General features: G+C 44.1%; 85 protein-coding genes and 2 pseudogenes. 32 read left to right on the top strand and 55 right to left on the bottom strand.

Annotation, left to right across the window (positions count from 1 at the left end; translation table 11 throughout):
- Nucleotides 1-68: 68 nt before the first annotated feature.
- Entirely contained in the window at nt 69-1,748 is a 1,680-nt protein-coding gene (locus CUS_RS15665; RefSeq protein ID WP_002852505.1) for a BspA family leucine-rich repeat surface protein, read from the bottom strand.
- 687 nt (nt 1,749-2,435) lie between these two features.
- Between CUS_RS15665 and CUS_RS15660 the strand changes: the two genes are divergently transcribed.
- Both CUS_RS15660 and CUS_RS15655 read left to right on the top strand, forming a co-directional pair.
- A complete protein-coding gene (locus tag CUS_RS15660; RefSeq protein WP_002852376.1) occupies nt 2,436-4,955 on the top strand; it encodes a GDSL-type esterase/lipase family protein in 2,520 nt (839 codons plus the stop codon).
- Nucleotides 4,956-5,202: 247 nt separating this feature from the next.
- Complete coding sequence (locus tag CUS_RS15655) at nt 5,203-8,289, top strand: GDSL-type esterase/lipase family protein (protein WP_002852471.1); 3,087 nt, start codon at nt 5,203-5,205, stop codon at nt 8,287-8,289.
- A 250-nt stretch (nt 8,290-8,539) separates the two neighbouring features.
- Here CUS_RS15655 and tnpA read toward each other — a convergent pair whose 3' ends face one another.
- The 3 genes from tnpA to CUS_RS15640 all read right to left on the bottom strand — a co-directional run bounded on the left by tnpA (nt 8,540) and on the right by CUS_RS15640 (nt 13,284).
- A complete protein-coding gene (gene tnpA, locus CUS_RS15650; protein ID WP_002852407.1) occupies nt 8,540-9,016 on the bottom strand; it encodes an IS200/IS605 family transposase in 477 nt (158 codons plus the stop codon).
- A gap of 179 nt (nt 9,017-9,195) precedes the next feature.
- Nucleotides 9,196-11,157, bottom strand: a complete 1,962-nt coding sequence (locus CUS_RS15645) for a glycoside hydrolase family 5 protein (protein WP_002852384.1) — start codon at nt 11,155-11,157, stop codon at nt 9,196-9,198.
- A gap of 441 nt (nt 11,158-11,598) precedes the next feature.
- A complete protein-coding gene (locus tag CUS_RS15640) occupies nt 11,599-13,284 on the bottom strand; it encodes a SulP family inorganic anion transporter (protein WP_002852378.1) in 1,686 nt (561 codons plus the stop codon).
- 368 nt (nt 13,285-13,652) lie between these two features.
- Here CUS_RS15640 and CUS_RS15635 point away from each other — a divergent pair, with 368 nt between their 5' ends.
- The 3 genes from CUS_RS15635 to CUS_RS15625 all read left to right on the top strand — a co-directional run bounded on the left by CUS_RS15635 (nt 13,653) and on the right by CUS_RS15625 (nt 17,359).
- The gene (locus tag CUS_RS15635; protein WP_002852409.1) at nt 13,653-14,084 is read left to right on the top strand and encodes a hypothetical protein; all 432 of its coding nucleotides are present in this window, start codon (nt 13,653-13,655) and stop codon (nt 14,082-14,084) included.
- Nucleotides 14,085-14,362: 278 nt separating this feature from the next.
- Entirely contained in the window at nt 14,363-16,114 is a 1,752-nt protein-coding gene (locus tag CUS_RS20545; RefSeq protein WP_002852548.1) for a glycoside hydrolase family 5 protein, read from the top strand.
- Nucleotides 16,115-16,330: 216 nt separating this feature from the next.
- The gene (locus tag CUS_RS15625; RefSeq protein WP_002852544.1) at nt 16,331-17,359 is read left to right on the top strand and encodes a zinc ribbon domain-containing protein; all 1,029 of its coding nucleotides are present in this window, start codon (nt 16,331-16,333) and stop codon (nt 17,357-17,359) included.
- A gap of 58 nt (nt 17,360-17,417) precedes the next feature.
- Here CUS_RS15625 and CUS_RS15620 read toward each other — a convergent pair whose 3' ends face one another.
- Entirely contained in the window at nt 17,418-18,866 is a 1,449-nt protein-coding gene (locus tag CUS_RS15620) for a YdcF family protein (protein ID WP_157769544.1), read from the bottom strand.
- A gap of 290 nt (nt 18,867-19,156) precedes the next feature.
- Between CUS_RS15620 and CUS_RS15615 the strand changes: the two genes are divergently transcribed.
- From CUS_RS15615 to CUS_RS15585, 7 genes are all read left to right on the top strand, one after another.
- Entirely contained in the window at nt 19,157-19,630 is a 474-nt protein-coding gene (locus CUS_RS15615) for a PH domain-containing protein (RefSeq protein ID WP_002852553.1), read from the top strand.
- Complete coding sequence (locus CUS_RS15610) at nt 19,627-21,126, top strand: PH domain-containing protein (RefSeq protein ID WP_002852523.1); 1,500 nt, start codon at nt 19,627-19,629, stop codon at nt 21,124-21,126. Before CUS_RS15615 ends, CUS_RS15610 begins: the two co-directional genes overlap by 4 nt.
- A gap of 130 nt (nt 21,127-21,256) precedes the next feature.
- The gene (gene pta, locus CUS_RS15605; RefSeq protein WP_002852560.1) at nt 21,257-22,273 is read left to right on the top strand and encodes a phosphate acetyltransferase; all 1,017 of its coding nucleotides are present in this window, start codon (nt 21,257-21,259) and stop codon (nt 22,271-22,273) included.
- Between the two features lie 183 nt (nt 22,274-22,456).
- The gene (gene polA, locus CUS_RS15600; RefSeq protein ID WP_002852498.1) at nt 22,457-25,030 is read left to right on the top strand and encodes a DNA polymerase I; all 2,574 of its coding nucleotides are present in this window, start codon (nt 22,457-22,459) and stop codon (nt 25,028-25,030) included.
- Nucleotides 25,031-25,140: 110 nt separating this feature from the next.
- Nucleotides 25,141-26,013, top strand: coding sequence for an alpha/beta fold hydrolase (locus CUS_RS15595; RefSeq protein ID WP_002852418.1), 873 nt, complete (start codon nt 25,141-25,143; stop codon nt 26,011-26,013).
- A 214-nt stretch (nt 26,014-26,227) separates the two neighbouring features.
- On the top strand, nt 26,228-26,464 hold the full coding sequence (locus CUS_RS15590) for a hypothetical protein (protein ID WP_002852561.1): 237 nt from the start codon (nt 26,228-26,230) through the stop codon (nt 26,462-26,464).
- A 74-nt stretch (nt 26,465-26,538) separates the two neighbouring features.
- On the top strand, nt 26,539-27,912 hold the full coding sequence (locus CUS_RS15585) for a serpin family protein (RefSeq protein ID WP_002852473.1): 1,374 nt from the start codon (nt 26,539-26,541) through the stop codon (nt 27,910-27,912).
- 445 nt (nt 27,913-28,357) lie between these two features.
- Here CUS_RS15585 and CUS_RS15580 read toward each other — a convergent pair whose 3' ends face one another.
- From CUS_RS15580 to CUS_RS15540, 8 genes are all read right to left on the bottom strand, one after another.
- Nucleotides 28,358-30,280, bottom strand: a complete 1,923-nt coding sequence (locus CUS_RS15580) for an ABC transporter ATP-binding protein (RefSeq protein ID WP_002852573.1) — start codon at nt 30,278-30,280, stop codon at nt 28,358-28,360.
- On the bottom strand, nt 30,281-32,062 hold the full coding sequence (locus CUS_RS15575; protein ID WP_002852568.1) for an ABC transporter ATP-binding protein: 1,782 nt from the start codon (nt 32,060-32,062) through the stop codon (nt 30,281-30,283).
- Nucleotides 32,059-32,514, bottom strand: coding sequence for a MarR family winged helix-turn-helix transcriptional regulator (locus tag CUS_RS15570; RefSeq protein ID WP_002852469.1), 456 nt, complete (start codon nt 32,512-32,514; stop codon nt 32,059-32,061). The genes CUS_RS15575 and CUS_RS15570 overlap by 4 nt, the downstream gene beginning before the upstream one ends.
- 538 nt (nt 32,515-33,052) lie before the next feature.
- Nucleotides 33,053-34,834 (bottom strand): recombinase family protein, encoded by a 1,782-nt coding sequence (locus CUS_RS15565; protein ID WP_100084607.1) that lies wholly within the window; start codon nt 34,832-34,834, stop codon nt 33,053-33,055.
- Nucleotides 34,834-35,049 (bottom strand): hypothetical protein, encoded by a 216-nt coding sequence (locus CUS_RS15560; RefSeq protein WP_002852562.1) that lies wholly within the window; start codon nt 35,047-35,049, stop codon nt 34,834-34,836. Before CUS_RS15560 ends, CUS_RS15565 begins: the two co-directional genes overlap by 1 nt.
- Before the next feature lie 216 nt (nt 35,050-35,265).
- Nucleotides 35,266-35,919, bottom strand: a complete 654-nt coding sequence (locus CUS_RS15555) for an RloB domain-containing protein (RefSeq protein WP_002852543.1) — start codon at nt 35,917-35,919, stop codon at nt 35,266-35,268.
- Nucleotides 35,912-37,228, bottom strand: a complete 1,317-nt coding sequence (locus CUS_RS15550; RefSeq protein ID WP_037277706.1) for an AAA family ATPase — start codon at nt 37,226-37,228, stop codon at nt 35,912-35,914. The genes CUS_RS15555 and CUS_RS15550 overlap by 8 nt, the downstream gene beginning before the upstream one ends.
- 872 nt (nt 37,229-38,100) lie before the next feature.
- Entirely contained in the window at nt 38,101-38,775 is a 675-nt protein-coding gene (locus CUS_RS15540) for a hypothetical protein (protein WP_002852398.1), read from the bottom strand.
- A gap of 213 nt (nt 38,776-38,988) precedes the next feature.
- Between CUS_RS15540 and CUS_RS15535 the strand changes: the two genes are divergently transcribed.
- Together CUS_RS15535 and CUS_RS15530 are read left to right on the top strand one after the other, a co-directional pair.
- Nucleotides 38,989-39,198 (top strand): hypothetical protein, encoded by a 210-nt coding sequence (locus CUS_RS15535; RefSeq protein ID WP_002852500.1) that lies wholly within the window; start codon nt 38,989-38,991, stop codon nt 39,196-39,198.
- 12 nt (nt 39,199-39,210) lie between these two features.
- Nucleotides 39,211-39,540: a single-stranded DNA-binding protein gene (locus CUS_RS15530; RefSeq protein WP_002852566.1), complete on the top strand. Its 330-nt coding sequence runs from the start codon at nt 39,211-39,213 to the stop codon at nt 39,538-39,540.
- Nucleotides 39,541-39,684: 144 nt separating this feature from the next.
- On the opposite strand, the gene CUS_RS15525 is transcribed toward CUS_RS15530, so the two are convergent.
- The 31 genes from CUS_RS15525 to CUS_RS15380 form a co-directional block, all read right to left on the bottom strand.
- A complete protein-coding gene (locus CUS_RS15525) occupies nt 39,685-41,268 on the bottom strand; it encodes a hypothetical protein (RefSeq protein WP_002852453.1) in 1,584 nt (527 codons plus the stop codon).
- A complete protein-coding gene (locus CUS_RS15520) occupies nt 41,261-42,115 on the bottom strand; it encodes a protein kinase domain-containing protein (protein WP_002852386.1) in 855 nt (284 codons plus the stop codon). The genes CUS_RS15525 and CUS_RS15520 overlap by 8 nt, the downstream gene beginning before the upstream one ends.
- Nucleotide 42,116: 1 nt before the next feature.
- Entirely contained in the window at nt 42,117-43,136 is a 1,020-nt protein-coding gene (locus CUS_RS15515; protein ID WP_002852400.1) for a DUF262 domain-containing protein, read from the bottom strand.
- A gap of 199 nt (nt 43,137-43,335) precedes the next feature.
- Nucleotides 43,336-43,845 carry a hypothetical protein gene (locus CUS_RS15510; RefSeq protein ID WP_037277703.1) on the bottom strand — a complete coding sequence of 170 codons (510 nt, stop codon included), beginning with the start codon at nt 43,843-43,845 and terminating at the stop codon, nt 43,336-43,338.
- A 49-nt stretch (nt 43,846-43,894) separates the two neighbouring features.
- The gene (locus CUS_RS15505; protein ID WP_002852571.1) at nt 43,895-44,407 is read right to left on the bottom strand and encodes a hypothetical protein; all 513 of its coding nucleotides are present in this window, start codon (nt 44,405-44,407) and stop codon (nt 43,895-43,897) included.
- Entirely contained in the window at nt 44,400-46,430 is a 2,031-nt protein-coding gene (locus CUS_RS15500) for an AAA family ATPase (RefSeq protein ID WP_002852521.1), read from the bottom strand. The genes CUS_RS15505 and CUS_RS15500 overlap by 8 nt, the downstream gene beginning before the upstream one ends.
- The gene (locus CUS_RS19930; protein ID WP_002852377.1) at nt 46,412-46,585 is read right to left on the bottom strand and encodes a hypothetical protein; all 174 of its coding nucleotides are present in this window, start codon (nt 46,583-46,585) and stop codon (nt 46,412-46,414) included. The genes CUS_RS15500 and CUS_RS19930 overlap by 19 nt, the downstream gene beginning before the upstream one ends.
- Complete coding sequence (locus CUS_RS15495) at nt 46,578-48,779, bottom strand: DEAD/DEAH box helicase family protein (RefSeq protein ID WP_002852564.1); 2,202 nt, start codon at nt 48,777-48,779, stop codon at nt 46,578-46,580. The genes CUS_RS19930 and CUS_RS15495 overlap by 8 nt, the downstream gene beginning before the upstream one ends.
- 15 nt (nt 48,780-48,794) lie before the next feature.
- Nucleotides 48,795-49,943, bottom strand: coding sequence for an aminotransferase class V-fold PLP-dependent enzyme (locus CUS_RS15490; RefSeq protein ID WP_002852496.1), 1,149 nt, complete (start codon nt 49,941-49,943; stop codon nt 48,795-48,797).
- An 18-nt stretch (nt 49,944-49,961) separates the two neighbouring features.
- Nucleotides 49,962-53,543 (bottom strand): hypothetical protein, encoded by a 3,582-nt coding sequence (locus CUS_RS15485; protein WP_002852550.1) that lies wholly within the window; start codon nt 53,541-53,543, stop codon nt 49,962-49,964.
- Nucleotides 53,544-53,560: 17 nt separating this feature from the next.
- Nucleotides 53,561-54,448: a DUF4007 family protein gene (locus CUS_RS15480; RefSeq protein WP_002852558.1), complete on the bottom strand. Its 888-nt coding sequence runs from the start codon at nt 54,446-54,448 to the stop codon at nt 53,561-53,563.
- A 5-nt stretch (nt 54,449-54,453) separates the two neighbouring features.
- Nucleotides 54,454-56,178 carry a phosphoadenosine phosphosulfate reductase family protein gene (locus CUS_RS15475; protein WP_002852427.1) on the bottom strand — a complete coding sequence of 575 codons (1,725 nt, stop codon included), beginning with the start codon at nt 56,176-56,178 and terminating at the stop codon, nt 54,454-54,456.
- A 411-nt stretch (nt 56,179-56,589) separates the two neighbouring features.
- Nucleotides 56,590-57,399, bottom strand: a complete 810-nt coding sequence (locus CUS_RS15470; RefSeq protein ID WP_002852511.1) for a DDE-type integrase/transposase/recombinase — start codon at nt 57,397-57,399, stop codon at nt 56,590-56,592.
- Between the two features lie 339 nt (nt 57,400-57,738).
- The gene (gene ppdK / locus CUS_RS15465; RefSeq protein WP_002852422.1) at nt 57,739-60,366 is read right to left on the bottom strand and encodes a pyruvate, phosphate dikinase; all 2,628 of its coding nucleotides are present in this window, start codon (nt 60,364-60,366) and stop codon (nt 57,739-57,741) included.
- A gap of 380 nt (nt 60,367-60,746) precedes the next feature.
- Nucleotides 60,747-61,418 carry a class I SAM-dependent methyltransferase gene (locus CUS_RS15460; protein ID WP_002852482.1) on the bottom strand — a complete coding sequence of 224 codons (672 nt, stop codon included), beginning with the start codon at nt 61,416-61,418 and terminating at the stop codon, nt 60,747-60,749.
- Nucleotides 61,411-62,232: a hypothetical protein gene (locus CUS_RS15455; protein WP_002852545.1), complete on the bottom strand. Its 822-nt coding sequence runs from the start codon at nt 62,230-62,232 to the stop codon at nt 61,411-61,413. The genes CUS_RS15460 and CUS_RS15455 overlap by 8 nt, the downstream gene beginning before the upstream one ends.
- Nucleotides 62,229-62,753 (bottom strand): shikimate kinase, encoded by a 525-nt coding sequence (locus CUS_RS15450; protein ID WP_002852575.1) that lies wholly within the window; start codon nt 62,751-62,753, stop codon nt 62,229-62,231. Before CUS_RS15450 ends, CUS_RS15455 begins: the two co-directional genes overlap by 4 nt.
- A 13-nt stretch (nt 62,754-62,766) precedes the next feature.
- Nucleotides 62,767-63,855 carry an electron transporter RnfD gene (locus CUS_RS15445; RefSeq protein WP_037277701.1) on the bottom strand — a complete coding sequence of 363 codons (1,089 nt, stop codon included), beginning with the start codon at nt 63,853-63,855 and terminating at the stop codon, nt 62,767-62,769.
- 390 nt (nt 63,856-64,245) lie between these two features.
- Nucleotides 64,246-65,400, bottom strand: coding sequence for a DegT/DnrJ/EryC1/StrS family aminotransferase (locus tag CUS_RS15440; RefSeq protein WP_002852477.1), 1,155 nt, complete (start codon nt 65,398-65,400; stop codon nt 64,246-64,248).
- Nucleotides 65,387-66,664: an ATP-grasp domain-containing protein gene (locus tag CUS_RS15435; protein WP_002852420.1), complete on the bottom strand. Its 1,278-nt coding sequence runs from the start codon at nt 66,662-66,664 to the stop codon at nt 65,387-65,389. The genes CUS_RS15440 and CUS_RS15435 overlap by 14 nt, the downstream gene beginning before the upstream one ends.
- Nucleotides 66,664-67,623, bottom strand: a complete 960-nt coding sequence (locus tag CUS_RS15430) for a hypothetical protein (protein WP_002852547.1) — start codon at nt 67,621-67,623, stop codon at nt 66,664-66,666. Before CUS_RS15430 ends, CUS_RS15435 begins: the two co-directional genes overlap by 1 nt.
- Nucleotides 67,624-68,823: an ATP-grasp domain-containing protein gene (locus CUS_RS15425; protein WP_002852519.1), complete on the bottom strand. Its 1,200-nt coding sequence runs from the start codon at nt 68,821-68,823 to the stop codon at nt 67,624-67,626.
- Nucleotides 68,820-70,283 carry a lipopolysaccharide biosynthesis protein gene (locus CUS_RS15420; RefSeq protein WP_037277695.1) on the bottom strand — a complete coding sequence of 488 codons (1,464 nt, stop codon included), beginning with the start codon at nt 70,281-70,283 and terminating at the stop codon, nt 68,820-68,822. Before CUS_RS15420 ends, CUS_RS15425 begins: the two co-directional genes overlap by 4 nt.
- 105 nt (nt 70,284-70,388) lie before the next feature.
- Nucleotides 70,389-71,855 carry an EpsG family protein gene (locus tag CUS_RS19925; protein WP_002852569.1) on the bottom strand — a complete coding sequence of 489 codons (1,467 nt, stop codon included), beginning with the start codon at nt 71,853-71,855 and terminating at the stop codon, nt 70,389-70,391.
- Nucleotides 71,856-72,108: 253 nt separating this feature from the next.
- Nucleotides 72,109-73,071: a glycosyltransferase gene (locus CUS_RS15410; RefSeq protein WP_002852487.1), complete on the bottom strand. Its 963-nt coding sequence runs from the start codon at nt 73,069-73,071 to the stop codon at nt 72,109-72,111.
- Between the two features lie 36 nt (nt 73,072-73,107).
- The gene (locus CUS_RS15405) at nt 73,108-73,926 is read right to left on the bottom strand and encodes a glycosyltransferase family 2 protein (RefSeq protein WP_002852532.1); all 819 of its coding nucleotides are present in this window, start codon (nt 73,924-73,926) and stop codon (nt 73,108-73,110) included.
- A gap of 17 nt (nt 73,927-73,943) precedes the next feature.
- Nucleotides 73,944-75,107, bottom strand: a complete 1,164-nt coding sequence (locus CUS_RS15400; protein ID WP_002852455.1) for a glycosyltransferase family 4 protein — start codon at nt 75,105-75,107, stop codon at nt 73,944-73,946.
- Between the two features lie 15 nt (nt 75,108-75,122).
- Entirely contained in the window at nt 75,123-76,217 is a 1,095-nt protein-coding gene (locus tag CUS_RS15395; protein ID WP_002852424.1) for a glycosyltransferase, read from the bottom strand.
- Nucleotides 76,218-76,247: 30 nt separating this feature from the next.
- The gene (locus tag CUS_RS15390) at nt 76,248-77,465 is read right to left on the bottom strand and encodes a Coenzyme F420 hydrogenase/dehydrogenase, beta subunit C-terminal domain (protein ID WP_002852381.1); all 1,218 of its coding nucleotides are present in this window, start codon (nt 77,463-77,465) and stop codon (nt 76,248-76,250) included.
- Between the two features lie 13 nt (nt 77,466-77,478).
- Nucleotides 77,479-78,618, bottom strand: coding sequence for a polysaccharide pyruvyl transferase family protein (locus CUS_RS15385; protein WP_002852537.1), 1,140 nt, complete (start codon nt 78,616-78,618; stop codon nt 77,479-77,481).
- A gap of 168 nt (nt 78,619-78,786) precedes the next feature.
- Entirely contained in the window at nt 78,787-79,509 is a 723-nt protein-coding gene (locus tag CUS_RS15380; RefSeq protein ID WP_002852493.1) for a sugar transferase, read from the bottom strand.
- A 627-nt stretch (nt 79,510-80,136) separates the two neighbouring features.
- Here CUS_RS15380 and CUS_RS15375 point away from each other — a divergent pair.
- The 3 genes from CUS_RS15375 to CUS_RS15365 are packed head-to-tail and all read left to right on the top strand — an operon-like array spanning nt 80,137 to nt 83,635.
- Nucleotides 80,137-81,468 (top strand): sugar phosphate nucleotidyltransferase, encoded by a 1,332-nt coding sequence (locus CUS_RS15375; RefSeq protein WP_002852517.1) that lies wholly within the window; start codon nt 80,137-80,139, stop codon nt 81,466-81,468.
- Nucleotides 81,465-82,460: an acyltransferase family protein gene (locus tag CUS_RS15370; protein ID WP_002852461.1), complete on the top strand. Its 996-nt coding sequence runs from the start codon at nt 81,465-81,467 to the stop codon at nt 82,458-82,460. Before CUS_RS15375 ends, CUS_RS15370 begins: the two co-directional genes overlap by 4 nt.
- A 20-nt stretch (nt 82,461-82,480) precedes the next feature.
- A complete protein-coding gene (locus tag CUS_RS15365) occupies nt 82,481-83,635 on the top strand; it encodes a glycosyltransferase (protein WP_002852475.1) in 1,155 nt (384 codons plus the stop codon).
- Between the two features lie 160 nt (nt 83,636-83,795).
- Here the strand turns inward: CUS_RS15365 and CUS_RS20540 are convergent.
- Together CUS_RS20540 and CUS_RS20535 are read right to left on the bottom strand one after the other, a co-directional pair.
- A pseudogene (locus CUS_RS20540) lies at nt 83,796-84,074 on the bottom strand (fibronectin type III domain-containing protein); the annotation flags it as partial.
- Between the two features lie 1,443 nt (nt 84,075-85,517).
- A pseudogene (locus CUS_RS20535) lies at nt 85,518-85,793 on the bottom strand (fibronectin type III domain-containing protein); the annotation flags it as partial.
- Between the two features lie 1,611 nt (nt 85,794-87,404).
- Here CUS_RS20535 and rfbA point away from each other — a divergent pair.
- Genes rfbA through rfbD form a run of 4 tightly spaced genes read left to right on the top strand, consistent with a single transcriptional unit; the run spans nt 87,405 to nt 90,786 of the window.
- Nucleotides 87,405-88,292, top strand: a complete 888-nt coding sequence (rfbA, locus tag CUS_RS15350; RefSeq protein WP_002852411.1) for a glucose-1-phosphate thymidylyltransferase RfbA — start codon at nt 87,405-87,407, stop codon at nt 88,290-88,292.
- Between the two features lie 14 nt (nt 88,293-88,306).
- Nucleotides 88,307-88,858, top strand: coding sequence for a dTDP-4-dehydrorhamnose 3,5-epimerase (gene rfbC / locus CUS_RS15345; RefSeq protein ID WP_002852380.1), 552 nt, complete (start codon nt 88,307-88,309; stop codon nt 88,856-88,858).
- A 12-nt stretch (nt 88,859-88,870) separates the two neighbouring features.
- Complete coding sequence (gene rfbB / locus CUS_RS15340) at nt 88,871-89,899, top strand: dTDP-glucose 4,6-dehydratase (protein ID WP_002852391.1); 1,029 nt, start codon at nt 88,871-88,873, stop codon at nt 89,897-89,899.
- Entirely contained in the window at nt 89,899-90,786 is an 888-nt protein-coding gene (rfbD, locus tag CUS_RS15335; protein WP_002852432.1) for a dTDP-4-dehydrorhamnose reductase, read from the top strand. Before rfbB ends, rfbD begins: the two co-directional genes overlap by 1 nt.
- Nucleotides 90,787-91,181: 395 nt before the next feature.
- On the opposite strand, the gene CUS_RS15330 is transcribed toward rfbD, so the two are convergent.
- Nucleotides 91,182-92,588, bottom strand: a complete 1,407-nt coding sequence (locus tag CUS_RS15330; protein ID WP_002852484.1) for a GGDEF domain-containing protein — start codon at nt 92,586-92,588, stop codon at nt 91,182-91,184.
- Between the two features lie 534 nt (nt 92,589-93,122).
- On the opposite strand from CUS_RS15330, the gene CUS_RS18845 reads away from it, so the two are divergent.
- Nucleotides 93,123-95,876 (top strand): RICIN domain-containing protein, encoded by a 2,754-nt coding sequence (locus tag CUS_RS18845; RefSeq protein WP_002852479.1) that lies wholly within the window; start codon nt 93,123-93,125, stop codon nt 95,874-95,876.
- Between the two features lie 828 nt (nt 95,877-96,704).
- On the opposite strand, the gene CUS_RS18840 is transcribed toward CUS_RS18845, so the two are convergent.
- Together CUS_RS18840 and CUS_RS15315 are read right to left on the bottom strand one after the other, a co-directional pair.
- Nucleotides 96,705-98,978: a glycoside hydrolase family 11 protein gene (locus tag CUS_RS18840; RefSeq protein ID WP_050792249.1), complete on the bottom strand. Its 2,274-nt coding sequence runs from the start codon at nt 98,976-98,978 to the stop codon at nt 96,705-96,707.
- Nucleotides 98,979-99,917: 939 nt separating this feature from the next.
- Complete coding sequence (locus CUS_RS15315) at nt 99,918-100,295, bottom strand: cytidine deaminase (RefSeq protein ID WP_002852416.1); 378 nt, start codon at nt 100,293-100,295, stop codon at nt 99,918-99,920.
- Between the two features lie 248 nt (nt 100,296-100,543).
- On the opposite strand from CUS_RS15315, the gene CUS_RS15310 reads away from it, so the two are divergent.
- Nucleotides 100,544-101,116: a flavin reductase family protein gene (locus CUS_RS15310; protein ID WP_002852465.1), complete on the top strand. Its 573-nt coding sequence runs from the start codon at nt 100,544-100,546 to the stop codon at nt 101,114-101,116.
- 364 nt (nt 101,117-101,480) lie between these two features.
- Here CUS_RS15310 and CUS_RS15305 read toward each other — a convergent pair whose 3' ends face one another.
- The 3 genes from CUS_RS15305 to CUS_RS15295 form a co-directional block, all read right to left on the bottom strand.
- A complete protein-coding gene (locus CUS_RS15305; RefSeq protein WP_002852413.1) occupies nt 101,481-102,017 on the bottom strand; it encodes a stage V sporulation T C-terminal domain-containing protein in 537 nt (178 codons plus the stop codon).
- 696 nt (nt 102,018-102,713) lie between these two features.
- Nucleotides 102,714-103,304 carry a hypothetical protein gene (locus CUS_RS15300; RefSeq protein WP_002852513.1) on the bottom strand — a complete coding sequence of 197 codons (591 nt, stop codon included), beginning with the start codon at nt 103,302-103,304 and terminating at the stop codon, nt 102,714-102,716.
- A gap of 9 nt (nt 103,305-103,313) precedes the next feature.
- A complete protein-coding gene (locus CUS_RS15295; RefSeq protein WP_002852382.1) occupies nt 103,314-103,760 on the bottom strand; it encodes a LytR/AlgR family response regulator transcription factor in 447 nt (148 codons plus the stop codon).
- 178 nt (nt 103,761-103,938) lie between these two features.
- Between CUS_RS15295 and CUS_RS15290 the strand changes: the two genes are divergently transcribed.
- The 9 genes from CUS_RS15290 to CUS_RS15255 all read left to right on the top strand — a co-directional run bounded on the left by CUS_RS15290 (nt 103,939) and on the right by CUS_RS15255 (nt 113,217).
- Nucleotides 103,939-104,652, top strand: coding sequence for an ABC transporter ATP-binding protein (locus CUS_RS15290; RefSeq protein WP_002852379.1), 714 nt, complete (start codon nt 103,939-103,941; stop codon nt 104,650-104,652).
- Nucleotides 104,652-105,440 carry an ABC transporter permease gene (locus tag CUS_RS15285; protein ID WP_002852431.1) on the top strand — a complete coding sequence of 263 codons (789 nt, stop codon included), beginning with the start codon at nt 104,652-104,654 and terminating at the stop codon, nt 105,438-105,440. The genes CUS_RS15290 and CUS_RS15285 overlap by 1 nt, the downstream gene beginning before the upstream one ends.
- Complete coding sequence (locus CUS_RS15280; RefSeq protein ID WP_002852405.1) at nt 105,441-106,157, top strand: ABC transporter permease; 717 nt, start codon at nt 105,441-105,443, stop codon at nt 106,155-106,157.
- Between the two features lie 284 nt (nt 106,158-106,441).
- The gene (locus CUS_RS20690) at nt 106,442-106,570 is read left to right on the top strand and encodes a putative RiPP precursor (RefSeq protein WP_157769543.1); all 129 of its coding nucleotides are present in this window, start codon (nt 106,442-106,444) and stop codon (nt 106,568-106,570) included.
- Between the two features lie 139 nt (nt 106,571-106,709).
- Entirely contained in the window at nt 106,710-108,458 is a 1,749-nt protein-coding gene (locus tag CUS_RS15275) for an asparagine synthase C-terminal domain-containing protein (protein WP_002852507.1), read from the top strand.
- A 2-nt stretch (nt 108,459-108,460) separates the two neighbouring features.
- On the top strand, nt 108,461-108,715 hold the full coding sequence (locus CUS_RS15270; protein WP_002852509.1) for a PqqD family protein: 255 nt from the start codon (nt 108,461-108,463) through the stop codon (nt 108,713-108,715).
- Complete coding sequence (locus CUS_RS15265) at nt 108,715-110,958, top strand: lasso peptide biosynthesis B2 protein (RefSeq protein WP_002852467.1); 2,244 nt, start codon at nt 108,715-108,717, stop codon at nt 110,956-110,958. The genes CUS_RS15270 and CUS_RS15265 overlap by 1 nt, the downstream gene beginning before the upstream one ends.
- A 541-nt stretch (nt 110,959-111,499) precedes the next feature.
- Nucleotides 111,500-112,180, top strand: a complete 681-nt coding sequence (locus CUS_RS15260; protein WP_002852503.1) for a response regulator transcription factor — start codon at nt 111,500-111,502, stop codon at nt 112,178-112,180.
- Nucleotides 112,153-113,217 carry a HAMP domain-containing histidine kinase gene (locus CUS_RS15255; RefSeq protein WP_002852515.1) on the top strand — a complete coding sequence of 355 codons (1,065 nt, stop codon included), beginning with the start codon at nt 112,153-112,155 and terminating at the stop codon, nt 113,215-113,217. Before CUS_RS15260 ends, CUS_RS15255 begins: the two co-directional genes overlap by 28 nt.
- A 602-nt stretch (nt 113,218-113,819) precedes the next feature.
- On the opposite strand, the gene CUS_RS15250 is transcribed toward CUS_RS15255, so the two are convergent.
- The 3 genes from CUS_RS15250 to CUS_RS15240 are packed head-to-tail and all read right to left on the bottom strand — an operon-like array spanning nt 113,820 to nt 114,683.
- Nucleotides 113,820-114,035 (bottom strand): hypothetical protein, encoded by a 216-nt coding sequence (locus CUS_RS15250; RefSeq protein ID WP_002852429.1) that lies wholly within the window; start codon nt 114,033-114,035, stop codon nt 113,820-113,822.
- A 52-nt stretch (nt 114,036-114,087) separates the two neighbouring features.
- On the bottom strand, nt 114,088-114,354 hold the full coding sequence (locus CUS_RS15245; protein ID WP_002852556.1) for a hypothetical protein: 267 nt from the start codon (nt 114,352-114,354) through the stop codon (nt 114,088-114,090).
- A gap of 59 nt (nt 114,355-114,413) precedes the next feature.
- The gene (locus CUS_RS15240) at nt 114,414-114,683 is read right to left on the bottom strand and encodes a hypothetical protein (protein WP_002852549.1); all 270 of its coding nucleotides are present in this window, start codon (nt 114,681-114,683) and stop codon (nt 114,414-114,416) included.
- Nucleotides 114,684-115,181 lie beyond the last annotated feature (498 nt).

Here is a 115,181-nt window from a genome sequence, read left to right as displayed (position 1 = left end):
AGGGCGATACCTTAAACATAAGGTATCGCCCGTTTTTCATATTATTTCAGTTCAGCCATTTACAGGAATTATTTAACTGTAACAGTCACAGCATTCCTGATAGCATTCGCAGTATCCCATACACCGTTCACTCTTGCGGCAACAGCTACCTTGTAGGTCTTGCCCGTTACGAGACCCTTAGGTGTGGTGTAAGTAGTGTCAGTGATATCCTGCTTCTGTATCCTCCATTTGCCTGCCATATAGACCGCAATACCGTACCTGTCAGCACCCTCGACCTTATCCCATGTAAATCTTATCTGATGATATTTCTCACTGTATTCGACCTTTATGTTTGTAGGATATGTGGGCTTGACGGTGCCAAAGAGTTTATAGGTGTTCTTGCCGTTGTTCTCGATGACTGCATATTCCCCGTCACCGCTGACAATAGTCGCAGGGTCTTTAGCATTCACCCAGCCGTCACCGTTTGGGAGAGATGCTCTTTCTGTTATACTTTTGAAATTCTTGCCAAGAGTAAGGGTGTTCAGATTTGAACAGCCGGTGAACATATAGTCCATATTTTCGACCTTGCTTGTATCAAAACTACTAAGATCAAGTGTGATCAGACCTGAACAGTTGTTAAGCATATAGTTCATTTCTATGACATTGCTTGTGTCAAATCCGCTTACATCAAGCGAGGTCAGGTCGGAACAACCACAGAACATACCGCCCATATTTATAACACTACTTGTATCAAATCCGCTTACATCAAGTGTGCTCAGCTTTTCACACCAAGAGAACATATCACTCATATTTTCGACCTTGCTTGTATCAAATCCGCTTACATCAAGTGTGCTCAGCTTTTCACACCAAGAGAACATATCACTCATATTTGTGACATTGCTTGTATTAAAGCTACTTACATCAAGTGTGGTCAAGTTGTGACAGCTAACGAACATAGCACTCATATTCTCAACATTGCTTGTATCAAAGTTGCTTACATCAAGTGTGGTCAAGTTGGCACAACTATCAAACATTAACATCATATCTGTGACATTGCTTGTGTCAAATCCGCTTACATCAAGTGTGGTCAAGTTGTGACATCCTGAGAACATACGATACATATTAGTTACTTTGCTTGTATCAAAACCACTCACATCTAAGGATTTTTGTTGACTACAACATTCAAACATACAATTCATATTTGTGACATTGCTGGTATTAAATCTGCTTATATCCAATTCACATGAACAACAAAAAAACATACCACTCATATCTGTAACATTGCTTGTATTAAATCCAGAAAGATCGAGCCACTTAAGATTGCAGCAACAGTAGAACATATTACTCATGTCTGTAACCTTACTAGTATCAAATCCATTTATGTCAATCTCTCTCAAATAATTACAATAATAAAACATTTTGCTCATATTAGTTACTTTGCTAGTGTCCGCTTTTGAAAGAAGCATAAATGTGCAATTTATATATTCAGAAAAAAGACCACTACAGTCTTTTGGAAAAACAGTTCCCTCTTCAGCTATGACGGACTTGACATTTTTCTTATATTTGAAATTTCTTATAGCATCACCATCTATCTTACCTTTAATTGTAAACTCGCCTGTCTGAATGTTATAAGAATAACAACCCTCATTAATAACATCACCTGCCTGTGCTGTTATGGTCTGCGAAATAACAGGCGCACCATTGCTTACCGCACCTCCGAAAACGAATGCCAGTGCCAGCAGACCCGCTGCCAATCTTTTGTTCTTCATTTTTTTGTCCTCCTGAATTTTAATTGAATATGGTGATCTGCCAATATCTATTATAGCAATCCAACTATTTAAATTCACAAAATCCAGTCGCAAAAGCTCGGATCTATGGATTTTGTCTGAATTTTAAGGCGGATTGCTATAAATATAGTATCATAAACAGTGCAAAAAGTCAACATATTTCAGCGGATACTATAAGGCAGGAGAAAAGAAAACAGATCAATTCCGCGTCACCCGCTCGCATAATTCAGATACCGCTTCACTTTGCTGTTTGTATATAACATTAATTTGATGCTTTATATAAAAACATCGTAAAGTTAAATTTTCCGAATATCCGTCTATGTCATTGACATTGAATAGTTAGATATGATATAATCAACTCGAGATATGAAAACGATTTAAAGGCTGACTGCGCTCCCTCGTGCGGTATAGTCTGTTAAAACTGCTTGTACTGCCGATATTTATATTTGATTAATATTAATTACGTTCATTTCATTAACGATCTGCTTAAAATTTAAAATGCTTTCTGCGATGAACATAATTTTTATGACTATCCCTTTAGCACATCGGTTAAAAATGCGTTAACCGTCTTAAGCTCTGTAAAACCTCTGCTTTTGTGATGTGTCAGCGGGATAATCGTTATAAATTCATAGTACGGTCGGCAGGCAGGAAAGGAAAGATGAAGAATATATGGAAAATACAAAGATCTACTCGAAAAGGATCATTGCGGGAATGATGGCACTTTTGCTGACAGCAGGCACAGCCGCCGCAGATCTCGGTGAAAATGCGGCGTTCGGTACCGCCATAACAGCAAGTGCAGATCAGGCTGATGGCAGCACCACTCAAAAACTCAGCGCGTATATGAAAAAAGCCGAAGTATCACAGGACGATAACGGCTTCATCAAAATAACTTCCGTAAAGGATATTTTGGGTAAAACAGCCGAGATATCCCCCGATGATGCCAAAACATGGCTCGCTGCAAACGTCGCTGCTTTTAAGACCGCAGCCCCCACATACTACGGCTGCCGTGACTTCTTTTTCAGGTACAAAGACCGTTCGTGTTATGCAGTTCTTGATTCCGAACATTTCAACGACCGTTACATCGGCGGCAATGACTTTGCATGGGCTTCTGTAAGTGAAGATGTGTGGACAGCTTCGATGGAGCAGTTTATCGCCAGACTCGACCGTGTGTACATATGGGGCAGTGATAAAACTCAGCCCGCTGTGACCTACACAAAGACCGAAGCCAAAGCCCCGACCTGCACCGAAGCAGGCAACAGCGAATATTACACAGGTTCGGACGGAAAGTACTATACGCTCGAAAACGGCATTTACACCGAGATAGCCGAAAATTCATGGGTAATTGATGCTAAGGGGCACAGCTACGGCTCGACAAAGTGGACATGGAACGATGATCTGACTGCCAGCGTTGAGTTAGTTTGCAAGGAATGCAAAGATACTGTGAAGATAGATGCTGATGTCACTTCAAAGATCACCCAGAAACCGACCACCACCAGAAAAGGAACTATAACTTATACCGCAAAAGTCCTGTTTAACGGCAAGACCTACCTCTACACCAGAAGTTTTTCTCTGCCTGTACTTGAATTGACCTACGTTGGACCCAAAGCACCGACCTGTACCGAAGCAGGCAATATCGGCTACTGGTATGATGCGGCGAATGACTGGTATTTTGCTGATGAAAATGGCGAAACAGAACTCAAAAAAGCTGAAACTATAGTTGCCGCAGGTCATTCTGCGGGCAGTGCGGTCATTGAGAACTATACAGCACCCACTTACTTTGAAAACGGCAGTCAGGACGAAGTCATTTACTGCGAAAAATGCGGTGCTGAACTCAGCAGAAAACATGTAACTATCCCGAAGTTGGAATACACCGCGCCGACACTGAACTATACAATAAAAGGTAATGCTGTGAAGCTGGACTGGACAGAGGTCGCTGATGCAGAAATGTACGGTATAGCATTATATTCAGACGGCAAATGGCAGCTAATGGCAGAACACGAGGAAACCTCGTTCGTTATGTACGGACTTACCAACGACAAAGAACATACCTTAGCTATCGTCACAAAGTTAGGCGGAAAATGGATGATGGACTTCTCCAACGCTGTAACGATAAACACTGAAGTGTCAGCGCCCGAATACCCCGTCATAACATCTGTTGAATACAGCGAGGTATCCCCTCAGTTCAGGGTGAACTGGTGCGAAGTCCCGGACGCTCAGCAGTACGGCATAGCAGTTTATCTGTCAGGCAAGTGGAAGGTCATTGCTCAGGATATCCCCGCAGGGACGACCTACTACACTTCACCAAAACTCAAAGAAGGTCAGACCTATAAGATCGTCATATGTGCAAAGCGCAATGGCAAGTGGGATACGAATGAACTGAGCGGAAGGGCATTCAAAATCACTGTAAAGCCACAAAATGCAGAGGTGACACCTGTTTATGAAGATGCAGACTTTGATTTTTCTGGCAAGGTATATGTTGTAGGTGATTCCACCGTATGCGATTATACGGAAGAATCCATCACAACAAAAGACTGCTGCGGCTGGGGTATGAAACTGGCAGAACAGTACAGCGATGTGACTGTCATAAACCTCGCAAGAGCAGGCAGAAGCTCCCGCAGTTTTCTGAATGACAAAGAGTACAATACATTGTGCAGCTCCATCGGAAAAGGCGATTACCTGTTTATTCAGTTCGGTCACAACGACGAAAAAACAGGCGAACCCAACCTTGTAACATACCCTCAGCTTGACCCCTCGACCCTTGACGAGGAAGGAAAAAATGCTGATGGTCAGTATTCCTTTGAGTGGATGCTGCTGAACAAGTATATCATAGTCGCGCAGGAGAATGGTGCTGTTCCTGTTCTGGTAACACCGATGTTAAGACGCTACTCAAACGGTATGCCCAGATATCTGGAACATGAAAAGTATTCAGAAGCTATGATCGAACTGGGCAAAAAATATAATATCCCCGTTATAGACCTGACTACCAAGACCACACTGCTGTATAACAACCTTTACAGTCAGTACGGCGGCGATGCTACCGCAGAGCTGCATGCTTTCACCGAGCAGACAAGGACGATCGTAGACAACTCCCATCTCAGCGTAAAAGGCAGTGAAGTCATAGCTGACATCGTTGCCGATGAAACAAAAACACTGGGTCTGAAAATTTCCGAAAGACTGATAGAAGACTGAGCGTTTCAGACATAATAACAAGACCGTCAGCATTGATATACAGCTGATGGTCTTGTTTCTTTTCTTAAGCGGCGCACCTTGCCGAAAACTGCATCGAAAATAGTGCATAAATTAAGTTATCTTTATTGCAAAGTTTCATTGATTTGTTACAAAATTTTACATGACATCCTATTGACTTTGTTAATTTGCTGTGATATAATTAAAAAAGCTAAATATCGGTATTCTATTACGATCAGGAGGAATCAGAATGAAACTGAAAAAACTGCTGAGCGGTCTGACCTCTGCGGCGCTGGCACTTTCATGTGCCGCAGGCTTAGGTCATTCCGCACACACACCAACACTGAAAGCCGAAGCTGCCACTGCGAACTGGAAGTTCGACTTCGGCGGAAACGGAACTGCAAGCGGCTATACAGGTGTTTCCGCATCTGACGTCTACAGTTCCTCAAAGGGCTACGGCTTCGCGCAGACAAGCAATATGGCGAATGTCAGCGCGGCAGGTTCGGGTGCGTTGAGCGATGCGGTGCAGTTCAAAAGCACTGCTCTCGGCAACACATTCAATGTTGACCTGCCAAACGGTCTGTATGAGGTCAAGGTCACGCTGGGCAACACCAACAGAACTTCGGTGCGTGCCGAAAACATGCTCCAGCTCATCAACCTCACAGGCAACAACGCCTATGATACTTTCCAGATACCCGTCACTGACGGTCAGCTGAATATCATGGCGTGTGAGGGCAAAGCGGGCTATGCTTTCACCATGAGTGCGCTGGAGATAACCCAGCTCAACACCACAGCCACCACGAACCCCACCGTATGGATATGCGGTGACTCGACTGTAGCAAACTATTATAATGTGGCTGACACCAGTCAGCACGGCTGGGGTCAGTTCTTCGGTGACTACGTTAAAGATGCAGGCTACATCGTAAGAAATATGGCTGCCAGCGGTCAGTATGCTGAGGGCTTCCTCAGCGCAGGTCAGTTCGATGCTATACAGGCTTACGGCAAGAGCGGTGATTACTACATAATCTCCATCGGCATCAACGATACCAACAAGGCATACACCACTGAGGAAAAATACATCGAGAGCGTCACCTACATGGTGCAGGAAGCCAAGAAAAAGGGCATGGAGGTCATTCTCGTAAAACAGCAGGGCAGAAGAAGTGACTTGCAGAGAAGCCCCCTGCTGACAGGACGCTGGTTCGGCGGCGACCTTGACAAGATAGGCGCGGCTGAGGGTGTTCAGGTGGCAGACCTTTTCACTGAATGGCAGAACTTCGGTCTTTCGGTGGGCTATGACGGTATGGAGTCCTACTACGCCAGCGGCGATGACCTCCACCAGAGCAAGCTGGGCGCACAGAAGATTGCTGAACTGATGAACGGTCTTGTCAAGATAGGCAAAGAGCCTGAAACTATGGACACCACAAAGGCGTACCGCTTCAAGAATGTCAACAGCGGTCTTTACCTTGAAGTAAAGGACGGCGCTGCACAGGCAGGCGCAAATGTTCAGCAGTGGGGCGGCGACACGGTCGGTGACTGGAACGTTTGGCGGCTGAAACACAAGGGCTATAACTACTATGAGATATGGTCTTATCTGGGTGACGGAAGCACCTACCTGCTTGATGTTACCAACGCCAGCAAGGATTCGGGCGCAAATATAGCGCTGAATACCAATACCAACTCCAATGCACAGTGGTTCCGCTTCTTTAAGAACAGCGATGGCAGCTACACCATGATATCCCGCTGCTCAGGTGATGCGGGTGCTATCGAGGTCGCAAGTGCAGACACTAGCTGGGGCGCTAACGTTCAGCAGTGGGAGGTAAACGGTCACCCCTGCCAGCACTGGGTAATAGAAGAAGTTCAGTGGCCTGTTTCACAGCCCGAACCTGAGCCTGAGGTCGCTCCTACCGCTTTCAGAGGCGATGCCAACACCGACGGTATAGTTGATATCAACGATGCGGCGGCGATATTCAGATATCTTTCGCAGCCTTACAATTATCCTCTGTCGGCACAGGGCATACTAAATGCAGATGTCAGCGGTTCTGTACAGGGCGTGCCTGATGGTCAGGTGACTGAGGCAGATGCAAGCCTGATACAGATGTACTCCGCAGGTCTGGCACAGCTCCCCGCTTCTGATGTCAGTGTCGTTCCTGCTGACCCGTGGGCAAATTACTACTTCGCAGTAGACCAGACATGGGATCAGGGCGCAGCTGAATCCAACCACGAAGGCTTCACCAAAACTGATGCTTCGATGGGCGCTTCACAGAATGTTGGCTTTGTAAACCTAGAAAATGTAAAGGGCAGCAGCATAACATTCACCGTAAACGCTGAAAAAGCGGGCAACTACATGACCCATATCAGATACGCCAACGGTTCGACCGTTGACCGCAAGGGCTTTGTTTACGTAAACGGCAACACAAGCACCTACTGGCAGCAGTCTTTCCCGGGTACAGCTGACTGGGACACATGGAATGAAATGGGCATCGTGCTTCCTCTTAAGGCAGGCAAAAACACCATAAAGCTGGAGTCCGCAGTGGACGAGGGCTGTCCCAATCTGGACTACATCACAATTGCACTGACTGATGAACCCATCGCAGAAACTTATGACCCCAACGCATCGAACCCAAGCGGCCCCATCAGCAGTGACCCCACACTGTTCCTGCTGGGTGACTCTACCACAATGTACTACAACGCAAGCAAGCAGTCCCAGAACGGCGGTCCTATACAGGGCTGGGGCTACTACCTCACCGATTACCTGAACGGCGGTCTGCCTGTTGACAACAGGTCAATGGCAGGACGTTCCAGCAAGAAGGCTTACGATGAAGGCAGATGGCAGGGCATAGTTGATTCGATGAAGGCAGGCGACTTTGTTATCATACAGTTCGCCATAAACGATGCAGGCGCATCTAACGCCGACAGATACGCTCCTGTATGCGGCGACGTAAACAACCCAACAACAGGTTCTTACGAATACTACATGACCATCTTCATCAACGACTGCAAGGCTAAGGGCGTTACACCCGTACTTATGTCCTGCACACTCAACGGCAATTCCTATTCAGGCGGAAAGTTCGTTGCAAACTACACCAATTACACCAACGCGCTCAAACAGCTGTCTGCAAAGTACAGCGTACCTTTTGTAGATGCTAATGCGGCACTGGTGAACCACTACAATTCAGTGGGCTACGACAAAGCACGTTCCTACCACATGGGCTATACCTTCGGTGATTTCAAGGATATGACCCACTTCAATGAGGAAGGCGCAAAGGTAGTAGCAGGCGTTATCGCAAACGCTATAAAGTCTGCAAACATCAACGGTCTTTCAAACTACGTAAAGTAATAATATGATGATCCCCGCCTTGCAGAATACAAGGCGGGGATCTTTTGCGGCAGATATTCTCACGCCGCCCGCTCCGCAAAGCCACCCTTATCTCCCACGCCGCGCACACAATCAAAACCACCGGTTGAACCGGTGGTTTGATTAAGCCCTATAAGGGCTTGTTACGGACACTACCCCTTAAGGGGTCGGGAAAGATCTGCCAACCGCATTTCATTCCCGTGCCACCCCTTAAGGGGTTCTTTGTGTGTTCCTACTTCTTCTTGTACTTTTCTCCTGTAAATGGATCCACAGTCTCAAACAAACTCATCTGGTCGCACGCAATATCCTCCTGCAACTGGTTACGGATATACTCCTGAATCCTCTTCTTATTCTTGCCTACTGTATCAACATAGTACCCTCTGCACCAAAAGTGCCTATTACCATACTTATACTTCAGGTTAGCGTGTCTGTCAAATATCATCAGACTGCTCTTTCCTTTCAAGTAACCCATTATCTGTGCAACACTATACTTAGGCGGTATCGACAGAAGCATATGAATATGGTCGGGACACGCCTCTGCCTCGATTATTTCCACACCCTTCTGTTCACAAAGTTTTCTCAGTATCTTACCGATATCCGTCTTTATTTGGTTATATATCACCATTCGGCGATATTTCGGTGCAAATACCACATGGTACTTGCAATTCCACTTGGAATGTGCTAAACTATTAATATCGTCTCTTGTCATGACGATACCTCCTTTGATCATTAAGTTTCGGTTGGCAGACCTACTCTTATTTTATCATAGGAGGTTCTTTTTTTCTACCCATAGCTAAAGCTTTTTGGAACCCCCGGCAGAGCCGGGGGTTTTCTTAATACAAAAAAACACCGACTCTCCGAAGAGGGTCGGTGTTTTTGTATCCGAGATTACGGAACTGTAACTATTACAGCGTTCTTGATCGCATTTGCAACGTCCCAAGTGCCGTTTACCTTAGCGGCAATAGCAACCTTGTAGGACTTGTTGGGTGTCAGATTCTTAGGAGTGGTGTAAGACAGAGTGTTTGCAGGTATTGTCTGAGTCTGGATTCTCCACTTGCCTGCCAGATATACAGCGATGCCGTAGTTCTGAGCGTTGTCTACTGCATTCCAGTTAAATCTGATCTGGTGATACTGAGAGTTGTACTCAATACCGGATATTGTAGGATAAGTCTGACCCTGTGGCTGAGGCTGAGGATCGGGCTGAGTGCCTGAAACAGGTACCGCATACAGACCGTAAGCAGTCAGCGAACTCGTGGTAGCGCTGATGTAGAGGCTGTTCATGTCGTTCATGGTCTTGCCGCTGTTTGCGATAGCGCTTGTCAGGTCATCATAATAGAATTCCTTTATGTAAGGAGTATCGCTGTCATCGCTGGAAGCTACGCGGTTCCATGTGTCGTAGCTGCCGTCCTGGAGAACCAGCTCGGGTGCCTGATCGGAATCGTAAACGAGTACGAACTTGTAATCCTTGTTTACATAGTTCTTCCAGTTTGATACTGTGAAGTTCTTCCATGCTTCAATGGTGGAGCCGTTAGGATTCTTGTAAAGCTCTACCCAGTCAGAACCTATATTTACGTTGTTCCAGTCGAATGCAGGATCAACTATCTCAGTGTACTCGCCTGTTTCGGAGTTGATGCCGTAAACTTCCATCATAGCCTTGATAACAGGTTCAGAGTTAGGATACCAGGTGCAGCCCTTGCGGTACAGATAGCCGTGAGCCTCGCCCTTGCTGTTGCCTGCATTTTCAGCAGTTACGTTGTTATCCCACAGTACGCAGGGGATACCCTTTGACTTGGCAAGTGACAGATAGTCTTTTGCCCACTTTGCACGTGATTCGGTGTTGTTGAAGTCAGAAGCAGAGAACTCACCGATGATTATCGGCACGCCCTTCTGATCCTGGAGCTGTCCGAGATAATTGAACATGTTGTACAGCTCGCTGTAATAATCAGCACCCCAGCCCGAAGAACCCGGATAGGTGTGGTTAGCGTAGGAGTCGGTAGCCATTGTGAAGAAGTAAGGGCTGTATGCGTGTACGGAAAGTGCAACGTTGCCTGCATTTGACGGTATAGCTATGTTGGAGATAGCTGTACTGTCATTGGAAGCGCAGTAGCCTGGCAGCATCAGCAGACGCTCTTTGTTAGCGCTCGAACCCTGACCGCGTACAGTGTTTACAAAAGCAGCGTTCAGTCTGTTTACGTAATTCCATGTATAGCCGTTGTCGCCCGAACCGTTGCCCCACTCGCTTACAGCAGAGTTACCTGTCTGACGAGGTTCGTTCATGCCCTCAAAAATGAGGTGCTGGTCATAGTTTGCAAATTCTTCAGCAACTTCTGACCATATGCTGGTCAGCTTCAGTTCTGCTGTCTGATAGGTGTTCTCATTGAACTGAGAAACGTTTATGAAGTCCTCATGATGGATATTCAGTATAACGAACATGTCACGGTCGATCGCATAATCAACAGTCTGCTTGACATAGTTCATCCAGTTGTCTTCAACGTGGTACTTCTTTGTGCTGTCGTTCCACTGGAGATGTTCATACCAGGTCACAGGTATACGAACTGTGTTGAAACCTGCCTTCTTTACTGCCTCGAACTGGTTTGCGTTTGGTTCAGGCTGTCCCCATGCTGTCGCGAACTTCTTGGGTGATGCGGTCACAGGCAGATTGGTGTTGCTGCACTCAAGCGTATTGCCGAGGTTCCAGCCGATCCTCATCTGTGATACGATTCCCTTTGCATTCTGTCCCGAAAGTGCAGATGCTTCGATGACTGCTGAAGGCAGAGAACTCATACCTGTCAGAGCTATCGCAGCAGCAGACAGTGCGGAAACAACTCTGCCCTGGATTGTCTTCTTCATAGGATATATCCCCTCTCGAAATAATTTGATAGTCCTCCGCAGAGATCACTGCGGAATAAACGTACAATTTGTTCACTGCGGCGCGAGAGTGTCGTTCACGTCACAGAAAAACAGCATTATATGGAATAATTTGATACCTGTTTAAGTATACAGTTTTTTTAAACAAAAGTCAACTGCTTTTAGTGAACAAACCTCAGTGGAATATGTAAAAAATTTCACTCATGTCATCATGCTGAAACAATTTAGTCGTCCATTCACTATTTTTCGGCAAAAATAGTGATGTACACAGCCGAATGGATTAAAATTTTGATATATACCACTTAATAATATAATGATTTTAGTATTTGTTATCATTGCATGTATGAAAATATATGTCGATCACTGTTCGGCAAAAAAACAGAGTTACCGTTTAAATGTTTACGGCAACTCTGTTTTTGTTTTTTATCTTGCAGCGCTGACAGCGTTTTCTATCTCCTCGGCGCGGAGAAGTGCGGTGTCTATATGGTCGCAGAAATTCTCTTTGCCGACATGTTCGATGAAGCCCGCTTTTTCCATAGCGTGCATGGGCTGTTCGTTCACATGTGAGAATATGACCTTTACATCGTTCTTCTCACAGCGCTTTACTATGCCCATCAGTGCTTCAACGCCTGCCGCATCTATGGCGGGGACGTTTCTCATGCGTATACAGAGAACATCGATGTTCTCATCGGAGAGCATATAGCTGTATTTGTCAGATGCCGCAAAGAACATGGGTCCGTTTATCTCGAACACCCTTGTGTTCTTCGGTATCTTTTTCAGCAGTATATTGTCGTGGTCGGTGTCCTCGTCGTCGATGTCTATCCACGCATGTGCTTCGGTAACATCAGCCATGCGCTTCATGAACAGCAGTGACGCCATCACCATGCCGACACCTATCGCAACTACAAGGTCGAAAACGACAGTGAATATCAGTGTGACGAAAAGCACAGCGATATCGCTCTTGGGAGCGGTCTTAATGGTATTGCGGATATTGCGCCAGCCGCACATATTATATGCGACCACGAAGAGTATCGCCGCGATGGTGGGCATGGGTATCAGCGATGCCTTGTCCATCAGCAGGCAGAGTATTATCAGCACAACGACAGAATGCACCATGCCTGAAATTGGTGTGCGTCCGCCGTTTTTGACATTTGCGGCGGTACGTGCTATCGCGCCTGTTGCGGGTATGCCGCCGAACAGTGCCGAGCCGATGTTTGCCGCGCCCTGTGCTACCAGTTCCATATTGGAGCGGTGCTTTGAACCTATCATACCGTCAGATACCACGCAGGAGAGCAGTGATTCGACAGCGGCAAGTATCGCGATGGTGAAGGCGTTCGGCAGCAATGCCCTTACCTTTGCAAAAGTGAAGTGCGGCACAGTGAAAGGAGGCAGATCCTTAGACACCTGATAAAGTTTGCCGATGGTGTTGACTTTCATATCCAGCACGCCCACCATCACCGAACCGACTACGACGGCTATCAGCGAAGCGGGTATCTTCTCCAGCTTCTTAGGCCAGAAGATAAGTATAGCCAGCGACACTGCACCAACCAGAAGTGCCTGCGGGTTGAGTGTGCCGAAGCAGAGGACTATCTCCTTTACCTTGTCAACAGTTTCGACAGGGGAGTTCTTGAAAGTCAGCCCGAAGAAATCCTTTATCTGACCTATCAGTATCGTCACCGCGATGCCGAAAGTGAAACCGCTTGTGATAGTGCCGGGTATATACTTTATCAGCGCACCGAAACGGCACAAGCCCATGACCACCATGATAGCGCCTGCCATTATGGTAGATATGACCAGACCCTCCATGCCCTGTGTGGCGACTATACCCGCAACTATCGTGGCGAAAGCGGCAGTAGGTCCTGCTATCTGCACGCGGCTGCCGCCCAGAAGTGAAACGATAAATCCTGCGACTATGGCGGTGTAAAGCCCCTGTTCGGGTCCCACGCCCGATGCCAGCGCCAGCGCTATCGAAAGCGGAAGTGCGATTATGGCAACGATGATACCTGCGGTAACATCTTTGAAGAACTGCGCTTTTGAGTAGTTCTTCATGACTGAGAACAGTTTTGGTTTGAGTTTCTGTTCGGTAGGCTTTTGTGCCTGAGATGACATTATCATTACCCCTTTTTCTTGAAATTTTAAAGACAACGTTCTCTATTATACTACTAAAATATATGTATTTCAAGCACTTTTCGGCAAAGAAGAAAAAATCGGCGTGTTGGCTATTTTTGGTTTATATAAACAAAAAATAATGTTGAAATTATGCTATTTCGCAACCTTGCCGCCGCCGTTTCGGGTGGAAGAACAGTGAGTCGGCAGACCTATAGCGATCCGCCTTAAAATTCAGACAAAATCCAGTCACAAAACCCATAAATCCCAGCTTTTGCGACTGGATTTTGTGAATTTAAAAAGTTGGATTGCTATAAGCGTTCGTTCATGACCTGCGGCGATTGACCGTTCATAAAAAACATGTTATAATAATGTATAAGATCATTCGGGCTGTATGTTGTTACTTCCCGAACCGAAAGGAGTGCTTTAAAACGGCAATTGAAAAAATCTTAGCCGAGAGCGAAAATTACTATATAAAGGCTTGCTATGAGCGTGCCGAACTTTATTCAAAGGCTGACGGCAGGTGCATCACCACTGTCGGTGACCATTACGGCGACCCCTCCGATGCTCTTATAGACAAAAATGAGCGCTTCTGTGTTACGGTGGGCTGTGGATATATAGTCTACTTATTGCGCCCGCCGTTTGAACCATACACCTACGGGAATGAAACTGCCCGATGGTACGAAGGGGGCAGGTCAGCCGATCACACCCATTATATAGAAAAGGTGCGCCAACTTAGCGATGACACCATCGAACTCACCGATGAAAACGGAAACATCGATATTATAGAGATATTCGCGTAAGGCGGCATCATATATCCTTTGTGATGCCATCATTATATAGTATAAGCCCAACACCGTCAGCACACCTGTGCAGACGGTGTTTTGTGGTGGGAAACAGTGAAAAATCGGGTATTGTACACTATACGGTACACCCGAAATTGTGTAAATCTACAAAGATATTGACTGGAGTCGATTACATTTTAATTCGTATATTGACTTAAATTTAATCTTATGCTATACTAATTTTAATGAAAATTTTCATTGGGTAAAGGTTAAACATGAAAGGACAGGGATATATTATGAAAAAAAGCATGAGCATCTGCTCACGCATCGCGGCGGCTTTTATAACCGTCGGCACGCTGAGCACACTTTGCGGCGTCATAAATGTCAGCGCCGCACACAACGGTTTCTATGTAAGCGGTACTGACATCAAGGATGCCAACGGCAACAACTTTGTCATGAGGGGCGTAAACATCGCACACGCATGGTATCAGAACGACACCGAAACTTCCATAAAGGGCGCTAAAAACAACGGCGCTAACACTGTAAGAGTGGTGGTTGCTGACGGTCAGAGATGGTCGAAGACCTCGAAGAGCGACCTTGAGAACATCGTCAATATGTGCAAGCAGAACAAGCTGATATGCGTGCTGGAAGTACACGATGCCACAGGCAGCGACAACACCTACGACCTCGACAACGCGGTAAACTACTGGATAGAGAACAAGAGTGTGCTTCAGGACAACGAAGAGTATGTTATACTGAACATCGCCAACGAGTGGTACGGCACATGGAACGGCTATTCGTGGGCTGAGGGCAACAAGTCTGCCATAAAGAAGCTGAGAGATGCCGACATCGACAACATGATAATGGTAGACTGCGCAGGCTGGGGTCAGTATCCTGCCTGCATCAAGGAATACGGCAGGTCGGTATTTGAAGCTGACAGCGACCGCAACACTGTTTTTTCGATACATATGTATGAGTATGCGGGCGGCGATGCTTACACCGTTAAGACCAACATCGACAACGCACTCAGCATAGATGTGCCTGTTGTCATCGGTGAATTCGGAGGTCAGCACACAAGCGGCGATGTTGATGAAGCTACTATAATGAGTTACTGCACCGAAAAGAATGTGGGCTATCTGGGCTGGTCATGGAAAGGCAACAGTTCTGACCTGAGTTACCTCGATATCGCATACGACTTCGCAGGCACTTCGCTTACCGAGTGGGGCAACGCACTCATCAACGGCAGCTGCGGCATAAAGGCGACTTCAAAGACCTGCTCGGTATACGAACAGAGCCACAGCCACAGCTACAGCGAACCTGTCTGGAACTGGAACGGAACTTCTTCTGCATCGGTATCTTTCACATGCAGCTGCGGCGATGTGAAAACAGTAAATGCAAATGTGACCTCTCAGACCACTCAGCCGACCGCTTATGCTGACGGCAAGACCGTCTACACTGCGACTGCTGAGTTTGACGGCAAGACCTACACCGATAAAAAGGAAGTCACCCTGAACAAATTGCCTGCCGCACCTACAGTTTCCTACATACCGCGCATCGGCTGTGTAGAACTGGAGTGGACATCTGTAGAAGGCGCTGAAAAGTACGGCGTATGCGGCTATGTCAGCGGCAGATGGCAGATACTCAGCGAGGTAAGCGGCAATTCCTACACAGTCAATGGCCTCAAAGCAGGTACAAGCTACAGAATGGCTGTCATAGCAAAGGTAAACGGAAGCTGGGTGTATGACCTCTCAAACGCTGTGACTGTCACACCGTCAGCTGAATACCCCACTATCAATTCTATAGTATATAACACACAGTTCCACCAGTTCAGGCTGAACTGGTCGCCTGTAAGGGGCGCTGAGAAGTACTGCATAGCTGTAAAACTGGCAGGCAGGTGGAAGATACAGGCTTACACCGACTCTACCACTTTCACCTCGCCCAAGCTGAGAGCAGGCAGCAGCTATGATGTGGTCGTGTGCGCTGTTATAAACGGCAAGCCCGATACCACCAACGCCGCCGCGAGGGCTTTCAAAGTTACCGTTAAGTAAAAATTTTCTCCTATAATTCTCCTTTCTATAAGAAAAAACTGCACTCCTGCGCGGGGTGCAGTTTTTTACTTGCGGCATATCATGGCAGGTTTAGTGAAAATTCGTCTGTAAGCGCGTTACTGCGGCGGGGCGATGTTCGTTTGAACATTGACATTTCCGCGCTCATATGCTATACTTCTAAAGGCAATATATGTTATTTTTCAGAGAGGTGATATAATGTCTGACCATGTATGGGGCTACTGGGACTGCCCCTACTGCGATACAAAAGGTATACGCGGTGATAACAAAAGCTGTCCGAACTGCGGCGCACCCGTTCTGCCCGGAACTAAGTTCTATCTGAAAAACGATGTGCGCGAGTACGTTGAGGAAAGTCAGAAAAATACTCAGGCAAACTGGATATGCGAATACTGCGACTCGCAGAATGATGCGCGTGACGAGTTCTGCCGCAACTGCGGTTCGCCGCGTGAAGAGGCGCACAGAGATTATTTCAGCGCACTGCCGCCCGAAGCCGCAGCGCCGCCTGTCCCGCCAAAGAAGAAAAAAACGGGCAAAGCGGTGAAAAGGCTGAAAAAGCTCGGTATAGTGCTGGCGCTGATAGCTTTTATAGTATGGCTGTTCATGCCCATAACAAGGACGGCGGCTGTTGCGGGGTTTGAGTGGGAGCGCAGTATAGCAGTTGAAGAGTACAAAAATGTCGATGAAAGCGACTGGACACTCCCATCAAATGCGAACCTGCATTACAGCAAGGAAGAGATCCACCACTACAATCAGGTGCTTGACCACTACGAAACAAAGACCAGAAAAGTCGCCAAAAAGGTGCAGGACGGTTACGAAACCAAACACAAGGACTTGGGCAACGGTCAGTTTGAAGAGAAAAAAGTGCCGCGCTACAAGACGGTCTACGAGAACGAAACTTACAAAGAACCGGTATATCGGCAAGTTCCCGTGTACAAGACGAAATATTATTACGATATAGATAAATGGGTAGAGATATCCTCAGTGCCCACGAGCGGAAAAGACCAGAAACCGTTCTGGGGCGAAACGGGGCTTCCCGACAATGTGCCGTCACCTCAGCTGGGCGACAGGCGCGAGGGCGCGAGGACTCAGAAGTACTACGCTATAATAAAGGATAAAAAGGGCGAAGAGAAAAAGATAGAATACTCTCAGGACGAGTGGTCGTCGCTGAAATTGGGCGACACCATCAAGTACAAGACATTCAGGTTCTCGGATAACCCCCTGCAATAAGTTAACAAAAACTGCCGCATGTAAAAAATGCGGCAGTTTTTTTGGGGTGAAACTGCCGTTACATCGGCATTATCATGTTTATCACCGCAAACAGCACTATGAAGAACACTGCCCAGAAAGCGTGTTCCTTTTTCTTGCTGACCAGCAGCCCCACAAATTCACGCACTGCGGCGTTCGGCCAGAAGTACCAGCGCGTTTTACTGCCCACGCCGTCAGCATCAAGACCCTCGTTCTTCGAGATTATCCCGCTTCTCAGCACATGGTAGTTGGAGGTCGAGAAAACTATCTTCGGCTCTTCGCAGTCTGCCCGTATCTTTTCCAGCGAGAAACGCATGTTTTCTTCGGTGTTGGCAGACTTGTCCTCAGCTATAATGTCATCATCGCTTATGCCCTTTGAGATAAGGTAGCGGCGCATCGACTCAGCTTCCGATATGACTTCGTCGCTCCCCTGTCCGCCCGAAGGCACGAATTTGATGCCCTTGCCTGTGGCGGCTTTCTGCGCATTTGCGAACTCTATCGCTCTGTCAACGCGCCCTGCCAGCAGCGGCAGAGGAGTGCCGTCATCTGAGATGGCACAGCCCAGTATCATCACATGGGTCTTGTCGAAAGCGACTTTCCTCTTCACAGATATTATGCCACAAAGCATCGCTGATATCAGCATGTCTTCAAGATAAGCAAAACAGGTGGTGAGTGTGCTGTCTATCGCGCCTGTGATGCGCACATAAGTTTCACTGCCCGAAATGTTCCTGCCCACATAGAATATCTCCACCAGATAGCTGAGTAATATCAGACCGCTGAGTATGAACCCGAGCACGTTGACAAAGTTAAGACCCTCGCGGCGTATCAGCGATATATTGCTTATCGGCAGTGCCAGCGAGAACACCAGCAGCAGCGGCAGACTGAAAAGCATGAACGTGCTGCCCGCGCCCTTTATCTGACTGTAAAAATACGCCATCGTGTAGGTGATCGGGTCTGACATCATTTTTAGCGTCACGACCGCCAGACTGACAGCCACGCCCGCCATAAACAGCACAGCGCCCCCGAAATATATGGTGGTGTAGGAAAACAGGTCGTTTTTGCACCGTATCACAAAAGACACTGCCAGCAGTATCTCCATCATAAGCACGTATACTGCCGTCATCACTACCGAGCTCTTATAGCCCGAATAGTTGCCGTTTGCCTCGTTGACTATCATGCCGCCGCGAAGTACTTTAACATACTCAAAACTCGGCTGACATTCCTCAGCCTTCTGATTTATCAGGTACTCCTTGCCGCGCCCTTTTGCATGGACGATCATGTGCCTGCTGTTGTACGTGTCGGCAGAAATTTCTACGATGCCGTTTTCGGGAACGAAACCCTCAGCGCTGATGCCATCGGGCAGGTATATATCCAGTTCCCCCATACTGACCATCGTCCCCGCGAACATTGAAACTATGAACAATATAGTGATGACCAGCATGGCGATGCCGAGTTTTCGCTGTTGTTTGTTGTTGGTATGGTCTTTCATATTTTTATTGCTCACCCCTGCATATCTTTTTGAAGTTATCCCCATTATACCAAAGATGCCCCGAATTGTCAAACTCCGCATATCCTCTGCGCCGCGATATTTTTCATGTGTTAAAATTTTACAGTGGGATTACCATATAAGATATTTGTTGCGTCGCCATCTTTTTACATATCTGTTCAAGATCGCTCCGATACTTGTAAACAACAGTAAAATGTGTTATACTGATAATGTATAACTTTCCTATGATGTACATAGCATTTTATAGTAAACGACCTTAAGGAGAAAAGGATATGAAAATATATAAGCTGTCAAAAAAGCCGCTGCTGCTGATATATGTGCTGCTGGCTGCCATTCTGCTGCTTATAAGATTTGCACTTAATCTTGTGCTGGCGCTGATAGATAAGTATGTGCCGAATTTTCACGGCTTTGCCGATTATTACGTGCTGCTGCCCCTGTGGGTCATAGCGGCACTGTTCGCGGTACTGGTGCTGCCTTTTTATTTCCACAAGGCGCAGTACACCGTTACAAACAAAGAGATAACCGCTAAGGGCGGTCTTATCGTGACCTCAAAACAGTTCATGCTGACATCTGCCGTCAGGTCGGTGACTTCTATACTGCTGCCGCTGGGCAGGCTGACAGGCATGAACTTCATTATACTCAATGCACTGGGGGCGCGGCTGGTGATACCATTCCTCAGCCGACGCGATGCAGAAGAGATAGCCGAACTGGTCAACAATTCCATCAGAAGCAGGAGAATAGAATGACAGACGAATACAAGGGCATCAGCGGCTTTTTCAAGCGGCGGCAGCACCCTGTCAAGATAATAATGTATATCGCCCGCTATATCTGGCTGCTGCTGATACCGCTGGCGAAATATCTCATAGCTACACGTTTTGATTTCCAGAACTGGGTAAAGACCAACTGGGTCGATATCCTCTCGCTGTCGGTGATGATAGGCTACGGTATACTGAGGTGGGTGTTCGTCTACTTTGAAATAGAAGAGGACAGCATCATCTCACATACAGGCTATTTCGGAATAGAGAAAACACAGGTCTATTTCAGCGAGATGTCTTCAATGTCGCTTTGTCAGGGCTATATTTTCAGACTTCTCGGCGCGTGTACCGTCTATATCGACACCGATGCAAGAAGCATACAAAATACTGACATCAGGCTGGATATCAGCCAGAAGCAGGCTTTCCGCATATATGAACTGGCAACGGCAAAGTGCAGGAGCAAGCCTAAATATATCTACACTTCCCGCAAAAAGAGCCTTTTCATTTTCTCGCTGCTGTTTTCATCGACCCTTTCGGGCATGCTGCTGACACTTACTTTCATCTATCAGGCTTACCGCATAGTCGGACGCGAGATAGAAGAACAATTTCTCGCAAGGGTAAACACCGAACTTGAAAAGCTGACAGTCCATATACCGAAATATCTGATAGTCGCCGCGCTGGTGGTGGCAGGCAGCTGGCTGGTGTCTTTTTTGTCGAACCTGCTGCGCCACTGGGGGTTCAGCTGTACCCGCTGCGCCGACCTGCTGATGATAAGCAGCGGAAAAGGCACAAAGCGCCGCCATGTCATAGTACGCGACAGGATAAACTTCATCGACTATCAGCAGTCGATGTTCATGAAGCTGTTTGGGATATGCTCTGTTCAGGTAAACTGTACAGGCTACGGCAAGCGACACCTTGAACTATCTGCGCTGGTGCCCATAACCACAACGGCTATGGCGGAAAACTCTGTAAAACAACTTTTGCCGGGTGTGCCGAAAGTCGAGTACGATGTCAGGACAGGCTGGGCTGACCTGCGGCGCTTTGTGATGCTGCCGATGTTGGTCTGTCTGCTGCCGGGTGTGCTGTATAAAGTCCTTTGTGAGGTGATACCGCAGTTTGAGATGGTGGTAAAGACCATACCCGACTGGAAAAGCGCACTTACAAATCTTTCGGTCATCTCCATGATACCGCTGGTGTGGCTGGTGCTGGTCAAGACAAATGCGGCTTTCAACACGGCAGCAGGCTTCGGCGGCGGGCACTGTGTACTTTCATACTGCAAATTCTACCGTTTCCACCGTACTGCTGTCAGACTCGACCGCATAAGCAAGATAAAAATATCCCGCAATCCGTTCCAGAGAATGAACGGCACCTGCAACCTTTCGGTGTACACATCGGCAGAACGTTCCAGCTGCCACCTCGTAAAAGGCTTGAATTATGAGCGGCTGATAAATGCGATGGCGAAGACGGGACTGTATGATGAAGAGTGATATCCCACCACGAATTAAAAAGTTATGTTTATGTGCAAAAAAGATAACCATTTCAAAATGACCTTGAAATTTCATAAGAAGTGTGCTATAATAGATGGGTAAAATATTTTTCTCATGGAGATTTAAAATTATGGGAATGTTCGATAAGCTGATAGCTAATCTTAAGGCTGAAAAGAAGACCATCGTTTTCACTGAGGGCAGCGATGCACGTATACTCACCGCAGCTGACAGACTGCTGAAAGAGGGTCTGATGGGCGTTATCCTCTGCGGTAACGTTGACGAGGTAAAGGCTGCTGCTGCCGCAGGCAATTTCAATATTGACGGTGCTGAGATACTCGACCCCGCTACTTATCCTGAAATGGACGCTCTTGTAGCACAGATGGTAGAACTGAGAAAGGGCAAGATGACTGAGGAAGAAGTAAGGGCTGCTCTTGCAAAGTCCAACTACTTCGGCACTATGCTCGTTAAGGCAGGCAAGGCTGACGCTCTGCTGGGCGGCGCTACATATTCCACCGCTGATACTGTAAGACCTGCACTCCAGATAATCAAGACCAAGAAGGGCTCTAATCTGGTAAGTTCTTCCTTCATACTCTTCCGTGAGAAGGACGGCAAGGAAGAAAAGATAGCTATGGGCGACTGCGCTATCAATCTGGGTTACACTGACAGACTTGACAAGGACGGCAACGTTGTTCTGTCCGCTGCAAGACAGCTGGCTGAGGTAGCTGTTGAAACTGCAAGAACTGCTGATTTCTTCGGCATCGACCCTAAGGTAGCTGTACTTAGCTTCTCCACCTACGGTTCGGGCAAGGGCGGCACGGTTCAGCTGAGCCACGATGCAGTTATCGAAGCAAGAAAACTCGATCCTGAGCTTGTTATCGACGGCGAGTTCCAGTTCGATGCGGCAGTTTCCGCAGAAGTTGCAAAGACCAAGTGCCCTGACAGCAAGGTAGCAGGTCAGGCTAACACATTCATCTTCCCTCTGATCGAGGCAGGAAACATCGGCTACAAGATCGCACAGAGATTGGGCGGCTATGAGGCTTACGGTCCTATACTCCAGGGTCTGAATGCGCCTATCAACGACCTTTCCAGAGGATGCAACGCTGATGAAGTCTACAAGATGGCTATCATCACCGCAGGCATGGCTTAAATTTAATTCATAATTCATAATTATTGGCATGGACAGTCGTTCTCTGTGCTGACATATTGTGCATAAAATTCGAGGGTGGGAGCTTGCTCCCACCTTTTTTTGTACACTAAATTGTTGCATGAAACGGCAATATGTGGTATAATACTTTTAAGAATGATTTCTGCATCACAGGAGGTTACACCGATGAGATTACTCTGCATTGACGGCAACAGCATCATGAACCGCGCATTTTACGGCATACGTTTGCTTACAAACTCAAAAGGCATACCCACCAACGCCATTACGGGATTTATGAATATCTACATGAAAGAACTGGAAGAAGTACAGCCCGACTGCGTGGCTGTGGCGTTCGATCTGCGCGCCCCCACTTTCCGCCATAAGGCGAGTGCCGCTTACAAGGCTAACCGCAAGGGCATGCCCGATGAACTTGCACAGCAGATGCCGCTGATAAAACAGCTTTTAGGGCTTCTCGGCATAAAGACGGTGGAGTGCGAGGGCTATGAAGCCGACGACATTCTCGGCACACTCTCAAAGGCGGCGGCTGACAGCGGCAACGAATGCTTTATCCTCACGGGTGACCGCGACAGCTTTCAGCTGGTGTCGGATAAAGTCACGGTAAGGCTGGCAGGCACTAAAGAAACCAAGATATACACCCCCGCCCGCATAATGGAGGAATACGGCGTTACCCCACGACAGATGATAGAGGTCAAGGCGCTGATGGGCGATACCTCCGACAATATTTCGGGTGTTAAGGGCATCGGTGAGAAGACTGCGCTCAACCTCATACAGCAGGCGGGCAGTGTTGAGGCACTCTATGCCGACCTTGACAGCTTTACCATAACCAAGGGCAACCGCGCCAAGCTGGAAGCGGGTCATCAGGACGCGATAGACAGCCGTTTTCTTGCTGAGATATGCCTTGAAGCACCCGTTGAACGCGATACAGCGTTCTATAAGCTGGGTACACCCGATTCTGATAAGGCAAAAGAACTCCTCGTTGACCTTGAGATGCTAAGACTGCTTGAAAGGCTCAAACTGACAGGCACAAACAGCGAAACGCCGCAGAAGTCCGCTGAGGAAACTGCCCTTAAACTGAAAGACCTGCCCAAATACGAAACAGGTCTGCCGCTGAACGATGATGCCATCTCACAGATGACTGAGGGCACAAAAGCCGCATTCATCTTTGACGGCGCTAAATTGCAGGTGTTCTTTGCTGACAAGGCTTATGTCATAGCTTCGGGTGACTGGGATTTCGAGGGCATAGCGCTGAGATTTTTCGAGAGCGGCTGTGAAAAGACCGCATTCGAGGGCAAACAGGCGCACAAATTCGCCTTTGACAACGGCACACATCTGAATGGTCTGACTTTCTGCTGTGACCTTGCGGGCTATCTGCTGAATTCACAGGCGGGCGAGTACACCACCGAGAACCTCAGCCTAACCTACAAGGTGGCATACCGCAGTGATATGGGCGAATTTGCCGACATCTGCACCATAATGCCGCTGGCTGAGAACCTGAAACTCCGCCTTGAACAGACCGAGATGCTGAAACTATTCAACGAGGTCGAGATGCCCCTCTGTGAAGTGCTGGCATCTATGGAACACTATGGTGTACGCGCCGATACCGACGGCATACGCGAGTTCGGCAAGGGGCTTAAAAAGGACATCGAAGCGCTGACCTCTCAGATATATGACCTTGCAGGCGGCGAGTTCAACATAGCATCGCCAAAACAGCTGGGTGAGGTGCTGTTTGAAAAACTGGGTCTGCCCGCGAAAAAGAAAACGAAATCAGGTTATTCCACCAACGCAGAAGTTCTTGAAGAACTGGCGGACAAACACCCCATAGTCGGGCTGGTGCTTGAATACCGCACGCTGACAAAGCTGAACTCCACCTACGTTGACAGCCTGCTGAAAGAGGTCGAGGCTGACGGGCGTGTGCGTAGTGTTTTCAAGCAGACGGAAACGCGCACAGGCAGGATAAGTTCCACCGAACCCAACATGCAGAACATACCCGTCCGCAAAGAGATAGGCAGAAACATGCGCAAATTCTTCGTGGCAGGGGACGGCTATACTTTCCTCGATGCCGATTACAGTCAGATAGAACTGCGCGTGCTGGCAGAAGTCTGCGGCGATGAGAACATGCGCAAAACTTTTGCTGACGGCACTGACATACACACCATGACCGCCTCGCAGGTGTTCGGCATACCCGCCGATGCAGTACTGCCCGAGATGCGTTCTGCGGCAAAAGCGGTAAACTTCGGCATAATCTACGGCATCGGGGCATTCTCACTGTCGAAAGACATCGGTGTTTCGGTGAAGGAAGCCAAGCAGTACATCAAGAACTACCTTGACAACTTCCCGAAAGTTTCCGAGTTTATGGACAAGACCGTTGAGGACGGAATAAAGAACGGCTATGTTACTACCATTTTCGGCAGACGCAGATATATCCCCGAACTGGCGGCAACAAATAAAGTCATGCAGGCATTCGGCAAGCGCGCCGCGATGAATGCACCGATACAGGGCGCGGCGGCTGACATAATCAAAATGGCGATGGTGAAAGTCTATAAACGCCTTAAAGCCGAAAAGCTGGACGCAAGGCTGATATTGCAGGTACACGATGAACTCATCATCGAAGTCACACCCGATGACAAGGAAAAAGCGAAAGCTATCTTAAAGGAAGAGATGGAAAAAGCGGTAAACTTCACAGTGCCGATGGAAGTTTCGGTAGGCGAGGGCGAAAGCTGGTATCTGGCAAAAGAATAAAATGCAGACTAATGTGTGCAGGCTGATATAGAAGCTCTGTGGCTTTTTATTGAGATTTTGCCTGCACATGCTATAAAGGATTAAAGAGATCGGAATATAGTGGTGATAGTATGAAAAAATATGGAACTATTGTAAAAATCGGAAATACGGATATAAATGTATATACCAAAGGCAGTGGCAATATCACGATCATTTTTATGGCAGGTTCAGGAGTTGGCTGCCCAACACTCGAATATAAGCCTGTTTATAAAAGAATGACTGATAAGTTCCGTATCGCAGTGGTAGAAAAGGCTGGCTACGGATTAAGTGGTAAAGCTACAACAGAAAGAACTGTCGAAAACCTTGTTGAAGAAAGCAGAACTGCGTTAAGGACCCTGCATATTGAACCGCCCTATGTTCTTGCGCCACATTCATATTCAGGATTTGAAGCGATCTGGTGGGCAAATACTTACCCTGAAGAAATTAAAGCAGTACTTGGCCTTGATATGGGATTTCCAAACATGATGGAAGCGCAGGCAAAAGAAATTCCCTATGAAAAGAAAAAAGCCATGATCGAAAGATCAAGGATACTTATGCAAAAAATTTCAAAGCGTGGTTTATTAGATAAACTGCTAAGGAACAGAACGGTAAATGCCTCAGGACTGTTAAACAGTAATGAACTTTCAGAAGAGGAAAAGCACACATATGAGGAAGTATACTATAAAAATATAACAAGTGAAGCGGTATTTGAAGAGTCTTTATTGGCAGAAGCAAATGCCGAAAAAGCGAATAGTACAGGCTATTTGTCTTGTCCGTCATGTTTTATCGTAAGCAATATGAAAACACCGATAAAGGCACTTTCGTGGCAGCAGGCTGCAAAGGACTATGCGGATCATTGCCATGCAGAGATACACTTAATAAATGAAGACCACATGATGTATACTAAGATACCTGACCAGATCGTTGAAATATTCAAGACATTTTTGCAAAAGATAAATGTATAATTGAAATCCTGATCTGGATCAATACAATGCACCTGAGTGCTTTTTTATACTCAGGTGCAAAACTTATATATGGGTATCTTTCTGAGGTACGCAAACGTTTTTTTGTTTAATATTCACGAATTCAGCACCCGAACTTTGTGGAATATCACACCATAAAAATCCCACTCACCATACGTATATATATCAGACAACACAAACGAGGGGGTGTGACCGTATGCGCAAACAGATAATTATTTCAGCGGCAGTCTTATTGGCGGTGCTGATGATACCTTTCCCCATACAACTTAAAGACGGCGGAACAGTCAGATACAAAGCGGCGCTGTATATGGTCGAAAAGCCCCATGCTATCACAGAAAAAGACGATAAGATGGGCTTTACCGTCGGTACAAGGCTGTACATATTCGGCAAAGAAGTATACGAAAACGTGCAGTTTCAGCCCATAACACAATAGACAGACAACATCTGCGGAAAAACAGAAACTTATGTAGAACAACACAAAAATGAGTAAAACAGGAGGAAAAGAATATGAAGAACACAAATTTAAAGAAGATAGTATGTGCGGCAGTGGCAGGAATGATGCTTGCACTGACAGCCTGCGGTGAGGTCAAGGAAAGTCCCGCTGAAAACAACGGCAACAGCAAGACGACCACCACTACCGCCGAAACGGTACTCACCCCCGATGAACCTGCCCCCGATGAGTCAACTCCCGATGATGAAGATGTTACCGGCGGCAGTTCAAAAACAGTTGTGGCTGAACCTGATACAAAACCTGATGATGAGTTCTATGAGGCTTACAATAATTACGCCGCCGAACTTTTCATCAAGACCTGCGATGATGACCTGCGCGAGGGCAAGAACGCCATGATATCTCCCGAAAGCGTTATGATGGCGCTGGGCATGACTGCCAACGGTGCTAAGGGCGAAACCCTCACCCAGATGGAAGAAGCTCTCGGCGGCACACCCATCGACAAGCTGAACACCGCTATGCAGTACCGCATGGCACGTTTCAACAATGCGGAAGATGTCAGCTTCAATGTGGCAAATTCCGTATGGGTGCGCGATGATGCCGAACGCATCAAAATGTCTGAGGATTTCTGCAACAAGGCGCGTGACTTCTACGGCGCTGAAAGTTTCCTCGCACCATTTGATACCTCTACCGTTGCCGACATAAACAACTGGGTCAACGAACAGACCAAGCAGATGATACCCTCGATAATCGACCAGATACCCGATGATGCTATGGTATATCTTATAAACGCCATCGCATTTGAGGGCAAGTGGGCTAAACCTTATAATGATTATCAGATACAAGCCGATGATAAATTCACCAACTCAAAGGGTGAAGAAGAAAGAGTCGATATGCTGTACTCGGAAGAGGGCTACTATATCGCGGAGGACGGCGTGACAGGCTTCATCAAGCCATATATGGGGTATGAATACGGCTTTATGGCACTCCTGCCCGAAGAGGGCACAGACCTCGCAGACTTTGCCGCTTCTCTTGACGGCGAAAAACTCAGAAAATTCACATCAGATGCAGGCGGAGATGTAAATGTCTGCATACCCGAATTTACCTTTGACTACGACAACGAACTCAGCGAAGAATTGCAGTCTATGGGCATGGTGCTTCCCTTTGAGGGCGGTGATTTTTCGGGCATGGCAGATTGTGCTGACGGCAACCTTGAGATAAACCGTGTTCTCCACAAGACCCACATCGAGTTAGACCGCGAGGGCACCAAAGCCGCCGCCGCCACCGCCGTTGAAATGATCACTGAAGCCGCCATAGAGATAGAAGAACCAAAGTATGTCTATCTGAACCGCCCCTTTGCTTTCGCTATAGTTGACCTCGAAAACGGCAGTCCCATCTTCATCGGAGGGGTAAATACAATTAAGAATTCATAATTCATAATTGTTGACAGGCATTGTCGCTTTGTTTTTCTACCGTAAGAATATATGATAAAAATAATACCCGCAGGAATTTTTTCCCTGCGGGTATTTTCTTACATTCTTCCGACAAAAACAGCCAAACTTGTGTCCATGTCAATAATTAAGCATTATGAATTATGAATGTGGTTATCCCGCTGACACACCACAAAAACAGCGGCTATACAGAACTTAAGGTTCTTGGCGTATATCTTTCCCCCGCCGCAGGCGGGGGAAAGATATGGGGCGCTCAATTATCCTTTTGTTTACCGCATTTTTAGTTGGTGTGCTAAAGGGATAGTCATATAAGAAAATACCCGCAGGAAAAACAATTCCTGCGGGTAATATTTTATCATCATACATTCTTCTGACAGAACAACAAAGCTATAATGTTTGTCAATAATTAAGCATTATGAATTATGAATTATGAATTAGCAAAGCTGCCCGTGTACAGCTGGAAGTACTTGCCCTTTTTGTCTATAAGTTCATCGTGCGTGCCGCGCTCGATTATCCTGCCCTGTTCAAGTACCATTATGCAGTCGGAATTCTTTACAGTAGACAGCCTGTGTGCGATGACGAAGGTCGTTCTGCCGTGCATAAGTGCGTCCATGCCTGCCTGTACCAGCTTTTCGGTGCGGGTATCTATGGAGGAAGTCGCCTCATCGAGTATCAGCACAGGAGGGTCTGCAACTGCCGCCCTTGCTATGGCAAGAAGCTGACGCTGACCCTGACTGAGATTGCCGCCGTCGCCTGTAAGCACCGTGTCGTAGCCGTGTTCCAGCTTTTCAATAAAGCCCGAAGCGTTCGCCAGCTTAGCCGCCGCCCTGCATTCTTCATCGGTGGCGTTGAGATTTCCGTAGCGTATGTTATCCATGACAGTTCCCGTGAAAAGGTGGGTATCCTGCAAAACTATGCCCAGCGTTTTTCTCAGCGCAGGCTTCTTTATTTTGGTGATGTTTATGCCGTCATACCTTATCTTGCCGTCCTGTATGTCGTAGAAACGGTTTATTAGGTTGGTGATGGTGGTCTTGCCCGCACCCGTCGAACCGACAAACGCTATCTTCTGACCAGGTTTTGCGAACAGCTTGACATCGTGCAGAACTATCTTGTCATCGTTATACCCGAAATCCACGCCGTCAAAGACTATCTCGCCTTTCATGCGGGTATAGGTAACAGTGCCGTCCTCCTTGTGAGGGTGTTTCCATGCCCATGTGCCTGTGCGTTCTTCACACTCTTTCAGTTCGCCGTTCAGGTCTATCTTAGCGTTTACGAATTCCACATAGCCCTCATCAGTTTCGGGTTTCTGGTCAAGCAAGTCCATAACTCTGCCCGCGCCCGCAGTCGCCATTATGATGAATGTCATCTGCTGGCTTATCTGGGTTATTGGCATGGTGAAATTCTTGTTCAGCGTCAGGAAAGCCGTCAGCTTGCCCATAGTTATGCCGCCGACATTGTTTATCATCAGCACTGCGCCCAGCAAAGCGCACAGCACATAGCTGATATTGCCGATATTGCCGTTTATGGGCATCAGTATGTTCGCGAATTTGTTTGCGTTGTTGGCGCTGTCGCGCAGTCTGTCATTGAGTTCCTTGAAATCAGCCTGCGCCTTTTCCTCATGACAGAACACCTTGACTACCTTCTGACCGTCCAGCATCTCTTCGATAAAGCCGTTGACCTCACCGAGATCCTTCTGCTGTGCCGCAAAATACTTGCCCGAACTGCCCGATATCTTCGCAGTCACGAACATCATAACCGCCGCCATGAATATAGAGAGCAGTGTCAGGAAACCGCTGAGCGCTATCATCGAGACAAGCGTGACCACCAGCGTAACGGTGGAGTTTATCAGCTGAGGTATGCTCTGTGCGATGAACTGGCGCAGAGTATCGACATCGTTGGTGTACACCGACATTATATCGCCGTGTGCGTGGGTGTCAAAATACTTTATCGGCAGACTTTCCATGTTGTCGAACAGCGCATTTCTGAAATTGCGCAGTGTACCCTGTCCAACGTTTACCATTATCCGGTTGTATGCGTAAGCCGATGAAAGACCCAGCACATAGATGACAGCCAGCTTTACCAGTGCCATCGCCAGCGGTTTGTAATCGGGAATGAAAGCTGCCCCTTCAGCTTTTTTCGCTGTCAGCATCGGTGTTACGTAATCATCAAGCAGTGATTGAATGAACATCATGCCCACCAGTGTGGTTATCGCCTGGATTATGATACATACCACCACTATCGCGAAATGTATCTTGTAATCCTTGAACATGAATTTAAGCACGCGCCCCAGCACTTTGAAAGTGTCCTTATCCATCTTTGGGCGGGGTGCTGTTCTGTCCATACGAGGCATTTACACTCCCTCCTTTCCTAAGCTGACAGCTTTTCCCTCAGCATTTTCGGGACGGTCGAAATCTCCGCCGCCGCCGACCTGTGAGTTGTAGATATCAGCGTAAGTTTCGTTGTTTTTCAGCAGTTCTTCATGTGTGCCGATGCCTGTTATCCTGCCGTCTTCAAGCACCAGTATGCGGTCGGCTTTCTCAACGCTTGATATCCTCTGTGCGATTATCAGCTTTGTAGTGCCCGGTATCTTCTCTGCGAAAGCCTGCTTTATCTTTGCGTCTGTAGCGGTATCCACCGCACTTGTCGAATCATCGAGTATCAGCACTTTCGGGCGCTTCATCAGCGCACGCGCGATACAGAGCCTTTGTTTCTGACCGCCCGAAACGTTAGCGCCGCCGCGCTCGATGTGGGTGTTGTACTTATCGGGCATTCTCTCGATGAATTCATCAGCGCACGCCGCCCTGCATGCTTCTATGCACTCTTCTTCGGTGGCATTCGGGTCGCCCCAGCGCAGATTGTCGAGGATACTGCCCGAAAACAGCACATTCTTCTGCAAAACGACAGATACGTTATCTCTCAAAAATTCCATGTCATAGTCGCGAACATCTACGCCGCCCACCTTGACACAGCCATTTGTTACATCATAAAGCCTGCTTATCAGGTTGACCAGCGAAGTCTTGCCGCTGCCCGTCGAACCGATAATGCCTATCGTTTCGCCAGACTTTATGTGCAGGTCGATATTATGCAGAACATCTTTGTTCTCGCCCTTGAAATATGCGAAATCCACACCCTCAAAGTCGATAGAACCGTCTTTCATCTCCCTGACTGCATTCGGCTTGTCAGCAAGTTCGGGCTTTTCGTCCAGCACTTCGCTGATACGCTTGATACTTGCAGTTGACATGGATATCATTACAAATATGAACGACAGCATCATCAGCGAGATGAACGCGCTGAAAATGTAGGAGAAAAGGCTTGTCAGTTCACCTGTGGTGAGTGTGCCGCCGACTATCATGTGTGCGCCCAGCCAGCTTATGGCGATTATTGCCGAGTAGCTGACAAGCATCATTACAGGGTTGTTGAGCGCCACAATGCTTTCCGCCTTGACGAACATGTTGTACAGGTTGCCCGATGCCTTGCGGAACTTCTGCTTTTCGTAGTCCTCACGCACATACGCTTTTACCACTCTTATAGCCGATACGTTTTCCTGTACGCTTGCATTTAGTTCATCGTATTTGTGGAATGCTTCGCTGAAAGTCTTCATGGCAAACCTTACCACCAGCCCCAGCGCTACAGCCAGCACCAGAAGTGCCACAAGGAACATGCTGCTCATACGCGGGCTTACCACAAAACTCATCACCATACTGCTTATCAGCATGAAAGGCGCGCGCACCGCGATGCGTATGCACATCTGGAAAGAGTTCTGTATATTGGTGACATCAGTGGTCATTCGCGTTACCAGACCCGCCGTCGAGAACTTGTCGATATTGCCGAAAGAGAATGTCTGTATCCTGCGGTATATCTCTTCTCTCAGGTTGCAGGCAAAGCCCGTTGAAGCCCTAGCGCCGTGTACGCCCGACATGATGCCCGCAAACAGGCTGACCATAGCCGCGATCACCATCGCGCCGCCGTACAGCCCCACCGCTTTCATATCGTTCTTTTCAATGCCCAAGTCGATTATTTTCGCCATTATATAGGGCAGCAGTACCTCCATAATGACCTCCAGCATGGCGTATATCGGAGTAAGAATAGTGTCTGTCCTGTACTGCTTTATCTGGGAAAGGATCTTTCTCATTCCTCAGTTTCCTCCTTTTCTGCACTATTCAGATTTTCAGCCATACGGTTAAGCAGAACGTGGAGCGTGTCAAGTTCTTCGTCCGTAAAGCCCTGAAAAGCCTGATCTTCGATGCTGCTCATACAGCTTTCTATCTCAGCTTTGTGTGAGAGCGCCTTTTCGGTGACTATCAGACCGCGCCTGCGTTCATCGGTGTCACAGCCCTCCATAGTCAGGTAGCCTTTAGCCCTCAGCTTTTTCAGCAGACCCGACACAGTTGCCGCTGAAATGTGCATACACCGCTGTATGTCAGAGGGGTAAACAGGTGCAGGGTGATAGATTATCGTCATCAGCACATGGCTCTGCGCGGCAGTTATGTCATTATGGGCAAGCCGCGAGTTTATTATGCACCCGATCTTCTGGTGTGCATATTTTGATGCCCTTATGACATCGGCTTGTTTTGACTTTCTCACTAAATGTTCGCCTCCTTATAGTTAGCTTGCTAAATAGTACTTATATAGTATACTCCTATAATTTTTAAATGTAAAGCGATATTTTATGAATAAACTATTTTCATATGCTTTGCGCATGACTTGTCAGAAATTTACTTCCCGCTTTAGTTATACTGACAATTCTGCCAACATCTTGGAAATAAAATGTTTTTGTAGTTGCGATATCATATTGGCACAGTAAAGGGAAAATCTACCCCAAAAATATTTACAAGAATTTTTGGAAAATGCAAAGATCATCATACAAGTGATGCAATAAAGTTATTTCTACAAAACGCAGGTTTAGGATCGTTATACAATTAAATTGGAGTTTAAATTAAAACACGTTTTTTACGTAAAACGCCCATATTTCAAGCCACAAAAAAGCTCTCACAGCCGAAACTGTGAGAGCCTTATTATTAACTATTCTATCGGCTCAGACATACACGTTTACACGGATGTCACGCCAATTATGGAATTCACGCTTCTCGGACTTAGCTTTGAAGTACATCTCCGCATCGCACTAAAACAGTGTAAAATTGCCGATTTTTAGATAGTTGTGATGAGTTACTTCTTGTCTGCGATAGCAGCCTGAGCAGCCCTCCACCAACGCAGGCGCATAGGATACCCCGAAAAGCTCGATTTTATGGGCTTTTTTGTCACCCTCCACATTGCACGTTTTCGGAGTTTTGTCATCGCCCGAGAAGTGCAGATACCAATCGAAGGAGTTCTCATTCACCACTATTTTTTCAACAAATGCTTCGATAACTGCCTCAGGAATATCCTCATCGGAGTCAAAATTCGTGTACCGTTCAAGAGCATATCTCAGCAGAGTTATACGCTCGTTGTAGTCGGGAACATCACTTGTCTCTGTGACTTTCTCCATGGGCGAAAGCTCGCATATCTGCTCCTGCAAAGATGCTATCTGCGTGTCGACTTCCGACTTCATGTTCATGAACTGCTCTTTTGTGATCTCATCGTCAGCCCTCATGGAGATCAGTTTGTTCAAACGCTTTTCCAGTTTGTCAAGCTCTGCCTTTTTCTGTGCGATAATCTCAGTATTATCCTCAGTGACCTCTTCATCGTCGATATGTTTTTCAAGCATCTCCTCGGCGATGTCAAGTATCCTGTTGGTGTTCCTCAGAAACTCACGGAACAGGTTCTTCGCCATGAACTGTAACTTCCAGCCGGGTATCATCTGTGAGGTGCAGATACCGTCAGTGGGCAGTCCCTTTTTCAGCCTTGTCCTGATAGTTCCGTTGCGTATCTGCGAGTAGCACATATACCCGTACTGCGTACCCTTTGATGTGGTGTGCCATACCTTGCGGTTGAATGTGCATCCGCAGGAGCATACCAGAAGCCTGCACCATACATCCGAAACAGGCTTCTTGCCCTTTTCCTTGCGTCCTGTCTTGTTGGCAGGATTTTTCATTCTCTTGCTTTCCATTATCTCTTGCACCCTGTTGAATTCCTCCAGTGTAACGATAGGTTCGTGTCTGCCATCAACTCGCAGACGATCTATCTCACCGAAATTGTTGATCTTCTTCTGTTCAAGAAAGTCGGGAGTGAACTGCTTGTGGTACTCCAGTATACCAGCGTAGAACGGGTTTTTGAGTATCTTGCTGATGTTTGATTCGTACCACCTGGTCTTGCCCATAGCGGTAAGCACACCCTCTTTTTCAAGCTCGAACTGTATCTGCCTTACACCCATACCATCCAGATACCAGTCGTATATCTTCCGCACCGTCTTAGCCTGCTCGGGATCAATAACAAGTTCTTTGCCGACCCTGTTGTACCCGAGGATATTTCCGTTTCCGTAATACACGCCGTTCTCCATAGATGTCTGCTGACCGCTTTTCACTCGGATAGAAGTCTTTCGGCTCTCGTCCTGTGCAAGGGTCGCCATTATGGTTAGACGAAGCTCGCCGTCACCGTCAAATGTCCTGATGTTATCGTTGATGAAGAACACCTCCACACCCCACCTTTTCAGGTCACGGGTGTATTGCAGAGTGTCCACCGTGTTTCGTGCGAAACGTGATACCTCACGGGTCAGTATCAGATTGAAGTCGCCGTTCTTTGCATCACTGAGCATCTGCATGAACTGCGGACGTTTCTTTGCCGACGTTCCCGTGATACCCTCGTCAACATAACTGCGGACGAATGTCCATTCGGGGTGCTGTTCAAGCAACGGCTTGTACCAGTCCAGCTGGTTCTCCAGAGCCGAAAGCTGAGCCTCGTGCTCAGTGGAAACTCTTGCGTAGATGACAACGTTCTTCGGCATAGCAACAGCATTATATCCGTACATCATACCGCCTCCTTATCTTCTGCGTTTGGTATAGTATAGCGCGCATCTGCAACCTTGTCAAGGCCTTTGCCGTAATACTCATTGCAAATGTTGCGGTAAACGTGTTTGGGTATCTCACCCTGTTCGTACAGCAGACCGATCAGCTTCAGGGCCGCCCCGATCTCCTGTTTGGTCGCATTCTGTGTGACATTCTTTTTATTTTTCTCAGATGTCATTTTGTCCCTCCATAGCAGGTACTTCCCCTGCTTTCTATCTTTTTATATTTATGTTTTTCTGCCGGACTCCATCGGCTGATAATATTATAGCGCGCAACGATATTAAAAGTCCAGATTCAATGCGCACGAACTTTGGAATGAATTTCAGTTTTCCCCGGTGTAATTTGCACTGGAAAAATGAAAAAGCAGTCCCCGAGAGGACTGCTATGTGATATGCTATTGTATGCACTCTGTAAGTATCTCTTCAACTATCTTCCAAATTGATAGTGAGGGGTTATCCTGATAATACCTAAAGCCCTTATAACTTTTCTGAGGATTTCCTATCTCTTTATTATTTCGGGTGATCTTCTCTGCTCTCCTGACAGCATCTTTTACATCAGATAGACTAAGCTTTGAGAGACACCGTTTAAAATTGCGTTCTTCTTTATAGCTTTTCAAGGAATTGAACTTTTCGTTATATGCAGAATTGATCGGTGCAAGATATTGTGATCTGTCTGAAAAAGGAGAGTTGCATTCTTTTTTATGCAGTATCATCCAAAGTTCAAAAGTCAGGTTTGTATATCCAAGTCTATATTCTACGTGTTTCTGCTCTTTGGCTTCCTTTAACTGTGAAAGCACGTTATGAAACTTCTCAATATCCTCAGCTGATTTACCCTCAACATCACAGATGTGAACCACAGAAGGCGTAGACTTAGTGTTTAGCTTTTTGATATACGAGAGTGGGAACTGCTGAATACTTGCGTTGATCTTTACCTTGTATCTTGCATTTTCAGAAGTGTTTATTTCTTTCTGAAGCCATTCAAAATACATTTTCTCAGTCTCGCCCTCAACGGTTAAGGTGTACTGTCTTGTTTCCTTTCTCTCAGTCATCTGCCGCCACCTCTTTACCTTTTATCATCTGCTCGATAAAATCAGAGAAATCGACTTCTTTGATAGCACCATATCTGTTTACAAAATAATTATTCATATAATCCTCGCCCTTGCGGATACCGTCAGCAGTCTTGAAGTCTGAGAGTGCATAATGAACACTGTGATTGGTATCGTCATCTCGCTCAACAAATTTGATCTCATCACGTCTGAACAAAGAAGCATCAAGGAATATCGGATTATGGGTATTGAAGATTATCTGTGCTTTGTTGATATTGATCTCATCATTATGGAAAATATTGATGATGTTCATCAGAGCCATTGGGTGTATGGAAGCATCGAATTCGTCCATAACAAGTGTACCGCCATTTTTCAGAACATTTATCACCAGCGGAAACTCATTTATAAATCTTACCGTGCCGTATGACTCAAACTGTTCAGCAGGGATAATTGCTTTTTTGTCTTTGAAAATTGAGCACAGAACAGCATCGTCGCCCTCGGCAACTGTCTTGTATCCGAGCGCATTAGAGTTGATACCAAATATCTTTGAAGCATCAGTGAGCGTTTTCTCAACATAAATTGTATTCTCGCTTGTGTCTGAGAATTTCTTCATGATCTTTATCGCATCGGAACGGATTATTACCACAAACTTCTTTTCAAACCAACCAAGGATAAGTGCAACGAGCTGTTTTGCAAATATGTTTTTGAAGCCGTTGTTAAGGAAAAGCTCATCATCGCTGAGGCTGTTTACGGAGATGTCCTTCAGCTGCTGACTAACGCTCTTGATATTTGAATTCAGATAAGGCTTGATGCAGGAGGGGATAGATACTTCGAGTTTATCGTTTCTGATAAAAACCGGCTTTTCATTTACAGCAAGTTTTTCCTCAAGAATTTTTCTTGGGTGATCCTTTTCAAGAAAACCACCGAGATCAACGATCATTGAATAGTCGATAAGCATATCGTTCTCAATAAACCTGATAGAGAATTCTACAGGAGCAGAATTTGAATCACAGTTTGGAATAAGTTCCAGTAATGAAGAAGCTGCATTCATCGACATTGGCACATCTGCATTGCGTATATTTCCACGCATAATGATCGACTTCATTGTATCCATTGCACCAATGATGTTGGTCTTTCCGGAAGCATTCGGACCGTACACGACCGCAGAACAAAGAGACTTGTAATTTTTTGCTCCGATCTTTGTGGTCTGAACACTGTAATCCAGCCCTTTCTGCTTTGGTGCAGGAGACATAATAAAGCTCATTTCATCTACAAATGATTTGTAATTTTTCGTTTTGAATTCTAAAAGCATAAATTCGCCCTCCATTTTGCAAAATCCCTTGATATTAGTATATCATATATCGGCTTAAAAGTCAATATGATTTTGCATGATTTTCGCAAAATCACATTACTATTTTACGTTCTGATTCATTATATGATATTTTTTGCGTGAAAACGATCGATATTCATACTCATTACCTCAAATAATTATGAATATCTATGAACTAAAAATACGTCCTATTTCTTATTAAAATCCAATGTTGAAAAAGGTCTGCATTTGGAAATGCAACTAAATCAAGAATATCAACTATATTATGCAAATATTCACAGAGCATACAGCTCAAAAGTAACCTCGCCAACGGAGTGGCGATTCTATTCCAGCAAGCTCGGTATCCCCGCATTACAATTTTGGAAAATTGAATGCTGCGATACATAGCTTGCAAGTGGTTTCCACCCCTTGGACCCCGAACAACAAAAAGGAAAGATAAACCGAGCTAAACAGCTCGGAAGAAAACAATAATTAAAGCTCAGATTCACACCCAGCAAGCTCGGTGTATTGTGTACACAAGAACTGTGCAAACAATACACGATGCTTGCTGAGGGAAACTTCCCCATACCCCTGAGTAAACAAGAGCAAAAAAATGGAACAATCAGTCAGAAAAAATATGATGCCTACAAGGTCAAAAATCACACCCAGCAAGCTCTGCACATTGTAATACAGAAACCTGATAAACAATGTGCTGGAAGTTCTGGTGACAGCCACCATTCTTCCTTTAACAAGAACGAAAAAAGGACAGGAAAAAGCAATTCCTGTCCTTGATTGATCTTCATCTATTGTCACTGAAATACTGTCCCATTAAACCGCTTGCTGATAGCTGTCAGAGCGCCCGATTTCCTGCGCTATCAATCAATATGGATCTCAGTTAACAGTTTACAGTCTTCTGGCAGCGTATCACTCACATCAATTATATCTCCGAGCCATTCTCCGACATCACATCTTCTGCCGCCGTATGCCATAAGAACAGGAAGCGGATCTGCATGATCTAATTCACCATTATCGCTCAGAAAGATCTTTGTTCCTTCATGCGAATAGCATACCTTCTTCATGTGGTTGATGATATACTTGAACGATTTGCCGTTTCTGAGAAATAAACCTCTGTATGGATCGTTGATATCTACACCATAAACATTTGGGCTGATCGGAGGATCTGATCTCACAACATTGAGATAAAAAGCTATTTCATCACGGACAGATTCTTCCGCTGACTTGAAAAGACCACTTACATTCCGATATGTTTCATAAACATTGTCGAACAAGTAGCCTGAAATTCCGCTTTCCGCCTGATGTTTCACCAGAATATCAAGCACCTCATTTGACACTTCATCAAGAGCGTGGCATTCGTCTCCGAGGAATACCAGACGGTCGCCTTTCCACTCATCCGAGAGGAGTTCCCACAGTGCACGAAGCAAAGCATTGTCTGCACTCATTGACTCATGGAGTTTGTTTCCAAGATCAAAATCATCAGGGCATAAGTATTCTTTCTTATCGACATTCACCCAGCAGTAATATTGTCCCATAACATTTCACCTCACACTCAATGTGCTGTAGTTTATAGTATCATATCACATAGCGGTGAAAAAGTCAATCGCCATTACAGCGCATTGCACCGAGGGAAATCCACTTTTTGCTGCGCATTTCACAAGAATTATTACAATCATTCCACATTGCTGGACTCAGGTAGTTTTATCGGATATAATGGAGTCACAATAAAACTTTTGGAGGTAACGATTATGTTGAAAACACCTGAATTGGCAATGCCTAAATCACGCAAGGTCACGACTTTCTGCAACGGTAGAAAAGAAGTCTGGAACGACCGTGAAGACGCACAAGCGTATTTTCTTGAACTTATGATGTCCACCGACGGTGAGGAACGCGACCGAGCAGAGTGCGTATACATACAGCTCCTGCACGGGCTTGACGAGTGTTCGGACGAAGACTGAAAGGAGCAGACTATGTTGAACAAAATCATGATGACAGGACGTATCACTACCGATCTGAACGTTGTAACTGAGGAGGATTACAGCTACTGCAAATTCAGTATCGCCGTAGATCAGCCAAAACGAAATGGTGTTGATACGGTCGAGACAGATATATTCACCTGCCTCGCCTTTGACGAAAATGCTAAATCGGTTAGTTTCCTTTACTCAAAGGGCGGACAGATAACCTTTGTTGGTTCGCTCAGGAAAGCTCCTGATAATACCGCTGTTATCATCGTTGAGGAACTGCACTTTCAAAACAGGTTTGCAGTTAAGGTCGATGTTGATTCAGGACAGCTTTTTTAACGGTGTAGGCGGTAGGCTCTAAGCCGAACGGAAACGGCTCACTGTAGCTTTTAGATACGGTATCCGTTCCGTTATCCATAAGAATGAAACAAGGCTCTTAGAGTAATTCTGGGAGCCTTGTGCTGTACCAAAATAATTGATAAATTAAAGCGTCAACTTTATTTTATCAATATCATATATAATATCAAACACTTTTTTAAACGCTAGATATGATTTAGATTTTTTATCAATAATAACTTTATCTGCAAAATCAAATTTACTAAGAGCGTAATTGGTTGTACTAGATGATGTTGATGATACAACTCTTGCGTCTGATGAACCATCGATTATTTTTAGGCTGTTTGAACCACAAATTCTACATTTAGTACATATTTTTTGATCTCCTAGATTTCTGCCATATTCATCAAACTCATTTCCTAAATATACCCTTCTAGCTACTCCGTCTTCACATATGTATTCTTTTTTTATTTCTGAATCCAAGTATAAATGCTCAATACATATTGCATCATCTGGGTTTCTATGGTCAGGAATAGGAATTGCCATTGAATAAACGTTGTTTCCCCAGTATTTATATGTTTTATCATCTTCGATGATTTGTTTTATAATCTTCGGTTCGTCCCTGTCAAAAATAAAGACAAATTTTTTATCATGATTGACTTTTGAAAATGAACGGCACATTTCTAATAGAACTGAACTGCCCATATTTGTTTTATTATTATATTCAAGAAATGCAAAATCTAATTCAGTATATTCATCCTTTATCAATTCCCAGTGCCTCTTTAAATGGATCCAATCTGTACACCCTTCTGTTATAATAAGTATAGCAGCAGAAAGAGAATTGATTTTTCTATAAAAATCCACAAATGCATTTTGAAATTCATCACTTGAAAATGGAACTAATCCAGAACAGGTGTTCAGTAGATAGAATTCTTCTAGTTTATAGTACATTCCCTCATCTTTATAACATGGCAAGGTTAGTGTCATCGAGTTACTCTTAACATATAACACACCATTTGAGATGGTGTAGCCAAGATGATCTCCCAATTCGCTATATTTAACAGCGTCTAAAAACCATTGAATGCATTGTTTATGAATTGCATAATTATCGCAACCAGCTTGAAGAAGATAATATTCTTTTCCTTCATATTTTTTGTCAACTTTAACTTCTTCAACATTTGATATGTTATTAAAATGAATCGTGAAACCTGAGTGATCAACATCCATAATATCATAATCATGAAATAATTGATAATATGATTTTACTATATACTTGCGCAACTCGTTAATTCTTTCTTCATTAATACTATTCCTAAAATCATACAGCTTTTTCAAGAAAAAGGATATTGCTTCATCTGAATAGGCAATATCATAAAAGCCTATACGAGAAACATATCCAGGGCACATATATCCTCCATCATCCCACCGAGATACTGTAAACTTATCCTGATTACTTTTTAGGAAAAAATAGAATGCACTTTCCTGTGCGTATGATAAGTCGTCACATTCTTGGCTTTCTTTGTCTTGTTCATCTTGAGGAAAGTCATAGTATCCAAATGATCTGAAAATAGATATTCTATTGTTTTCCTCTATAGTAATACCCAACTCACCGAAATCGCCAAAATTGAATTCATTTGTTTCAATATCGTCACTATAGCAATCAAGTCCTGTAAGTTCCTCGATATGTTTGGCAAGTTCTTTTATATTCTTAAAACTATATGAATCATCCATAGTATGCTGTTGCCTCCATAAATTTTTCATATAACTCGCTTCCATCCGAAGGACGAAGTTGTGGATTATTAGACAAAGAAGACATGATTAAAGCTTTTATAGGTTCAGTAGTATTAATATCATCAGAACTAATTATTCCCCCCGGATATCTTCGATTTAAAATGAAAGTAAATACAGAACATAACTGGAATACATCTGAACATTTGTTTATCTCATCCGATCCAAAATAATGGCTATTTACTGCTTCAGGACTCATCCAAAATTGAGGTCCTATTTTTTCATTGATTCCAGTGATATCATTATGTAATTCTGGCGCAATAAACTCACATAATCCAAAATCCGACAGAACCCACGTAGCTCCTCTTATCAAGATATTTTCAGGCTTAATATCTCGATGTATTGCATATTTATGTAATTCAGATAATGCTCCACATAAACCACGAAACTGAGATGCATATTCATTGTAAGGTATATTATCATGATCTTTAATATAATCTAGTAGATTACCTTCAGCTTTTGGCATTATTACAAATTTTAAATCAAGGTTTTCTTTTGTTTTAGGAATATAGCAGTCCACTGTACCATCATCAATATACTTTATTAAATGAGGATGATTAACCAATTTCATCAAGTTTATTTCTTGCTCAAAACGTTTTTCACCTTTTTTTGAATGATTAAGCAGAAACTTAACAGCATATTCATTTCCAGCAAAATCGATGCAACTGAAAACAGTTCCATTCCCACCGCCTCCAATTTCTTCTATAATTTCATATTCATTATCACTATTCGAAATTATGTTATCATCGATTCGATATAACAATTGCTTTCTTTTATTATATAATTCCATATTAGTTCACCTTATAGCAAGTTTTTAATCGCTCTCTAATAAAATCTATTCGCCAAATCCTACTACTAAGGGAATTAGCATCGCTCAGGCAGTGCGTTGCATAATCACGATATTCATCTTCCTCTGCTTGAGGTCCAATTAGTTCATCCATTTTTTGTAATCTTTCTCTTACAAATTCGACTGATGATAAATCTATTTTTTGTGTTTTTTTCAATTCAAATATACATGCAAATAACGAATAAAAATCCGACTTTTGCTTGAATCTAGTTTTACTTATTGGCATTATTTCTGAGTCAAAAATAATATTTATATCGTCTAATATATTTACAAATTCATCATATATATCTGCCTTATTCTCCATAATAACATATTTTTCGCATACGCTATCAAGATATTCTTTTTTATCTTGAATACCTTCAAGTAAAATAGTTAGCAATTCTTCAATATATTCAACATCCAGCATTCGTCTTCTTTGCTTCGGAGTAAAAATTCTTGAAGTTTCAAAAAAGTCTAACTCTGATAGTTTTTCAGCCAATTTAATAAAATCTCCTGGGAAATCGGCTTTTCTAAGTTCTTGTTTGTTTAGCTGAACAGTATACTTGTTAACTCTTGAATACAAATCACGAATTTCTTCATCAGTTGGATTAAAGATTTCGTTAATATCAATTTTGTATCTTAAAACAGCATTTTTAGTTTCTGCATCTAATTCGGAGAATTTTAGTCCCGAGTATTCTCCGACATATGGTGATTTCAATTTTAATTTATCATTAACAAAATTTAAAATAGCCGTTAATCGCTGTTGACCATCAATTACAACCCTGTAGGTATTTTCACCCTTCATGATTGACTTAATATAAATTTTGGGAATAGGTATTCCTTTAAGAATAGTATCAATTAACATAATTTGAGCAGCTCTTGTCCATACAACATTTCGTTGAAAATCAGGTTGTAATTCTAATCTGTGATTGCTATCCCAATCTCTAATATCTGATATCGGATGTGAATAAGATTCCCATTTCATATATATTTCTCCTTATTTTTTTAGTTTTCTATAATATTCTTGTATTGTAGAATCAGCAATTATCCGTATCTTCACAGCGTCTGAGATGCTTAATGAAGTCCATAGATTTGGTAGCATAGAAATCGTTCCGCTATCCTTATCAACAATAAAGTATTTGATCAAACATGATCTGCCCAATGGATTAAAAAGAATCAACGTTTTAACATCCTTTTTGAGTGGGTGTTGATTTAGCAAATATGCTGTCGCTACGCTCAACTTCTAGCCCGTCTTCTTTTCTTTTAATGTAAAACTTTATAAAATAGTCGACAATAGAATCAAGATCAGCTATACCATTTTCGTTTGCTGTTCTTAAAAATGCTAATACAGTAACAGGCATATATGTAGTTTGTATCCTTGCTTTGCTTAAATCGGAAATAAAGCAATCTTTCACCATGTTTCCCGGCATATTAGCAAGTTCTAGTTGCTGAGAATTATACTGTTTAACTCTATCAGCTATTCTATTGTCGTGCTTTTGCGTCTTGGTGGGATTAACCGCTCCGTTGTCCGAATTGTTTGATAATCGCAATTCAATAGCTTCAAGAATATCATCAACGAGGATCAATGGAACGGATTCTTCGATTAGTATTTTAGAAATATCGGAATCAGAAATGCTGTTATTCGCTTCCTTGAAAGCTACTATCTTTTCAATTATTTTATCATAATTATCCATGTTCCCTCCTACGATCTCATACTATTCTTGTCAGCTTTTGGTGTATCAATTATTCAAACTTGCTGCAATATTCTTTTATAGCATCCACATCAACTGAACCCTCTCTTGCATTAATTTCATCAAGGAAATCATACAGATTAGTCACAAAATCAGAAGGAAGAGTTGCGTTATCAATTATCTTTTCATAAAGAATATCTACTCCGCCACGCATATAACTATAAAATAACTCTTCATCTTCTTTAGAAAAGTTGTTTCCCAAAGCTTTTTTAATTCTCTCTGAAACATCTGGCTGATTTTTTTCATCCAGTAACATTATAGTTCTAAACACGAACATAATATCAGCGTTGTTTTTCATAAGAATATCACCAAATACAGCTCTTTCCTCATCAGAAGATCTGTCAAGAGGTTCAGCTCGCTGGTATGAGAAGCCTATAATTGGTGCTACAAGGTAGACATCATAACTTCTTGCGAAAATCTGATCACCAGCTTCATTGTAGGATGAAGATAACGCTCTTGCTCTTGCAGCGTGTCTGCCCTTAAAATTAAACTGTTTATCAAACATCAAATGCCTCCTTGATTTCAGTTTCAACAGATGTGACCTTCCTGAATAAATAGCTGCTTCCTATTTTTCCGGAAAGATGTTCGTGAGCAATTTCGCCATCTGTATCTTTTATAAATATGATGACCTGTTCACAAATCTCAGGAATAGTATCACATACTGTTTTAATTCGTTTTTTATCAAATGCAGATAATGGAGCATCCATAACAAGGGGATAAGGCTCAGTTGTGAGCTTCTTCTCTTTCTTATCTTGCTCATATTTTTTTGCAGTTTCAATAACTCCGGTGATAAAAGCAAAAACAACAGATATACTCTGAGAAGTTGAGGTTTCCACTTCATCCTGAAGGTTTTGTACATCGTTTACCATTATCTTAACATTGTACTTGGAGTCTATATTAAGCGATAGACCTTCCGAGTATATGTTTAAGAATATCCTGTTGATACACTCTTCAAGATATTCACGAACGCCTTTTTCATAGGATGAATATTCCTTTTCTATGTAATCATATGCAGCCTCAGCATACGAACGGTATATAGCTATTTTTTTGTTTGTTTCATCCTGTAAAGAAAGCTCTTTTCTTCTGGAATCTTTGATCTTGATTTCACTTTCAATTTCATTGATCCGAGTAATGATTTCCCTGATTTCCTGCTCATCGTTATCTTGCTTTATTTTAATAGTACGCTGCTTTAATCGGAGCTGTTCAATATCCTTAACATTATCTAACTGCGCATCATAGTTTTCAATATCTAACCTTAAATCATCTATCGTTTCAATATTTTCCGTATCACTACGCAGCTTGTTAGCAACATACTCATAAAGGTCAGATGTTCCAGTAATTCTTGCTCTTCCTTCCGTTATATATGAACCGATCATATTACCCAAAGATTTTGGCGGAATGTAGTTGAGCAGGAGATTCAGCTCTTTTTCTTCGGGTGAACCGTCCTTTATTTCTGTACCACAGATACATCTATGATGCTTGAAAATGTAGTCTATTGTTTTATCGTCAATAGACGGAACGCCTTTATCGACCGCATCTGTTTCAGCAAGCATTTTTATTGCCCTTGCGATTAGATGCTGAGAAAAATAATTTACTCCATCTTTACTCAAATGCGAGAAAATGTCCTTTGCAGAATTATCAACAATTTGACTGAGTCGTTCTATTTTTCTTTCTGCCTCTGCTTTCTTTTTGGCAATTTCTTCGCCTTCTTTGTTTTTTACGATTTGCTCAGTAAGTTTATCATATTCTTGCTGAATAATTGGTTTAGCTGCTTCCAGCTCATCTTTACGATTGTTCAATCCCTGCATCTCAATTTCCAAAGCAGATATCTCTTCGGTCAACCTTGATACACTTTCATTTCCTGAATCGGAATACTGTTTATTATACTTACCAAGGACAGTATCGCTTCTCATCCTGCCTTTATCTTTCTTTGGGTCGCTCTTTATATGAATAAGCGCATTGAGATAACTATCAAGTCCGAGGATCCGTCGAACTGCTTCTGCAAATTCATCACTTTTACCAGATTGTATTTCAGCGCTCATTTTTTCAACACGTTCACCGTCAAAAAGAAAATATCTTGAAAGCTCTCTGGGAAGGATGCCATCAATAGTTTTATTTAGTTTATTCTCTGATTTAATAGTCTCAGTCTGACCATCTTCTTTTTTATATGTAAGAACACACTCTGAGGAACGAGGCTTAATAATGTCACCGAGTAGATCCTTTTTATAAACTAAAGAACGCTTCAGGGTATACTCAATATCTCCGTGAACAAATACTAATTCAACAAATGTTTCTGCTGTATCAGTATTTGTCATTTCTGCCTTCTTTGATTTTGAGAAAATATCCTGATCCTTAAAATCTGTTCTTCCATACAGGCACCATGTAAATGCTTGAGCAAATGAAGTTTTGCCTGTACCATTATCGCCCATAATGATAGTTACATTCTTTACATGATCAGTTGAAAAAGTTACAGTCGTTTTTTCTTTGAACTGTCTGAAATTCTGTAGTGTTATTTGCTTGAAATACATTCTACTTCCTCCTGTATGATCTTAATGATCTTATCTGCCATTTGACTGTCAGACAATTCCTTAGACTTGTTATTCTTTGCCTCTGATGTTATTATACGATAAACTATCGTTTTTATCTTTTTCTCATCTAAAGTGTTATATCCCGTATCATTCATAATAATCGAACTCCTCTACAAATGAGTAATCCTCTTCTTCTATACCATATTCTTCTCTGATATCATCAAGCATTGCATTGCTTTCCACATAATTGTCAGCAAGTCTTGAAAATTCAAATGCACGTGCAAGCTCGTTTTTGACCATAGTAATTGTTAAATTCTTGCTTTCATCAGTCATATATATCGATGAACCAAGAGGCATAGGAAGGGTGATAAAATCGTAAATTTCAGCATATTCTTTACCTTCAGCCAGACGTAGAACACGTCCACGCCTTTGAATGTATTCTTTTGGATTTGTAGTACTTGCAAGAATAAAAGCCGTTTTTATACTTGGTATATTAACACCTTCATCCAAACACTTTATTGCAATTAATGCCTGAAGATTGTCACCGCTTGCAAATTCACTTTTAAGAAGTTCACGTTTTTCAACGTTTTCCTTAGAAGTAAACTGTGATACTTTCATTCCCAATTTATTGCCAAGCATATCAGTAACTGCGTCTATTTGACGAGTTTCTTCTTCATACACTTCAAGTTTGTCTCGTGTATAATCTGGAAGTGAAGCCGAACCACAATAGACGAGAATATTATACTTATCTTTATATGGTCCGATTTCCTTAAGCAATGCCTGCAGTTTGCTTTCGGAAGCAGCTACAATTCTTGAGCGAGCCATGGCAAGTTTCTTGCCTTTTTCGTTTAGCTTATATGTGCCATCTTTAGCTTTTACAAGGCACTTTTGCATTGATTTTGATATGTTTGAGTACTTATTAAGTTCATCGTCATTAAGGCTAACGATAATGGGATAATACTTATACCTTGTAAGTTTCTTCTCCTTAATGGCTCTTCCGAGATCGTATGATATGCATTTATCTCCAAAGTAATCATACAACTTCTTTGTGCCTGTAGGATCTCCATATCGATCGAGCGTTGCAGATAATGCAAGGCGATACTGAAAATTTTCATTCAACAGCTCGCTCAAGTATCTTGCACCGAAATTATGTGCTTCATCAACAACAAATAAACATTTCCCTCTTATTTTAGAAATGGTGTTTTGAACGTACTCCGAGGAATAGGTGGCATTTGTACAAATAAAACAAAAGAAGTCCTTGCCACGAACACTTAGCTTTTGATTCCTTATAGCTGATTCAAGTCTGTTTTTCCAGTTCTTCTGAGTCGATTCACTATATCCTATGATGGGACTTATATTGAATTTTTCAAGATCTTCGACCCACTGTTCAACAAGATGTTGATATGGGCATACAATTATTACAGCGAGTTTCCCGTGAAATTCATCACTAATCCTAACGATTGATCCAAGAGCTGTTATTGTTTTTCCAGTACCTGTTGCCATATCGAATATGCCTTGAAAGCCATGAGAAGCCCATGTATCGATTGCTTCTTCTTGATAATCATAAAAAGGTGGCTTATCAGGTCTGCAAGGTAATTCCGAATGAGTCTTGCGCTTTTTAAGAATCGTTGGTACTGGAGGAAATACTGTTTCAAATGTATTATAATCTATATCGCTCTTTTTGTATTTTTCGATTATTACTTCATTTAATTCCGGGAAAGAAATAACTTCGATACCTGGTTCTGAATCATTCCAAATGGCGGTAAAAGCATTTCTCTTTTTATTTACACGCTCGTTTTCAAATTCATTTGTCCAAGAACGAAAAACATCGATTGCTTCATAGTTTACGTTTATTGCTGTATTCGTTTCATTCATAGAGCCAGAAAAAGCAATCGTATTTCCACAAGAATCTGTTATTAATCCAAGTTTTTCATGATACATTCCAACCTGACTATCATTATCACAAAAAGCAATTTTTATATCCAGGAAACCATCTTTGATAAGATTAGCAAGTAAGTTTAGTCTTTCCTGCTCGAACTCATTTTCAGGTTCTTTCATCTCTTTGTGCAGAACTGATTTTATTACATCATCACGCTGTTTGTATCCAGCTTTTATCGCTGCTATGTCATCATCAGTCAGATATGGTGACGCAACTAGGCGAATTTTTCCACCATTCTTCACGAGCCCTTCTATCCCGTATGAAGTATTTGAAAGAATAGTTGATGAAAAAAAGCCCACTGCACGATCATACTGAACTGCTTCACGTAATGCTGGAATTAAGAATTCACCTGATATATCCGTGAGTAATGAACGATATTCTGTTTCTATTTTAAGTTCACTTAATGGCATTTTTTACACCTCAATTCAGCTATTTTCTTCTATATAAGATAGGGCATCATCAAGCATATCGAAATCTTCATCAGTGTTAAAGTAACCAACACTAAATCTTACTGTTCCACTTGGAAATGTTCCATTAAATTTATGTGCAAGGGGAGCACAGTGTAATCCGCTTCTAAAAGCTATATTCATATTACTTAATACTTGTCCGATCTCATCAGGAGCATAATTATCAAATGAACATGAAACTACTCCCACCGAGAGTTTAGGATTATAAACTGTAATATTTTCATAAGAGCCGAGAATATCTATTAGCCGTTTATGATTACGCATCTCTTGTTTATAGATTACATTAACTCCAGTTTTTAGTATCCATTCTACTGAAGCGTGCAATCCGGCAATTGCAGTTGTATTATGACTTCCAGCTTCATAGCGTATTGGTATTTCAGAAGGCATATCCTGATTAGCGGATTCTATTCCGGTCCCCCCTATGATAATCGGTTCAAGGTCATTGGGAAAATCAGTGATAAATCCTGAAATTCCAAGCGGACCGTATAAAGTTTTATGGCCGGCAAAAACAGCATAATCAAATATAGTACTGCTCAGATTAAGATCTATTAATCCTGAGCTTTGACATAAATCAGCAATGTTAATTGCGCCGTATTTTTTTGAAGTTAAAAAAAGTTTTTCAATAGAACATATCGCTCCAAAGACATTGCTGACATGGCTTGCAATAACACAGAACGGTTTTTTATCTTTAAACTGTCTATCAATATCTTCAATTTGTAATTCGTATGTTGTTTTATTAGCACTCAGTTCTATTATATTGAACGATGTAAACTTGTTGAGATAATGAAGCGTTCTTGTAACTGCATTATGTTCAAACGGAGTAATGTAAACATTAGCATTTACTGGGATCTTTATACCTTTTAATATTATGTTTATTGCTTCTGTTGCTGTATTAGTAAATACAACTTTTTTGTTAGTACAATGGAAAAGGCTTAAAAGAAGCTCTCGAGTTTCATCTGCAATATAACTTGCTTTTGATGATAACTTGTGTTGTCCTCTTCCCAAACTGACACCGCAACTTCTGGCAAACTCATCCAAAGCCTGGTATACACACTCAGGCTTTGGAAATGTTGTCGCTGCGTTGTCAAAATATGCTATACGATCCATTAACTCACTTCCTGTTTACTATAAGCACATTTTTTTCAATATATCGATTAGTATCTGTCTCTTTTCGTTTTCGGAAATAGACTGTCCCATCTCATCAATAGCAGCTGTGATATCTTCATAAAGAAGATTAGCTCTAGAACTATATTCTACCTTATCAAAACTGCGCTCGATCTCCTTGCCATCTTCACCGACGAAAGTCATCTTAAATCTGCTTGCAGAGCTATTGCTGTAATCATGTTCCTCTGTATTATATCGCTCAATAGTCTCTTTGAAAGTTTGCAGACTATTCTGAAACTCAGCAGCAGTACTGTTATTCCAATCGTTAAGCTTCAATCCAGTCAAAGCTTTTCCTATTCGTTCGGCAAATGTTTTTTCATCGCTATTAACAGATTCTATAAGATTAAGTATTGAGTTTTCATTATTGTCAAAAAGATGTTGTATTGTAGTTTCATCTAATTTTTCATACCATTCATTTAATGTAGACTGTAATGAAGCCGTCTCATTATTTCCGAAAGTATTTTTTATTGTTGTTATCACATATTTAGTAAGATCTGCTTTTCCTTCATCAAAAATAGACTTAGTTTCCTTTATTTTCTTAGCGAGTTCTGAACTTATTTCTTTACCGAAAATAGCAGGCATTTCTACCAGTAAATAATCTCTTGAATTAATAATAGGTCTTTTCAATGACTTAGAAAATGCAAAAGCGATTTTTGGTATTTTTCTTCCATTAGAATAGTAGCTCTGCATATCTCTTGCACATTTAGGAAGCGTAAGGTACCATCTGTTTATTCCATTCAAGATAAATACAAAGCTGTTTGATGCCATTTCATTTTCTTCAACATGATCAGCAAATAGATTTTTTAATTGAGCAAGATATTGCGTTTTATTATCATCCCAATCTTCCATTTGTACAGAGTAAAGATATGGTTTATCGTTTATAGCATTTAGCAGATCAGCTGTAAGACGAATTTCTTCGCCATTCATTTTAAATATAAGGTCTCTTTTTACAGAATGGAGAACTATTCCTATAAAAATTGGAATAACACCTTTCTTTAATCCAATATTGTTTTCTGGTGCTGTAAGATCATAGTATAGTTCAGAAAACGTCTTTTCACCTGAAATTGTACTTGTAAAAAATTCTGATATAGTATTCAATACATATCTAAGATTAACATCTTCTGGTGCTAAATCCAGATAGTATTCAATATCGTTCTTTTTTAAGATGCCGGTTTGAAGCAAGGCACTTCTCATGAAAGAAACATCTTGTCCAGTACCTTTCAGACCAAGGTTTTCTTCAATTCTATCATTTTCAAGCAAAGCTGTTATTATCTTTGTCCTGCTATTTACCGCAACTCCTGATAATCTATCTTTGTTAAGTGATTCGTTGTTAATTATTGGAGTTCTGGTATATATTTCGTTACAAATTTGGGAAAGCAAAGAACTTAACTGTGATTTTCTGCTTATCGCCAATGCTTTTCCTTTATAATAATATGTGGCTCTATGCAATTCCGGAGATAAATAGGAATTAATAAAATCAGAAACAATATCACTATGATCATCTAAATAAAGCGTATATTCATCATACAGTATATGATCACCAACTGCTTCACTTCTAAGCTCACTGATTGCCAAGTATCTGATTATTATTTTGGTAACGGATATTTGAGCTGAAGGAATGATTGTAATATGTCTTTGATTCTCAGACAGATATTTTTGAACTTCGGAACTGAACTCATTAAATTCAATATTATCAGTTGGAAAAACAGCATATATTATGCCAGTGGTTTCACTCGGCACTTGTTCTTTAATATCTGCAATATATGTCTCTATATCAACAAATTTAACTTTAAAATATCGTGTTATACAGTTATCATCATTATATGCAGTAGGGTAATAATACCTTTCTCCAACGCATTCACTTATTATTTCTTGATTATTCTTGTTTCTTCTTATAGAAGCGATACGCTTTTCAATCTCATCATTAATGTTGATTCCGCTGGTTTCTTTAAGGCAAAGGAATCCATTACTGCTTTTTCTGTAAAGAATATACTGCTCTGAGATAAGCTCTTTTATACAATCGGTAACTTGCTTTGAATCGTAATCAATAGCAAATATCGTACATATAACATCAGTAGTGGGCGTTAAGCGCTCAAACTGCTGTATAAAGTGAATAACTGCTATTGTTTTTATAATTTTTGCTTCAAGTGTATCTGATTTAAAACTTCTTAATATCCTTGAAGACAACGAATACACCTTGTATATTTCAGATGTCGTAAGCTCTTTACGAAATTCATCTTCAAAATAGTCATAAAGATAATCAGGAGTTATAAACGGAACTTCTTTATCAGATCTATTAATAAACTGACTAAGTGTATTCTTCTGACTTGACGATAAGAAAGTAAACAAGGTACGTTCATTCTGAGCTACTCTTTCAGACAAGCGAGGAAGAATGAAAGTAGTAACAGGATGTAATGGATAACAGCCATCAATTACCAGTTCCTGCTTCCCCTTGATAAGAGAATTATCATCATATGCTTTGTATAAATCATCAAAAACAGCAGCGTTGTTCTCTCTGAATACGTTCCATCCTTTTTTATGCTTTATTGTATGTGAAATTATTTCATACATTTGAGAGAAATTGTTTGTAAGATTAATGTGCTCAAAGCGGCCCGATATACCTCTCCATCCATCAACTTTATCTTGTGAAAGATTCATATCTATATAGTTTGAAATGTCTTTATGACAAATCAGCATGAGATGAAGCTGCTGTGACGACTCACGGCAACACTTTTCAGCGAAATCCTGAAGCATTTTAGTTTCGCTTTCTGAAGCTGTAGTAATATTCGATTCAAGGTATTTGCCAAATTCATCATACACCACAAAGATACCGGCAAATCCTCTTTTTTTCAATTCAGCATTTACCTTATCATAAATATCTATGATACTGCTATCTACAAAAGGATTAAATACACTACCAGAGGTGAGCTGCGGATGCAGTGTTGTAAAAGTATTATAGGCTTCTGCGTCATTTTCAGATAACCTATTAATAAACACCTCTGCATTCATACCTATTTTTTCGGTGAAGCGTGTGTATGTTTCAGGATATTCATCTTTCCACATATTAATTGTTCTGATTGCCGAATCAAAATAGGTCTCTGGCATAATATCGTTAAAGTTATAAACATTCAATGCTCTCTGTAACGCACTAAGAAATGCCTGCGACATTTTGCCACTGTTGCCATTTATAATAACAGGAAGCAATCTTTTGTTTGATGAAAGATAGTTATCTATTTTTTTATGAAGCTCAGAATTGCACCTTTTAATTTTAGGAAGAAGTCTGCTAAACAAATTTTTATCAGCATTAAAAAGCAAACTCAAAGCAATGAGCACACAAAGAGACTTTCCTCTACCGTATGCTCCGGTGAGGATCTTGGCTTTAGAACTTGCTGTTTCCTTAACGGAATCGAATATATTGTCGATTATATCTAAACAAGCATTTGTTGGAATAAAGCCATCTATTTTCTTCTGATCATTAAAGTCGTATTCTATGTTAATAGAGGATTGAAATCCTTTAGAAACCCTAATATAATCACTTATCATTTCTGTTCACACCTGACTTAAATCTGATTTAATTTCTCATAGTACAGCTTTATGCAGTCTGTATAACTCATTTCAGTAGTTATCTCTACGACATCAAGACCCGCTGTACGAATAACCTTAACATATCCTGCTTTTTCAAGTCTGTACAGAATATTAATGATCCTTATCATATCAAGGTTAAAAGCCTTTCCAAGGCACTTATCATCTTTTATCAATGAAGCAATCTTCAGTTCTCTATTTCCATTAGAATTCTTTATTATTATAGCAAGAGAAATAAGATCAGGAAGAACCTCTTCTTTGATCATTACCTTTTTGTATATACGTTCGTTATTCTTGTTATACAGATATTCAATAAGTCCAAGTTCAGTAAGCGGACTTTCTATATTATCTTCTGGATCAATAACGGCTTTAATTTGCTTATGATTGTAAGTGTTGATTAAACATTTAAAGTCATCTGAGATGGAACGTTCACCCGGAATATTTCTTTCAGGGTTCATTCTTACATACTTCCTAATGCTTATCTGAAAGTCATCCTCCGAAAACTCAATACAATCAAAAGCATTATGAAAAACAAACCAAGATGTTGCAATTTCTTCATTACAAGCTAATTCATAATGAATGAGACATAAAGATCCTGATTCTTCAAAATAGGGGTCATTGTCATAGATAGTCTTCCCAAGTTCAGTCAACGTCTGTACTCTATGACCTGATAAAGGCTCACTTGCTATTCCGGTGGCTAACATCCAGTATCGAAGTGATTTTACCATGTTTGCACCAATTCCAAGAACATCCATAGGATTACCAGCATCCCCGAGGAATACTCCCGGGCATTTTTCGATATTCTTTATTCCTTTATTTAACCAACCTTTTCTTATTGAAAAAGTTTCATGACCTCTAAATTTCATAATATCTATCCCTTGTTTTCTTTAGTTTTAAGGTATTTATCCATTAAGCATCCGCCATCAAGATATTTAGCAGTAACACACATTTTGCACCGTTTACATTTTTCTTCATTTATATGATAACTTCCGCCTGTAATTGAAATAGCACCAAACCTACACAGCGATTCACATTTTAAGCATTTACGACACGCATTAAATTTCCTAACTTGATAACCGATCATTCTTTGAAGGTCATCATGCTTTGCTACATTCATGGTCTTGACTTTTACTGAATACTCATAATCTTCTTGATTAAATGGTTGAACAGAAATTATAGGCGTATTTGTTTTCATATCAAGAACAATTACTTCGTTCAATAGTTTCCTCCCTAACTCTTTTGATACTCTTCCGAACGGAGTTAGCATATTAAGGAATTCATCATCCATAGGTCTGACAAGTTTATATATTTTGGCATTATCTTCAGCGGTGCAATTGGTATATTTGATCTTAACATCTTCAGCAGCCTTAACGCCGTTACCGCCTTGTCGAGCTTTCCATTTTCCTGAATCAACGTAAACTTCTGCATCTGGTTTTCCAATCTTTTTAGCAAACTCAATTAGAAAACTTCTCCATTGAGCATACCGCTCTGGCATATAAATTGATGTTAAGAACTGAGCTCTATCATTATTATTAGGACAACACCAACACCCTACTCTATCATATCCGAGTCTATAAGCGTAGTTGAAGTCAATTTTCTCACTTAATATGTACAACCAAATTTCAACGTCTGACCAATAAAAAATAGGTGAAGCAACCTTCTGCTTTTGTATCTTAACAGATTCAGCATTATCCTCTACACGGTTATACTTACTTCTACTAACAGATTCACAACGACGTATGCCATAAAAAGTGAGTATGTTTTTATCTCTATAATAACGATTAAGAATTCTTGTTATCGGTCCAGTTTTAAACATCGAACAGCACCAACGCATCATTCTTGCAGGTGGACCAATATCTTCGCATACTTTCATGAAATCCTGTTCACGATTTAAAGCAATTCTGAAAATAGTTTTGGGATTATCTGCCCTAAATCTTTCAGCATAATCAAGTGTTGTCGGAAATTCAAGCGTTGTATTGCCGAAAATATGTACTAAACTCGGCTCACTAAGAGCTTTGACAGCAAGATCAGCTGTTACAGTTGAATCCTTACCGCCTGAAAAAGAAACAACTACGCTTTCAGTAGGGTAGTGAGAAGCTTCTTCACGAATGAATCTATGTGCTTCATCTATTATATAATAGTTTCTTTGAGCATTTGCTTTAGTAAAATTCGAAATAAAGCAGTCGAAATACTCATATGTGTTTAATTTTTTATATTTTTCTAGTTCAGAAATAATATACTCAGGATCATACTTTTTATAATACTTTGTAGTTATCACTTTAGATTTGCCGTTAAAATAATAGCGGTTATTATTTGCCCACACAGATTGATTGTGGTATTTCATTGGTTCATCCAATAATATTTCAACAAGAAGTCTTTCTTCTGGAAAAACAGGACGAATATCTGCTGAAAGATAGTTTATATCACTTTGACATAATGGGCATTTTTTTGTCTTACTATCGTTAACTTCCTTAATAATAGGTATGTTGCAATGGTCGCACCAAAACTCCTCGGTAGGGATTACGGGTTCTGTTTCATTTCCACACAATTCACACTTTGCCCCATTTGTTTCGTGATTACAGTTTCTACACCACATAATATCCCTCCCTTTTAAAGCCAAATAGATTACTATATATCATAAGTTAATATCAATTATAATTACTAAAACGAAACAACGTAAACTACAACGGGAATTAGTCTACTTGCACATAGTTACACCTTTTATAATATCACATTTTTGACAAAAAATCAAGAGATTTGCATGATTTCAGTTATATTTTTGTGTGCAGTTGTCAATGATCTTGGACACTCTCCCTCAAAAAAATAAGATGTTAGTCAAATAATTGCAAATTTCCCTCTTGGAGGAGCCGTAGGCGACGGAGAGAGGGAAATTTGCGGCTCACCACATTACAGACAGGTGATTTTCAAGCATTTCGTTCGGCGACTTGAACTTCAGGCAGACCTTTGGTATACTGTTCGAGCGCTTATTGTATGCAGCAATCTGTTTTCAGCCGTCCTCCAAGCTGTACATACGCAGCTTGCTGTAAAACCGTTTGCCGTCCTCACGGTGCTGCCTCTCCACCTTGCCGTTGCGCCTCGGTGTTGTCACCCTTATGCGGTGGTAGATGATGTCATTGCTCTCTAAAATCGCCTCAAACAGCGTCTTATGCTGATTATCCTTCGTCAGAAGCGCCGCCGTGAATTCCGTTCCATTGTCGGTCTGTATCTCCCTGATCGGGAACGGGAATGCTTTCAGCAGCTTCTTGATGAAGTCCTCCGAGCTGAAGGTGTTATGCTCGTCGTACATCTCCCTGAAACAGAACCTTGTACACTCGTCGACCGCCGTATATTGGTAGTATTTCACCCCATTGTCCACGCATTCGGACGGTACATATTTCACATCGACCTGCACCTTCTGACCGGGATACCACGCCCTTGCATAAGGCTTGGGCTTGCGGGCTGTGCGCTTTTTGAGCTCAGGGTTCACCCACTTCTTTATCACCCTCAGCATACTGCCGTAGCTGCGTGCATAGCCGTATTTGCGCAGACTATCCCAAAGCACTATCATATCATTCTTGTAGTACGAATAGCGGCGCAGAATCATCTCTTTTTCAGCTTGTGTATGCTCTTTTGGGTGATGATGAGGTCTGTGGCTTCGCTCCGTCAGACTTTTCCACGTTCCATCATACCTCGCCGCCCAATTATACACCGATTGACGGCAGACTTTAAAACGTATCGAAGCTTCTGTAGCTCCGTGTTTGTAAAAATATTTCACTACCCGTTGACGAAACCGTGCTTCTTGTGCTATACTATTCATGGAACAACTCTCTTTTCATGATATTTTTGTTTTTGTTAGCACTTAACATTATATCATATTGAGAGTTGTTTTTCTATTTTGGGTGTCTATGATCTATTATAACATAACACAGGTAAAAACGCATTTTACATAAAACGCCCATATTTCACCCCACAAAAAAAGCTCTCACAGCCGAAACTGTGAGAGCCTTATTATTAACTATTCTATCGGCTCAGACATACACGTTTACACGGATGTCACGCCAATTATGGAATTCACGCTTCTCGGACTTAGCTTTGAAGTACTTCTCCGCATCGCCCTGAAACAGCGTATGATCACCGATTTTCAGATAGTCGTGAATTACTTGTTTTCTTTGATTGCAGCCTGAGCAGCAGCCAGTCTTGCGATCGGCACTCTGAAAGGCGAGCAAGAAACGTAATCCAGACCGATCTTGTGGCAGAACTCTACAGATGTAGGATCGCCGCCATGCTCACCGCAGATACCGCAGTGGAGATTAGGATTAACAGGCTTGCCCAGCTTGATAGCCATTTCCATCAGCTTGCCAACGCCGACCTGATCCAGCTTTGCGAAAGGATCGTTCTCGAAGATCTTCTTGTCGTAGTAAGCGCCCAGGAACTTGCCTGCGTCATCTCTGGAGAAGCCGTAGGTCATCTGAGTCAGGTCGTTAGTACCGAAGCAGAAGAAGTCAGCGTTTGCAGCGATTTCATCAGCAGTCAGAGCAGCTCTTGGGATCTCGATCATAGTACCAACTTCATACTTCAGATCGGAACCAGCCTCAGCGATAACAGCGTCAGCAGTTTCAACTACGACCTTCTTAACGAACTTCAGCTCCTTAACGTCGCCAACCAGAGGGATCATTATCTCAGGCTTAACGTTCCAGTCAGCGTGCTTCTTCTGAACGTTGATAGCAGCCTTGATAACAGCAGCAGTCTGCATCTTAGCGATCTCAGGATAAGTTACAGCCAGACGGCAGCCACGGTGACCCATCATTGGGTTGAACTCGTGCAGACCAGCGATCAGAGCCTTGATGTCCTCAACGGACTTGCCCTGAGCGTCAGCCAGTGCCTTGATATCAGCTTCCTCAGTAGGAACGAACTCGTGGAGAGGAGGATCCAGGAATCTGATAGTAACAGGGCAGCCTTCCAGAGCCTCATACAGAGCCTCGAAGTCAGCCTGCTGCATAGGCTCGATCTTAGCCAGAGCAGCTTCTCTCTCTTCAACGGTGTCAGCGCAGATCATCTCTCTGAATGCAGCTATTCTGTCAGCCTCGAAGAACATGTGCTCGGTACGGCACAGACCGATACCTTCAGCGCCCAGCTCTCTAGCCTTCTTAGCGTCAGCAGGAGTATCAGCGTTAGTTCTTACCTTCAGAGTTCTGTACTTGTCAGCCCAAGCCATGATCCTGCCGAATTCGCCTGCGATCTGAGCGTCAACGGTAGGAATGATACCATCATAGATGTTACCTGTAGTACCGTCGATGGAGATGTAGTCGCCTTCAACGAAGGTCTTGCCGCCCAGCTCGAACTTCTTGTTAGCTTCGTCCATCTTGATGTCGCCGCAGCCTGATACGCAGCACTCGCCCATACCTCTTGCAACAACGGCAGCGTGAGAGGTCATACCGCCGCGAACAGTCAGGATACCCTGAGCAGCCTTCATGCCGGTGATGTCCTCAGGAGAAGTTTCCAGTCTTACCAGAACTACCTTCTCACCCTTTTCAGCCCACTCAACAGCGTCGTCAGCAGTGAATACGATCTTACCGCAAGCAGCTCCGGGAGAAGCGCCCAGACCCTTGCCAACAGGCTCAGCAGCCTTCAGTGCCTTAGCGTCGAACTGAGGGTGCAGCAGAGTGTCGAGGTTTCTTGGATCGATCATTGCAACTGCTTCCTGCTCGGTCTTCATGCCCTCATCAACGAGGTCACAAGCGATCTTCAGAGCAGCCTGAGCAGTTCTCTTACCATTTCTGGTCTGCAGCATGTAGAGCTTCTTGTTCTCAACGGTGAACTCCATATCCTGCATGTCGTGATAGTGGTTCTCCAGAGTCTGGCAAACTTCCTTGAACTGTGCAAAAGCCTCAGGGAAGGTCTCAGCCATCTGCTGGATAGGCATAGGAGTACGAACGCCTGCAACAACGTCCTCGCCCTGTGCATTGGTCAGGAACTCGCCCATCAGCTTCTTCTCGCCTGTAGCGGGATCTCTTGTGAAGGCAACGCCTGTACCGCAGTCATCACCCATGTTACCGAATGCCATAGACTGTACGTTAACAGCAGTACCCCAGCTGAAAGGAATATCGTTGTCACGTCTGTAAACGTTAGCTCTGGGGTTGTCCCAAGAACGGAATACAGCCTTGATAGCGCCCATCAGCTGCTCCTTAGGATCGTCAGGGAAGTCAACGCCGATCTTAGCCTTGTATTCAGCCTTGAACTGACCAGCCAGCACCTTCAGGTCTTCAGCAGTCAGCTCAACGTCCTGAGTTACGCCCTTTTCTTCCTTCATCTTGTCGATCAGCTCTTCAAAATACTTCTTGCCGACCTCCATAACAACGTCAGAATACATCTGAATAAATCTTCTGTAGCAGTCCCAAGCCCATCTGGGGTTGTTGGACTTCTCAGCGATGGTGTTAACAACAGTTTCGTTCAGACCCAGATTGAGGATAGTATCCATCATACCTGGCATCGAAGCTCTTGCGCCCGAACGAACGGAAACGAGCAGAGGATTTTCCTTGTCACCGAACTTCTTGCCGGTGATACCCTCCATCTTAACGATATACTCATTGATCTCCTTCTGGATCTCCTCAGAGATACCGCCGTCCTCATAATACTGTGTGCAAGCCTCAGTAGTGATAGTGAAGCCCTGGGGAACAGGAAGACCAATGTTGGTCATCTCAGCCAGGTTAGCGCCCTTACCGCCGAGCAGCTCTCTCATGTTGGCATTACCCTCAGAGAAGAGATAGCAATACTTTGTTGCCATAGGTTATCTACCTCCATAAATTATTTTGAATTCCCGTCTTATTGCACAGCCTTGCGCCGACAATCACGGTCGTAAATATATTATAACAGATTTCACCCAAAATTACCATACTTTATGCCTAATTTACACCGAAAAATATTCTACAATATTTACATGACAATTCTATGCACTTTTCACAAAACAGTCCTATTAATGGACTTTTAGGACAAGTTTTTTGATTTTCGACAAGTTGACATGGGTGGTGTACAGTTTTGGGAGGGCGTTGGCTTGCACATAAAAATGAGTTTTCTGCACAAAAAAAGCGTGAACGAAAGTTTCGTCCACGCACGATCATTTGAGAATTGCTCGCTGAAACGGCATTCTATAGTTCATGTCAATAATTATGAATTATGAATTAAATCCCCTGCCAGTGTGCGCATATCAAGCGCTGTCTTGCTGTCGCCCGATGCTTCTTTGCCTTTGGCGGCGGCTTCAAGACGTTTTGACTGCCGAAGAAGATATTCTCTGCCGTCATCGGTATCAGCTGTCACCATACCGCAGTAAAGGTATCTCAGGTCACAGGGATAAGGCGGTCTTTCGCCCGTATAATGTGCCTGCATAACAGAGTAGACAAAACGACCGCTTTGGCAGGCGCGTTCTTCGGTCACAAGGAAGTTGTTGTCATACAGCCAGCGGCGCAGGGTGTCCCATTTGGTCATGGGCTGTAACACAAGGTTTATGGGAGGTTCGGCGCTTTTCAGCCAGCCGCATTTTTCCAGTATGGCTGAGATGAGTTCGCCGCCCATGCCCGCTATCACGATGTCGGTCAGCCCCTCGCGCGGGACTTTATCCAGCCCGTCCGAAAGTATGGCTGTGACTTTGTTTTCCAGGTGGTTCTCAGCGATATGCGCTTTGGCGCTTTCAAGCGGCAGGGGAGCGGTATCGCAGGCAAGAGCGCTGTCGCACAGACCCTCAGCCGCCATATAGCATGGCAGATAGCCGTGATCGGTGCCTATATCGGCAATGCGTCTGCCTTTGCACAGCGCGGCACATGTCAGCAGTCTTTTATCCATAGATGTCCTCTCCGCCGTTTTTGTTCAGGCTGACCTGCGGCTTGTTTTCGGTATTCTGCTGGCTATCAGCCTGCGGGTATACGTTCTGCATGGGGTACTGCTGTTCGGGCGGGACAGGCGCATAAGCTGTAAACTGCGGCTGACCATACTGCGCATGTCCGTAATTCGGCTGAGCATATGGTGCCTGTCCGTAAGCAGGCTGACCGTATGGTGCCTGTCCGTAAGCGGGCTGACCATATGGCATTTGCCCGTAAGCGGGCTGACCATATGGCATAACGCCGTAGCCGTATATCGGCATGGGACCTTTTACCGCCTCGACCCTGTTTCTGATAGCCATGACTATCTGCGGAGCGTTGGTGATATGGTTGAATGTCAGCATGGTGTTGGGCAGATAAAGTTCAACTGTGTCGCCGTTTATACTTCTGAGCATGTTCGGCTTTACCCTGATGTTCATTACGGCTTCGTAGGGAAGTTCGGTGGGTACGGGCGGGTCTTTGCGCTTTGCTGGTTTAGCACCGTATATGATGCAGTTTCCCTCAGATACCAGTATAGTATTACGCGCTTTATTTTTAAAGTCTATCTGCACTGCAAACCCTGCAATGGTTGGGAATGATGCCACGAACAGGAAAAATATCACCTCAGCTATACCGTCCAGATAGACGATAGCCATTATGATCGGTATAAGGAAGACCGCTGCTATCATCCACATCGCAACTGCGCCGCCTGAAATTTTCGGGTTTGACTCGCCTATGACCGTACTGTTCGGCGTATTCTGCATACCCTGCATGTTCGGGATGTTTTCGTTATTGTTCAATGCTGTCCCTCCATATCTTTTATGAATTTCCTGTACAGCCGTTCTATCTTTACGGCTATCACCAGCGGCGGATAGCCGCCCGCTATGGTGAAGTGCGAGTGCGCCTGATATTTCGGGTGTCTGTCATCGAACCTTGCTTTCAGCTGTTCGCGGGTGGAACTTGCCGCTATGGGGCGGTGAGGGTCGTCCTTTATCCTGTCGTAGCAGGTGTCAAAATCGGTGTCGATGAACACCACCATGCCCGCATTTTTTGCAGTTTCGCCGTTCAGGTCGGAAAGCAGAGCGCCGCCGCCTGTCGCCACGATGCCGCCTATATCCCTGAAAGCCGCCAGCGCCTGCGTTTCCTTTTCACGGAAGTACGGCTCGCCTTTTTGCTCAAATATTACGGGTATGGACATTCCCTCCTGTTCCTCTATGTAGTCATCGAGGTCTATGCACTGACATTTCAGCCTTTTTGCGGCTATCCTGCCGACTGTGCTTTTACCGCAGCCCATAAAGCCGCACAAAAAAATCGGTATCATAATATCTCCTGCCTTATTCCCAGAGTTTGTCGCCCTTGCCTGAAAGGTATGCTGTCAGCTCGGTCGCCATTTCGTACTGTTCGCTGAGTCTTGGGTGACCCGGCGTAGCCCTGCCGCTTCGCTTGAACATGAAGTGGCTGACCCTCTCATCATCGAGTTCATTCGCTATCTCGTCTATCGCTTTATCCCATTCGGGGTCATGGTTTAGGACTGTCAGCGTCAGCACGAAGTCTGCGCGGGGGTACTTTGCCATAAGGTCTTTTATGATGTCCTTGTAACGCTCTTTCCAGCGTGTGCGGAAAGCGGGGTCGTTTATATCGGGGTCGCCGTCAGCTTCGTTGTGCTGGTCGTTCTGTCCCACCGCGAAGATGACCACATCGGGTATGTACGCCGAGAAGTCCCAGTCGGTATAGCCCTTTTCGCCATCGGGGAAATAAAACAGCTTGTTATAGGCAGTTTCCATGCCGATGAAGTTCGGGGCATGATACCAGCCTGTATTATCGAATATGGCTATACCTCCCTGTGCGGTATCGTTCAGCTGTGCGCCCAGATTTCTTGCGGTTATGGCGGCATAGCTGTGCCATGCGTTGTCGTATATGCCCTCAGTGTTTTCGGGGTCGCTGCTGCCCACACAGTCCATAGCTTCCACCACAGCGCCCGCCGACACCGAGTCACCGAAGCACTCTATCTTACGTGTCGGGAGTTTCGGCGCGTCAAGCACCTCACCGCCCTCGTCAATGACAAAGCCGAAGAATTTGAAGTAATGTGAAGCGTCCTGACGCTTGAAGAGTATTATCTCATGTTCGCCCTCTTCCAGACCCTCAGCCAGCGGGACGATATACTCTTTCTCCCATTCATCGGCAGTGCCGAAGTCAGCCCTGCCCTCTTTGCCGTCTATCAGGCAGCCCAGCGACATCTTGTTGAAAAAGCGCTTGTTGAACAAAGCCGCGCTGACAGAAGTTCCCGTAAAGCGCATGCGCACATTTGAACCCGCCCACACGAACGCGGGTGCAGTCTTGTCCGAAAAGTCTATCCTGCCCATGTATGACATCTTGTCATCGGCAGTTATCAGTTTTTTGCCTGCGGGTATTTTTATATCCATTATCATATCCTCCGTTTTATAGAACCTTTGTGCCGCAATACTGCGGATATTCATATTATATAATGTACAGTACCATTCTGTCAAGGGCTTTTTTTGACCGAATGGAAAATTATACAATATGGTTATCCCGCTGATACACCACAAAAAACAGCGATCTATAGCAATCCGCCTTAAAATTCAGACAAAATCCAGTCACAAAATCCATAGATCCCAGCTTTTGCGACTGGATTTTGTGAATTTAAAAAGTTGGATTGCTATAGCAGAACTTAAAGTGGTTGGCGGATATCTTTCTGTTTACCGCATTTTCAGCCGGTGTGCTAAAGGGATAGTCATATATTATAATTATACAAAAAGGCTGACACCCGCGCGGGCATCAGCCTGTGGATATACTTATTTCTTGCAGGATATGATGATATCGCAGATGATATCCACCTGTTCTGCGGTGAGGTCTGCATAGAGGGGCAGTGTCAGCACTCTCTTGCTGATATCCAGCGCCACAGGAGTTTCAGCGGGGTCGTACTTGCCCGCGAAGCACTCAAATGTGTTGGTAAGCGGGTAGAAATACTTTCTCGCGAAAATGTTGTGACCTGCCAGTTCGTCAAAGACTTCATCGCGGTCACAGCCGAACTTTTCAGCGTCAAATACAGCGGGCAGATAGGCGTAATTTGGCTTGACATCCTTGCCCACTTTGTTGAGTCTTATGCCATCGATGTTATCAAGTCTTTCGTGATATCGCTCTACCACTGCCCTGCGCTTTGCTATCTCTTCATCTACGTGGCGCAGGTTGCAAAGCCCCATAGCCGCGCAGAATTCGTTCATCTTTGCATTCGCGCCCACCGACTCAACTATTTCGGGACCGTGTATGCCGAAGTTTTTCAGGTCGTATATCTTGTCACCGAAAGCCTTATCCTTAAAGCACACCGCGCCGCCCTCGATGGTGTTGAACACCTTTGTGGCATGGAAGCTGAAACAGGAAACATCACCGAAAGAGCCTATTCCCTGACCCTTGTAGCTTTCACCGAAAGTGTGCGCCGCATCGTATATGACCTTAAGACCGTACTTGTCGGCTATGCGCTGTATCTCTTCGATATTGCACACGTTGCCGTAAACATGCACAGGCACTATGGCGGAAGTCTTGTCGGTTATCAGCGACTCCAGCTTGGTCACATCTATGGTGAAGTCATCGGGGTTGATATCGCAGAAAACAGGTGTCAGCCCGTTCCTGACGATGGCGTGTGTGGTGGAAGCGAATGTGAAAGGCGTGGTTATCACTTCACCTGTCAGCCCAAGCGCCTGCATGGTAAGTTCCAGCGCCATGTGACCGTTTGTCAGCAGGTCTATCATCTCAACACCCAGATAACTTTTCAGTTCCTCCTGAAATTTCTTGTGCTTGGGACCCATGTTGGTCAGCCAGCGGGTGTCCCAGATGTCCTTTATCTCTTCGCAGTATTCCTCATAAGCGGGCATCGATGAACGTGTCACCAGTATCTTGCCTGTCACGAATTTATCTATCATGCCCGTATAATTCTTGTCATTTGAGTTCATTTGCATCGTATCTCCCTATCAGCATATTGTTACCGTCTTTATCAAGGACTTTTACTGTGCTGTAAATCTTGTCTATCGTGCGGATAAGTTCCTGCTTGTTATCCGAGCAAAGATAAATACGCCCGAACACCTGCGAATAATCCGCAAGCCGTGTACAAACAGTACCCTCGCGCATTTTTTGCGAAACATAGATAACGCATTCTTCGCGGCTTATCTCGTCCAGTCCGCTGATGCTTGCGATAGTGCCTTTTGTGGCAAGCAGGGTGACCGTTACACCGTGTTTTGCAAAGCGGGGGTCGTCTTTTTCATCGATAAGACGGTCGTCACCCATCGTCCCTGTCAGCGCGTGGCGTATCATCATCTGCACAACGTTCATGCCGTTGATAAAGTCTGAGTAATGGAAGGAAAGCGAACCTTCAAGCCTGAAACCGAGATCAACACAGACAAAACTGCCGTTTTTCATCTTGCCCTGCATCAGCGCGTAGCCGTTTTTCATGCCCAGTGAACTGAACAGTTCCCTGAACTGTCTGTCCTGCTTTTCCATAAAGCCGTCAAGATATTTGGAGGGGTAGACATTTCCGACAGCCTGTTTTATCATACCGCCGCCGAAGCCGAAATCTACCATGATCCTGTCAAGCGAATTTGAAAGTGTTGCTGTGCCGTTGTGTATGGTATAGAAAAAGACAGGTTCGTATCTCGGATCATCACCATCGAGAAATTCCTCGATGATCGCCCTGCCGCTTACGGAACTATTGCAGGCGGCTTCGTATGCCCTGTTCAGTTCATCGCGGTCTTTGCAGACGGATACACCTCTGCTTCCCGCATTGTCAACAGGCTTGACTATCACGGGGAAAACAATATTTTCATCGTTGATGCTGTATGCGGCAGTTGCAGGTATGCCTGCATTCACACATGCCTCGCGGAATTTATCCTTACTGAATATCACTTCCAGATCGGCATCTTCGGTGTAGCAGTAAAAGCCCATTCTTTTGCAGAGCGCCGTCAGGCACTCGACACGCCGTTCGCTGTAGCCTGCCAGACAGCCGTCCACATTTCTGTCCCTGCATATCTTTTCCAGCGCATCAATGTCAGACCAGCTTATGTCGTAGGCTTCATCAGCCACATACTTTGCAGGTGCCAGTGACCAGTCGGTGTGGTTATCTGTGACTATGGTGTACACGCCCAGCTTTTTAGCTTCGTTTATTATCTCTATCTCGACATTAGTCGCGCCGAGTATCAGCAGTCTTTTACCTTTAAGTTCCATCACAGGACTCCTTCCTTTTCCAGTTTCGCGATGATGATATCCATGTCTTCACTGTCATATCTCTGGTCGATGGGCAGTGGGACGATATTTTTCGCATAATCGTATTCAAGGCTGTTTTCGTCACAGCTTTCAAATACATCGCCCCAGAGGGTGGGCACGAATATCTTAGCCGCACACAGCGCCTTTTTGACCTCAGCGCCGTTTTCAAGGTACAGCGGGTACATGAAAGCCCCCTCAGGCACCGTCAGCGCCAATTTGTTTATGCCGCCCAGCCTGTCATGCAGGTATCTGAAATTCTCCGTTCTGCGGGCGATGATACGCTCATATTCAAAAGACCTCAGCAGGTCTTCTGTCAGCTTTGACATCTGCTTTATCGGTTCATCGGCAAAGAACTTGTTGTTGTCGGCAGACTCCTTATAAAACTCGCCTGCACTTCTTTCAAATCTGCCGAGAATGTAGTGGATACGCTCGAAAGTTTCATCGGCAGTCAGTTCACGTTCAAGCCTTTTGTCGGTGTAAAGGAACGAACCGTCAGGCACGCCGAAGTATTTGCGGCAGGTGTAAAGTGTCGGCACATCTGCCGATGCGGGGCGCTGAAAGTAACTCTGCGAATTATCGGTGATGACCCGACCGAATTTGCGCTTGTATGCCGCTATCTCGTCATTTGTCAGCTGACCGTAGTAGTTTACGATATACAGCCATTCATCAGCCCCGGGCGCATCTTCAATGACAGGTCTGAAAGCCTCATCGATGCGGTAAAAACCGACCTTTACGCCGTATTTTGCACACAGATTTTTCACCGAACTGCAAAGAAAATACGGGAGCCTTATCTGCTTTATGCCGCAGGCTTCAATAAGGTATGCAAGACAATTCCTGCCGCAGTTGAGTTTTACCGCGCCCTCGTGGTACAGCGTGCCGTAATAGCTTTCAAATTCGATATATCCGCCTATCTCTTTCATTTAATCCAGAACCACCTTAATATACTCGTTCATACGGTCCATCTTGTCATACATCTCTTTTTCGCTGTCAAACCTGAGGAAGATTATGCCCAGCGCTTTAGCGGCGTTGTCGAAGCGTTCTACGGTGTCGCCGTCATTTTTATACAGTGCTTTGCGGAAAATATTTCCCTCTATCTCCTCAGCGAACTCAATGCCCCTGTAGATGCCGTCCCTGTCGGAATGCAGTACATAGTGGGCGCAGTACGGTATGACTATTTCGGGCTTGACATCCAGCTTTTCGCCCATAGCCGCCAGCACTGACATCTCAACTATATCAACGCCGAAGATGGCGCTCAGCTGTATTGGTATCATGTTGCCGCCCGCGCGGGGACCGATATCTATCAGGTAGACTCTGCCATCGTTATCCAGCATCAGTTCCACATTGACACAGCCGCTTACAAGCCCCAGCTTTGTGACCATGTTTTGCAGTGTGTCCTTAGCTTTCTGCATCTCTTCATCGGTGAGTTTTGCGGGGAAGACTTCTCCGCCGGGTACAAGGGGATTTGGAGAATGTCCGCGAAAACAGTTCATAAGACCCCAGATGATGACTTTGCCGTCATTTATAAAGATATCGCCGCCGATGTTGGTGCTGTATTTGTTGACTATGAACTTTTCGGCTATTATCTTCTTTGCGCGTGAGAAAGAGAATGCGAATTTTACCGCGTCTTCGTAGCCTGCGCTGTCTTTGAGTATCGTAACACCCTTACTGCCCGAAGAGTCAACAGGCTTCATAATTATGGGGTAGTCGAAGTTCTCCTTGTCAGCGAGGGCATCAGCCTCACAGGTATAGCTTTTTGCATCCGGACAGTCAAAGCCGTTTTCTGCCAGAAAAGCCCTGAATTTATCCTTGTTGCACAGTATATCCACCGCACTGTAGGGATTTGTGGGCAGACCCAGCTTTTGGGCAACATAAGCCGCCGTAGGTGCGGCGGGATCGGAGGCGTAGGCTATGACCCCATCGATATTTTCAGCTTTTGCGACTTCAAGCACTGCCTCTTTGTCAGTGGTGCTCACAAGGTAGAACTTGTCGCAGACATACTGTCCGGGATTATCGGTGAGGTAATCGCACACCACCGTGTAATAGCCCAGACGCTTTGCCGTTTCTATTGCAACTATCTGCTGTGCCGAACCGCCCAGCATCAGAATTTTTTTCAATCTCATCTGCCTCTTTTCAGAACCTTTTTTCCCATGTTAAGGATATATTCAAAGCATTCCAGCTTGAAATATTTTGCCAGACCCGCATATACCGCCACTCCCAGCGGGAGCTGTATCAGCAGTGTCAGCACATCGCTCAGTTTAAGGAAGTTTATCGAATACACTGCTGCGCCCATTATCACTGCTATGCCCAGCGACGGCAGTATATCCGCCATCTGCTCTTTATAGCCGTAGCCCAGCAGTTTTTTGTTTGGCGATGCGTTCACGAAGCATGACAGCAGTGTGGTAACACACTGACCCAGCACTATCGCCAGCGGTGTTTTGAAGAAAAATACTGTGATGACCAGTGATCCCAATCCGTAAGCCTTTTTGATGACTTCCAGTTTTAAGAACATGTCACTTCTGCCCTGCGCATTGAGCGCCTGCAAATTGGCTGTATGTATAGGCCAGAATGCGTACACGAAGCAGTAAGCCTGCAAAAAAGGCACACAGGGCATCCACTTATCGGTCAGTACGAGGTGCACCATCGGCGGTGCTATAACTGCCAGTCCCATACATAATGGGAATATCAGGAAGGAACTGGTTACTATCGAACGCCGCATCATGCTCTTGACCTTTTCGTTGTCGCCGTTGTGCTTTGAGAGCGCAGGAAGCATGACACTCTGTATCGAGCCGTTCACATTGCTTATTATGATATCGGGGAAACGTTTGCCTTGATTGTAGTAAGCGAGTTTTTCAGGCTTATATTTCTTGCCTATCACAAGACCCTGCATCTCACGGAAGATAACATCTATCAGTGCAGATATCATCAACTTCCAGCCGAATCCGAACAGCATTTTCACCCTGTTCCATTCAAACACCCGCTTCGGACGCCACTTGACTATCAGCAGCAGCAGTATACATATCGCCACACGGCTGGTAAGCTGCTGACCTACCAGCGCCCATGCGCCCATGCCTTTCAGTGCCATAACTATGCCCACTGTACCTGAGATGAGAACTGCGCCGATGGTGCAGAACATCAGTTCCTTGAAGCGCATCTCCCTTGCGACTTTGGCATTCTGTATCGAGTTGAAAGCACCGGGTATCAGCACCAGCGCCAGCACCCTCAGCAAAGGTTCAAGTCTGGGCATCTCATAAAATGCTGCTATGAATGGTGCTGTTAAAAACAGAACTATATAAAGTACCACTGATATGAGAAGGCTCACATAAAAAATTGATGAATAATCGTTCTCGGTCACATCTTTGCGCTGGATAAGGGCTGTATTAAGACCGCTTTGCACGAACACCTGCGATATGCTGATGAATATGGTCAGCAGTCCCAGCATACCATATTCTTTAGTCGGGATGATACGCGCCAGCACCAGCTGCACCACGAAAGCTATGCCCTGATATCCTGCACGTTCAAGGAACTTGAACGCCAGTGACTTTATAACTACCGAATTTTCGGTCTGTGAACTTGGTTTCAAGAAAGCATTTCTCCTTTTTATGCCTTTTGCGGCAAGGGCTGAAAGCACAGTTTTCGGGGGCAGGAGCGTATCTGTCCTGCCCCGATCACCTGTTACAGCCAACTGTTAAAATCTGAACTGGAAGTGGTTTGATGCCGATGAACCGTATATCATTATCATTACATACCAGTGTGTCATCATAAAGCCCACCATAACTGCACCCGCGCCAAACTTTTCCTGCCAGTTGCGCAGTTTGAAAGTGCGGTACAGCATCGGCACCAGAAGTATCTGGAAAAAGTCACAGTACACCGAGATACGTGCGCCGTAAACGGTCTTGAACATCAGCAGCATGTAGGTGTAGAAAGCTGCGCCTATCAACGCTATCGTCTTGACATTCGGGTCAGCTTCGGAACTTTTATCGACATTCCTGAGCGCTATGATAGGAACTATCACGAACAGTATACGGAATACCCAGTCATAGAAAACGTGGAAGTTGAAACCGTGAAGTCTGAGGTAAACTGCCTGTGTAACATCGAAAACCGCATTGATGTTACGTGTGTACTTCTCGGGCAGCAGCGAATGTTCAAGCATGAACGTACTTATGCTCTTCAGGTTGAGTATGATGACAAGGAACAGCAGTATGATGACTACATTTGAAATCTGCGAGCGTCTTCTCTCAGGGATGAGCACAGGCGTTGCATACCTTTGGGGACGTCCCCTGCCGTTTCTTGTTTTCATGACCATCGGAGCGCGGGGCGGCTGCATCTGTCTTGCGTTGCGCGGCATGGGCATGTTTCTTCGCCTTGACATAACACCTCTCGGCGGGCGAAGTCTTCTCGAACGGGGAACGAATGAAGCATTCCTGACAGGCGGTCTGCCTGCGGCTGCGGGCGGCTGCTGTTTGCCTGCCATATCGGGCTGCTTGCCTATCATGTCGGGCGATGGCATGACCATCACAGACATATGCTTCTCCTTTCGGTTGATGAACATTGCCATCAGCACGAACAGCAGTCCTATAAAAGCCGAGTTGTGGAATGTCGTAGACAGCAGGAAGACAAGTATTGCCTTTATCCACCTGTGTTCTTTTATAAAACAGTAGCACAGCATCACCCATGCACATGAAACGCTCTGCTTCATTATGTTGAATGAACTGTTGTAGAACAGGAACATATACGTACAGATAGGCAGCCACATCGGGTAATCCTTGCGGAACTTATATGCCGCTATGTACACGGGCAGTATTACCATAAACTGTGACACGAACAGGAAGTAACCTGTATCGTGGAAATACCGCGAGGTGATATATGCCATGAACGAATAGCCCAGCGGTTCGGTGGTGTATTCTTTCATGTAGGCGAAATTATCAGACTTTTCCGCCAGTTCAAAGGTACGCACTGCATATTCGAGAACATCTTTGCCGACGGTATCAGCACGCACACCTGCCAGCAGCGACGGTATCAGTATCGCCACCGCCGAAAACAGGAACGCGATCAGTTTTTTGTTATATTTGAATTTGTTTTCTGCAAGATTTGTAAAGAAGCATGTAAGCAGAAAGACCAATAGATATAAGGCTGTGCTTTCCCCAATACTCATTAAAACTCTCCTAATTGTCTTTATATGTCAACCGCGCGGGCGCTGGACCTTGCGGTATTATAATTACGTATGTTCCCCGATATACGAGCGGGGATAGTCATATCAAGTTTACCCTTTTTGTCGGCTCATTTCAAGAGCGCGGCTTATCTTTTTTGTTTTGCGGCTGTGCTTTCAGCGCATATGTGAGCTTGTCAGCCGATCTTGCTTTGCTGCCGCCTTTTAACTGCAAGCGGCGGCGCAGGCAGCACGCCTGTTATTTTTTCCCTTTAAGTTTCATGATAAAGGGCAGTTTGTCCTTTACCTCATATTTGAGTTTTTCATACGGTATCAATTCTTTGTATACACCTGTGGCTTTCATAGCCTTAAGGTCACCGAGATGCTGGTGATATATCAGTTCTTTGCGCTTTATCTGGTGTTCTATCTCACTGTGGAATTTACCGTTTGTATATTCATCGAACTCTCTCAGCAGGCTTGCATGCTTGTCGAGAAAATTCTTTTTCAGCTTTTCGGGCGAAGTCCTTATCGAACCTGATGCCGAGTGTGGATTGTTCGTCCTGTAAGCGCTCATTATCTCATTCATGTAGTGGGCTGTGCCGTCATAAGTGGTCACCAGCCTTACCAGCAGGTCAAGCGTGGTGGAAAAATCCAAAAGCTGACGCAGGTTCTCGGTCCTGCCGACAGTGGAAGCGGTCGGCGTGAAGTCAAGCCTTATCAGGTCCTCAACAGTGAGGTCTGCACCCTCAGGCTTTTCCAGCGCACTCAGCAGTTTTTTGTCGTTCCACATCTTGCGCGGGTAGAAATTTTTTATAAAATTGTCGTCGGTATCAACGACCTTTGCGTTGTGAAAACAGAGGTTGCATTCGGGGTGCGCTTCAAGAAAATCCACCTGTTTCTGTAATTTTCTGTCATCGCACCAGTAGTCATCGCCCTCACATATAGCGAAGTACTTTGACTTAAGGGCGGGTATCACATACCTCTGTACTATATTTATCCCCTGACTGTACTGGTTTTTCTCCTGATACAGCACCTCTATCTTATCGGGGTATTTCTCTTCCATCTCCTGCACCACAGCCTTTGAACCGTCAGTCGAGCAGTCTTCATGGACGAACACTTTGTACTCAAAGTCTGTTTTCTGGGTGCATATGCTGTCAAGGCACTGACGGAGCCATTTTTCGTGGTTAAAGCTGAGCACGCCAACTGTCACTAAGGCAGCCATTTGTTTTCTCCCCTCGTTTATAAGTTTATGCGGTCATCAAAGTCTGTAACCGTCCAGCACGCCTTTGAACATGCTTTTCAGTTTATGGAACTTGTCATTCTCATAAAGCACAGTCTGCACCATGCGCTTGATGACCCTCACATCGGCTTTGATACCCAGTCTGTACTTGCGCTTAAGGTAGATGCTGTTGCGCACCCAGTAGTATTTTCTCAAAGGCGAGTGATTGAAGATTATTATATCCTTGCCGAAAAACCTCTTTGTGACGCTCCTGCCCACTTCGTGCAGGAAGCCTGTGTAATTCAGCCTTATTATCTTGTATCCGCCGCGTACCAGTGCATAGCAGATGTCGTAGTCCACCATGTCGATGAACAGTTTCTCATCAAAACCGCCCACCGCTTTTATACAGCGCACGTTGTTGAATGCGCCCGAAGTTATGCAGAAATCCACTTTCTCATACGGTTTTGTCAGCCCGAAATCCACCTTCACACTGCGGTCTTCGTATTTTGAAGTTATTATCGCCACATTGTCCTTAGCGCGGCTTGCAAAGCTGTCATACCGTTCAATGATATCAGCCTTGCATACAGTGTCCTGATCCAGTGTCAGCACCCATTCTGCGCCCAGTTCATCGGCTTTGTCGATTATCTGCGCCAGCGCCTTTGCGATGCCGAGATTATCGTCATTACGTATATAAGTTATATTCTGATACTTTGCTCTCAGTTCATTTATCTCATCAATGTTTTTTGAGCCGTTGTCAACGAGTATCAGTTCGCCCACCTGCGGGCTTATGGCTGAAATATTCTCCTCCAGCCTGTTGATATCGGGGTTGTAGAGCACTATCCCTGCGGCGTGAGCCATAAAACTAACCACCCTGTTTATTTTCTGTATTCAGCGAGGAATATGTCATAGAAAGCCTCGCGCTTCTTTATCAGCTTTTCTCTGCTGAATTCCTTAGATTTATTGAAATTACGCTTTGCAAGCCTTTTCAGATCGACTTTCATCATGCGTTCGACCGCTTTGACTACCTCTTCGTCACTGCCCTTTCTGAAAAGGCAGACTTTCGGTATAAGTTCGGGTATGCCCGCGATGCTTGTGCCGATGACGGGACAACCTCTGCTCATCGCCTCTATGACAGCGCGGGGCAGACCCTCCTGCTTGCTGGGCTGTACGTAGATATCCAGCGAGTCATAGAATTCAGGCATCTTGTCAGCCGAAAGATTGCCCACGAACTTTACTCTGTCAAGCACGCCCTGTTCTTTAGCAAGGTCACGCAGGAAGTAGTCGGGCTGAGCGCCGTTGAATCCGCCCGCCAGACGGTATTCCACATCATATCCCTTATCTGTCAGCGCCTTTATCGACCTTATCACATGTTCCTGACCCTTATAGCGGGTATCGAGAGCCGCCGCAGTGCCCAGCACCAGCTTTTTGCGGGCATCAAAGCCATCCAGCCTGGCAAGGCGCTTTTCAAGCGTTTCGCTCTTCGGCGCATTTATAACAACGTTTGAACAGCTTACCGTAACGCCCTTAGTGGGATAACGGTGCTGTAAGAATTTGCCTGTAACATAGTACACATACTTAGCCTGTGAGATGATACTGCGGGTCTTGAAATACATATACGGCGCTACAGCCTTGCCCAGCAGACCGTGATTCCAGTAGCTGTCCCACGAACAGCCCACGCTTTCGACGATGTATGGTTTATGGTATTTTCTTATGTATTTTACAGCCAGCTGTGCTATGGAACTCTGTGTCCTCAGCACGAAATAGTCGTTCTCGCGCACGCATTTTTCGACTATCTTTTCAGCCTTCGGCTTGTTTACCAGTATAGTTTTCGGGCTTTTGAAGTTCGGCACGCTTATCACCTTTATCTGCGGCGGAACAGGCGTAAAACTCTTGCCCTCGACGGGTTTAGTTCTTATCAGGAAGGTTATCTCGTCCGCCAGATAGGAATATCTCTCATAAAGTTCATGATATGCGAACTCATAGTAATTGCCCTCTTTGTCATAGAACAGCGGACCGTCGTGGATAAAAACCAGTTTCATTAAAAGTTAGCTCCTTTATTCTGAAAGTTCCCTGCGCCAGAAGTCAAGGTTTCTCTCAAACGAGAAATCCTCCTCCCATTTTTCAGCCGATGCCTTGCTGAATCTCTCCCATCTTTCGCGGTCAGAGGACAGCTTCATCACTGCATCTGCCCAGCAGTCGGTGCTTTCGGTGTCATCTACCAGATAACCTGTTTCGCCGTCAGCCACCACATTTTCGTTATAGCCTATTGCAGATGCTATGGAAGGCAGACCCGCAGACATATACTGTACCAGCTTGAAGCCGCCCTTGCCCATTGAACGTTTGATGTTCAGAAGCGGCATTATGCCGATGTGTGCTTTAAGCATCTCATCGCGGACGATATCCCTCGCCCAGCGGATATTCCTTATTTTCAGATGTTTCGCATCGTATTTCAGCGGCAGGTTGCATATCACGGTCAGTATGACGGTCTTGCCCGTCTTTGCCCTGACTTCCTCAGCCGCCTTATCGAGAGCGCCAACCACGTTGTTCATGTGTTTCAGCCCCGAAGATGCCCCCACCCAGAGGATATTTATCTTCTTGTCATAAGTTTTTGCACGCTGGCTGTTCCTGCCTGTTTCTTCATCAACGATAAGGTCACCGTCGGTAGTAGGAAGCATCGTGACTTTGTTGCGGCACTTTTTGTTCAGCATATTTTTCAGATAATCGCTCGTGACTATTATCTCACTGCTGTACTTCTGCAAAAGCCTTGCCTCAGCCTTTGTTATCTCGTTTATGCCGAAGATATCGTCATCGAAATCCCATATGACCTTTGAATTTTTCAGCACCCGCTCATACATGAAACTCAGCGGAAAGAAGCAGACTTTCGGCACAGCCGCGCGTGATATCACGACAGTGTCGGGCTTAGATGCCATATCAGCCGCAAAGTTTGCCAGATTTCTGAAAAATATCATAAGGTGATATCTTATCTTGTTTATAAGAGTGGGCGCATCGGTATAGCTTCGGTACATCTTATCGGTCACGGTGAACCTGTTGGTTATCTTAGCGTCCTTTATCTTTTCGGTATACTGCAATATCCTGTAATAGCTTGCCGCGTGGGTGAAGCCTCGTGTATACACCGATACCTTTTTCATGTGCGAACATTCCTCCGAAAAGCGTGAAAACTAGCCTTTTGCCGCTTTCTCGCTCTGTTTTTTTCTTGCCATTTTCTTATACAGCTTAAGTATGCCCATGTTGTACATGATGGGGCGTATCTGCCGTTTTATCCTGTTTTTCAGCTTGAAAGTCGATGGGAAGTACTTCTTTTGCAGACCATGTACCGAAAGTTCGTCTATATCAGCGAACATTTCGTCGCGGCGCGGGCTTGGCTTAGCCGAAGCCACCATCATTCCGCCGTTTATGGCGCTGTCGTTATCGAAATCCAGTTCCTCCACATCGAGGTTTTTCCTTATCTTCTCAAAAGCCTCAGCCGCCTTAGCATTATTGACCAATACCTGCGAAACGCCGATGCCGTCATCCATACGGGGGGCAGCGCCGCTGACATACCAGTAGTCACCGGCTGTGAAGCTGCTGCGCCTGAATTTGCCTTTGCAGTGGCAGTTATAGCATGACGGGCGAGATATCATCTCTTTGCTGTAGAATTGCAGCATGGGGTCAACATCGTAGGGTTCGTCATATTCGCTGCCGTCATCGAACACTACACGCATCGTTGTGCTGCCGTATCCGTAGGTCTTTTCGCGGAACCTTACCTCGCGTATCTCCTTGCCGCTGCGCTTTTTCTGCCAGTGCAGATATTTGCGCCAGAATTTCGGTGAGGGCACGCCCTTGCAGATTATATCCATCGTATAGAGTTCATCATAGTCCCGTCCGAGATAATTCAGCAGACCTTCGACCTGACAGGGAGTGCCTGTGAAAAGCACTTTTCTGCCGCCTGCAAGGAACTCCTTCACCTTGCGGTAGCTGAACCCCACATCGCTCTGCACATATTTCGAGCGGTTGAACTGCTTTATATCCTCCATACTTTCTATGAAGCTGTGGCGTACCCTGAAATTCTCGTCAAAACCAACGCCGAAAACGCAGCCGCCCTCTTTAAGCACGAACTCAGCAGCTGCCGCGAAAAATCCTCCCGAAGTCGAGGTCTTTCTGAGGTCGTCATTCCTGTGCCTTACGAGATAAGCCTTCGGTCGGTCGTCTGTTTTGTTTTTGTTGAGTACGGGACAGACTTTGGTGCAGCGCCCGCAGTCGATGCACTTCGCGGCATCGGTGACAGGGTATGAAAAGCCCTCTTTATCGGGCTTCATCTTTATGCAGTCTTTCGGACAGCTGTTCATGCAGGCAGAACAGCCGCAACAGTCTTTTTTTACCAGTTCTGATATATCCATTATGGTCACCCGCTCAGTTTTTCAGTGACTTTGAAAGATAGTTCCACGAATACTTTCTAAGTTTTTCTATATTTTTATCCACCTCAGCATAGTCGGTGCTGTCGGTTATAAATCTGTCTTCCCAGACATCATTGACGATACGGTCTTTCATGCCCGCGATGGAAAGCAGCGATTCCAGTCTTGAAAAAGTGTTTTTGCTGCTGTCGGCGCTGTGCCGCCTGAACACCATGACCTTCTTGTGGTACAGTATAGAAAATACTGTGCCGTGATATGAGTCGGTGCAGACATACTCCGCGTTCTTTATGGCACTTACAAAGTTTGACGGGTCGGGGTCATCAGCGAATTTCGCATTGAGTTTGTTGTCATACTCGCATATCTCACCGAAAAACGGCATCATCACGATGGGCAGACCTGTCTTTTTGGCCAGTTTGAGCACGCATTCACGCGGTTCTCTTCTGTTGCCCAGAAAATAGCAGAAGATATATTTGCCCTCAGTCACATTCTTTTCGGGCAGTATATCGTCCCAATCCTCAGCTTTAAAGAGAATAGTCGGGTCGCACACAACGGGGACTTTCTCGCCCGTAAGCTGTTTTACTATTTTCTGCCCCCTTATCTCGCGCACAGATATGTGGTCAAACTTCTTAAGGAAATCCTTGTAGGACTTTTCCAGCAGGAAAGGCACATGCGACACCCCGAAACTCGGCGCATAAGCGACCCGCTTGGTGTTTTTCGGCAGCCAGTTCAGTGTGTAGAAATCCGAACCGCTGTTGATGGGGTTCCACACCTGGTCACTGCCCAGTACAGCCATGCTGTAGTTTCTGCCCGCCTTTTTCAGCGCATCATAACCCACTATCTTAGGCGAAGCAGTCATGTATCTGTCAACAAAGGCATCGAACACTTTGTTGCGCCTGCTGATGAACTCGCTGTTCTTTCGCTGGAAGAATTTTCTTTTAACAAAAGACCAGCGTTCAGCCATTATCGAGGGTATCAGCAGTTGGATAAGGTACTTGTACGCCGTCTTTTTTGTTTTCGTATATTTTATATATTCGTTGTCATAGCCCAGCTTCGTAACAGCTTTCTGCGTCGCATAAGACTGTAAAACGCTGCCGAAATTGCGTATATTCGGGCATACAACGACCGCAACTTTCTTCATATCGGTACTCCTGTCTGATAACCTGAGATATCTTTTATTCCGCCTGAATGTGTTTTTATGTACGAAAAGTGTGAATTTTCGATGGTTTGTTTACATTCGCAGGCAGTATAAATTACATAAAAAACGGTGCACGATCACAGCGGACATGCACCGATTTCTGTTCTCGATTTATGAATTGCCGTTTTTGAACACGAAAAGAATAGTCTTTATGATTATTTTTACATCAACAGCTAAAGAGCGGTCAGCCACATACTTTCTGTCAAGGGCTATCTGCTCGTCTTTGGTCAGCGAATTTTTGCCGCCTACCTGCCAGTAACATGAAAGACCGGGATTCACCAGCAGTCTGTCATCAGGAAGATTTGCCTGCTCTCTCGGTATGAACGGTCTTGGACCTATCACCGACATATCGCCTTTAAGTATGTTCACCAGCTGGGGCAGTTCGTCGATAGAGGTCTTTCTGATAAAATGACCTATCCTTGTGATGCGCGGGTCATTCTTCGTCTTGAAAGTTGCGCCCTTGCATTCATCTCTTGCCATAAGTTCTTCGCGTATCTTGTCGGCTTTCTTGTACATCGAACGGAATTTGTAGATCCTGAAGATCTTTCCGCCCTTGCCGACCCTCTCCTGCGTATAAACGGGATTGCCGAAATCATCTATCATGATAAGCACCATGACTATCACCATCATAGGTGAAAGCACCAGCAGTGCCGTCAGCGAACAAATGATGTCGCATATCCTCTTCACCACATCGTAAACAGGCTTTTCTTCATAGTCTGTCACCGAAGATGATGATATGGTTATATCCCTCTCCGCTGCAGCTGCATCATTGAAGCTGGTCACTTCGATGCTGTTGTTCAGGATATTTTCAGTTTGCACATTCAAAGTAGTCATTAAAATTCCTCATAACTAAATAATTTTACCCCGCACCGCAAAGGAGCGCCGCGTGGTATACGGATAGGTCAAAGGGCGCATGGCACACCTTTTTACCGCCTCACCATATCAGACCGATGGCATGCGAAAAGATTGATGAAGCTGAGAGAAGCCGCTGTGTTACCTGATCTTTTATACATACTTTTTGTTAAATATTATACTTGTTCGCCCTTATTATAGCACACTTAAACGATAAAGTCAATATTTTTCCCTGTTTTCATCACTATAAATAATACAGCAAGTTTTTATATGATTATTATAACTAAAGTATATATTTCTTTAATTTTTTCTCAAACTTCTGTGCACAAATCGGGCTAAAAATGCCGTTTTCACTGAATTTTTATGTCAATCGGTACTGTTTTTCTACCATCTTGGAAAATTTTCGCTATTATGTATATTTTATTTGAATTAATATTTCTTTTGGGGCGTTATTAAACGCAAATTAATTGACATATTCAGTCAAATGTAGTAAAATATTAATGAATATATAGATAGTATCATTTGCAGTTACATCGGGCATGTTATCGTTTACACGATATTTGCTGCGAGGAATAAATAGAAGAATTTTTTCGGGTGATGGGTGATAGAATGAATATAATCTTACTGTCGGGCGGCAGCGGGAAAAGGCTTTGGCCGCTCTCAAATGATATACAGAGCAAGCAGTTCCTGCGTCTGTTCAAGACAGATGACGGGCGGTATGAGTCTATGCTTCAGCGTGTGTACCGCCAGATAAAGTCGGTGAGTGATGCGCAGATAACCATCGCCACATCACAGCCGCAGGTGAGTGCCATAAGAAATCAGCTGGGCAACAAGGTATCGGTCTGTATCGAACCATGCAGGCGTGACACTTTCCCTGCCATAGCACTGGCGGCGGAATATCTGCATGATGTTCAGGACGTTGACAGGGACGAGTGCATAATAGTCTGCCCTGTTGACCCATATGTTGACAACAGCTACTATGAGTGTGTGCGTTCGCTGGAGGCTCTGGTAAAGGGCGGCGAAACTGCGCTGACGCTAATGGGCATAGAGCCTACATATCCGTCAGACAAATACGGCTACATCATACCCGAAGAGAAGTCTGATATAAGCAGGGTGCGCTCCTTTAAAGAGAAGCCTGACAGGAAGACTGCGGGCGAGTACCTTAAGCAGGGGGCGCTGTGGAATGCGGGCGTTTTCGCGTTCAGGCTGGGGTATATACTTGATAAAGTCAGCGAGATAACGGGCATTGACGGCTATGATGCTCTGCTGGAAAAATATGAAGTGCTGGATAAGATATCCTTTGACTACGCTGTGGTCGAGAAGGAGAATTCGATACAGGTCGTTCGCTATTCGGGCGAATGGAAAGATGTCGGCACATGGAACATGATGACTGAGGTCATGGCTGATACCTCAAAGGGCGATGTCACACTGGACGAAACATGTGAGAACACCCATGTTATCAACGAACTCGGCATACCTTTGCTGTGCATGGGCTGTAAGAATATGGTCATAGCGGCGAGCGGTGACGGCATAATCGTTGCTGATAAAGAGCGCAGCGGCTATATGAAGCCTTATGTCGAGAAGATAGCAGGCGCGGCGCACTATGCCGAGAAGTCGTGGGGCACCTATACGGTCATCGACACTCAGCCTGAGACCATGACAGTCAAGATAAAGCTGTTCGCGGGCAACCGCATGAAGTATCAGAGCCATCGTCACCGTGATGAGGTGTGGACAGTGCTGTCGGGCGAGGGCAGGTTCGTCATAGACGGAAAAGAGATATTGGTGAAGCAGGGCGACACTGTCAGCGCAAAGGCCGGGGTCAAGCACATGATAATCGCTGATACCAACATGAGCATAATGGAAGTCCAGATAGGCAAGGAGATAAGCCGAAAGGACAAGATAATATACGAACATGAACAGGGCAGGAAAAAAGATAAATGAGCGGCGTTAATGAGAAAAACTACCAATGGATAGCCACACTGAGGGGCTTTGCGGCACTTCTGGTCTTCACGGCACACCTGCCGATACCCATGCCGTATATTGTCAGCTTTGCTATGGGCAGGGCGGGCGTTGTGCTGTTTTTCCTGATAACTGGATATCTGGCGGTGCAGTCGCGGCGCAAAAGGTCGCGGCGGCAGTATCTGTTCAACCGTTTTGTCAGAATGTACCCTGTTTTCTGGCTGATACTTATAGCTACATACATCGTCAAGATAGTGGCTTGGGACGCAGGTTTCACGAAACACCTGAAAGAACTTGTGCTGAACATGACGCTCTTCAACGAATTTCTGGGGGCTGACTGCATCATCGGCACAAGCTGGATGATGCCCATACAGGTCTGCTTCTTTGTGATGCTGGCAGTGCTTTCGGCTGACTTTTTTGACCTTGCTGACAAGGCAAAAGCAAAGTGGGCTGATCTTCTGTTTTACGGGATGAGCGTGCTGACGCTGGTGCTTTCTGTGCTGAGATATACGAAGAACAAGCCGTTCCCGACGGCTTTCGGTCTGCTGATACTGGTGTCGCTGATAGGCTTGCAGTACCGCGACTGCGGCGATATCAAGGGATGTGCGAAATATCTTGCGATATTCGCGGTCACATTCCTGCCAAGCGTTTTTCTTTCATACAAGGGCGAGGCTGTGGGTTACATCGCGGCGTATGTCATCGGCATGGTGCTGTTTCTTGCGGCTGACAAGTCGGGCGTTTCTATAAAGGCGTTCAACATGCTGGGCAGTGTGGGATTTTCGTTCTTCCTGGCAGCTGACATACCACACATCATACTGGAAAAATTCATCGACCCCAAAGCATCTGTCGGCGCACTGGTGATATTCACGGTCATCAAGCTGGCGGCGAGTCTGGGGCTGGCATATCTGCTGACAAAGTTTGTTGAAGAGCCGATGCTGAAAAAGGCAAAGGCTTTTGAAAGCAAGCTGAAATAAATTTTACAGAGGCGGTAAAAATGAAAAAAGTACTGCATATATCCAAGTATTATTTCCCTTTTATAGGCGGCGTTGAGGAAGTTGCGGCTGACATAACGGCGGCGCTGAAAGGCGAGGATTACGAGCAGAAGATAATCTGTTTCAACGAGGACTCGACCACTGACGGGGTAACTACCCACAGGGGCGAAACTGTACACGACTACATCGACGGCGTTGAGGTCATCAGGTGCGGCACTGCCGTGAAAGTGGCTTCGCAGGCGCTTTCGGCGGCGTATTTTGGCGAACTGAAAAAGGTGATGGAGGGTTACAGACCCGATATCGTGGTCTTCCACTACCCAAATCCGTTTGTTTCGGAGTTGCTGCTGAAATACAGGAAGATGGACTTCAAACTGGTGGTCTACTGGCACCTTGACATCACAAAGCAGAAGATACTCTCGAAGTTCTTCTATAAGCAGAATATCGAACTGCTGGAAAGGGCTGACAAGATAGTTGCCACAAGCCCCAATTATATCAAGGGAAGTCCGTTCTTAAGGCGTTTCAGGGATAAGTGCATCGTCATACCCAACTGCATAAACAACGAGCGGCTGACTGTGACCCCTGAGATAGAGGCGCTTGCGGCAAAGATACGCCGCAAGTACAAGGATAAGTTCATCTGCTTCGGACTGGGCAGGCACATACCATACAAGGGCTTTATCAAACTGGTGGAGGCGAGCCGTTATCTCGATGACAGGTTTGCCATACTGATAGGCGGCAAGGGCGAACTGACAGGCATGCTTATGAAAGAGGCATCGGGCGACAGCAAGGTGCATTTTCTGGGCAAGATAAGCGACAGTCAGCTGATAGCCTGTCTGCTGGCGTGTGATGTTTTCTGTTTCCCGTCTGTTACTAAGAACGAGGCGTTCGGCATAGCGCTGGCTGAGGGCATGTATTTCGGCAAACCTGCGGTAACGTTCACCATCGAGGGAAGCGGTGTCAATTATGTCAATGTCAAGGACGTTACAGGTCTTGAATGTCCGAATTCCGACAGTGCGGCTTATGCGAAAGCACTCGAAAAGCTGGCGGCAGACCCCGAACTCAGGAAAAAGCTGGGTGAAGCGGGCAGAGCAAGGGTGCTTGAAAAGTTCACCTACGATACTTTCCGCGCAAACATACTTGATATGATGGAAAAACTGTGATATTTCCGCTGCTGACTGTGCAAAATGGTCGGCGGCGTTTTTATGCAGACATGAAGAAAGCACTTCCTGTGGGGAGTGCTTTTTGCTTTGGCAAAGTAAAAAGGCAGTCCCGCGACGGAACTGCCTTTTCTATGTAAGTTATGTGCTTGGGGATAGGAAATTACTTTACAGTTATGGTAACAGCGTTCTTGATAGCGTTTACTGTATCCCAAGTGCCGTTTACTCTTGCGGCGATAGCTACCTTGTAGGTCATGTTTGGAGTCAGGTTCTTGGGAGTGGTGTAGGAAGTGGTGGTGATGTTGGAGGTCTGTATTCTCCACTTGCCTGCCAGATATACAGCGATGCCGTACTTGTCAGCACCGGGAACAGCGTCCCAAGTAAATCTTACCTGATGATATTCTTCGCTGTACTGTACCTGAATGTTGGTAGGATAAGTAAGAGCAGATGCGGTGGAAGATACGGCAACAGTGGTGCTTACAGGAGTAGTGCCGTATACGAATTCACCGAAGATATCACTGCCTGTTACCGAAGTAGTTTCAGTATCCAGTGCGAGGGTAGTGCCCTTTACCTCAGCGCCGTCCTTGATCTCCAGGACGAAGTCACCGACCTTGTAGTCAGAACCGATGGTCATAGGAGTCATAACGGTGTACATGGAATATCTGAACTCGCCGTCGTCTTTGTAGTTGCCCAGTGCAGAACCACCGATAGCGGAATCGAACTCAGCAGAGTTGAACAGGCTCTTGTCAGTCTTCAGCGAGAAAGTCAGTGCAGAGACCTTGTTGTTCATGAAACCGTTCATATAAACAGGAACTACCAGATACTTAGTGCCGTCATACTCTTCGATAGCAGCAGTGCCCAGCTTGGTCTGTACAGCCATGCAGGAAACGGTCCTTACGCCGAACCAGTCATCGTGAACTTCACCTGTCTTGGTGTTGGTGACTGCAACACGGAAGTGACGCATGTTCATTGCTCTGGTCATTGTATCGGAGTAGGTGTAGTTTGTAGCGCCGCTTATAGCAGTCCAGTTCAGTGCGTCATATCTGTTGGTGCCGCCTACCTGGTCATCGCTGTAGTACCACTGGTAGGTGAAATCGCTTGCGCTGTAGCTGCCCAGATAAGTTGTGCCGAGATTTACCTCAAAGGTGAACTTCTCGCCTACAGCAACATACTGGTCACCTGTCATCCAGCTATAGCCCTCGCCCTGAGCGCTTGCAACGATAGCACCGCCGTTAACAGCGGTAGTCGCAGGAACTGCCATAGCTGCTGCTGGCATCATTACTGCTACTGCGCACAGAACAGCTGCACACTTGCTTGCTGCTTTTGTCATTTTCATAGTAAAGACCTCCAATATAAATTTTTAATTCCCATACCCGATATATCGGTGTTGTATGTAGTCGACAATGATATCCTCACATTTGCTAATATTTTGTCATGTTTGCATTTGTGGTTCAATCTTTTTAACTGTTCACATTATATCATATTTTCGGAGTGGTTACAATGGTTAAAATATATAAAAATTAAAAACGTATATTGTTTCTTTAATGATATAGATATAAATGATTTATTCACACAAAATATTTAAGTTAAGATTAAGGTTGGTTTGTCTGATGCCGTGTGGTATGGTGAGGTGAAAGCCGAAGTTTTCGGGTTATATCCGATTTTTATGGTGATGCACGGTGCCGTCGTTTGCTTAAGTTGACTGCATAAGATATTGTGCAGCCGAAACACGAGAACGTCTTGACATATATAATAATATTAAACCCAAAACGATATGACCGACAGCACGTAATGGTATGGTGTAAAGTTTCACACAATACGCAAAACGGCAGCCCCGATAGGAACTGCCGTCATATTTATTGTGTTATTGTCAAGAAGTCTTACATCACTTTACAGTAACGGTGATAGCGTTCTTGATAGCGCCTGCGGTATCCCACTGACCGTTTACTCTTGCAGCAACAGCTACCTTGTAGGACATGCCCGGAGTCATGTTCTTAGGCGATGTGTAGCTGTTGGTGGTGATGTTGGAAGTCTGTATTCTCCACTTGCCTGCCAGATATACAGCTATGCCGTACTTGTCAGCGCCGCTTACCTTATCCCAAGTGAATCTCATCTGGTGATACTGCTCGCTGTATTCTACCTTGAGGTTCTGAGGAACAGTTGTGGAAGTTGTAGAGGAAGAAACGTTGATGGTAGTGCCTGTGTATGTAGCACCATATACCATGTCGCCCTCAACATTGCTGCCTGTCAGCACCATTGGGTTGTCATTGTAAGCTGTCATATTGACCTTTACAGCAGTTGCGCCGCTCTTAGGAGTAACGTACAGATAGCCGAGAACATTGTCAGAACCCAGAACAGTAGGAGTCATTACAGTTGCGTGCTGAAGAACATACGAACCTGCGACCTTGTCAACTCTGTCAGTCTTGCCGTCACCATCGGTATCCTTAGGATCGTTCTCCTGGAAGAAGCCGAAACCGAAGCCGTCGCCCTCATTTACGAGATTGCTGCTGTATTCCCACTTGATAGCCGATACCAGATTAGCATCAAACTTGAAGTTGGGCATGAAAGTGGATACCATGTTCTTGTAAGCGCCTGTGATGGTAACAGGGATCTTGTAAGAACCGTCAGACTGCTTTACAGCAGTACCCATAGCAGCTTTGACAGCTATGTTGCTCAGAGTTCTTACTGTGGAATAATCAACAACGCCGCTGTCGGTGTTTGTTATCTTGCATCTTACGTGTGCGCCGTTGAGTTTATCGGTCATAGTGCCCTTGATGGTAGCACTTGTAGCGCCTGAGAAAGTCTGCCAGTTGAAGTTTGTGCCTGCATAAGCTATCTCCCACTGGTAAGAAGCGTTCTTTACCCAGCTGCCGACATTAACTGTGAATGCAAAAGAATCACCATTCTTTACATACATGTCACCTGTCATGCTGGTGAAGTTGTAGGTAGGTGTTGCTGCACTTGCTACTATAGCACCGCCGTTGAAAACGGTCGCAGGAACTACGGCTGCTGCTGCGGGCATCATAACTGCCATCGCACACAGAACAGCTGCGCACTTGCTTGCTGCTTTTGTCATTTTCATTCTTAAGACCTCCATAAATAATTTGAAAGTTTTTCACCCGACGATATCTCGCCGAAACTTTTTTGCCGATGTCAAATCAAGATAAACTGCCCTGTTAACAGCTTGTTAACGATACATGCCGCACTCTCTCCAATTCACGGATATATACAGTTTAATAATTTAACTATCCGTATTATATCATGTTTAAAAATTCTTTGCAATAGCCACTTTCTCCAAAATTTAAGGGTTTCTTTTATGGGGTATCGCCAATTAATAGGGGTGATGGTATTTAAGCTGAGTTTTATTTATACAGAATATCTATAGCAATCCAACTTTTTAAATTCACAAAATCCAGTCGCAAAAGCTGGGATTTATGGGTTTTGTGACTGGATTTTGTCTGAATTTTAAGGCGGATTGCTATAATTAACAGGAAAAATGTCACTGCATTTTGATGTATGCAAAAGGCTGACATGAGATCTGCTGCATTTGTTATGCGGAATACATACACTTCGGATATTATGGCGGGACATACTCAAATTTACGCCATTGTCATTGACATGTCAGATAAAAAATAGTATAATAGAAAAAGCGGATATTTTTCGTAAACGCTTTTGCCGCCCCGATGCGGCTGGCGCAAAACTTATCTCATAGTCAAGACATGGCTGTGCAGGTCATTCCTGCGGTCGGTCTGAACACAAAGGAGAATTCAATATGAAAGGCATAATTTTAGCAGGCGGTTCGGGCACAAGGCTCTACCCGCTGACGATGGTGACTTCAAAACAGCTTTTGCCTGTTTATGACAAGCCGATGGTCTACTACCCGCTGAGTACGCTCATGCTGGCGGGCATAAAGGATATACTGATAATCTCGACCCCGACCGACCTGCCGAACTTTGAGCGCCTGCTGGGTGACGGTTCGGAGTACGGCATAAACTTAAGCTACAAGGTACAGCCCTCGCCCGATGGTCTTGCACAGGCTTTCATACTGGGTGAAGAATTCATAGGCGGTGATGCCTGCGCTATGGTGCTGGGGGACAACATCTTCTACGGCAACGGTTTCGGGACACTGCTGAGGACTGCGGTGAAAGATGCTGAGGAAAATGCCCGCGCAACAGTTTTCGGCTACTATGTGCCCGACCCCGAACGCTTTGGTGTGGTGGAGTTCGATGAAAGCGGAAGGGCAGTTTCCATTGAAGAAAAGCCTGCACAGCCGAAGAGCAGTTATGCGGTGACAGGGCTGTATTTCTATCCTGCGGGCGTTTCTGCAAGGGCTGATAAGGTAAAGCCGTCTGCGAGGGGCGAACTGGAGATAACCACCCTCAACGAGATGTATCTTGATGACGGTCTGCTGGATGTTCAGCTTTTGGGACGGGGCTTTGCATGGCTGGATACAGGCACGATGGACAGCCTTGCTGAGGCTACAAACTTTGTGCAGATGATACAGAACCGTCAGGGCATTGAGATATCTGCGCCCGAAGAGATAGCTTTCATAAACGGCTGGATAGACCGTGACGGGCTGATGCGTTCTGCCGAAAAATACGGAAAATCCCCCTACGGCGCACACCTGAGAAAGGTCGCTGAGGGCAGGATAAAATACTGAGGTGTACTTTGATAATGGGAAATTTTACATTCAATGAAACTAAGATAAAAGGCGTTTACATAATCGATGTCAAGACCTACGGCGACAATCGCGGCTATTTCATGGAAACCTACAAGGAAGCAGATTTCAAGGCGGCAGGGCTTGATTACAACTTCGTGCAGGACAATCAGTCAAGTTCCCGCAAGGGCGTGCTGAGAGGTCTGCATTTTCAGAAGACCCACCCGCAGGCAAAGCTGGTGAGGGTCATAAAAGGCGAGGTCTTCGATGTGGCAGTTGACCTGCGCAAGGGCAGTGAAACTTACGGTCAGTGGGTGGGCGTACTGCTTTCCGAAGAGAACCACAGGCAGTTCATGATACCGCGCGGATTTGCACACGGCTTCGTTGTGGTCAGCGATTATGCTGAATTCGCCTACAAGTGTGACGATGTCTACCACCCCGAAGATGAGGGCGGCATCATGTGGAACGACCCTGCCATCGGTATTGAATGGGCAGATGTCGGTGAAGTGATACTTAGCGAGAAAGACAAGCATCACCCGTCGCTGGCGGAATCAAAGATCGAATTTTAAGGAGAATATGACATGAATATATTTGTAACAGGCGGTGCGGGCTTCATCGGCTCGAACTTCGTTTTCCACATGCTGGATACTTACCCCGACTACCGCATCGTATGTCTTGACAAGCTGACTTATGCGGGCAATCTTTCAACACTGGCACCTGTGATGAATAACCCGAATTTCAGGTTCGTCAAGATAGATATCTGCGACCGTGAGGCTATATATAAGCTGTTCGAGGAAGAAAAGCCAGATATCGTTGTAAACTTCGCGGCTGAGAGTCACGTTGACCGTTCCATCGAAAATCCTGAGATATTCTTACAGACCAACATTCTTGGTACACAGGTGCTTATGGACGCATGCCGCAAGTACGGTATACAGAGATATCATCAGGTTTCCACAGATGAAGTCTACGGCGACCTGCCCCTTGACAGACCCGACCTGTTCTTCACCGAAGAAACACCGATACACACATCTTCGCCCTATTCTTCGTCAAAGGCGGGCGCTGACCTGCTGGTAATGGCATATCACCGCACCTACGGTCTGCCTGTGACAATTTCGAGATGTTCAAACAACTATGGTCCGTATCACTTCCCCGAGAAGCTGATACCGCTGATGATAGCAAACGCGCTGGCTGACAAGCCTCTGCCTGTTTACGGTGAGGGTCTTAACGTGCGTGACTGGCTGTATGTGGAAGACCACTGCCGCGCCATCGACCTGATAATACACAAGGGCAGAGTGGGCGAGGTCTACAATGTGGGCGGTCACAACGAGATGAAGAATATCGACATTGTAAAGCTCATCTGCAAGGAGTTGGGCAAGCCCGAAAGCCTTATCACCCATGTTGAGGACAGAAAGGGTCACGATATGCGCTATGCCATCGACCCGACAAAGATACACAACGAACTGGGCTGGCTTCCCGAAACAAAGTTTGCTGACGGCATAAAGAAGACCATCAAGTGGTATCTGGACAACAAGGAGTGGTGGGAAACCATCATTTCGGGCGAGTATCAGAACTACTATGAAAAAATGTACGGTAACAGAGGTACGATATAATGAAATTTTTTGTGACAGGCGTGGGCGGTCAGCTGGGTCATGATGTTATGGCTGAACTGGCAAAGCGCGGCTATGAAGCCGTAGGCAGTGATATCCTCGACAGCGTGCCGCAGGATATCGAATATAAAAAGCTGGATATAACCGACAAGTCTGCTGTTGAACAGGTCATCACTGCGGTCAAGCCAGATGTGGTGGTACACTGCGCCGCATGGACGGCTGTCGATGCGGCTGAGGACGAGGAGAATATCCCGAAAGTACGGGCGATAAATGTTGACGGCACACGCAATATCGCGGAAGTCTGCAAAGCACTTGACTGCAAGATGATATACATTTCCACCGACTACGTTTTTGACGGCAGGGGCGAAGAAGCGTGGAAGCCTGACTGCAAGGACTATGCGCCCCAGAACGTTTATGGTCAGTCAAAGCTGGACGGCGAATTTGCTGTGGCTGAAACGCTGGAGAAATACTTCATCGTGCGCATAGCATGGGTGTTCGGCAAAAACGGCAGTAATTTCGTCAAGACCATGCTTAACGTGGGCAAAAAGCACCCCGAAGTGCGTGTCGTCAATGACCAGATAGGCACTCCGACCTATACGCCACACCTTGCAAGACTGCTGGTCGATATGGCTGAAACCGACAAATACGGCTATTACCACGCCACCAACGAGGGCGGGTATATATCGTGGTACGATTTCACCTGTGAGATATACAGGCAGGCGGGGCTTGATACGAAAGTCACACCTGTTACCACTGCCGAATATGGTCTTAGCAAAGCGGCAAGACCTTTCAACAGCCGCCTTGACAAGTCCAAACTCACCGAAAAAGGCTTCAAGCCCCTCCCGACATGGCAGGAAGCGCTTTCTGAATTCATAATTCATAATTCATAATTGTTGGCAGGCATTCGGGTTTATATGTATTAATAAAATGCGTGGACGAAATATCGTTCACGCATTTTTTTGTTGTTTTATTACAGCGGGCGTTAATAATATTGCTCCCCCAATTAAACCTTGCCACAATCCATAAAGCTACATAATCAAAACGCTGTAAAATGGAGGGTTTTATATTTCAGGTAATTCAAATACGGCAAGGTTTAGTTGGATTATCAATAGTTGGCGGTTTTCTCTCTCCCCCGCCGCAGGCGGGGGAGAGAGAAAACATCTCAATAACTGTTCCTTGTAATACCTTTATTATTAGTTGTGTTTTAAAGTTATGACCATATAAAGAAAATGCGTGGACGAAATATCGTTCACGCATTTTTTATGTTGTTTTATTACAGCAGGTATCAACTGCGCATCTTTTCGTTCGGGTGTTTGTCGTAGTAGGCTTTTTTGTCGGTGTACATGCGTTCATCGGCGTTGTGCAGTGCGGCGCGGACATTCTTCACATCAGCTTCGTAGCCTGTACCGATGGCGAATACAACTTTATCGTATCTTTCGGATATCTTCCTCAGCTTGTCGGCTTTGCTTTCAAGTTCATCTTCGGTGACATCTGTCAGCACTACCACAAATTCATCGCCGCCTGCGCGGAATATCTGGTGTACCGCGAAGACATCGCGCATGGCATCTGCGGCATTTTTCAGCAGTCTGTCGCCTGCATTGTGACCCTCATTGTCATTGATGCGTTTTAAACCGTTCAGGTCAACAAAGATTATGCCCACCGATTTTGTAGTGTCTTCCTTAGCCAGTGCATCGATGAAGTTGTTCATCTCGTTGCGGTTCATGACTCCGGTCAGCATGTCGGTCGAACTGAGTATGTGCAGTTTGTCCAACATACGGTAGCTGTACAGTTCTGATGCCAGTATGAATGTGGTTATCTCCAGTATTTCCTTGATAAGATCGGCGGCTTCGGCGTTGAAGTTTATCGACCAGATATAACCCAGCAGTTCGCCCTTGAATTCCAGCGGGAAGAGCACTATATTCTTACAGCCCGCCCCTTTCAGCGATTCGTACCACGCAGGATTGCGCTCCTGCACCACCTTCATATCATGGGTGTTTTTGACTATCACGCAGTTGCTTCCCGCGATGGTGGCTTTCCACGAATCTGCGATATCGTAGAAGTTTTTATCGAGGTAACTGTCCATCGGCAGGAGTTTCGAGCCATCAGCGAACGCTTCGCACAGCACCGAACATTTGCGCTTTTCAGTGTCCATAAGCATGATACAGCAGTGTTCGGAACCGCACTGTGCGCGGATATCACTGCATATCACAGACATAGTTTCTCTGAAATCCTCAGCGCTTCTCAGCTTGATGAAAGTTTCAAGCACAGCAGATGCGATATCAGCTGATATGGAGGACATGCGCTTTGGGTCTGGCTTTATGTTTATATCCATTATGTACAGGCAGTAGCAGATGTTGCCGTCATCGGGGATAAGCGGCAGGAAAGTCAGGTCGAACCACACATCAAAGCGGGTGGCATGGGCATATGAATGAAGTACCTGCTTGTGTACAGCCGCATTGTAGCATGCGTCCTCAAAATTCAGGTCGCGGGGGATATATTTGGTGTATAACTGGTTAGGTACGAACTTTTCCGTCAGCATGGTTATCTTCTCAACGGGGTGCTCGATGCTGGCGATATAGGGCTTGTTGCCCGTGACTATGCGGACATTGCCGTAATCATCTTCCCCGAATTTTTCCACCGACATCACACAGGCGGCGGTGGGTATGTTGTCGCATATTGCCTGAAAATCCATAAATAATATTACACTTCCTTTAATGGTATGATCGCCGCGCGGTCACAGTATAATGAGTCAAAAAAATGTCATGAAATGACAAGATACTGTGACACAGCTTTTATTATTCATATTATAACACATAATTTCCTTTTTTGCAACAAATTCTCCAAAAAAATAATTTATATGTATGCCAAAAAATGAACACTCTTCACAGCAAAAATGGCAATTCAAGATACTTTTCCCGCACCGCATCACCTGACGAATGTTATCGCGGTGCTAATATCTGACAGTCCGCGAAGTATATTTCAATGCAGGTAATGGAATAGAGGCACTCGTTATATTCTGAGCGAATATTTTTATGTTTTTTAGTATATTTTTACCTATTGTGTAAATATTTAAGCAATTAGGCACAAAATGATAGTTTTTTGTCCGTATAACACATTGAAATTTGTAATAACATGTGCTATCATTATCTATATTGAATGGCGGAAGAGAAGACCGCCATAAATGCGGCACAACGCTCTGCCGCAAGATCTTAAACGAGGTGAGATCATGAAGAAAAGCATTTTCCGAAAAGGCATGGCACTGCTTATGTCGGGTACGATGATGCTGGCACTGATGCCTGCCATTTCAAATGACCTGACTGTAGGTGCCGCCGCAAACAAAGCCCGTGTATCGGTACACGACCCGTCTGTTGTGAAAAACGGCAGTACCTATTATGTGTTCGGTTCGCATATCGAGGCGGCACGCAGTTCCGATCTGCAAAACTGGACACGCTTCACCAACGGCTACACCACACCTAACAATGTGGAATTCGGCAACCTTTCGACCAACCTGAAAAAGGCTTTCGCATGGTGCGGCGAAGACCTTGAAGACTGCGCAGGCGGCTTCTCGGTGTGGGCGCCCGATGTTTACTGGGACGCTCAGTATCAGAATTCCGACGGCACAAAGGGCGCTTATCTGATGTACTTCTGCACATCTTCGACCTATATCCGTTCGGTGATATGCTTTGCGACCTCTAAGAATATCGAGGGTCCCTACACTTTCGCTGATACGCTGATATATTCGGGCTTTACCAAGAACGACCAGTATGTGACCAGTTCCACCAAGAACGTTAACAAGAAGTACACTTCGACCAATATCGACGAACTGATATCGTCGGGTGAAGTTACCATGAACAACAGCTGGTTCAGCAGCAACAACTTCAACAACTCACTGTTCCCCAACGCTATCGACCCCACCATATACACCTCTACTGACGGTAAGATGTATATGACCTACGGTTCATGGTCGGGCGGCATATTCACCATTGAGATCGATCCTAAAACAGGCAAGTGCATACACCCCAAGACAGGCACGACATCTGACGGCAGAATGGTGGACAGCTATTTCGGCACAAAGATAGCAGGCGGCTACACCAAGTCGGGTGAAGGTCCTTTCATCGAATACAACGCTGATACAGGCTACTATTATCTCTGGACGACACTCGGCGGACTGACTGCAACAGGCGGCTATAACATGCGTGTGTTCCGTTCCACCAGCCCCACAGGACCTTTCACCGACCCATCGGGCAACGCGGCAGTCATCGCCAGCGGCGGCAATGTCAACAGCATCGGTTTGAAAGTGATGGGCAACTACAAGTTCAGCACCCTTGACAATGCTTACATGGCGTGTGGTCATAACTCAGTGCTGAAAGACGATGACGGCAGATGGTATCTGCTTTACCATGCACGCTTCAACACAGGCAACGAGTATCACGAAGTCCGTGTACATGAGATGTTCTTCAATGAAGAGGGCTGGCCTACCGTCACACCTTTCGAGTATTCGGGCGACCATATCGCGCAGACCGGTTATGAAGAGTCTGATATCGCGGGCGATTACGAATACATAAATCACGGCAAAGCTACTGACGGCAACGTTATCAATTACCAGAGCATAAAGCTGAATTCCGACCTCACCATATCCGGTGCGGTAAGCGGCACATGGTCGCAGGCGGCTGACAGCGCGGCAGCTACACTCACAATAGGCGGTCAGAAGTACAGCGGTTATTTCATCGCGGCGGCTAACGAAAAGGGCACAAAGGTGATGTCCTTCACCGCAGTGGGCAGTAACGGTCAGACCGTGTGGGGCGCTAAGACCAAGACTTATTCGGGCAGTGCAAGGGCGGCAGTCACCGACTACACCAACACCGATGCACAGCTTGTCATGTCCCCCGATACAGCAGGTGCTTCCAGCAAGGCATCAAGACTCAGCGGCACCGATCTTGTCAGCGGCGCGACATACTTTATCACCAACAAGAACAGCGGCATGTCCCTCGACCTGCCCGCAGGCGCACTGGACGCAGGCACAAATATCCAGCAGTGGGATTTCAACAAGTCATGGGCACAGCAGTGGAGGCTGGTCGCTGTTGACGATACTTATTTCAGGATAGTAACACTGGGCGATGAGTCAAAGTGCATCACCGTAGCAGGCAGTTCTTCAAACGATGGTACAAATGTTGAATTACAGCCCTACACAGGCGCAAGCGGACAGCTGTTCAAGCTGGTGAAGAGCGGAAGCTACTACGGCATAGTATCGAAATGTTCAAGCGGCAACAGCGCACTGGACGTTTTTGAGTGGTCTACCGAGAACGGCGGAAATATCGCCCAGTACCCCTACCACGAATATGACTGCCAGCTTTGGTCTGTACAGCCTGTTTACCCCGCTGTGGTAAGCGGCACATACACCATAAAGAACCTCAACAGCGGTCTGTACATTGCAGGCAAATCGGGCAATGTTGTGCAGACATCTGCAAAGAAGTGGAACTTTACCAAGCAGTCAGACGGCACATTCATCATACAGGATACCACAGGTCTTGCGATGACAGTTGAGAACGGTTCTTCCGCAGACGGTGCAAACATCACCCTTGCCGCACTTAAGGGCGATAATTCGCAGAAGTTTAAGATACAGTGCAACAAGGACGGCACCTATTCATTGCTGACAGTTTCATCAAACGGCGCAAGATGCGCTGATGTATACGAAATAAGCCTTGCAGACGGCGCAAACATCTGCCAGTGGGAATACTGGGGCGGCGACGGTCAGAAGTTTATACTTGAACCCGCAGTGCCCGAAAACACAACAGTCACCCGCAACGGAGATGTCAACCTCGATGGCAAAACAGATGTCATCGACTGCATGTACTTTGAGTATTATCTCACAGGCGGTACAAGCTACACACTTGAAATGCCGATGGCAGCAGACCTCAACAACGACGGCTTGCTCAACAACAACGACCTTGTACTGCTGAGAAAAATGGCACTAGCTTAACCCCTCCCCTGAATAAATGCTGCATGCGTTTTGTATATTCGCGTGCAGCATTTTTATATGTGGTTATCACGCTGACACACCACAAAAACAGCGGCTATACAGAACTTAAGGTTCTTAGCGTATATCTTTCCCCCGCCGCAGGCGGGGGAAAGATATGGGGCGCTCAATTATCCTTTTGTTCACCGCATTTTTAGTTGGTGTGCTAAAGGGATAGTCATATTTTTATATGGCGGCATAAAAGTTCATGACTTGTTGTCTGTACTATAGCAATCCGCCTTAAAATTCAGACAAAATCCTGTCACAAAACCCATAAATCCGAGCTTTAGCGACCGGATTTTGTGAATTTAAATAGTTGGATTGCTATAATTTTAATAGTTAGTTAATTATACAATTTGCAGTTTATGTACATATTTCTTTCACTATATTGCATAAAGCGTTTGGGAATATGTTGACAGTTGTTAATAAATATGCTATATTTAATGTAAAAAAATAGCGCGCAAAAATCGGTATGTGCGCAGATACGCGGTAAGCAGATGTTTCGGGAAAGATATCACGAATTGTTCGGAACACTGCCCTCAGTGTGTTGCATATGTTTTGCATAAAAAGATGTTCGGTGATGCCGCGCGGCGGGGCATCTGCCGAAATATAACAAAGCCATCAAGTTATAATTCCCCTGAAATACAAAGAAAAAAGCCCGACTGCGGTACCAAACTGCGGCGGGGCTTTTTTCTGTTGCGGACACTAATGCCTGAAATAAAAACTCCCGCCGCTTTTTGGGGAAGTGACGGGAAGTTTTGTTTGAACTAATAGTAATAGTATAAACTCATATCAGGATACTTTGGTGTATATCTGACCGCCGTTCAGGGTCTTGCCCTTTGCGGCAAACATGTCGGATATGGTAACTACCTGATAGCCGTTTGCTTTCAGCCAGGGGAGAACTCTCTCCATAGCTTCGGCAGTGGTGGACTTGGTTTCGTGGCAAAGCACGATAGCACCGTTCAGTGAGCCGTTGTTTGCGGCGTTCTGTATAGTCCATACTATCTGGTCGGCAGATGCGTTGTCCCAGTCCTTAGTATCAAGTGAGCAGGTTATCATGGGAACATCGTACAATGTCTGCTGTACCTGCCAGTTAGAAGACAGATAAGGCAGTCTGAGCAGTTTTGAAGGCTCTTTGCCGATTATTCTCTTCAGCTTGTTGTATGTGGTGTCATACTCACTGCGTATCTGCTGAGAACTCTGCTTTGTGAGATCGGGGTGAGTTGTGGTGTGGTTTGCGATCTCCATGCCCTTGCTGTCAGCATAGCGTACCTGGTCTTCCGAACCGATCCAGTTGCCTACATAGAAGAATGTAGCGCGGAAGTCGCATTCTGCCAGAGCGTCTATTATCCTGTAGCCGCTGTTTGTGGGGCTTGTGCCGTCATCAAAGGATATAGCGACCATCGGCTTTGATGGGTCAACATAGTAGCCGTTATGTGTCTGAGGCTGATCGTTGTTGCCGTTGTTACCATTATTGCCGTTGTTGCCATTGCTGCCTGAGCGTGCAACGATAACAGAAGCGTTTTTGAGAGCACCTGCGGTGTCCCACTTGCCGTTTATCCTTGCGGCAACAGCTATCTTGTAGCTTGTGCCTGCCGAGATGCACTTGGGTGTGACAAAAGAAGTTGTGGTTATATCCGACTTCTGTACTCTCCACTTGCCTGCCAGATATACAGCGATGCCGTATCTGTCAGCGCCCTTTACGGGATCCCAGCTTATCTTGAACTGACGGCTTGGTGCGTTGTACTCTGCGGTGATATTAGTAGCGTAAGTAGTGTTGGTAGGTGTAGTGCTGTGTGTGTTGGTATTGCCGTTGTTTGAAGAACCGCCCTCAGCCTTGTAGCCTGCCTTTGCGCATATCGCTCTGTCGATATAGATATCGGTCAGGCTGTCGGGTGCTTCGATGTATACCTTGCAGTTCTTAGCGCCGGTCGGAATGGTGAAGTTTGTGTTCTCCAGCAGAGTCCACTTGCCCGCAGTGCAGTCAGCCTTAGCTATCTGAGCATATTTGGTAGTGCCGTCAGCATCGTACTGCATAGTCAGTGCCAGTGATGCACTTGTTGCAGGCATAGCCATCGTGCTGAAGCTGTACGCACTGCCCGCCTTGAAGTAGTTGCTGTCAAGTGCAAGTTCTGCGCCGTTCCAGTTGCTCGTTCTGCCGCTTATGTACAGTGATTTGCTGCCCTCATAAGCCTTAGAGGAAGAAGCAGCTATGGAAGCATTGCCCCTTGCCTGCCAGTAATCGGTGCCGTTCTCGAAAGAACCTGTGTACAGCGTGCCCTCTATAGGAGTCGGGTCACTGCTGCCGTTGTTACCATTGTTGCCGTTGTTGCCATTGTTGCCGCTGCCGCCTATCTTGAGGTTATTGCCGTAAACGGTAGCCTTGCCGCTCGACCTGTAGCCCTCGATATTCAGTGCTACTTCGTACATCTTGCCCATCTTAAGACCTGCCTTTTCCCAAGCCTTGAAATGCTCGGAAACGCTTATGGTGCCCTCGATGTAAGAGCCGTTGCCCTGCGGCTTGCTCTTGCGGACGCTCCAGTACTGGTCAAATGTGGTGTCACCGTCAATGGACGGTGCATTCTCACGGGTGGTCTTGTAGATGTCATACTGACCGCCGTCAGAATAAACTGTGCCCAGCGAATATGACTGTCCGGGCGGACGCCAGTCACCCCACGATTCTACGATGTAATACTCGACCAGAGGATTTCTCGTCCAGCCGTAAACGCACATGTATGAGTTGCCGTTTGGCTGGAAGTCTACTGCGTAATCGATGGATATATCGCCAAGTTCCTGATAGGTCTTGGTGCAGTCGAACTTCTGACCTTTACGGAACAGGCAGTTGTTTATGTTGCTCCACTCGCAGGAGAACGTACCGCCGCCCGTGATGGTCATGCGGGTGTTGCCTGTGTCTTTCCAAAGCTCGAAAGCGTAGCCGTCTTCGGTACCTGTCTTATTGTCGTAATAAGTCTGGTCGGCAAAGGCGGGTATCGCAGAAAGCCCTGTCAGGCACATAGCCGCCGCAGCAGCACAGCTGACAGCTTTTTTGATAAGCCCATGCTTCATGTCATCTTACCTCACTTTCTTCGGATATATTTGGGTAAGGCTGAGCCTTGCCCCGCTTTTCATGACTTGACAGCAGATATGCCGAAAACAAGGCGCCTTAAAGGTTTTCGCCGCGTCTGACTGTCTTTGTTTATTATTTTACCAAAATTGCAGAGATTTACAAGACGATTTTTGCGGTAAGCGCTACAATTTGACCGATTATTGCGAATTATTGACGAAAAACATAAAAGTTATGAGCAAAATTGATTGATTTTAGGGGATTTAAGTACAACTTTCATAGTCAAATTCGTAAATGTAAATATTTTGACCGAACAAATCAGCAATAAACAACCGATAATAGTTTCTTAACATTTGTGTCAGCTTTTCGCACACCGACTGCAAACGCCGATACACGGCTGTCAGCGTTATACCGAAAACTTCGGTGTAATATCACACAATAGTTCTGCTATTGCGTTTGGAATAAAAAAGTGAGCGTTCCCGCGCGGGGACGCTCACTTATATTATCTTGCTGACACAACGGATTAGCAGATTTTCAGCGAATATTAACGATAGCCCGCAGTTTTCTTTCCAATGTTGCTGGCGCGGAAAAGAAAACATATCAATAGATGTTTCCGATAATATCGTCAGTATTATAGCGATCCAACTTTTTATATTCACAAGATCCAGTCGCAAAAGCTGGGATTTATGGGTTTTGTGACCGGATTTTGTCTGAATTTTAAGGCGGATTGCTATAGTGGTGTTTCAAGGGGTAAACCGAAATATTAAATGTGGTTATTCCGCTGACACACCAAAATAAGCGATGTTATATTGGGAACTGAATATAGTTGGCGTTTATCTTTCCCCGCCTGCGGTGGGGGAAAGATAACATCAACTCAGTATTTCCTTGTTATAAAGGTATTTTTTGGTGGTGTGCTAAAGGGATAGTCATAATATTAAATGTCACAGCCTGAACCTTGCGGGCATAAGTTCATCAAGGGTGTGTTCGCCATCTGTGAGTATTATCCTGAGATCTCCGCCGCAGAACTCGCTCATAACTTGCAGGCATGCGCCGCAGGGGTAACAGGGCGAAGACAGGTCGCCGTCACCGCCGACTATCGCTATGGCAGAAAACTCCCTTACGCCCTCAGATACCGCTTTGAATATGGCAGTGCGCTCAGCACAGTTGGTCAGTGAATAGGAACTGTTCTCAATATTGCACCCGCGAAAAACAGAGCCGTCCGCACACAGCAAAGCCGCACCCACCCTAAAATGTGAGTATTTGCAGTAAGAATTTTCAGCCGCTTTTTCGGCTTCTCTCAGAAGTTCATCATTCGTCATGGTATGACCCCCTTTTTGAGAATATTATATCACCCACACAGCCCGCTGTCAAGCCGCAAAGGTCGTGCTGTTCGATCGGCGGGAGCAAGCACCAGCCCCACATGCTGACATGCGCCGTATTCTGCAAGGGCATGCGCGGCAAATGGTGCATCAGTATTTGACATTTTGCTAAAATGTGTTATAATAAAACTGTGAGCCTAAATAAATTCAGAGGCTCGTTATACAGACCACGAACGGAGGTATACCACATGAGAAAAAATTTAGGTGTTCAGCCCGCACTTTTCCCGATGCCTGTCGTGATAGTCGCGGCATACGGCGCTGACGGCAGTATATGCGCAATGAATGCGGCATGGGCACAGATCTGCGACAGCGATAAGATAGCGCTTTTCATCGATGCCGATCACAAGACCACAAAGAACATCATGGAAACAAAGGCTTTCACCGTTAACATTGCAGATGTCCCCAATATGGAAACGGCAGATTTCTTCGGCATAGCTACAGGCAACAAGATGCCCGATAAATTCGAGCGTTCGGGCTGTCACGCGCAGAAAAGTGAGTTCGTTGATGCACCTATCATCACCGAATACCCCGTCACCATCGAATGTGAACTTGCAGAAGAGATAAACACACCCAACATGCACGCGATAGTCGGCAGGATAGTCAATGTCAGCGCAGTTGAGAACGTTGTGGGCGACAAAGACAAGATACTCCCCGAAAAGGTCAACGCGCTTATCTTCGACCAGTACCGAAGCGGATATTTCGCAGTGGGCGAAAAAGTCGGTCAGGCATGGAATGCGGGCGCAGGACTTATGAAAAAATAATGTGGTTATCCCGCTGACACATCAAAATTAACTATGTTATATCGGGAAAGATAACATCAACTCAGTATTTACTCGTTAAAAAGTATTCTGGGGTGGTGTGCTAAAGGGATAGTCATATAAAATAACACATTATACCAAACGCGCAGACTTATCACAGCCTGCGCGTTTTTTGTGCTTTTATATAGCGAAAATATGCGTCTTTTCGGGCAGGACGTTCATCGCCATGCCGCGTCAATATACCCGTTCGACAATTCGCATTTTGCTGAAAAATGGGTTTTCGCGCAATGGTGTGCCGTCAGATAGAAACACAGTTAAAGCGGCATTCTTTAGCCCGTATCAGACATTTTTCATTGACGAACGTGCATCATTCCACCTGTTTGCCCAGAAACATTGCCGCCGCTTTGCATAACATGGCTTGGTCGTCCGTAACAGAACGGCTGTCGTTTCCGCCAAGAAATGCTACCGCACCCGTTATATCACCGCCCGAAATTATGGGCGATACAGCCAGCGCACGCGCATCTATCCCCTCAACAGGGCGGAAATTCTCTCCACCCCCGTGATATTCGTAAGAACGTCTGCTTTCCAGCATCTCTTCCATAGCCCGTGACAAGCGCCGCTGTGTGTATTCTTTCTTCGGTACTCCCGATACTGCCACCACATGGTCTTTGTCAAATATCACCGCAGGCGCTCCCCCCAGCTTTGAAATGACTTCCGCCGCCTGCAAAGCACCGTCAGATAATTCGTTTATAGGCGAGTATTTCTTGAATATCACTTCACCGTCAGAGTCGGTGTATATCTCCAGCGGGTCGCCCTCCCGTATCCTCATGGTGCGGCGTATCTCTTTAGGAATGACGACCCTGCCGAGATCGTCAATGCGCCTGACTATCCCTGTTGCTTTCATTTTGTTTCCTCCGTTATTTAGATTTGTGGGAATAGTTTGCGCGGATTTTGTAAAATTATTCGGTTCAGATGTTTTTTAGTATCATGCTCAATTTCCCGGCAGTATATTGAAGAATCAGTCGATGGATTCAGTAATTTTCATTATAGCAATCCGCCTTAAAATTCAGACAAAATCCAGTCACAAAATCCATAGATCCGAGCTTTTGCGACTGGATTTTGTGAATTTAAATAGTTGGATTGCTATAGACTGTTTTTTCAACTGTCTTAGCGTTGTATTCTGTGATAGACATATACACGTGAAAATTGGCTGTTTTAATCATTGACCGCCTTGCCGCTTGCCATAAGAATATTGCTTTTGACCCCCGATGTTTTATTGTTTACAGATATCTGGTACTTTGATATCCATCTGTTATCAGGATTATGTGCAAAGTCTGCATATGAACTTTTCTGCTGTTTACACGGTCAAAACACTTGATCATAAAATGATGCAGCCCGTCTTTTTCATATATGCGGCACTCGTTCATTTCGATACCAAGATCTGATGCTTGATAAAAATTCAACCTTTTGCAGTGACGCAGCCAAGAATAAATATTTCTCAGACATAAACAAAGCGAACTGTCATTTCAAGTTCGGCAACTCGCTCTTTTTCATTGTATATTTTTGATCGTCCCAACCTGCCATATTACAGAAGAATCTTTTATAACTTTATACTGACAGTATCATCATCAGAACCTATCACAAGCATAGCGCCGTCTGCAATATTGCTGACAGCATACCATTCGGCATTTTCTGAGGCTATAGTATGATTTGGAACTGATATATCACTGTTGTCGGATATACGATATTTAAGGGTATATTCACCGTCACTGTCAATATAAATTAACAGATCAGGGAACATATCATTTCTTTTTTTGCTGACATAGCAAACACATCTGATACCGCCAATATTTTCTTCTTTGCGCGTATAGCCCGATATATCATTCTCACAGGAAAGATCATCCAGAATGCTTTCGTTGCATTTTTCCAGCATGGTATCATTCTTCTGCGTATTTGGGTAAGGCTCTTTGAAAGAAACAAAAAAACCTGACAGAATGCAGAATATAATAAAACATATAAAGAATACCTTTACCGGCTCTATCAGCTTTTTATTGCCGACACTGTTCTTTATTCCAACTTTTACGCGTTCCGACAGATAATGCTTATAGAATGCCATATATATCAGTACGACAAAAAAAGCAAGAACTGCCGATATACCTAGAAGCGAGAGCAGTGCATATGACATTTTCATTTCCATCACCTATATCCCTAAAAATTCCTTGAAAATATAATAATATGTGCGTGTCACATCGACCACAGCGCCATTTTGCATTGTTATTATGAACTTCCTGGTTAATGCGGGCTTGATGCTTTTTATATGTTCGGTCGATATTATGACCGAGTTGCTGATGCGGATAAACACTTCTGGGTCAAGCATATTAGAAAGTGTTTTTAATCTTTCATTTATCCTGTATTCTCCGTCATAGGTATATGCTATAACTTCGTGGGAAAAACTCTCGATATGCGAAATGTCAGAGGTCTTGATACGGTAGATCACATCGCCTTTTTTGCCAATAAGATAGTTTATGCTGGTATTACGCTCACTGAGGATAAGGTCGGACTTTTCACTTATGCCTATACCCGCTTTCAGGAGCGTTTCAGCGATCTCATCATAGCGTTCCGCCGATACAATCAGCTTGACTTTCACATAATCACTTCCTTATTTATCGCTTCCATAATTATAGCACATCATTATTTGGGTGTCAATGCGTTCTGAAGTCTATATTATGCAAAGTACGCGCCTATATATGCAAGTTGTGAAAAAACCATTGTATTTCAGGCTGTAAATAGCTATAATTATATCATAAAAGGAGGAGGCTATTATAATGGATAACTCGATAAAGATAAGCAATATCAATAAAAAATATGGAAACAAGGAAATACTGAAAGATATATCCTTTGAAGCTCACGCAGGCAGGATAACCGCATTTTTAGGACCAAACGGCGCAGGAAAAAGCACCACGCTAAGGATACTTCTCGGACTTGACAAAGCCGATAGCGGAACAGCACTTATAGGCGGCAAAGGCTACGCACAATTACAAAGACCTCTCACACGGACAGGTGCTTCCTTTGATGGTGTAGGTTCGCCAAATGACAGGACTGTGTATCAGCATCTGCGCATAATATCCGTCAGCAACGGCATCAGAAAAAGCAGGATAAAGGAAGTCATGGAAATAACGGGCATATCCCACAAAGCATCTTCAAAAGTAGGTGACCTTTCACTGGGCGAGGGACAACGGCTTGGTATTGCAGCGGCACTTATGGGTGATCCACAGTTCATGATATTCGATGAACCCACAAACGGTCTTGATCCTGCGGGCATACGCTGGTTCAGAAAATTCATCAAGGAACAGGCAAAATCAGGCAAGACAGTTCTGCTTTCATCTCATATGCTTTCAGAAGTGGAGGCTGTTACAAATGATGTCGTGATAATAGATCATGGACATATCGTCACTAAGGGGGATCTTTCCGATGTGACAAGGGATATCTCTTCGCTTGAAGAACTGTTCTTCAGCCTGACGGAAGAGGTGAACCACTGATGAAGTTTATAAAAAATGACCTTTACAGCGAACTGCTGAAACTCAGCTGTACAAAAGTTTGCAGGATAGTAACCCTGCTAGTCATAGCCGTGCAGAGCCTTATATCATATGTATCAGCACGGCAGATACTTTCGGTGGGACTGCACGCTGTACCCACCGAAACAAATGGTCTGCTTGAACCTATGCCGCCTATCGAGTATATGGGATTTGATGTGATCATGTTTGCGACCATACCGATGATAGTAATGGGGGCTTTGTTCGGCGCACTGGAATTCAAACAACACTGCATGAGAACGACTTTGCTATACTTCGGCAGCAAGAGCAGACTGTTCTGGTCAAAAACACTTGCAGTAACGCTAACTGCATTTGCTGTTTCACTGGTATCGTCCGTTCTAACCATAACTGTGACACATCTCACCTTCGGTGCAGATGGACTGACACCTCCTGTATTCAACTCTACGGTGTGGAAGTTCATCTTGATGTCTGCTGTTTCGCTTACTCTGCTGACCCTGCTTTCATATGCCATAGGCTTTTTGTGCCACACAGCAGTTGTCCCGCTGCTGTTTCTGATCATACAGGCATACAATATAGGTAATATACTGGCGGACAAATTTGAAGTGTGTCGATATCTGCCTGTTGCACTTTGCAACGGCTTGATAGCAAGTTCTGAAAGTTCACTTTCAGGTGTCCCGCTGAAAAATACTGTCGGTCTGCTGATATGGATAGCTATATTTGCCGCTGCAAGTTATGCAGTTTTTGTCAGGACTGATCTACAAGGAGAGTATTAAATGCTGTTACGGTACTTAAAATGTGAACATCAGAAATTTTTGTACGACCGCTGGGCTATTATCATCGCAGCAGGCATAATGATATTCGTGCCTGTGATAGTTCTGACTCTTGAACCGTATATGGGCAGTGCAAGCGGAAATACCGCAGTCAGCAAACTGATACAGGGTTTTTATCTTGGTCAGGCAGGACATACTGTGCTGGCAGCACTTTATTTCGGTCAAGAATACAAACGGTCAACGCTGAGAACAAGTCTGCTGAGCACCCCGAAAAGATGGTTATTTCTGCTATCAAAACTGCTATGTATAATGACATGGATTGTCATTATACTGGTGGTATCGGCTATATTATCCTTTGCAGCAATAAGTATTGCTCTTCCCGAAAACTTATCGGCGGGTGAAGCGTTGAGATATCTGCTGCCTGCTTTTTTGTCAACGGTGGAACTGGCTGCTATCACCTGCGCAGTCGTCATACTCACACGTTCGATGATAGTATCGATGGCTGTCATGGTATCGCTGATACTGGGGCTTGGCAGCATACTTCTGCAATACTGCGGACAGATGAAGTATATCCCCGTCATATCCGCCATGAATGTTTTTTTTGAAGTAAAACTGCCCATATATCCCAATGTGAGCACAGGACTGTCCATACAGGCAATATGGGCGATAGTCCTGCTGTCAGCAGCATTTTTTGCCTTCAGCAAAAGATATGTGCGGTGAGTGAGGTCTTTACTGCGATTTCGTACGTAGATATTGATCAAGATAAAGATGGAGTCTTTTCACTTTATAGACTTCATCTTTTCTTATTTTTAGTTAATATTTCACATGATTATTGTGATTATTTACTAATTTTCTATTTTTCTGCTTTTTCTGATAAAATTCTGATATTTACATAATATAATTATTTCATCCTAAGTTTGAACTACTGTTCAGACTCAGGAAATCATATGATATAAAGTGTTTCTGAGAATTTATATCTGACAGCAGAAGGGAGGCAATATATAATGACATACAACAAGCCTAGCTTTGAGAAGATTTCTTCTTTCAAGGAGAGTACAATGGGTGTTTGGTTCGGTAAGTTCAAGGACATTTTCGGTGGTAAAGCCGTTGTTGAAATCGTAATTTACTATTGATTGCCTAACATTCATTAAGAGGAAGTATGCTCTGCAGCATTTTCAGAAACAAATGCTGCAGAAGCGCTTCTTTTTTAAATTTTTAAAGGATCGACTGTGTTTATACACAGATGAAATAAAGAAATGTGAGGACTGCATAATGCCGCTTAAAGAAATAAAAGACTACACTCTTGGCAGATCCGGAGATAAAAGTCTAATCTTGCTTGGTAATGACGGATATATATTTTGTAACATCGGAAAATACAAAATATACTATCCAGAAAAATATTCTGCAAGTTTAAAAAATGATATTGAGGTGTATGCAGATGGCGAAACGAATACTATTATCACCACCATTCAGAATAAATATATCAACGGCATATTTGCGCTGAAAGATGGCAGTGACTGGTATGTTTTCGGACCTTTTATCGATACTTCTCTTGCGTATTGCGTGACTGACAACGAGATACTATTGAGCGATTCTACATTCACTATAGCATACAGAAAGCATTTTAAAGTGTCTAAAGCAGTTATTTCGGCATATCTTGTCGCGGGTCTTCCATTTGAACCGTTTCAGAATATGTCTTTCTGGGAAGAAATATCAAAGATCAGACCTTTTCATATTTTAAAAATATGTTCAGGGATTATAACCGAATCAAAGCTCACATATAATTTTAATAAAGAAAATGATATTGGACAAATAACAAAACTTCTACGTGATACTATCATCTCGAAAATATTCACTCAAAATGACAGTTTTGAGTCGGTTTCCTGTGATGTTTCAGGCGGTGTTGATTCAGCAAGCATTGCATATATTTTAAATAAGATCACAAGTAACCCAATGATTTTTCATGCTGAGTCAGATGAATCTGCAAACAGCGATACAAAATGGGCACAGTATATCGCTGATGAGCTTCGCTTAAAACTAAATAAACTTCCGTCTATTGACAAAAACAGCACACGTTTTTCTGTTGACAGACACTATATTGGCAACAATATTCCTGATGCTCCTCTACTATGGGGTGATACAGAAGGATATGTTGAGGAAATGCTCCATATGCTAACGGATAAGCAAAACCATCTTCATATAATCGGTATAGGCGGAGATGAATTGTTTGCTTCGATTCCAGCTGTGCCTTGGTCTATAATAAGAGAAGAGGGCATTATAAACAGTATCCCCTTCATTTTGAAATACTGTATATTAAAAAGAAGACCTTTTTTTTGCTGTCTTAGAGATCTCGCAGACAATACTTCGCTGAAAGATGAAGTCAGACATACTATAGAAAACGGATTCAGCGAAAGCAAAAGAAATAGTTTCAGAGAACTCAGCTGGTCGGGAAGCCTTGTACTGCCCCAGTGGCTTTCAATTTCTGCGAAAAGCGATGCAAAAGTTCGGATCAGTTCTATTTATTCTGAAAAATTTCAGGAGTTATCTGAAAACAGATCGGAATATCAGCGATTACAGTCATTGATATTCCAAAAAGAAGTTTTTTCGCAGATAAAGCAAATCGCAGGCGATGATATAGAGTGGTATGCACCATTTCTTGATGCAGAAGTTATAAAAACTGCTTTGAAAATACCTTCAAAATACTGTCTGGATCCTGACAAAACAAAGCCTATGCTATATGAATCACTTAAAGGCATTGTACCTCTTGAAGTCTTTACTCGCGGCGTAAAGGGCGATTATTCTTCAGCATTTTACAATGACTACCGAGCCGCAGCATCTAAGTGGATAGGCAGAACTAAAGATTTTCTACTTTCAAAGATAGGAATAATAGATAGCGAATGTCTTGACAGAGAACTTTCAATGCCCTCATCAAAAACTGATCGTGTAGATAATTTTATGAGATTATGTAATGTAGAAAGATGGCTAAGGCAAGTAAACAAATATATTGAAATAGGAGTTTGATAATGGGATTGTTTAAAAGAAAAGTTGAATTGAAGATTACTGAGCAGGAAAACGGTGCTATAATATTTGATAAGACGCATGGAATATATTTTCAGACAAACAATGTGGGTACTTACATAATACAGCTGTTAAGCAAAGGGAAAAATACTGACGAGATTATTGATGCTGTGGCAGAACAATTCAATATCAGTAAAAATCAGGCACGAACTGATGTTACTGAATTTCTTTTCTCTCTGAAAAAGGCAGGTATAGCCTGATGGATATTCAACTTACACAAGAAAGGTATATCAATGTCGGATTCAGACTAAAACTGACAGCATTCATCGCTGTTATTGTATCTGCACCGCTGCTATTGTTCTCACCTGAAAAGATAGAAAAAATACTGACTGATATAACAAGAAATAAGCCGATTGCATCATTGAAAGAGTCAGAAAACGCAAGAGGTGCAGTATGTTTTGTAAGTAAGAAATGCCGTAATCAGGACAGATGCCTTAAACGTTCAATTGCTGTTACCGTGTTACTTGCTCTAAAAGGTAAGAGAGTAAGCTGGTGTTCAGGATACTGCATGGATCCTTTCAGAGCACACGCATGGGTAGAAGTACACGAAAGACCTGTCGGAGAGCCAAGAGAGGTTGCTGATTTTGTAAAGGTGATAAAGACCCCTGATGATGCTGCTATAAAAAATGGAGATAAAGAAGAAATCAATGAAAACGGTGTGAAAAATGCTGAAAACACTGATACGATCCATGTTAGAATACGAGATATGTTTTCAATTGTTGCTGACAAAAAAACATATTTCATACTTGTCATGATACTTGGCATCATGTCCTCACTGCTTACACTGATACAGCCTGAACTTGTTTCTGATTTGATAAGCAATGTGGGCAGTGGCAATATCAGAGATACTAAATTATATATACTTATAGGTGTAATAATTGTATCTACGATAATAACGACTATACAGTATTACATTCTTCAAATGATAAGCGAGGAAGCAGTTTTTCGCTCACGTAAAGAACTGATAAGTCATATTCTTTGTTTGCCAATATCGAATTACTCAAAATGGCCGTCGGGAGATCTTATCAGCAGAATGACAGGTGATACAGCAAAGCTGAGAGCAGGGCTGATCCAGTCTGCTGTTGCTCTATCGAGCGGTGTGCTTCTTGCCGTAGGTGCATCAATAGGATTGCTACTGAAAGATTTTACACTTTTTCTCGTGACTTTGCTATCCATAGCCGTTTCTTTTGTTCTTATAGCAGTACTTTCAGGAATAATTCAGGGAGCAAGCTACGATGCACAGAGAAGCATGGGAAAACTCAGCGGAAAACTCGGAAACTGCTTACATGGTATAAAGACCATTCGATCAACAAATGAAACTAAAAACGAACTGAGCAAAACCATCTCTGAAGCCGAAAATGTCAAAAATTGCAGTTTAAAACTTGCCAAATACCAAGCTCTTATGACACCTGTATCAAATCTTGGGTTGCAAATCTGTGGGCTTGCGGTTATCGGAATAGGTGGTGTGCGAGTAACAAACGGCTCAATGTCGGTTGCTGACCTGATGTCTTTTGTACTCCTTCTGTATATAGCAATAGCACCTTTTCAGCAGATATTCTCTACTATTTCAACACTTGCTGATTCAGTCGGCGCATTAAAACGTATCAAAGAAATTAATTCACTGCCACTGGAAGATCAATTTGATATTGTCATTGATAATAATAAAAAATATGATAGTGTTAATGCAGTATGTTTCAATAATGTGACGTTTTCATATGCTGAACATGTGCTAGGACAAAAAACAGAAGAGTATGATGAAAACCTGATACTTAGAGATGTATCATTCTCTATAAAAAAAGGTGAATGTGTTGCCATAGTCGGTCCGTCAGGTGCGGGTAAAAGCACAGTTTTGCAGTTGATCGAAAGATTTTATGAGATAAGCAACGGCAGTATATCCATATTTGGCAAGGACTATCACACAATGGCAAGAGAAGAACTAAGAGATAAGATAACATATATAGAACAAAATGCACCGCTGATAAGCGGAACTATATATGATAACCTCAGCTTGGGCAACAAAGATATTACTGAAGAAAAGTGTATCTGTGCACTTGAAAAGGTAAATCTTTCATATCTTATAAACTCACGTTTCAAAGGTTTGTACTCGGTCATTGATGAAAATGCATCTGAATTGTCGGGAGGGGAAAAACAAAGACTTGCTATGGCAAGAGCATTACTGTCAGATTCAGATATTATAATACTTGATGAACTAACTTCAAACCTTGACAGTCTAAACGAGAGAATAATTAAGAATGTGGTCGACGAACTGAGGGGAATCAAAACAATAATAATGGTCGCACACAGGCTCTCAACTACAATGGATGCTGACATTATATATGTGCTTGAACATGGCAGAATAGTTGGCAGCGGCAATCACAGTGAACTTATCAAAACAGTACCGCTGTACTATGAACTTGCTAAAGAACAAATGCTTGTAAAGTAACCTGAAACTTCAAGATCTTGCTATTGCGTATATTCAGAGCAAACAGCACCGCATTTCAAATAGTCAGCCGTAGATCGTGTCTGTGAAATAATAGCTTTTTCGGATACTTTATTAAAGTCTTACCCTTGTGACAAAAACAAAATATAGAAGTTTTCTGACTACTGTCATTAAAAATCTATATGGTTATCCCGCTGACATACTTGGCTTAACAGCGATCAAACATGAAAGAAGGAGACTTCATATTTTGTGTTTTGCAACAAATTAAAATTCAGATACCAAAAACATTATGCGACTAAGAGAATGTGATCTTAGTCGCTTTTTTATACATAGTTTTGCCTATATTCAACGGAAATCGTTTGTATATAACGTTAAAACAAACTTTATAAATATAATATTTTTAAGTTAATTCAATACAAATCTAGATTTGTATTATTGACACTGCTCTATTTAAATGGTATAATTTTTGATATAATCATCGGATATGCTACGTTAGATAAAAAAAATTAATTATAGAAAAGTATTAAAGCAGAAAGGTAATGTTATGTATAGAATTTTAATAATAGATGACGACAAAACGATTACACGTCTGTTAAAAAATGCACTTTCAACCGAAGGTTACGAAATTTACACAGCAAACTCTATCGAAGAGATCAATACTTGTGATTTTTTAGGAATTGATCTTGTTCTTCTAGATGTTATTATGCCGAATAACGGTATAGAAATATGTCGCATGATACGAAATGATATCAAGATCCCGATATTATTCATATCAGCCCAGACCGATGAAGAAAATATTATAAAATGTATAACTGCAGGTGGAGATGATTTTATTTCAAAACCATTCAGTATAAGGGAATTAAGAGCACGGGTAAAAATGCACATTCGCAGAGATGAACGTTATCTAAAAAAGAAAAAAAGCATATTGGTCAACGGACAATCTCTCGAATTATCAGAGTATAAAGTTATAATGAATGATCGTTCTTTATTTCTTACAAAAAAAGAATATCATATAATAAAACTGCTCTCAGATAATCCTGACCGCGTTTTTTCGCCAGAAGAGATATATGAATATGTATATCCGACAAGTACTGAAACTCAGATCAGATCCGTTGCAGAATATATCTATCAGATACGAAAGAAATTTAAAGCTTTTGGTCTAGATCCAATTTTTACGGTATGGGGAGGAGGGTATAGTTGGAAAAAATGCAGTTCAAGAGTCTGATATACAAAGCATTGATACGTACACTGATACAAATCGTGGTGATTTTTATCATACTTCATACTGCATTCTACTATTTTAGTATAAAAATAGATAAGAATCATATTTATGCCGTTTTCTCTTTAGAAAGCGAATTATTGGTATTGTTAATCACCTTTTTGGGAATAGTTATAGTTAATTCATTCCTGCTTTTCAGGTTTATACACGTTGAGATAAAACACTTATTGGATAATTGTAATAATTACCTGCAAATTGATTCAGATCGGCATAAATACTTTTACATTTCGGAAATATCAGAAATCAACGGTTCTTTTAAAAAATACAGAGAAAAGCTATACAGTAAATACAGCAAAGAAATCGAACTTAGAAATCAATTAATGTTCTTGACCTCCATATCTTCACATGATATCAAATCACGCTTAACTGTAACACAAGGAAATATCGATATGTTATATGAGTCAATTTTAAATGAGGAACAGCGTAATTATCTTAAAGATATAAGTTCTGCATTGATCGACTCATCATATTTTATCAATAATCTGATTCAATATCTTAACATACTTTGTTTGCAAAGGTATGATATGAGCGAGTATCCTATACGACAGCTTTTTAACGATATTCAGCAAGATATATTGGTATTTTCGGGAACACATATTTCTGAGCATAATAATATCCCTTATGATACATCAAAAACCGTTAGAATATATATATCTGAGACCTTACGTGCGGTGAATATAGCTGTCAGATGTTTTCAGAAATATACAAACAATAGTGAAATCGATATACGTTCAGAAATATCTCTTGAACGTGACAGTTGCATTTTTACAATAAAAAGTATGGGTGAACCGTTTAAACCTCAGATACTTATTCAGAACAAACGGTCATCTTCGATGGAATGTATCTGTGAAAATACTGCTGATATACGTTTTATAGCACAGATAATGTATGTAAAAAAAGTATTTGAGATGGACGGCGGTTCTGTTGAAATCACAAACATAAATAAACACCCGGTAATAAAATTGTTTTTGCCACTGTTATGATGTCAGTTCTCTGCTCACATACAACACCAATCACTCCAAATTACGAGAACAAGCCGTGTAGCATTCAAACTGCACGGCTTGTTTTATACCTTTAAATGTACCCTCTCCGCAATATCTCTTATTGCATTGTATCTTTTATATATAATATTTAGGCTCTATATATAGTATATTATATTTTATATAAGAATTATAAAATATGGCGTACCGACGTACAAAAGGCTTAACATAGGCGTTTGAGGGTGTCTGATGGGGTGTCTTACACGATGTCTTAACATACAGGCATATTTTATCGCACTGTTTCACAAATCAAAAAAGTCCCCGATAAACTCGGAGACTTTCATTATGATACAAAAAGATATGGCGGTATGCAGGATTTGTCAATAAGCAAAAGAACAAGGGCTGTTTCACACAGCCCCTTATTTTTTACCATTTAGCTGGTATACCGCCCAACAGAGAAGCTTTTTTGTCAAAGTCAGCCCATTTTTCCTCAATAGACATTTTAGTATCTCCTACATTTTGCACAGGCTAAACAGCTGCCTTAAAAGATTCATCTATTGTTCCATCATCTTCAAACTTGGCACCTATCTCTTTCATAGCCTTTTTTAGATTCTCTCGATCCTTATTAATGTGAACTGCATATTTTCACTAACATAGAATTTATCTTTTGCTTTGACATACATATCTTTATTGTACAGATAAAAGGATTTGTAACCAAGTCCCGACAGTGTTCTGATGCCGTCTTTGCAAAGCTTTACACTGAGTTCTTTCTTGCCGTGATGTGCGATCACGACCTCACCTTTTTTATTCATTACTACCATATTTTTCACGCCTTTCTGATTTCAATATCCTTAACTTCTTTCGACTCCGTTGTTAACGTGTGATCATACTACATAATGTACTGCTGATATTGTTTATCCATCTCCAGTGATGTTCTGTACGTTTGGTTTTTTCCGACTCTTCGATAGAAATGCTTTCTTTTATCCGCTCAGAACAAGCTATTTTTGCATCTTTTTCATGCCCCGAGCAGATTATCTTTGTATCATTGCCATTTTTCACGCACTCTATTATCGTGTCACAAACTTTTATCCCTATTTCCCTTACAGAATCGATCAATAATTTTTTGTTTTCATCACTCATATTTTTCACGCCTTTCTGATTTCAATATCCTTAACTTCTTTCATTATTCAACTCCGCTGTTAACGTGTGATCATACTACATAATGTACTGCTGATATTGTTTATCCATCTCCAGTGATGTTCTGTACGTTTGGTTTTTTCCGACTCTTCGATAGCAATGCTTTCTTTTATCCGCTCAGAACAAGCTATTTTTGCATCTTTTTCATGCTCCGAACAGATTATCTTTGTATCATTGCCATTTTTCACGCATTCTATTATCGTGTCACAAACTTTTATCCCCATTTCTTTCACCTCATTTATTATTATTTTTTCGATTTTGTCGTTCATCATGTTTTATCCCTCCGTTTTTTGCTGAGTTCTTCGACTACGTCTATTAAGATCTTTTCTACTACACCGATTACTATGATCGCTATTGTCTTTTTCATGATCTATCCCTCCTATTTTTTACCAAGTTCTTTAATTATGTCTATCAGGGTATTTTCTACTACACCGATTACTATGATCGCTATTTTCTTTTTCATGATCTATCCCTCCTATTTTTTACCAAGCTCTTTAATTATGTCTATCAGGGTATTTGCTACTGCACCGATTACTATGATCGCTATTTTCTTTTTCATGATTTATCCCTCCGTTTAACTATTAACTATTGACTTTTCTGCTTATATTATATATACTTTTAAGGGAAGACTAAATCGGATTTTCGATCAAACTTTTTTTAGAAGTTCTTTGTGTATCTTCCTTTATACTATATATACACTCTCGGGAAGATCCGATCGGATTTTCGATCAAACTTTTTTTAGAAGTTCTTTGTGTATCTTCCTTTATATT

The organism is Hominimerdicola alba 8 (assembly GCF_000178155.2).
GTDB lineage: Bacteria > Bacillota > Clostridia > Oscillospirales > Ruminococcaceae > Hominimerdicola > Hominimerdicola alba_C.
Note: the sequence above shows the minus strand (reverse complement) of the source record. Positions and strands in the feature narration are given on the sequence as shown.

Bases quoted from the DNA above. Each gene is read 5' to 3' on its own strand.
- CUS_RS15665 (WP_002852505.1), bottom strand. From the start codon at position 1,748: ATGAAGAACAAAAGATTGGCAGCGGGTCTGCTGGCACTGGCATTCGTT.
- CUS_RS19930 (WP_002852377.1), bottom strand. From the start codon at position 46,585: ATGAATGATACGGGATATAACACTTTAGATGAGAAAAAGATAAAAACG.
- CUS_RS15520 (WP_002852386.1), bottom strand. From the start codon at position 42,115: ATGGAATTATATAATAAAAGAAAGCAATTGTTATATCGAATCGATGAT.
- CUS_RS15540 (WP_002852398.1), bottom strand. From the start codon at position 38,775: ATGGGACAATATTACTGCTGGGTGAATGTCGATAAGAAAGAATACTTA.
- CUS_RS15560 (WP_002852562.1), bottom strand. From the start codon at position 35,049: ATGACATCTGAGAAAAATAAAAAGAATGTCACACAGAATGCGACCAAA.
- CUS_RS15610 (WP_002852523.1), top strand. From the start codon at position 19,627: ATGACAGACGAATACAAGGGCATCAGCGGCTTTTTCAAGCGGCGGCAG.
- CUS_RS18840 (WP_050792249.1), bottom strand. From the start codon at position 98,978: ATGAAGCATGGGCTTATCAAAAAAGCTGTCAGCTGTGCTGCTGCGGCG.
- CUS_RS15245 (WP_002852556.1), bottom strand. From the start codon at position 114,354: ATGAGTGATGAAAACAAAAAATTATTGATCGATTCTGTAAGGGAAATA.
- CUS_RS15270 (WP_002852509.1), top strand. From the start codon at position 108,461: ATGGGATTGTTTAAAAGAAAAGTTGAATTGAAGATTACTGAGCAGGAA.
- CUS_RS15425 (WP_002852519.1), bottom strand. From the start codon at position 68,823: ATGAGATTGAAAAAAATTCTGATGCTGGGCGGTTCGGCACAGCAGATA.
- CUS_RS15265 (WP_002852467.1), top strand. From the start codon at position 108,715: ATGGATATTCAACTTACACAAGAAAGGTATATCAATGTCGGATTCAGA.
- CUS_RS15475 (WP_002852427.1), bottom strand. From the start codon at position 56,178: ATGTGGTGTAGAAACTGTAATCACGAAACAAATGGGGCAAAGTGTGAA.
- CUS_RS15640 (WP_002852378.1), bottom strand. From the start codon at position 13,284: ATGTCATCTCAGGCACAAAAGCCTACCGAACAGAAACTCAAACCAAAA.
- CUS_RS15645 (WP_002852384.1), bottom strand. From the start codon at position 11,157: ATGAAGAAGACAATCCAGGGCAGAGTTGTTTCCGCACTGTCTGCTGCT.
- ppdK (WP_002852422.1), bottom strand. From the start codon at position 60,366: ATGGCAACAAAGTATTGCTATCTCTTCTCTGAGGGTAATGCCAACATG.
- CUS_RS15300 (WP_002852513.1), bottom strand. From the start codon at position 103,304: ATGAAAATGTCATATGCACTGCTCTCGCTTCTAGGTATATCGGCAGTT.
- CUS_RS15655 (WP_002852471.1), top strand. From the start codon at position 5,203: ATGAAACTGAAAAAACTGCTGAGCGGTCTGACCTCTGCGGCGCTGGCA.
- CUS_RS18845 (WP_002852479.1), top strand. From the start codon at position 93,123: ATGAAGAAAAGCATTTTCCGAAAAGGCATGGCACTGCTTATGTCGGGT.
- CUS_RS15525 (WP_002852453.1), bottom strand. From the start codon at position 41,268: ATGGATGATTCATATAGTTTTAAGAATATAAAAGAACTTGCCAAACAT.
- CUS_RS15590 (WP_002852561.1), top strand. From the start codon at position 26,228: ATGCGCAAACAGATAATTATTTCAGCGGCAGTCTTATTGGCGGTGCTG.
- CUS_RS15435 (WP_002852420.1), bottom strand. From the start codon at position 66,664: ATGGAACTTAAAGGTAAAAGACTGCTGATACTCGGCGCGACTAATGTC.
- CUS_RS20690 (WP_157769543.1), top strand. From the start codon at position 106,442: ATGACATACAACAAGCCTAGCTTTGAGAAGATTTCTTCTTTCAAGGAG.
- CUS_RS15500 (WP_002852521.1), bottom strand. From the start codon at position 46,430: ATGTATTTCAAGCAAATAACACTACAGAATTTCAGACAGTTCAAAGAA.
- CUS_RS15515 (WP_002852400.1), bottom strand. From the start codon at position 43,136: ATGAAATGGGAATCTTATTCACATCCGATATCAGATATTAGAGATTGG.
- CUS_RS15290 (WP_002852379.1), top strand. From the start codon at position 103,939: ATGGATAACTCGATAAAGATAAGCAATATCAATAAAAAATATGGAAAC.
- CUS_RS15575 (WP_002852568.1), bottom strand. From the start codon at position 32,062: ATGAGAAAGATCCTTTCCCAGATAAAGCAGTACAGGACAGACACTATT.
- CUS_RS15555 (WP_002852543.1), bottom strand. From the start codon at position 35,919: ATGACTGAGAGAAAGGAAACAAGACAGTACACCTTAACCGTTGAGGGC.
- CUS_RS15460 (WP_002852482.1), bottom strand. From the start codon at position 61,418: ATGGATAAAAGACTGCTGACATGTGCCGCGCTGTGCAAAGGCAGACGC.
- CUS_RS15395 (WP_002852424.1), bottom strand. From the start codon at position 76,217: ATGAAAAAGGTATCGGTGTATACACGAGGCTTCACCCACGCGGCAAGC.
- CUS_RS15450 (WP_002852575.1), bottom strand. From the start codon at position 62,753: ATGATACCGATTTTTTTGTGCGGCTTTATGGGCTGCGGTAAAAGCACA.
- tnpA (WP_002852407.1), bottom strand. From the start codon at position 9,016: ATGACAAGAGACGATATTAATAGTTTAGCACATTCCAAGTGGAATTGC.
- CUS_RS15585 (WP_002852473.1), top strand. From the start codon at position 26,539: ATGAAGAACACAAATTTAAAGAAGATAGTATGTGCGGCAGTGGCAGGA.
- rfbA (WP_002852411.1), top strand. From the start codon at position 87,405: ATGAAAGGCATAATTTTAGCAGGCGGTTCGGGCACAAGGCTCTACCCG.
- CUS_RS15535 (WP_002852500.1), top strand. From the start codon at position 38,989: ATGTTGAAAACACCTGAATTGGCAATGCCTAAATCACGCAAGGTCACG.
- CUS_RS15445 (WP_037277701.1), bottom strand. From the start codon at position 63,855: ATGGATATAAAAATACCCGCAGGCAAAAAACTGATAACTGCCGATGAC.
- rfbB (WP_002852391.1), top strand. From the start codon at position 88,871: ATGAATATATTTGTAACAGGCGGTGCGGGCTTCATCGGCTCGAACTTC.
- CUS_RS15620 (WP_157769544.1), bottom strand. From the start codon at position 18,866: ATGAAAGACCATACCAACAACAAACAACAGCGAAAACTCGGCATCGCC.
- CUS_RS15285 (WP_002852431.1), top strand. From the start codon at position 104,652: ATGAAGTTTATAAAAAATGACCTTTACAGCGAACTGCTGAAACTCAGC.
- CUS_RS19925 (WP_002852569.1), bottom strand. From the start codon at position 71,855: ATGAGTATTGGGGAAAGCACAGCCTTATATCTATTGGTCTTTCTGCTT.
- CUS_RS15485 (WP_002852550.1), bottom strand. From the start codon at position 53,543: ATGATAAGTGATTATATTAGGGTTTCTAAAGGATTTCAATCCTCTATT.
- CUS_RS15510 (WP_037277703.1), bottom strand. From the start codon at position 43,845: ATGGATAATTATGATAAAATAATTGAAAAGATAGTAGCTTTCAAGGAA.
- CUS_RS15260 (WP_002852503.1), top strand. From the start codon at position 111,500: ATGTATAGAATTTTAATAATAGATGACGACAAAACGATTACACGTCTG.
- CUS_RS15580 (WP_002852573.1), bottom strand. From the start codon at position 30,280: ATGCCTCGTATGGACAGAACAGCACCCCGCCCAAAGATGGATAAGGAC.
- CUS_RS15240 (WP_002852549.1), bottom strand. From the start codon at position 114,683: ATGATGAACGACAAAATCGAAAAAATAATAATAAATGAGGTGAAAGAA.
- CUS_RS15530 (WP_002852566.1), top strand. From the start codon at position 39,211: ATGTTGAACAAAATCATGATGACAGGACGTATCACTACCGATCTGAAC.
- CUS_RS15480 (WP_002852558.1), bottom strand. From the start codon at position 54,448: ATGAAATTTAGAGGTCATGAAACTTTTTCAATAAGAAAAGGTTGGTTA.
- CUS_RS15470 (WP_002852511.1), bottom strand. From the start codon at position 57,399: ATGAATAGTATAGCACAAGAAGCACGGTTTCGTCAACGGGTAGTGAAA.
- CUS_RS15390 (WP_002852381.1), bottom strand. From the start codon at position 77,465: ATGGATATATCAGAACTGGTAAAAAAAGACTGTTGCGGCTGTTCTGCC.
- CUS_RS15430 (WP_002852547.1), bottom strand. From the start codon at position 67,623: ATGAAAGAGATAGGCGGATATATCGAATTTGAAAGCTATTACGGCACG.
- CUS_RS15305 (WP_002852413.1), bottom strand. From the start codon at position 102,017: ATGAAAGCAACAGGGATAGTCAGGCGCATTGACGATCTCGGCAGGGTC.
- pta (WP_002852560.1), top strand. From the start codon at position 21,257: ATGGGAATGTTCGATAAGCTGATAGCTAATCTTAAGGCTGAAAAGAAG.
- CUS_RS15615 (WP_002852553.1), top strand. From the start codon at position 19,157: ATGAAAATATATAAGCTGTCAAAAAAGCCGCTGCTGCTGATATATGTG.
- CUS_RS15370 (WP_002852461.1), top strand. From the start codon at position 81,465: ATGAGCGGCGTTAATGAGAAAAACTACCAATGGATAGCCACACTGAGG.
- CUS_RS15310 (WP_002852465.1), top strand. From the start codon at position 100,544: ATGAGAAAAAATTTAGGTGTTCAGCCCGCACTTTTCCCGATGCCTGTC.
- CUS_RS15490 (WP_002852496.1), bottom strand. From the start codon at position 49,943: ATGGATCGTATAGCATATTTTGACAACGCAGCGACAACATTTCCAAAG.
- CUS_RS15275 (WP_002852507.1), top strand. From the start codon at position 106,710: ATGCCGCTTAAAGAAATAAAAGACTACACTCTTGGCAGATCCGGAGAT.
- rfbD (WP_002852432.1), top strand. From the start codon at position 89,899: ATGAAATTTTTTGTGACAGGCGTGGGCGGTCAGCTGGGTCATGATGTT.
- CUS_RS15330 (WP_002852484.1), bottom strand. From the start codon at position 92,588: ATGGATTTTCAGGCAATATGCGACAACATACCCACCGCCGCCTGTGTG.
- CUS_RS15440 (WP_002852477.1), bottom strand. From the start codon at position 65,400: ATGAACTCAAATGACAAGAATTATACGGGCATGATAGATAAATTCGTG.
- CUS_RS15385 (WP_002852537.1), bottom strand. From the start codon at position 78,618: ATGAAGAAAGTTGCGGTCGTTGTATGCCCGAATATACGCAATTTCGGC.
- CUS_RS15250 (WP_002852429.1), bottom strand. From the start codon at position 114,035: ATGGTAGTAATGAATAAAAAAGGTGAGGTCGTGATCGCACATCACGGC.
- CUS_RS15595 (WP_002852418.1), top strand. From the start codon at position 25,141: ATGAAAAAATATGGAACTATTGTAAAAATCGGAAATACGGATATAAAT.
- CUS_RS15315 (WP_002852416.1), bottom strand. From the start codon at position 100,295: ATGACGAATGATGAACTTCTGAGAGAAGCCGAAAAAGCGGCTGAAAAT.
- CUS_RS20545 (WP_002852548.1), top strand. From the start codon at position 14,363: ATGAAAAAAAGCATGAGCATCTGCTCACGCATCGCGGCGGCTTTTATA.
- CUS_RS15280 (WP_002852405.1), top strand. From the start codon at position 105,441: ATGCTGTTACGGTACTTAAAATGTGAACATCAGAAATTTTTGTACGAC.
- CUS_RS15565 (WP_100084607.1), bottom strand. From the start codon at position 34,834: ATGTACGGATATAATGCTGTTGCTATGCCGAAGAACGTTGTCATCTAC.
- CUS_RS15400 (WP_002852455.1), bottom strand. From the start codon at position 75,107: ATGAAACTGGTTTTTATCCACGACGGTCCGCTGTTCTATGACAAAGAG.
- CUS_RS15660 (WP_002852376.1), top strand. From the start codon at position 2,436: ATGGAAAATACAAAGATCTACTCGAAAAGGATCATTGCGGGAATGATG.
- CUS_RS15550 (WP_037277706.1), bottom strand. From the start codon at position 37,228: ATGCTTTTAGAATTCAAAACGAAAAATTACAAATCATTTGTAGATGAA.
- polA (WP_002852498.1), top strand. From the start codon at position 22,457: ATGAGATTACTCTGCATTGACGGCAACAGCATCATGAACCGCGCATTT.
- CUS_RS15410 (WP_002852487.1), bottom strand. From the start codon at position 73,071: ATGGCTGCCTTAGTGACAGTTGGCGTGCTCAGCTTTAACCACGAAAAA.
- CUS_RS15505 (WP_002852571.1), bottom strand. From the start codon at position 44,407: ATGTTTGATAAACAGTTTAATTTTAAGGGCAGACACGCTGCAAGAGCA.
- CUS_RS15635 (WP_002852409.1), top strand. From the start codon at position 13,653: ATGTATAAGATCATTCGGGCTGTATGTTGTTACTTCCCGAACCGAAAG.
- CUS_RS15625 (WP_002852544.1), top strand. From the start codon at position 16,331: ATGTCTGACCATGTATGGGGCTACTGGGACTGCCCCTACTGCGATACA.
- rfbC (WP_002852380.1), top strand. From the start codon at position 88,307: ATGGGAAATTTTACATTCAATGAAACTAAGATAAAAGGCGTTTACATA.
- CUS_RS15380 (WP_002852493.1), bottom strand. From the start codon at position 79,509: ATGACTACTTTGAATGTGCAAACTGAAAATATCCTGAACAACAGCATC.
- CUS_RS15375 (WP_002852517.1), top strand. From the start codon at position 80,137: ATGAATATAATCTTACTGTCGGGCGGCAGCGGGAAAAGGCTTTGGCCG.
- CUS_RS15405 (WP_002852532.1), bottom strand. From the start codon at position 73,926: ATGGCTCACGCCGCAGGGATAGTGCTCTACAACCCCGATATCAACAGG.
- CUS_RS15495 (WP_002852564.1), bottom strand. From the start codon at position 48,779: ATGCCATTAAGTGAACTTAAAATAGAAACAGAATATCGTTCATTACTC.
- CUS_RS15365 (WP_002852475.1), top strand. From the start codon at position 82,481: ATGAAAAAAGTACTGCATATATCCAAGTATTATTTCCCTTTTATAGGC.